Below are 115,343 nucleotides of genomic sequence, written 5' to 3'. Positions count from 1 at the left end.
TCTCTCTACGATCTTAGTGATTTCACCTTCAGGTCCCTTGTCGATCCAAGGATTTGATGGTTTAGTAATTTTTACATCAACGACATCACCGTTAACAGCATGTAAAGTATTGCTTCTAGCAATAAAAGCATCAGGTTCTACTTCATCATAACGAACGAAACCGAATCCTTTATCATTGCCCTTAAATTCACCTTCAACTGTTGTTTCAGGTGCAGCCATCTTGAATTCATCTTTATTAGTTAAACTAATTTTGCTTTCGCCTTCCAAAACAGCCAAAGCTTTAACAACACGTTTAAAGGCTGAAGCCCCGTGCATTCGTAATATATCTTCTATTTGCTCAGACTTATAGCGGCGATCAGGATTACTTCTGAAAACCTCTAATATATCTGCAATTAATTTATTTTCTTTATCTGGCATTTCTATCCTCAATTATTTTCTAAAAAGTTTAACACGGCACTCTCCAATTCATGGTGAGCACTGTTGATGGTTAGGACATGTCCTGCATCATACCAATGCAATTGTGCTGTTCCAACCTTTTGAGCCACAATTTTTGCGGCATCCGGATTTACTAATTCATCACTCGTACCTTGACCAATAAAATATGGTCGATTTATTTCAGCCAAATTTTCAGTTACACCAGCGGTAGCTTTACTTATCTCTGTTAACATCGAATCTATCTTAGAATCAACAACTCTAATTTTAGAATCAATCTCAACTTCTGTTAAGCCCTGTTGAACAGAATACACCTTTTTTGCGTAGGTCATAAAGGCATTTCTAATTTCCCGAAAGTTGGTCGTATACAGTGGCGATCCGAAGACACCACCTGACACTACTTCTGGAATTTCTTCTAAAGCTTTAGTAGCAAAAATTGCCCCTAAGGATAAACCAAAAACTGAAATTTGTTTTTTCCCTTGAGCTTTTAAGAATTCCACTGCTTCAAGTGTTTGTTCCCACCAACGATCAGGTCCGCCAAGATTTAAAATATCTAATGGCTCAGGAGTTCCGTGACCGGCAAACATCGGAGCATAAGCAGAATAACCACTACGTTCCAAATACCTACCTAGTAATCGCATATCATTAGCCGTGCCTGAGAAAGAATGCAAAAGAAGAACTGCACTTGAACCCTTATCAAAATAAAACGGTTGGGGCGTTAAAATTTTCATATCACAAATGCTCCTTATAACAAAAAACCTCCTGAGTAACTTTCAGGAGGAATAAATTGCTTAGTGAGATGATAAGTATACTAGTATCAACGAGCAAACAAAAAATAATACTAGTAAAGCGTAGGTAACCTTAACCATAAAGGCTTCGAAACCACGCTTCTTTTGGTTGCTGAATAGGTCGCCACCACCACCAGACAATGCATTCAAAGCATCTTGTTGCTTTGTTGGTTGCATTAAGACGGCAATTATTATCAAAATGGAAACGATTATCAACACTGTTTCAATAACGTTATACACCTGTAAAACCTCCGTTCATGGTGTTGAAAGCTGAAATCACTTCTAAAACAATAACATAAAATGGGTCAAATTTCTAGTTAATTCCATTAATCATGTTCTTTAACTTCCGTGATATTTTAGCTCTCTGGCCAGCATTTACCATGACAACAATTCTATCGCCCGCTTTAATAAGCGTATCGCCATTAGGTATCAATTGACGTTCTCCACGATAAACTCCAACAACTAAAATATCTTTAGGAAATGGAATATCACGAATATATTTACCATCAATTGAACTACCCTCATAAATTGGCACTTCCAAACGATCAGTAAACTTGCTGACACGGTTTAGATAATCAGAATTTAAATTCAATTTTTCTTTCAATGATTCATAAATTGGTGCTCCATTTAATAGATCCACCACAATATACGCTACTAATGACAACACGGCCAAAGGCATCAAATGTTTTAATGAACCAACCATTTCAGTTACCAGAATAATGGCCGTAAATGGTGCTTTACCAATACAGGCAAAGTAACCAGCCATTGCAAAGATAATCAGATTACTTTCAAAAGCAATTGGTAATAATCCTAATTGATTCATCACCACCGCATAGATGGCACCAATAATAGCTCCCAAGTTTAAAATAGGAAGAAAAATACCACCAGGTAAACCTGATCCATACGAAATCATTGAATAAACAAATCTTAAAATTAATAATCCTAATAAGAATAAGAGACTTGTTCCATATTTATCCAGGTTGATAATGATTCCATTACCACCACCGATAAACTGTGGAACAGCCATTCCAATAGGAACAATTAGGATCAAAGGAATAATACCATGAATAAATCGAGGTAATCTGGTCTTTTCGTAAATTGAAGGCATTGCCAACAAAACGATTTGATAGAGTCGTCCCATTAATCCTAAAATAATCCCCAATATAACTAAATGCCAATAATATTTTATCGGCAAACTATATTGATATGGTACTTGTAAAACTGGTTGTAAGCCAAAGACGTAGAGTGAAATAACATTAGCGCTGACTGCACTAGCTAAAGAGGTTACCCAAACTAATGGTGAAAAATTATGATAAACCTCTTCCAAAACAAACATTGCTCCTGCAATTGGTGCACTAAATGCCGCTGCCAAACCAGCCGCTGCTCCACTAGCTATCAAGACACGTTGATTTACACCACGATTATCATGTGTTAATTCTCCAACGCCTTGTCCAATAGCTGACCCTAATTGAATTGAAGGTCCTTCACGTCCTAGAAAAAGACCAGGACCAATACTCAAAATACCTCCGACAAACTTACGCCACAAAATTGACCACCACTTCAGATGCATCTCGCCACCTAATTGAGCCTCAACTTGAGGAATACCTGAACCAGAGATATTGGGTTCTTTCTTAAGCAAATAGCCAACAAAGATTGCCACAACGATCATGGCAATCAATAAACCAATTAATAAACTTAAATTGCTTCTAGCTGTTACATAAAGCCCTTGAAAAACTTTTAATGATTGAGCTATTGACCATCTAAACATACTTACAACAATTCCTGAAATTGCTCCGACCAGAACACCTTCTAAAGTCAGTTTTAACTTCTCATTATCAGTAATTGCTATCTTCATTTTTATCCCCTACATTAAAAGTTTAGTTTTGGAACATCATAAACTGATGGCGATGGTTGATAGAAACCAGCTTCAAGCAATTCCATATCAGTCAAAATTTCTTCATCAGTTACCAGTCTTGGCTTCTTATTAACTAATGTTTGATAAACAGAATCATAATACAAACCATAATCCCCTAATGGTGTCTTAATCTGTTTTTCAATCCAATCTCCATTAGCATTACGATACTTAGCCAAACCATAATACATCGGACTATCTTCTCCAAATCCAGGTGTACCCGGCATAATACCAGCCTTAAGATCATTTTCTTGTTGGTCAGCACCATACTTGATGAATGAACCATTCATACCATGAATAGTAAAGCGAGGATACTCTTTGGCAACATCAGTACTTACTTTGACCTTAACCTTCATCTTTGTGCCATAATGCAAATCAACATCGAAATAGTTATCCACAGCATCACTAACTTCGGTGTTACGAATATCGTAAACAACTTTATCAGGACGACCAAAAATGGCAACCATACGATCCATCAAATGAATTCCTAAACCATAGAATTCACCTTGTTCTTTCGTTCCCTTACCGTTAACCGTATTAGGACGATAATAATCAATATGTGATTCAACCTCGACAATATCACCCAGGAAGCCTTGGTCAATAACTTGTTTAGCGGCCAAATAATCACCATCAAAGCGGCGATTTTGATATGGCATAACCAAAACATTATTATCTTTACCTAATTGAATTAATTCACGCGCATGATCTAAAGTATCAACAAATGGTTTTTCAACGATAACTGATTTCTTAGCTTCAATTACACTCTTAGCTAATTGATAATGTGTTTGAGCTGGAGTACAAATTGTTACTAAATCAATTTCTGGATCATTTAAAATATCATTTAAATCATTAGTGAAATTGACTCCGTTATCACGATAAGGTTTAGCCAAATTTTCATTAACTGCCTTACGTGTATAAACGGTCTTCACTTGAAAATCTTTTCGAATATTCAAATATGGTAAATGATAGCGATTGGCCGATTTACCAAATCCAATAAATGCAATTTTTAATGTCATTTAATTCTCCTCCAACTATTTCTACTTATGATTTTTACTTAAATTTGATTTTAGTAATGCTTAGCTTTCCGTCCTCCGCAACAAGAAAATTTGGCTGGAACGCCATAGGCCGACTGGAAGCTAATGGATTTGCACTTCGTGCAAATCCATGGATCTTCAAGTTCGGCCTTTACCTAAGTAATAAATTGCTAAGGTAAATTTTATGGCTGAGCCAATTTTCTTGTTGCTCCAGACTAGCATTCTATTCTATTGTTTACAATCTTAAAATTTTAGTTAGTAAAAACAGCGTTTATTTAGATATTCAATACCCTAAACCACTTAAATTCTTTTTCACTTAAACTAAAGCTCACAATATTTATCCCACTACATAGGATTGATATCAATTCCAACCAAATATAAGTAAAAACTCCACTTATATATTGTACAAAAAAATGACACAAAAAAAACAGCCCTAAGGCTGTTTTAATTAATTACTTAAAAGTAATTATTTGTTTAAGTTGTAGAAACTCTTGATACCCTTGTATTCTGATTGGTCACCAAGTTGATCTTCAATTCTCATCAATTGGTTGTACTTAGCAATACGGTCTGTACGGCTCATTGAACCAGTCTTGATTTGACCTGCGTTTGTAGCAACAACAAGGTCAGCAATTGTAGTATCTTCTGTTTCACCTGAACGGTGAGAAACAACGGCTGTGAAGCCAGCTTCTTTAGCCATTTCGATAGCTTCGAATGTTTCTGTAAGTGTACCGATTTGGTTAAGCTTGATAAGGATTGAGTTTGAAACTCCCATTTCAATACCCTTCTTCAAGTAGTCTGTGTTTGTAACGAACAAGTCATCACCAACAAGTTGTACTTTCTTACCAAGTTTAGCAGTAACTTTTTGCCAGTCTTCCCATTCGTTTTCATCGATAGGATCTTCGATTGTAACAACTGGGTACTTGTCAACGATACCATCAAGCAAGTCGATAAATTCGTCTGTTGAAAGAACAGCACCGTTTTCGCCTTCACCCTTTAGTTCGTACTTGTGAGTGTCTTTGTTGTAGAATTCTGATGAAGCACAGTCAAAACCAATAGCAACGTCGTCGCCAGGCTTGTAACCAGCTTTTTCAATAGCTTCAACCAAAATCTTGAATGGTGCTTCGTTGTTTTCTAGATCAGGAGCGAAACCACCTTCATCACCAACAGCTGTGTTCAAGCCACGGCTTTCAAGAACCTTCTTCAATGATTGGAAAGTTTCTGAACCCATACGTACGGCTTCACGCATTGATTTTGCACCAACAGGTACAATCATGAATTCTTGGAAGTCAACGTTGTTGTCAGCATGCTTACCACCATTGATAACGTTCATCATAGGTGTTGGCAATACGTGAGCATTAGGACCACCAAGGTATTCGTACAATGGAAGACCTAATTCGTCAGCAGCAGCACGAGCAGCAGCAAGTGAAACACCAAGAATAGCGTTAGCACCTAAAGTACCCTTGTTTGGTGTACCGTCAAGGTCGATCATAGCTTGGTCAATGGCACGTTGGTCAGTAACGTCCATGCCGATAACCTTTTTAGCAATCTTGTCGTTTACGTTAGCAACGGCTTTAAGAACACCCTTACCACCAAAACGTGATTTGTCGCCATCACGTAATTCAACAGCTTCGTGTTCACCAGTTGAAGCACCTGATGGAACAAGTGCGCGGCCAAAGCCACCTAGTTCAGTATATAGTTCAACTTCAACAGTTGGGTTACCACGTGAATCAAGAACTTCACGGCCTAAAATATCAGTAATTACAGACATATTTTAAAAATCTCCTTTATGATTTTAATACAACACAATTTTAACCTTTTTGGCACTTAAAATAAATAACTTATATAAAACTAATTATTTATTGAAGTTAGCCAAAGCGATATATGATTCTGGATCCATTGATGCACCACCAACAAGTCCACCATCAATATCTTCTTTAGCCATTAATTCTTTAACGTTAGCAGGTTTTAAAGAACCACCGTAAAGAATACGTACTTTATCAGCAGTGTCAGCATCGTACAAGCTAGCAATCTTTTCACGGATTACGTGAACCATTTCTTGTGCTTGATCAGCAGTAGCAGTCTTACCAGTACCGATAGCCCAGATTGGTTCGTAAGCGATAACTGATTTAGCCAAGTCAGCAGCAGAAATGCCTTTAACAGCATTTTCGATTTGACCTGTTACCCAGTCTTCAGCTTTTCCAGCTTCACGTTGTTCTAGTGTTTCACCACAGCAAATGATAGGTAGCATGTTGTTCTTCAAGATAGCAAGAGCTTTCTTGTTGATGTCTTCATCAGTTTCACCGAAGTATTGTCTTCTTTCTGAGTGACCAATGATTACATAGTCGATGCCCATTTCATCAAGTGCCTTAGGTGAAGTTTCACCAGTAAATGCACCAGCATCTTCAAAGTATGAGTTTTCAGCAGCTGTCTTCAATGGTGTGCCTTCTGCACCTGCAACAAGTGTTGTAAGGTCGATGGCTGGAGCACCAATGATAGTTTCAACGCCAGATTCTGGCAACTTACCTTTGATACCGTCTAAAAATTCTTGGGTTTCTTTAGGATTCTTGTTCATCTTCCAGTTACCCGCAATAATAGGTGTACGCATAAATTAATTCTCCTCTGAAAAATAATAATTATTTATCTGAAATTGAGTCGATACCAGGTAATACTTTACCTTCAAGGTATTCTAGTGAAGCACCACCACCAGTTGAGATGTGTGTTAGCTTATCAGCAATACCAAGACTCTTAGCAGCAGCAGTTGAGTCACCACCACCAACAATAGTAATAGCATCTGTTAGGCTACCCATAGCACGTCCAACTTCTAGTGTACCTTCAGCAAACTTGCTCATTTCGAATGCACCCATTGGTCCATTCCATACAACAGTCTTTGCACCAGCTAATTTGTCTTGGAACAATTTAACTGTCTTAGGTCCGATATCAAGAGCCATTTCGTCATCAGGAATATCAACACCATCAGTAGTTGTTGCATCAGCATCATTTGAGAATTCTTTAGCAACGATGTGGTCTACAGGAAGAACAATCTTGTCGCCAGCTTTTTGAAGGAGGTCTTTAGCTAGTTCAACTTTGTCTTCTTCGAATAGAGACTTACCAATCTTGTGGCCTTGAGCAGCTAAGAATGTATAAGCCATACCACCACCGATTAAGATGTGGTCTGATTTTGGAATTAAGTTTTCAATAACACCGATCTTATCTGAAACCTTTGCACCACCAAGAATTGTTACGAATGGGTGTACAGGATTGTCAACGGCGTTACCTAAAAACTTGATTTCCTTTTCCATTAAGAAACCAGCAGCAACTGGCTTGCCAGCAGCCTTCATAGCTGTTGAGATACCAACGTTTGAAGCATGGCTTCTGTGGGCTGTACCGAAAGCATCGTTGATAAATACGTCACCAAGTGATGCCCAGTATTCGCCAAGTTTAGGATCATTCTTGCTTTCACGTTTGCCGAAGTCGTTATCGATATCTTGGAAACGAGTGTTTTCCATCAATAGGATTTGACCGTCTTTAAGACCGTTGATAGCATCTTCAAGTTCTTTACCTTCGTTAGTTGGTACGAACTCTACAGGCATACCGCTTAATTCTTGAAGTTTAGCAGCAACTGGCTTCAATGATAAAGCTTTCTTGTCTTCGTCACTCTTAATACGACCCAAGTGAGATAGCAAGATAACCTTTCCACCATGTTCTGAAACATATTTGATTGTTGGGATAGCACCAACGATACGATTTGTATCGCCGACAACACCATCTTTAATAGGAACGTTGAAATCTACACGCATCAAGACTTTTTTGCCTTTTACGTCAACGTCAGAAACAATAAGTTTAGCCATTGTAAATAAATCCTCCAATATTTTCCTTAAAAAAAAGCGGAAGGAGTTTTCCTCCCTCCGCCAATTTAAATCACACTAAATTAGGTTTTCGTGATTACTAGTTTAGATTAATGAATTAGTCTAATGTAGCAAACTTTTCAAGTGTACGAACCATTTGTGCTGTAAATCCTGATTCATTGTCATACCAAGCAACAGTCTTTACAACTTGTGCGTCGCCCTTACCAACAATTTGTGTTTGTGTTGGGTCAAAGATTGAACCGAATGATGTACCGATAACGTCTGAAGATACGATTTCATCATCGTTGTAACCGAATGAAGGGTTGTTTTCTGTATACTTCTTGATTGCAGCATTAACTTCGTCAACTGTAACTTCTTTACCAAGAGTTGCAACTAATTCTGTAACTGAACCTGTGATAACTGGAACACGTTGTGCATGTCCATCAAGCTTACCCTTCAATGCAGGAACAACAAGACCTAAGGCCTTAGCAGCACCAGTTGAATGAGGGATGATGTTAGCAGCAGCAGCACGTGCAGCACGAACATTACCTTTACGTTCTGGACCATCTTGAAGTTTTTGTGTAGCTGTGTAAGCATGGATTGTTGTCATTGTACCAGCTTTAATACCGAATTCTTCGTTTACGGCATTTGCTAGAGGTGCAAGACAGTTTGTTGTACATGAACCAGCTGAAGCGATCTTAACGTCGTTTGTTAGGATGTCATCGTTAACACCATAAACAACTGTAGGCATGTCACCTGATGGAGCTGAGATCAATACACGTTTTGCACCGGCATCCAAGTGAGCTTGTGCTTTTTCTGTTGATGTGTAGAATCCAGTACATTCAAGAACAATGTCAACACCGTCGTTAGCAACCCATTTAAGGTCTGCAGCGTTCATTTCAGCATATACAGGGATCTTCTTACCGTCAACAACGATAGCGTTGTCAGCAGCTTCAATCTTATCGATTTCGAAGTTACCATGAGCTGTATCATACTTCAATAGGTGAGCAAGCATAGCAGGTGAAGTTAAATCGTTAATTGCAACAACTTCCAAATCTGTCTTGCCAGCTGCTTGAAGTGCAGCAATACGGCGGAATGCCAAACGACCGATACGGCCAAATCCATTAATACCAACTTTTGTAGTCATACAAAAATTCCTCCTTCAGGAAATAAAAAAAATATTATTTTAAAGGGTTATCCCTTAAAATCAGTTTTGAGGCACCTTCATCAGTAATTAAGATTGTATGATGAGGTGCGTTTTTCATATATGATTGAATCGCGTTAGCTTTACTCTCGCCACCGGCAATCGCAATCACATATTCTATTCTATCAAGGTCCCGGACATGAAGTCCAATCCTAGGTACCTTATAAACAAGTTTACCACTTTGATCAAAGAAATCACCAAATGCTTCTGCAACAGCTCTTCCACTGTCTACTACATTCTGTTCTTTAGAAGAAAGATTTCTTCTCTCAGCCATAACACTTGCAGTGCCAATGCTGTGAATAACAACATTACTTCTATATATTAAATCAAGAACCGACTTAATTGAAGTCTCTTTTTGCAAAGATTCGAAACTTTTTTCAGAAATATCTTCTGGAAGATACAATGCCCGGTACTGACCCTGTGTTCTAGAAGCCATTTCCGCACAAACACTGTTAGCTTGAATTGCAACTGACTCACCAACACCACCACGAGCTGGTAAAAATACCAGTTGACGGTTCTTTGACAAATCAGAAGAAAGATTTCTTGCAACTTGAGCCAAGGTGCTACCACCTGTAACAGAGATCATTGACTGTCCTGTCGGTAACAGTGTCCCTAAAAGTTGATTAAGCCTTCTACCAAATGAATCAACCACACGATGTTGCTTATCAGCATTACCCGGTAAAACAATACATCTACTGATTCCAAGCTTACTACTCAATTGTTTCTCCAATAAAGCAGTTCCTTGATAATCGGCTAATACATCTGTCAATCTAATTACAACGTCGCTACCTGTCTTTGTCAAAGACATTCCAGATTTCGAAGAAATAATCAAACCTTGCTTTCTCAACAAGTCAGTTTCTGTTCTTAACCCACGTTCAGTAATGTTAAGATCATCAGCTAACACTCTGCGCCCGATAGGCTCCATTAATGAGATACTCTGAAGTATTTTAAATCGCTTTTCCAGAGTCTTAATGAAGTCTGGGGCAACTAAATCCAGCAATTCTAAATCTTCATTATTAGTCATTTGATATACTCCATGGGGCAAGTCCTGTCCCTGTATGTCTGTTTACGACCCATGTACTCAAAAAATAAAAGCCCAGATGATTAAATCTCATCTCCTAAGCACAACTAATAGTATAAACTCTCTTGTGAATATTTCAAGTAATATGCGATAAAAAGTGAAAGTTATATTAATTTTTTTAGAGATTTACTTTTTACCCTATGATGAGCTAGAATTATATTGTGCTTGCGCTGCTAGTGTAATGGATAGCACACAGGATTCCGGTTCCTGGGATGTGGGTTCGACTCCCACGTGGCGCATAATTGTTTCACAAAGTCTTAACTGTAAGTGTTGATAATTCAACATTCTAATTGTTTTATGACTATAACAGGAATTATTCTATGCAAAAACAAGATAATCTTTCGGGTTTTACTCCTGAGATTATCTTGTTTTTTATTTTCTACTGCTACTAAGAACAAAATGACGTAAAACCTGATTAAATTCGTCGGGAACTTCAGCCATAATATCGTGTCCACTATTATCCATAGTAAATGTTTTGATTTTAGGATTAGTTTTTGCTACTACCTCACCAAAACGATAATCAAAGTATGGACTCTGTTTGGCAACGATTAGGGTTACTGGTACCTGAGTGTTGGTTAATGCGCTGCGCCAATCTTTTTGCACGTGATCAAATAACAACGGCAAAGTTCCTTCTCTATCAAACGGATGCATAGCCTTAGCTTGATTTAAATCCTCGAAAACTCGATTATCCAATCCATGCAATGTTTCATGAACGTTATTTTTTTGAACTAATTTAGATTGGAAGTTATCAGCTGTTATATCTTCAAACCCGTACGTCCAATTTTTATCATTTAACATTTTGGGAGACTGATCAATAGCCATGACTGCTTTAACTTTATTATTCCTTTGTAAATAGCTATAGCAAACACTGGCTCCCATTGAGTGACCTATTAAAATTGGATTATCCAACTTCAAATAACTAATTAAAGTTTCTAAATCATCCGTTAACTGCTTTAACGTTAAATTTTTATCAGTCCGTTGTGATTGTCCATGATTACGATGATCATACGTAATTATTTGATAACGCATCCCTAAAAAGTATTCTACTTGTAAATTCCAAATTTCTTGATAGCCACCAAATCCTTCAACAAAAATAATTGGTTGTCCCTGTCCATGGACTTGATAATTAAGTCGTACTCCATCATTTGTAACTAGTTCCATATATTTTCTCCTTAAATCCCATATCGAAAATCACTCTTTACCCACTATATTGCACTCAAAAACATTTATCCACCCGAAAAAAATTCCACCAACCTATTTAGATTGATGGAACTTTTTATTTTAACCAAGGATCTCTTACTAAAATTGGATTCTGCAAGGTTTTCATCATAATGGTCGAAGTACTATTTGCGTACTCTTCCAAAGAAAACCCATTGTTTCCTTGAATAACTTGCAAATCAGCATGAACTCCGAATTGATTTAGTCTCTTCAATAATTCACTAGCCACTTGTTTGCTAATTTCTTGTTTCGGTAACCAAACTAAGTCTAAATCACTCGTCATTTTGGCCGCAGGAGTACCAGTTGCTAATTCAAAGCCAACACTGCCACTAATCCCCCAGCGATAATCGTGCAAAATTTCATTAACTTTTGGTAATGCCTTAATAGCTGGCAGCACTTGACGCTCCAGAGTAACCTCTTTCCAAGTTCTCTTTTCGACCAATTGATATGGCGTTGTAACTTCCAAAACATTTTTAGGATCAACATATGTTGCAAAACGATGTTCCCGTTTCATCCCTCTAACGCCAACAGGAATTAGTTCCGCTTTTACAGGACTACGTCTCACAACAACTGTCAAAGAATTGGGAAAAATAGAGTTAGCCCAGCTTGGCAATTCGTCTGACAAAGCCGAAGTAGAATCAATTTTTAACAAGTCATGTGGATTAATTTCTACCATTGTTCATCAACTAGTTTACGAACTTTTAAGGTTGCCTTACGTCCACTTTCTTTAGCAATTGGTGTTTCATAACGGAAATGAAGTGTTCTATCGCCATTTAAACCGTCGATAGCATCATCAATAATTTGATTGATTTTTACAACATTTTCGTCAGTTGCTTCCCATGAACCGATACCCTTAACTAGCTTGTACAAAGCACCAAGTTTTTCATAGTTATCAATATCATAAGCCATAGCTGGAACATGTTTTGTAGCTTCTTCTAATTCAGCAATAGTTCTTTGTGTAATACGAGCGGCACTAGCCTTTGACATAGCTTGAATAGTAATTGAATCATCATCCAAAGCAATCATACGGTTAGATTGTAGGCCATGAGCTAAGAAACCACCGGATACAGCATCACCAGGAATAAAGTCAATTACTGGATGACCTGCTTGTCTAGCTTTAGCATAAGCAGCTGCACTAGAACCTAAAGCAACATGAATACCAATCAATTCTTCTTGATAGCCATAAGCTTGACTAGGTACATCAACAATCAAGATAATTGGACGTTTAACATCTTTATCCTTATCTTCAGCAACAACCTTATTAATGACACTAGCAACTGCGAAACCTTCTTGTAATCCAACTTCACCATTTCTAACACGTGGAAATTTATTATCAGCATCGGGCACAATAGCAACATATTCCTTGCCATCTTTTTGTGCATGCAAAACTGTTGAAACAGAGCTAGTAGCATTCTTGATACCAGTCATCTTTTCAAACCAAGCGCGACCACGACTCTTAGTGCCCTCTTTAGAACTAGCTACAGCTTCTGGAATATCATGTTTTTTTACTTTAACATTTTTATAGAGTTTATCGTAAGTTTCAATATCTAGTTTCTTGCTTAAATCCAATTGATCTAACAAACTGAGATAGAAATCGACATTTTCGGTACGATGAGCATCCTTTCTAGTCTTAATTTCATTGATGATTGAATTTTTAACATTATCCACTGTATCATCAACAACTTCATCAACTAAACCAGTTGCTAATCTTTGCTTAGTACCTAAAGTGTTCCAGATCAAATCTTTATCACTAGAATCAAATTCACGGACACCAGCTTCTTGTTCAATAACTTCTGGTCCATTTAGAGCAATTCTGGCCTTATTAGTAGCAATCAAATATGACAAGATTGAAGCTGTAATTGACATACCACCGAAAGATCCAACACGTCCTGGTACTAAACCAATTACTGGAACATACTTCTTTAAAGCAATAACGGCATTTTGGATTTCTGAAATAGATAGCAAACCATAGTTAGCTTCTTGCAAGCGGACACCACCAGTATCCAAGATAATAATTGGATAGATAGTCTTACCATTCTTATTATCTTCTAAAGCCTTTTCCAAAGCTGCAACAATCTTGGCACCGCTGACTTCACCGATACCACCGCCTTGGAATTTACCTTCAATGGAAACAACTAAAACGTTATTACCATCGATTGTACCTTTCATTAAAACAATTCCGTCATCACTTTCAGGAACAATATTTTGAGGTTCCAAATGTGGTGAGATCATATTATCAAGTGGTCCAACCATTTCCTTGGAAGTACCTGCATCTAATAATGAAAGCGCACGTTCACGTGCATGTAATTCAACAAAACTATTTTTCATCTTTTAGTTCCTCCAATGCTTGAGTTAAACGAAGATTAACAACTCCTGGAGTTGAACCAAAGTCATTAATTTCAATATTGGCTTGAATTGGATATCTGTCAAAGAAACGTTTCAAGACATTTGCCCAAACTTCTTTGAAACCATCACTACCAGTTACGATATTAACTTCTGTCTTCTTGTCTGTTGGTCTAAAAATAACTTCGAGATCACCAGATGCAACAACGCCGACATGGACTGGTTTAGCAATTGCATCAGTTGTATCGAAATTAAAATGTAATTTTTCCATTTTTTTCTCCGTTTCTAATTTAAATGTTTTAAGAAGTAACTTGCAGCGAACAGATCTGCACAGCCACCGGGTGAAATATTGTATTTTTGTGTAAATTTTTGAAGGATTTGAAATTTTGGATTGTCTAACACAGTTTGTTTAGAAACAACAATTTGTGCTGACAAAGTTTGAAATTCTTGTAAAACTTGTAAATTACTACGATACACAACGTTTGTATCATTAACATTGCTATACAAAAGTAGTAATCGTTTCAGCCAAGTATCGTAATCATCTGCTTCTGGTTGAAAACTCAATACTTTAGAGACGTTGGCAAATCCACTTTGAGCTTCGCCTTTAGCACCATTTAAAGCGTACTTCTGTTTAGTGATCATCCCATGAGTTTTCTTAGTTGTCTGAACATATTTATCAGGCATTCTCGATAACTTTTTTACTCCAGCAAAGATAGTTTCCAAGTCATCTGTTTGTAAACTACTGATTACGCTGACCAAAAGTCCCATACTCCAAATAGCTCCTTTGTGAGTATTGATTCCATTGGTTGCTGTAAACATATCTTTTTCAGCCACACGGCCTATTCGACCTATCTCTTCACGTAAAGCTAGATCTAAGGGGTGTTGGTATGAAACCTGAATCATTTCTTCAAAACCAGCTAACAAACTATCAGCAGATTTGTAAAACAAATCAATATCCATATCCGTATGAGAACCATTTGACTTTGCATCAACTAATCCCGGCTTAGGTGAGAATGATACTTCCCACTTCAATGCGGTAACTGCTTGTTGAGCTAATTTTAAATACTTAGTTTCAATCATTGATTATGACCAACTTCTAAACTTTGCAGGTGGATTATAAAGTCCATCAGACCACTTAACTAGATCATCCATATTTTGAGCAGCAAGAAGTGATCTCTTAGCTTCACTACGATGAACACCTAAATCTTCTGGTAGAGCTACGATACCTTTAGCACGCAATTCTTTTAGTTGTTTAGGATTACTTCTCAAACCAACTGGTGTGACACCGGCAATAGCTTCAATCGCTGCTTGTCTTTCAGCCATACTGTCAGTCTTATACAAGTAAGCAATACCTTCTTCAGTAACGATATGTGTAGTATCTTCGCTATAAATCATGATTGGTACATTAGCCAATTTAGCTTCTTTTTGAACTTCTTCAGCATCCAAATGATCAACAAAGACTGGCTTCTTGTTTGAACCGAAAGTCTCAACCATTTGTACAACTAATTTTTGACCTTTACCCAATGGATCATCATCAGGACGTAAGCTTTGCCAAGCTGGTGTTGAATGACGACGGCCATGTGGATTACTACCCATGTTAGGAGCACCACCGAAACCAGATAGACGACCATTAGTTACGGTTGAAGAATTACCATATTTATCAATTTGTAATGTTGAACCAACGAACATATCCAAAGCATATTGACCGGCCATTTGACCAAAGGCACGGTTTGAACGCATACTACCGTCTTTACCAACGAAGAAAATATCAGGACGGTGAGCAATATAGTTTTCCATACCAACTTCGCCACCGAAACTATGAATAGTCTTGACCCAACCACTTTCAATTGCTGGAATCAAAGTTGGTGTAGGGTTAACTTCCCAATTAGGCACGATCTTACCTTTCAAACCTAATTGTTCACCATACGTTGGCAATAGGAGTTCAATTGCAGCAGTATTAAAACCAACACCATGGTTAACTGTTTGTACATTATGTTTTTCATAAATTCCACGAATTGCCATCATTCCCATAAGAATTTGTAATTCTGTGACATTTTGTGGATCTCTTGTAAATAGTGGCTCCAATTGATAAGGCTCGTCAGCAGGTACAACGATGTCGACCCAATCTCCAGGGATGTCAACACGAGGAACTTTATCAACAATTTCATTGGCTTGAACAATAACAATTCCGTCTTTGAATGCAGCTGATTCAACGATAACTGGTGTCTCTTCAGTATTAGCACCAGTGTAAAGATTACCATCACGGTCAACCTTATCAGCAGCAACTAAAACAACGTTAGGAATCAAGTCAACGTATAAACGAGCATATAATTCCAAATATGTATGAATATCACCGACTTCCATTGTTCCATCAGCAATCATTTGTGAAATTCTAGTACTTTGTGGTCCGGCAAATGAGAAGTCCAACTTCTTAGCAATGCCAGTTTCAAAAATATCCAAATGTTCTGGACGTGACACACTTGACATGATCATATGCAAATCATGTACTTTTTCGGGATCAACTGAAGCCAAAGTTTCAGATAAGAAACTAGCCTGTTTTTGATTGTCCCCTTCCAAAACGACCTTGTCGCCTGGTTTAATAATGCTTTCTAATAATGTCTTAGCATTTTCTGTTTTAACTAATTTACCATCCAAAAGTGATGAAATGCTTGCCATCTTAGCAACTTTGTTATCACGGTTTTGGGTCCAACTTCTATTAGCCATTGATTATCCTCTTTTCCATTTTTCTAACAAAAACTCAATATCATCAAGACTCATATTTTTCATGGTGATAGTTCTAAAATCAGGGAACTTACTCTTAACCAATTTGGTAAAAGTTTGTCCGGGTTGAACTTCTAATGTTGTATCAATACCTAGCTCTGACGCCACGTCCATCATTGTGTCCCAATAGACAGGATGAACGAGATTGTTGATCATATCGTATTTAACCTCTGTCACTTTTTTACTAGAGCGACCATTATAATTAGCTAAATACGTGCATTGCGGATCATGCAATTCTACTTTGGACAATTCTTTCTCCAAAACGTTAGCAACCTTTTGCATCAATGGAGAATGCGATGGCACAGGAACCTTCAATAAGACTGTCTTTTGCGCGCCATTATCCTTAGCGAGGGCTAAAACTTTGTTTATCCCTTCCAATGAACCCGAAATAACAGTTTGCAATTCCGAATTTTGATTAGAAGTGAAAACTGGTTGCTCTTCACTATTGATTTGGGTTACTAAAGTAGAAACTTCTTTTCTCGTTAAACCAACAATTGCACCCATGCCGTATCCACTTGGATATGACTTTTGCATCTCGGTTGAACGTAAATAAACAATCTTAATTGCATCATCTTCGCTAATAACTCCTGCCGCTACAGCAGCCGCAAAAATTCCTAGTGAGTGTCCGGCAACGGCATCAGGCTTTTGCTGGATTGCTTTTAATTGTCGAATATCAAATAATTGTAATAATAAAATTCCTAATTGAATCTGAATTGAATCTTGATAAGCTTCAGCCGTATCTTTCAATTCAATACCAGTTAGGGTTTTTACTCGTTGAATCATTTCCGGTGGGACTTCACTTAACATCCCACTTCTTTGACCACCTTGGCCTGGAAATATCCACAAGGTTTTGATAATTAATCACCTCCAACAATCCTTCTTATTGATCTCACAGATTCAGTATAATTGCCGATGTATAACATGTATAATATATAAAAAGCAAGATACTTAACCATTTGGTTATGAATGGAGCAAAATATGAATCTCAATCAATTAACTTATTTCGTTGTCGTCGCAAATCAAGAAAGCATCACTAAAGCCGCCAAAATCCTCTACGTCTCTCAACCAGCTGTCAGTAAAACCATCAAACAATTAGAGGATGAATTGAGCACGAAACTTTTTGACCGTACTGGTAGAACTTTGAAATTGAATCGAGCTGGCAAATTATTCTACAGTTACGTTAATGACAGTCTGGAAGAATTGAATCGTGGTATTTCAGCCGTTAAAGGTGGCTTGGATCAAACACAATATCCAATTTCACTATTAATGGAAGTTGCTTCACCTTTCATCCCTTCACTTGTTACTAGTATTCAAGAAAAATTCCCCAACGTTAGATTGAACATTGCTCAACATAACGTCAGGGAAACAGATTTTAAACAATTCGATTTTATTATTACTAGCACCCCTTTACAGGGATTGACTAATGTACCCGTTTTAAAGGAAGAAATTTTTGTTGGTTGGAATATCAATTATGGCTACAGTCAACATTTTATTAAACCAGAAGAACTCGTGTCAGAAAAAATGATTGGCCTTTCAGCAAACAATCCTTTGCGAGTGACCATCGATAAATATTTTTTAAAACGAGATATCACTTTGAACTATAAATATGAAGCTGATGACCCTGCAACAGTTAGAGGAATCATTGAAGCTGGTGTCGGTTTGAGCTTCATTCCTTCCGTCACTTGGCAAACAATCAGTTCCAAAGTTCAATTGGCTCGTCTAACACCTGATCCACTACAACGGACAATTTATCTCTGCTCACCTCATAAAAATCTGACAAATATTCAACGTGAAATCAGTAATGAACTGATCTTGATTTTCTTATCCTTCCAAAGATCCGAATTGAAAATTTAGTTGCATTTATTTTGGGATGAGAATATATTGAATCTAAGGATTTCCTTTTGTTGATCTCACAATTTTACAAGGGGAGATTTATCACATGAAAATAAAAAAGACATTACACCGAAGGCTGATATAGGTGACTATATGAAGGTCTTTGCCTGTACTGCCGTTATGATGCAGACTGTACTCAGTTTAGTTCTATCAACCAATCCCAGTTTTAGTTATCAAACTCCAATCGGAATTATCTACAATTTGGTGAAGTTTACAGCTCCAGCCTTTATATTTGGTATTTTATATACTACGACTAGAACTACTAATAAAAATACTTGGGGAGATTATGGTAGCTATTTGAAGAAACAATGGTCTGCTCTTTTTGTACCTACAATTTGGTGGACCCTCGCTTACTTATTGGTTTTTCCGGATGTTCAACAAGTTAATAAATTCAACAGTTTTGGCTCTTTTTGTTGGCATTTCATCAATGGAAACGCTGCTCCACACTTGTGGTATAACACCATGATGCTACAATTCATTATCCTAATGCCACTTTTTTGGGCTTTAGCTCACTGGATAAAAAACAACAATACTCGTGGTATTATCACAATTGTTTTAACCGTTATTCTCTTTGGTGCTTGGATTTACTTCTACGATGTCCAAGTCTTCCATGGTCCTCATGAACAAAGTTGGTACCTATTAGATAGAATCTTTATCAGTTTCGTAATTTATGGAATCTTCGGAGTTGTCGCTTGGATGTTTCGTGACAAATTTGAGAAGTTTCTTAAAAAAGCTTTTCCTATTTTAGTGATTTTACTTATCGCTGTCTTCTATTGGACTAACCGTGAATTATTTGCTTTCGGTTATCCAGTCAAATTAAGCAATGCTCCCTATTACAAACCATCGATGACTCTCTATGCTTTATTGGTTATTGGTCTAGTAGCTACGTTAGCCATTCGTCACATCAATACTGACTCTAAGGCCTTACCAGTTTTCCACTTCTTAGCTACTTATGCCTATCGAGCTTACTTATCTAACGTCTTCTGGCTCCAAATTATTTGGCGTTTAGGTAGTGGCTTCTTACCTCAAATCAATCCTATTGCAGCCATTATCATTTGCTATTTATTGACTTGGATATTATCATTCGCCTCAGCTTATACTTTCCATATTGTTTGGTCGAAGATTAAAAATATGATCACTAAACCTGCTGTTCAAACCGAAGTTAAATAATTATTTTTATTTCTTAAGCTTTGTTTGTTGACCCAATATTAATAGTATGCTAAATTAGCACTGTGCTATTAAGAGTGCTAATTAAAAACAGGAGGCATTTTAATGTTAGTTCCTACAGTTGTTGAACAAAGTTCTCGTGGCGAACGTGCCTACGATATTTACTCAAGATTATTAAAAGATAGAATCATTATGTTATCTGGTGAAGTTAACAGCCAAATGGCTAATACAGTTATCGCCGAATTACTATTCCTCGATGCTCAAGATTCAGATAAGGATATTTCCATGTATATCAACTCACCCGGTGGTTCAGTTACCGACGGATTAGCTATCATGGATACAATGAATTTCGTTAAGTCTGATATTCAGACAATTGCTACAGGTATGGCTGCATCAATGGCCAGTGTCCTATTGTCAGCAGGTACTAAGGGCAAGAGATTTGCTCTTCCAAATTCAACCGTTCTTATTCACCAACCATTAGGTGGAGCTCAAGGTCAACAAACAGAAATTGAAATTGCTGCTCAAGAGATCTTGAAGACAAGAAAGAGATTGAATCACATTTTGGCTGATAACTCAGGTCAAACATTTGAAAAACTTCAAAAGGATACTGATCGTGATAACTACATGACAGCCCAAGAAGCTAAAGATTATGGTTTGATTGACGAAATCATGACAAATAAAGCTGATAAGTAATTAGAGAGCGGAACAAACCCGTTTAGATTCTGAGCATTTGCAGGACTTTGCGAATTGACTGCGAAGCAGGCGGTTTGTGAAGTCAGGCAAAGCACAGGAATCTGGTTTGTGTAGCTCGTTTTAATTAGAGAGCGGAGTAAGCCTAAGCATTTGCCTAGCGTAGCTCGTTTCTACCATTCAGCATAGAACAACAATTATTTAGATCAGGACAAAACGTCCTGGTCTTTTTTTATCTCTCTGAAAGCGCTCTACATCAGGCATTCCATTGGACACCCCTTTTATTTTAGTCTATCCTTAAATTGTTCTTAGATTAAACAAAAGGGGTCTTTTTTATGAATAAGGGCGAAATCCAAAATAGCCTGGCTCGGAAGTTATTCATCATAACTTTGTTATCCGGGACCTTTACGATGTCGATCAGTCAGTCTTCACTTTCAACGGCTTATCCGACATTAATGAAATTCTTTGGCGTAACAGCACCAACGATTCAATGGTTAACAACGGGGTTTATGTTAATCATGTGTATCATGATGCCGATCAGTCCATGGTTATTAAACAATTTTTCGTTTAAAAAAATCTTTCTTAGCGTTGTTGGTATTTTTGCAATTGGTACCTTAATTATCATCGTGGCACCAAACTTTCCAATGGCTATGCTGGGAAGAGCTCTAGAAGCAATTGGTGTAGGTGTTTTGTTCCCATCGTTCCAGTCCGTCCTACTGACCATCACGCCTGAGAGTAAACGTGGCGCCACAATGGGATACGCTGGTTTGGTCATGGGTTCTGCTTTAGCTTCAGGTCCTATTATTTCCGGTATTGTCCTAAACTTTTTACAATGGCAAGGACTTTTCGTCATCTTCTTATTGATCATGATTATTATCTTTATCAGTGCTCTCTTCAATATCAAAGATGTTATGCCTCGTCACAAAGCTAGTCTTGACCTTATTTCAACAATTTATCTACTTGGTATTATCGGGTTACTTTATGTTGTTAATCAGGCTGGTAGTACTAGAAGCTTCTCAACTAACTTAATTATTCTCTTAGTTATCAGTATTATTTTGACCGTTCTCTTCATACATCGTCAATTAACTAAAGATAAGCCTCTACTAGATTTAAAAGTTATGAAGAACTTCAACTTTGACTTGGCTGTCTTATTGACCGGTTTCTCATATATTTCCTTAATTGTTGTAACAATCATCTATCCACTTTATTATCAAAATATTTTATATGTTTCAGTTCTAATGTCTGGTTTAGCGTTAGTACCACCAGCTATTGTTCTAAGTATTTTGAATCCTCTTACTGGTAAGTTAGCCGATAAGATTGGATTCAAAGCCACCTTAATTTCAGGAATGTCGATGATTGTTATTGGCTGGTTCCTACTCTTCATTCTCCATACTAAATTAGGTATTCTGCCAATGATTCTAATCGCTATCTTAATTGAAGGTGGTAATGCCTTCGTTATGATGCCTGCCACAACTTTAGGTGGTAACTCTCTATCAGAAGAGTTAATTCCTCATGGAACAGCAATTATAACGACTGTTAGACAATTACTCGGTTCATTAGGTGTCAGTCTTGCCACTTTGATTCTAGTTTCAACTAATCAAAAACATCATTTACCCGCCAATAACGGACTAATTGGCTTTCAACATGTCTTTGCCTTCTTCTTCGGCATGGCGGTTATCGGTTTTATCTTTGCTTTATTGATTAAAAATCATAAAAAGAATAACGCATAAAATTAAATTCTTAACATAGCAAAATAGTCTTCACATCAACCACTTTGATTGGTCGATATGAAGACTATTTTTTATACTCTGGCTGTTTCAGCCAATTCATTTAACTTACGTAAACGGTGATTGATTCCTGATTTAGAGATAGGACCACTTGGTACCATCTCTCCTAGTTCCTTCAAAGAAACTTCTGGATTTTCTAAACGTAAAACTGCAATTTCACGTAATTTATCTGGTAAGGAATCCAATCCTACTGTTGCCTGTAAATGTTTAATATTATCAATTTGACGTTCAGCCGCTGCCACGGTCTTATTGATATTAGCATTCTCGCAATTAACCAAACGATTAACCGAGTTTCTCATATCACGCACAATTCGAATATCTTCAAACTTCAACATTGAGTTAGTTGCCCCAATTAATTGAAGAAAATCAGCAATTTTTTCAGCCTCTTTTAGATAAACAATATAGCCGTTACGACGCTTGGTAGTCCGAGCATTCAAATGAAAATAATTCATCATTTGAGCAATTCCTTCATTATGTGTTTCATATAATGAGTAAATTTCCAAATGATATCTGGAAGTCTCAGGGTTATTCACACTTCCAGTAGCCAAAAAGGCTCCTCTTAGATATGAGCGCATCCGTTGATCTTCGTTTAAAACTTCTTCAGGTACATCGGTATTAATCGACAAACCTGATTCATCCAAAATATCTAAATCCGTAAGTACACGATTAGTATCATATTTCAAACGTACAAGATATTGATTATTTTTCTTTAATTTCATCTTTTTTCGCACAAGTAATTCTGATTCAATTCCATACTTTTGCTTAATCAAAGAAAAAATTCTTCGTGCAATAGCGGCGTTCTCAGTTTGTGCGGTTAAGACGAAATGATGATTTTGTAAACTTAATGAGCCATTCATTCTCAACAATGCCGATAATTCTACTCGAGCATGTTCGGGATGGACGACTAATTTTGTGAGTTCCTGCTTGACCTCACTTGCATATGAAACCACTAACGTCTCACCTCATTTTTTCTATTACCAGATTGTAAGGCTAAATTGATTATTTCCTCAGCAACCTTTTCACCATCATGGAAGGAACCTTGATCGTGCAACGACAAGAAATCATCTTGCACAACCTTGCATCCCATTTTTCTTAAACCTTGAAAATCTGTTTCTACCTGATTGACATACTCGTCATACTTCTTATGATCCATATAACCATCAGGAATTTCTCTTGTATTAACCAGTACCGTGTCAATAAAATTACCACCCAAATGGCGATTTAAAACGCGGACATGATCAGCATCTGTAAAACCTTCAGTTTCACCAATTTGTGTCATGATATTACAAATATAAACAACCTCAGCTGAAGTTTGTTTAACAGCTTCACCGATATCTTTAATCATCAAGTTAGGTAGAATACTTGTAAATAAACTACCAGGGCCCAAAACAACCACATCAGCTTGCATAATTGAAGCAATAACTGAAATAACTGACTTTGGTTCTTCTTTTGGATTATCAGAATCCGTGACCCAAACACGTTTAACATGTTTTCCTGAGTGAGTAATCTCATGTTCACCAGCTAATTTAGTTCCATCTGTAAATTCCGCATGTAACGTCAATTTAGTATTACTTGCTGGAAAAACATGACCATCAACTTTCATCATTTTAGATAGTTCTTGAACAGCGTCAAAAATGTTAGGTGACATCTCAGTCAAAGCAGCGATAATTAAATTACCGATCGCATGACCTGAGAAGAAATCATCATTACTCTTAAAGCGATATTGGAAAACATCCATATCAACCTTAGGCAAATCAGATAGTGATGCTAAAACATTTCGAATATCCCCAGGAGGGACAACGTTAATATAGTCACGAATAATACCAGATGATCCCCCATCATCGGCTACAGTAACAATCGCAGTGATATTAGCATCCATTTTTCTTAAACTACTTAATACAACTGGTAAACCAGTTCCCCCACCTATAACTACAACCTTTGGACGACGTCCTTTAACAACTCGAACTATCCTATTTTCGGCCATCTTCGATTACCTTCTTCTGAGATTTTTCCATGTCACGATGAGTTATATCAACGTAGTACTTCTTCTTCAAGTCAGTACCTAGACGTTGGGCAATTGCAACTGATCGATGTTGCCCACCGGTACAGCCAATTGCAATCGTTAAACTAGTTTTACCTTCTTTTTCATATCCAGGAATAATATCCTTCAATAATCCTGAAAACTTATCATAAAAATTCTTTGTCTCTGGATCATCCATAACATAATCATAAACAGGTTTATCCACACCTGTTTGTGTTTTCAATTCTTTGATGTAAAATGGATTCTTTAAAAACCTGACATCCATTACTATATCGGCATCAATTGGCAAACCATATTTAAAACCAAATGACATTACTTCAATATGAAAGGTTGGTACTCCAGACGACTCTTGAAAGTTATCAAAAATCTCTTCACGTAATTGACGTGGAGTTAAATCTGTTGTATCAATTTCAACTGACGCACGACCTTTGATTTCTGACAAAAGTTCTCGTTCTTTTTCGATACCATCAAGTAGACGACCTTCCATTGCAAGCGGATGACTTCTACGAGTTTCTTTATAACGGGAAACTAATTCCTCATCTGATGCGTTCAAGAAGAGAATCTTCATATCAACTTTTTGGTGTTTTTCTTGTTCATCTTCATCAACTTGTGACAACATTGAGAAAATCTCATCATAAAAAGCACGTGATCTAATGTCGACAACTAAAGCTACTTTTTTAATAGTTCCTGATTCATGAACTAATTCCCAAAACTTAGGAAGTAGATTAGGTGGCATGTTATCAATACAAAAATAACCTAAATCTTCAAAAGATTGCATGGCGACAGTTTTACCTGCACCACTCATTCCGGTTACTATAACTAAATTCAGCGTATCTTTTGCCATTTTGCACCTCACATTCCATATAAGCATAACATAACGAGCCAGGCGTGTCAGTTTTGGAGAAGAAAAGATAAAAATATTTTTTATTGCTAAATTGCGATAAAATTAAACCAATTAGAGGGGGATATTTTATGGATACAGTTTTCTTAGTACTGCTATTAGTTGCAGCCGTTGTGCTTGCCAACATTGTTCAGTGGAAATTAAATAATATTCCGATTGCATTCATCCAAATTGCAGCTGGACTATTATTATCTTTTCTACCTTTTTACAAACATTTCGAATTAGAACCGGAAATCTTTTTACTTGTTATCATTTCGGCACTAATGTTTAATGACGGACAACACACTAGTTTGTCCCGATTAACACATCAAGTCGGTACCACTTTTTCTTTGGCAGTGGAACTAGCAATTATTTCTATTTTAATCGTTGGTTTCGTGACCCACTTGATCATTCCTAGTATGCCATTAGCACTTGCCTTTGCTTTGGGAGCTATTATCACGCCAACTGATGCCGTTGCTGTTGGTTCTATTACAAATAATATGCTTGTACCAACCGAGGTTATGGGTACTCTGGAAAATGAATCGCTCTTCAATGATGCTTCAGGTATCGTTGCCTTAAACTTAGCCATCAGTGCTGCTGTTACAGGACAATTTTCTCTGCTTAATGGAATTGGTAACTTTTTCTATGTCTTCTTTGGAGGAATTATTTTAGGCGGTATTTTAGGAGTTATTATTGTTTCAATTCGTCTAAGATTGATTAATATGCATGTGGATGCTCCTTCAGTCATGGTTCCTTTCACCCTATTGACACCCTTTGTCGTTTATTTAATTGCTGAAGCCATTGGTGTATCAGGAATTTTAGCTGTGGTTGTTACAGGATTAATGCACGGTATTCAACAGAATCGTCTCCGTCTAACTAGTTCACGTCTGCAAATCGTTATGACTAGTACTTGGAATGTTTTCTCTAGTATTCTAAATGGCATTGTCTTTGTTTTATTAGGAATGTCATTGCCAAGTGTTATTCAAAATCTGCATCAACATGATGCTAGTTCAGTTGGCATTCTGTTAGGAGTCGGTATTCTGCTTTATATTATTATGACTGCTTTAAGATACTTCTGGACTAATTGGGGCTTTGCTTCCATTCGAGCCTGGGATAAGAAAGAAAAACACGCTAATAGTATCGTTATGGCTTATAGTGGTGTTCATGGAACTATTACCTTAGCTATGGCCTTCTCGCTACCATTAACATTGAATGGACAAACTTTCCCATATCGTAATGATATTATCTTTGTAGCTGCAGTTGTTATCTTAACTAGCTTATTAGTTCCAACTTTAGTTCTACCAAGGTTATTACCTCCTCAAGTTTCTAAATATACTGAAGATGAATTAGCCAAAGTTAAAGGACAGATGGTTGATAATGCTATCGTCACCCTCCAAACACATCACGACAGTTCTACTAGTATTGGTCGAGTAGTAAATATTCTTGATGGTCAACGTACGATTGACGGACATATCGATAAAAACAAATTAACAATCATCTTCGACAACTGCTTTGAATTAGAGCAACAAACTATAGATGAAATGTTAAGTAACGGTGAGATATCTGAACAAAGTGCTGACCTATACATGCGAGTGGCACGTAGAACTGTTTTACAATATCAAAACAGTTTTCGTCAAAGACTTCTGCTCTTCTTACGTTTCCATGTTGTAGAAAAATTATCATTAAACAAAACAGCTCGTAAACGTCGTAAAATGTATCATAAGATGCAATCGCAACGTAAGAATATCAGTCGTGAACAAATGCTAAAACGTAATCGCAAGCTTTGGGATAAAATGGCTGAAGTTGAAAAGAAACCTTATCTTAAAATCACTAGTTATCTTAATCAAAGTTTAGTGAATGATAATGGCAACAATCGTGAAATTAGTATTGTCCGTCGGGCTTATGATGAAAGACATCGTCGTTTGGTTGGCCGTGATCATTATGAGAATGACCAAAACGAACTCTTGATTGAAGCCTTTCAACAAGAGAATACTTATATTCAAAATTTAATCTCAACTAAGGAAATTAGTCGTGAATTAGGTGGAGCGCTTTACGAACAAATTTCAACTGATCAATTGGTTTACTTACAATCTCTGAATGAAGAATAACCAAAAAGCAGGTATCTACTAGAATTAATATCTAGTAAATACCTGCTTTTTATCTATTTAGCATCTTTAGTACGTTTAGTATCACGTTCCAAAATCGGTTTCAAATATTGACCAGTATAGCTGTCCTTTACATCAGCCAATTCTTCAGGTGTTCCGGTACCAACAATTGTACCTCCACCTTCACCGCCTTCAGGTCCAAGATCAATTAACCAGTCGGCTGATTTAACAACATCTAAGTTATGTTCAATAACCAAGACAGTATTACCTTCATCAACTAAGCGTTGCAGAACACCTAAAAGACGCTTGATATCATCAGTATGCAAACCAGTTGTAGGTTCATCTAAGATATAGAAGTTCTTACCGTTAGATTTCTTATAGAGTTCGGAAGCCAATTTCATTCTTTGAGCTTCACCACCGGACAATTGGGTAGCCGATTGTCCTAATGAAACATAACCTAACCCTACATCTTGAATTGTTTGCAACTTACGTTTGATCTTTGGAATATTGCTGAAGAAGTCCAAAGCTTCAGAGACCTTCATATCAAGTACTTGAGCAATATTCTTACCTTTATAAGTTACTTCCAAAGTTTCAGAGTTATAACGTGTTCCATGACAAACTTCGCATGGTACGTAAACATCAGGCAAGAAATTCATTTCAATTTTAATAATTCCATCACCACGACAATTTTCGCAGCGGCCACCCTTAATGTTGAAAGAGAATCTTCCCTTCTTGTAGCCACGCAATTTAGCCTCATTTGTCTGAGCAAATAAATCACGGATATCGTCAAAGACACCAGTATATGTGGCTGGATTACTTCTTGGTGTACGTCCAATAGGACTTTGATCAATAGCAATCATCTTTTCCAAATTCTCGTAACCCGTAATTTTCTTATACTTACCAGGTTTCTCAGAATTATGATTCATCTTCTGAGCCAAAGCACGTTTTAAGATCATATTGACCAAAGTAGATTTACCTGAACCAGAAACACCAGTCACAACGATAAACTTACCCAATGGGAATTTAACATTCAACTTCTTTAAATTATTCTCTTGTGCACCATAGACTTCAACAAATTCACCATTACCAGCACGACGTTCCAAAGGCACTGGAATGAATTTCTTTCCTGCCAAATATTGACCAGTCAATGATTTAGGATCCTTTTCTACTTCACTAGGAGTTCCGGCAGCAACAATTTGTCCACCATTTTCACCAGCACCAGGACCGACATCGATTAGATAATCGGCAGCACGCATTGTGTCCTCATCGTGTTCGACCACGATCAAAGTATTTCCAAGATCACGCATCTTTTTCAAGGAGTTGATCAAACGATCGTTATCACGTTGGTGCAATCCAATTGAAGGTTCATCCAGAATATACATTACTCCAGATAAATTAGAACCAATTTGTGTAGCCAAACGAATTCTTTGAGCTTCACCACCAGATAAAGTTCCAGCCGAACGAGACAATGACAAATATTCCAAACCAACGTTAATCAAGAAACTAAGACGATCCTTAACTTCCTTCAAAATAGGTTTTGCAATAACTGTATTTTGTTCACCAAATTTAACTGCTTTAAAGAATGGAAGTTCATCTTTGATTGACATATCAGAAACTTCAGCAATATCCTTACCCTCAACTTTAACAGCCAAAGCCTGACGATTTAATCGTTTACCATGACAAACAGGACATTTCAATTCGGTCATGTATTTTCTCATAACTTCACGTGTAAAATCACTATTAGTTTCATGATAACGACGATTGATGTTAGGAATAACTCCTTCAAATGGAACATCAACGTCACGTACACCACCAAAATCATTCTCATAATGAAAGTGGAAAGTTTTACCATCAGAACCATTTAGAATAATATCCTGATCTTTTTGAGGTAATTTCTCAAATGGTGTATTCATATCAATATTAAATTCTTTAGCAGCCTGGGCTAACATTTCTGGATAATATTGTGAACTGATTGGATTCCAAGGTTCAATAGCCCCTTCAGCTAAAGTTTTACTCTGATCTGGAATAACCAAATCAAGGTCGACTTCTAGCTTAATACCTAAGCCATCACAATTCTCACAGGCACCAAATGGTGCGTTGAATGAGAATAAACGTGGTTCCAACTCTCCAACTGTGAATCCACAAAGAGGACAAGCATTCTTTTCTGAGAAAACCATCATATCTGAACCAATGACATCAACATTCATATAACCATCAGATAGTCTCAAAGCTGCTTCAACTGAATCGAACAAACGTGACTTGATGTGGTCATTGATAACAATTCGGTCAACCACAACGTCAATACTGTGTTTCTTATTCTTATCCAATTCAATGTCTTCACTGACGTCGTGAATTTCACCATCAACACGGATACGAACATAACCTTGTTTCTTAATTTGATTCAAGGCTTTTTTGTGTTGACCTCTCTTAGCACGAACAACTGGTGAAAGAACTTGTAACTTAGTACCATCATCCAACTTCAAAATAGCATCAACCATTTGTTGAGCTGATTGACTGGTAATTTTAGTACCATCATTTGGACAAATCGGTGTTCCCACACGAGCCCACAATAAACGTAAATAATCATTTATTTCTGTAACTGTTCCTACAGTTGAACGAGGATTCTTTGAAGTCGTTTTTTGATCAATTGAAATAGCAGGACTTAATCCATCAATCGAATCAACATCTGGCTTATCCATTTGTCCCAAAAATTGGCGAGCATATGAAGATAAACTTTCAACATAACGTCTTTGACCTTCGGCATAGAGTGTATCAAAAGCCAAAGAACTTTTACCTGAACCAGATAAGCCAGTCATGACAACTAACTTATCACGAGGAATAGTTACATCGATGTCCTTTAAATTATGTGCACGTGCACCATGAATAACAATTTTATCATTTAACATTCTATTTCATTTCCGCCTTTAATTCCAAAATCGTATCACGTAAATTAGCAGCAGCCTCGAAGTCTAATTTCTTGGCAGCAGATTCCATTTGTTCATTTAAGTTAGCAAGAAGTTCTTCACGCTCCTTCTTACTCATATCCTTAAAGTCGATATCATCATCAATCTTCTCTGTCTCAGAAGAAGAGTTATCAACTTTCTGGAACATTGAAATAGCATCCCGAATTGGTTTAACAATTGTCTTAGGTGTTACATTATGTTCCTCATTGAATTTCATCTGTAATTTACGACGACGTGCAGTTGCATCAATCGCCCCACGCATTGAATCTGTGATTGAATCAGCATACATAATAACTTTACCATGTTCATTACGTGATGCACGTCCAATAATCTGGACTAATGAACGTTCAGCTCTTAAGAAGCCTTCCTTATCAGCATCCAATATGGCAATTAGGGAAACTTCTGGAACATCAATACCTTCACGAAGCAAATTGATTCCAATTAGAACGTCAAATTTACCTAATCGTAAATCACGAATAATTTTCGTTCGTTCCAAAGTCTTAATATCACTATGCAAATATCTAACTTTAATACCTAAATCTTTAAAGTAGTCCGTCAAATCCTCAGCCATTTTCTTCGTCAAGGTGGTTACAAAGACTCTTTCATGCTTAGCTACTCGATCATTGATCTCACCAACCAAATCATCGATCTGTCCCATAATTGGACGTACTTCGATTTTTGGATCCAATAGACCTGTTGGACGAATAATCTGTTCAGCCTTGTTATCTGTTCTCTCTAACTCATAAGGACCAGGTGTAGCTGATACATACAAAATTCGATTAACATGTTTTTCAAATTCTTCCAGTTTCAAAGGACGATTATCCAAAGCACTAGGCAAACGGAAACCATAATCAACTAACTGTTGCTTTCTGGCACGGTCGCCATTATACATTCCACGAATCTGTGGCATGGTAACGTGAGACTCATCAATCATAATATTGAAATCTTTAGGGAAGAAATCTAGCAAAGTAAATGGTGGTTCACCTTCAGCTCGACCCTCCATATGACGAGAATAATTCTCAATACCTGAGGTGTAACCCATCTCACGCATCATTTCAATATCATATTCGGTTCTCTGTTTGATACGTTGAGCCTCTAATAATTTACCTTCTTTAGTAAATTTATCAACTTGAATATCCATCTCGTCTTTAATACGTTTCAAAGCTTCATCCATTTTGGAATCACTGATCATAAAGTGAGTAGCCGGGAAAATACCAATATGATCCATTGAACCTTTAATTTCACCAGTCAAGGCATCCATTTCGATAATTCGATCAATTTCATCACCGAAAAATTCCACACGAATGGCATTATCATCACGGGAAGCTGGAAAAATATCAACGACATCCCCACGGACACGAAATCTTCCACGTTGAAAGTCAATATCGTTACGTTCAAATTGATTATCAACTAATTCTTCCAACAGAGTATCACGAGCAAGCTGCTGACCAACTCGTAAAGAAATAATACTGTCGGCATATTCTCTAGGATCACCTAAACCGAAAATACATGAAACAGAGGCAACTACAATAACATCATTACGTTCCAAAAGTGAACTAGTAGCTGAATGACGAAGCTTATCAATTTCATCATTGATACTAGAATCCTTTTCAATATACGTATCACTAGATGGCACATAGGCTTCTGGTTGATAGTAATCATAGTAACTTACAAAGTATTCAACCGCATTATTAGGGAAAAATTCTTTAAACTCACCATATAACTGTCCCGCCAACGTTTTATTATGAGAAATAATCAATGTTGGTTTATTTAAATTCTTGATGACATTAGCCATTGTAAATGTCTTACCAGTACCAGTAGCACCCTCAAGAATAACTTCCTTGTCACCAGCTTTGAAATCTTTAGTAATCGTATCGATTGCTTGAGCTTGATCCCCAGCAGGTGAATACTTAGAAACCAAATCAAATTTATTATCAGTAACTCTATCTATCACGGATTAATTTACCCCCTTTGAGCTAAAAAAAACACCTAACTCTCGTACACGAATTAGATGTAATTGATGTCAGACTTATTACGCTGGCTCTATATTACCATAGCGAACATATTTTCGCCATAATTTAATTTTCATTTACTAAGCGTGGCAACATCAAGAAAATTATTAATCCAATGAAGAATAAAATACTTAATGAAGCAGCGCCAATTGTGGATTTTCCCGTAATCTGCGTAACAATACCAACTAAAACTGGACCCATCACAGCTGAGAATTTCCCTAAAATATTATAAAAGCCAAAGAATTCACTTCCGGATTTTTTAGGAATCAACTTTCCAAAATATGAACGGCTCAAAGCTTGAATACCACCTTGACTAGTACCAACCAAAACGGCCAAGATCCAAAAATCTTTTGCGGTAGTCAATTTCAAAGCATATAAACAAATACCAAGATACAAAACAATTCCTAAAAGAATTCCTGCTCTGGTAGAAACTTTATTAGCAAACCAACCATATAAAATGGAGAATGGAAAAGCTACTAACTGAACGACCAACAAAACAAGCATTAAGGTAGTCGTATTAATTCCCATATCCATACCGATTGAAGTAGCCATTGTAAAAATGGTGTCTACTCCATCAATATAGAAGAAATAGGCTACTAAGAACCAAGCTGCAGCTTTATACTTTCTCAAATGAGTAATAGTCTTCCAGACACGCTTGAAACTTGATGTAACGGGATGTGGATTCTCTGGTAGTGAATATACTTGTTGGACGTTTTTCAACAATGGAATGAAGAAAATAATCCACCAGATAGCCGCTAGAAGAAAACTCCAACGCGCTACACCATAACTCGATAGCATACCAAATCCACTTGTTAGTTGTAGAACCAAAAATAAAATAAAGGCTACAACCCCACCTAAATAACCGTAAGCATACCCATTTGAGGAAAGAGTATCCATTTCCTCATTGCTGGCAACATCAGTTAAAAAACTATCGTAAAACAAGTTTCCGGCCGAATAACCAATTATCGACAGGATATACACACCTAGCAATAATTGCCATTGACTCGATGGCACCAAGGCTAACCCAAATGTCATAATAATTCCTAAAAATGAAAAGTAGTTCATTAATCGCTTTTTGTGATGTGGATAATCTGCTAAAGCACCTAGAACGGGAGCCAAAATAGAAACTAACAATGTTCCAAAACTATTGGCATACCCCCAAAAAGCTGTTGCATTAGCCGCCGAAACTCCTGAACTTTGCGCTACTGATTTGAAATAAACTGGTAACACCGCTGTTGTAACGATAATCCCATAACCAGAATTAGCCCAGTCATAAAAGATCCAGCTCCACTGCTTCTTATTAAACCTCATAAAATTCCTCTATTCTAATCGATAAATACATCCTCAATACTATTTCCAGCTATTGGTGCATCAAACTTTAAACCTAATAACTTAGCAAAAGTTGGTGCTTCGTCTACCAAATTAGCCTTTTCGACTGTATGATTTTTTTCAATCATCGGTCCATTAAAAATCAAGGTTGTTTTGTAGCCTGGTTTTTGAGGATGATAGCCATGAACGCCTCGATATCGGTCAGTATCCCCCATCATTTCAGGAAGTACTTGTTCTACAACATTAGGACGATCACTTTCATCAGTAAAGTAATAGCCGGCTTTAGCCTCAACCATCAAAGTACAGTTAGGGTCTGCACCCATAGCTGCGGCCTCTCGTGATGAATAAATTTTTTCCACACCTTCAACACCGGAAATCAATTCCCTCAAACGTTGAATTTGATCAAAATTTTTAGTGTAGATATAAGTCGAGCCATCACAAGTTTTAGCCATTACTGACCAATCTTTTTTGAAAGTTTGATCTTTAATTGGCGTTAACCAACCTCTTTTCGCAAACAAAGTGTTCAAATGAATCATCTTGTCAACGTTAATTTGGTAATGATCTCCCAAGATAACAAAGTTAGTATCATCAAAAGTTCCAGCCTCTTTAGTAGCGTCAATAACTTGTTTTACATGATTGTCCAAACGATGCAAAGCTTTCATAGCATCTTCAGAACGAACTCCATATCGATGGCGCATACTGTCCATATCAACTAAATGTAACAACATTAAATTAGGTTGTTTGTTCTTAACCGTATCAACTGCACATGCTGTAATAAAATCATCCAAAGCCGGTTGTTTGATACCGTTACGTAATTTTCCATATTTCTTATCCATTTCTAAAATGAATAATGGTGAACTAGCTTTCAATGAAACCAAAACCTGATTAGTCCAAATTCGATTAGGAAAAATTTCGGCCAAATTGTAATCAATTTTACTACCGGCTGTAACAGGCCAAAGAAAAGCAGCTGTTTTAAATCCCTTTTTCCGTGCTAAATCATAAAGTGTTGTTGATCTAACGTCTTTTTGATACCAGTACCAATCAGGTGATCGACGATTAGGTTGTATCTTAGTATTGTTTACAATTCCATGAACGCTTGGATATTGACCAGTGATAATAGTCGTATGTGAAGGATAGGTTAAAGTTGGATAAATTCCTTGAACTTTTTTGACCCAAGTTCCCCCATGTACTAATTTGCTCAGTGTTGGCAATTCATCGAGATGTTCATCAATATCTCTAAATCCCAGAGAATCAAGCGAAATAATGACTAGATGTTGATTTGTTGACAATTCCTTCTCCTCTTTTCACAAACTACATGAAAATATTATATCGCAGTTGAGAAAGACTTGTAACGAAACAAAAAGATAGAGACAAAAAATTAATTTTGTCTCTATCTCTTATTTTATTCCCAGCCTTCGATTTCTTTAGAAAAATCAGCTAGTTTTTGTGCGGCGTTAGCCTCTGTATCAGCCTTAACACCAATGTAGAATTTCAATTTTGGTTCAGTACCTGAAGGTCTAGCGGCGACCCAAGTATCATCAGCCAGAACATATTTCAATACGTCAGCCTTTGGTAAGCCAGTAGATTTAACACCTGCTTCTGTTGTGTCTGTATCTTTCAAGTAATCGATTGATTCAACAACTTTAACGCCATTGATTTCATCAATACCTTCTTCGCGAAGTGTCTTCATAATTTGAGCCATCTTATCTTTACCAGAGATACCTTCAAAAGTCTTAGAGATAGTCTTTTCACGATAATAGCCAAATTCCTTATAGAGATCTTCTAGTGCATCATAGATAGTCTTACCTTTTGATTCATAATAAGCTGCAGCTTCAGCCAACAATAGAGTTGATTGCATAGCATCCTTATCACGAACAAATGGCTTTACAAGATATCCATAACTTTCTTCAAATCCGAAGAGGAATTCATTGCTGCCAGTTTTTTCAAATTGTTCAATTTTTTCAGCAATGTACTTGAATCCAGTTAAAACATTAAGCATTTCAATGTCATATTTATTAGCAATAGCTGTTGCCAATTCAGATGAAACGATTGATTTAACTACGGCACCATTAGCTGGTAATTGATTAAGACCCTTCTTAGCTTGCAACAAGTAGTTCAAAAGAACTGAAGCAATTTGATTACCTGTCATCAATTTATAAGAACCATCTGGTTGTTTAACTGCAGCTCCTAAACGGTCAGCATCAGGATCTGTCGCAATTAAGATGTTGGCACCAATCTTTTTACCACGTTCGATTGCCAAATCAAAAGTTTGAGCAAATTCTGGATTAGGGAAAGGTGTTGTTGCAAATTCCGGATCCAAAATAGCTTGTTCTGTCACCATATTGAAATTCTTAAAGCCAAGCTTTTGGAAAATACGAGGAGCAATCATCTTACCAGTACCATGAAGTGGTGAATAAACAAACTTCATTTTATCACCGATATTGTTGATCAAATCACGGTTAACAATAACTGTTTCCAAATTCTTCATGTAGTTCAAATCAACGTCTTCACCAATAAGAGTTAATAATTTTTCTTCTCTTAATTTAGTTACCGGTTTTACCTTGATAGCAAACAAGTCGCTAGCTTTTCTAGCAAAACTAGTAATATTATCTGATTCAACTGGTGGCATTTGACCACCATCTGGTCCATAAATTTTAAATCCATTGTATTGTTTAGGATTATGGCTAGCAGTAATCATAATACCAGCGTATGTAGGTATACTTCTTACCGCAAAAGATAATTCCGGTGTAGGTCTTAAACTATCAAACACATAACTGTGAATTCCGTGAGCTCCCAAAACTTTTGCTGATTCATAAGCAAAATCTTGTGAATAGTAACGTGAATCATAACTGATTGCTACACCTTGTGACTTCAACTTATCATCCAGAGTATCCATAAAAGAAGCCAAACCTTCGGCTGCTTGACGAACAGTATAAATGTTCATTCTATTAATACCAGGTCCAATAAGGCCACGCATACCGGCAGTACCAAATTCCATTGGTTCGTAGAAAGCTTCTTCAGCAACCTTATCATCGTTCTTCATTTCATTAAGTTGCTCTTTCATATCTGGATCCAAATCTTTATAGTCGAGCCATTGTTGCATATTATCTTGCCAAGACATTAACTTGTCCTCCTAATTTGTAAGTACTTACAGCTATTATATCAATCATAGGGTACCATTTATATTTGATTACGACACTTTAAGCTATTTTTTTTAAAATATCCTTAAAAATCGACTACAAATATACAAATTATTCGAGGTTATTGCTGATGATTCTGTTTATATCCGTATCATAGTATCTTGCCAATGCAATCAGTGTATCAATGTCTGGCATTCTAATACCTGTCTCATAGTGAGATAAAGTTGTTACATCAATATTCAAATGTCTTGCTACTTCTTTTTGAGTTACATTCTTTTCTTTTCTTAGAACCTTAAGATTTCTAGCAATATTGAAACCAGATTCGTTCATCAATTGATTTATTTTTTTATCTACTACTTCACGCATAAGAATCACTTCCTGTCTTTTACTAATAGTATATGTTTAAACATGTCTATATTCAAACCAAATGCTAATAATAATTTTTTCAATATTTAGTCTTTTATTATTAGGTCAAGGCACGAAAAAAAGGATTACAAAATGGATATTCTCCATTTCATAATCCTCATATTTAGAATGCTTTTTATACTATTTTGTTGTTACTTTATCATCAGCAAGTTCCTGAATGTAACTGTATGCTTGTTGGCCAGCTATACCGCCCTCACCAACAGCTGTAGCTACTTGACGAAGGTCTTTCTTACGAACATCCCCAACAGCAAAGATTCCAGGGATATTTGTTTGCATATGTTCATTAGTGTTAATCCATCCATCCTCATCCAAAACGCCTAAGTCTTTGAATGGTTCTGTCATTGGTTTAATACCAACATAAATGAAAGCACCCTTAGCTGGAACAACGTGTTCTTCACCAGTTGTCTTATCAACATACTTAACACCGGAGACTTTATCGTCCTCACTCGTAATTTCCTTAACATCTGCATTCCAGACAAACTTGATCTTGTCATTCTTAAATGCACGGTCTTGTAAAATCTTTTGAGCACGCAATTGGTCACGACGGTGAATAATTGTTACTGATTTAGCTAGTTGTGTAAGATAAATTCCCTCTTCAACAGCGGAATCTCCACCACCGATAACAGCAACATCTTGATCCTTGAAGAAAGCACCATCACAAACAGCACAGTAAGAAACACCACGTCCTGACAATTCATTTTCGCCGGGAACCCCAATTTTCTTATATTGTGAACCAGTTGCAATGATTAATGCTTTAGCTTCATAATCACCATCATCAGTATGGATAATCTTAACATTACCCTTATCTTCAACTGATTGAACGGCACCATAACCAAAATCAGCACCAAATTGAGTTGAAGATTTATACATTCTCTCACTCAAATCTGGACCCAAAATTGATTCAAATCCAGGATAATTTTCAATCGCAGCGGTGTTGTTCATTTGACCACCATAGATACCACGATCAAGAATCATTACTGAAAGGTTGGCACGTGAAGCATATAAAGCGGCAGTTAAACCACCAGGACCTGCCCCAATAATTACTACATCGTATGTTTTCATCGTCGAATTACCTCCTATTACTCAACAAATATTACCATTTATTTTTTAATTATCAATTAGATTGCTCACAACTCATTATACCAAGGATCATTTTCATTCTTCCGACGATAAATAAAAATTCCAATAGCAACGAAAAATAGTACTAATGACAATACTTGTGAAACTCTCACACCCGGTAAGATATACAAACTATCTGTTCGCATACCTTCAACGAAAAATCTAACTGCTGGATACCAAATCAAATATGTTAAAAATACTTCACCACGTTTTAATAGATACTTACGATTTCTCAAAATTAAAATCAAAGCTAAACCAATTAAATTACCAACTGATTCATATAAGAAGGTTGGTTGACGATAGGCACCATTGATATACATCTGTTCAACAATAAAGTGCGGTAAATGTAACGATTGTAAAAAGTTTAATGTCGTTTTAGCGCCAAAAGCCTCTTGATTCATGAAATTGCCCCAACGACCAACTATCTGTCCTAAAAGAACTGAAGGTGCAGCGATATCTAACATCAACCAAGGCGAAATATTTCTTTTCTTGCATAGAACCAATAAAACAATAAATGCTGCAATTAAACCACCATAAATTGCAATACCACCATGCCAAATCTTAATTATTTCACTAGGATTAGCCAAATAATATGGTAATTCAAAAATAACATAATACAGACGAGCACCAACTAAAGCAATTGGAACTCCATATAAAACTAAGTCCAAAATGTTATCAGGGTCTAGATGTCTTTTCTTCGCTTCACGCATTGCCATAATAACTCCAATTAGAGCACCCATAGCAATAATAACTCCGTACCAGTGAATCTCTAGGCCACCTAGATTTAAAGCAATTGGGTTTAATGCTAGCAAATCAAAATTCATTACTTACCTTCTCCATCTTTTTCATTCTTTGTTTTTTCTTCATTCTCTTTGATCAACAATCCTAAATTATCTTCAAATTTCTTTGTAGCGTCATACCCCATCTTCTTAGCACGGTAGTTCATAGCAGCTACTTCGATAATGATGGAAATATTACGACCAACTTTAACAGGGACGGTAATTTGTGGTACGTCAACGTCAAAGAAAGTACGTCTATCTTCCAAAGTACCGATACGGTCATAATTCTTATCGGCAGACCAGTTTTCCAGATTAATAATCAATTGAATCTCACTTTGTGAACGAACGGCACCGGCTCCAAAGAGATTCATCACATCAATAATTCCAATACCACGAATTTCTAATAAGTGATTCAAGATCTTAGGTGCTTCACCAACAATAGTTTTTTCATCACGTTGATAAACATCAACACGATCATCAGCAATCAAACGATGACCGCGCTTAATTAATTCCAAAGCCGTTTCACTTTTACCAATCCCTGAATGACCTGTTAATAAGATTCCAATACCATAAACATCCACTAAAACACCATGAATTGATTCTCTAGGAGCTAACTTCTCATCCAAATATTCAGTAATCATACTTGATAGTCTGGTTGTTGGTAATTCTGATCCAATAACTGGAACATGATGTTCTTTAGCAGCTCTCAATAATTCCTTACTTGGTTGAATATTTCTTGAAATCAAAAGAACTGGTGTATCTTCGCGACACAATTCAAGCATCACTTTGTAACGATTATTGGAAGTCATTGAGCGAGAATATGAAGTTTCCGTTTGACCAAATAATTGAATTCGTTCACTTGGATAATAATCAAAATAACCCGTCAATTCGATTCCAGGACGAGAAATATCGGTTGTTATGACTTTTTTATCTTTTAATAACTCTTCTCCAGCATAAACCTTCAATTCATTATCCTTTACCATTTGAGATACTGTAACAAAATTTGTCATTGCTAACCCCCACAGATTCTTTATTTATAATAATTTTATCATTTTAGAAACAAAAAAACGCGTTCTAGACGCGTCTTTGAAAATTATTCATTGTATAACTATTAATGATCGAATTACAAATCGCCAGAATAACTGCAACGACTAATGCTGAACCAAATCCACTGAAATAAAAACTATTCGATCCAACTAGTGCCGAAGTCAATTCTAAAGTAATCGCATTTATTACAAATGAAAAAAGTCCAAATGTAATAAACGTAATTGGTAAAGAAATAATATGTAGAAGTGGTTTGATTGTCCAGTTCAAAATAGCTAGTACCAAGCTAGCGATAATTGCTGTGGCTAAAGTATCCACTCGAAACATACTGGGCAATAATCTAGCAATTGCTAGAAACAATAGAGTCTGTATTGCCACTTTTATAAGTAACTTCATTTCATACCCTCATTCTTTTTGAATCAGTAATATTTTTTGGCAGCTTTAGTGCCACGCTTTCTCTTATTAAAGTCCGTCTCCTGGATATTTCGTTTTTCTGGCAAAGAAAAGGCCAGAATTACATAAACCAAGGCTGGCAGAAAATAAGTAAGAGGCAACAGAAAGATAAAAACTAAACGTATCCAAGTCGAATCAATGCCAAAGTAAGCACCTAAACCACCGCATACACCTGCTAACATTCGATCTGTACTAGATCTTGTGATTCTTTCTTTCATATAAATTCACCTCAACTTGTCCAAAAAATATACTACATATCCATGAAAATATCAATTTTACTCATCAACATCAGGAATATGCTTCCGATTCAGTTCTACCACATGTCCAGTGTTTAAGTAAACAACCCATTCACAAATATTGGTTGCATAATCACCGACACGTTCCAAGTAACTGGCTACAAGCATATAAGACGAACCACTTAAAACATTTTCTACAGTTTTTTGCATATCTTTGATACATAATTCATTGATCAAAGTACTTTTAGCATCGATTTCCACATCACGATGAGCTACTTCTTCAGCCATCTTGCTATCCTTTTTCAAGTAAGCTTCTAGTGAATCTTCAACGATACTTGTACTCATCTCACCCATTTCCGCAATTAGTTTTTCAATTTCAGGAATTCTTGTTTCGCCCTTAACTCTAATTGTTTCCTGAGCAATACTTACCGCATGATCGCCCATTCTTTCTAAATCAGAACTAGCCTTTAAAACCGTTACAATCATTCTCAAATCAGATGTAACTGGTTGTTGTAAAGCAATCATTTCAAAGGATTCCTTTTCCAAGTCCATCTCTCGTTTATTGATCACATGATCATTACGAATAACTTCTTTGGCTAAAGATTTATCATGATCAATGTATGCTTTAACGGATTTCATAATGGCCTCACTAGCCATCATACCCATTTCTGAGAATCGTAAATGTAAGTTATTTAATTGTTCTTCGAAAGTAGTGCGCATCGTTTTTTCTCCTAACCGAATTTTCCTGAAATATAATCTTCAGTCTGTTTCTCTTTTGGATTTAAGAAAATATTCTTTGTTTTATCTGCTTCAATTAATTCTCCATTTAGGAAGAAGGCGGTTTGATCGGATATTCTCGAAGCCTGTTGCATATTGTGTGTAACAGTAATGATCGTATAGTCCTCACGTAGTGCCAACATTGTATCTTCAACCTTAGCCGATGAAATAGGGTCCAAAGCTGAAGTTGGTTCGTCTAATAAAATAATATCAGGTTTCACCGCTAAAACTCTAGCAATACATACTCTCTGTTGTTGACCACCTGAAAGTGACAATGCACTCTGATGCAATTTATCCTTCACATCGTCCCAAACAGCAGCATTCTTCAAACTAGTTTCAACAGCTTCATCCAAAATCGACTTATCTTTAACGCCAGCTAATCTCAGTCCATACACTACATTATCATAAATTGAGAACGGAAATGGATTAGGTTGTTGAAACACCATTCCAACTTGTTTTCTCAAAGCCACAGTATCGACATTAGGAGAATAGATATTCTTACCATCCAATGAGATGGTTCCTGTGATCGTTACATCGGGAATCAAATCATTCATTCGATTCAAACATCTTAAATACGTTGATTTACCACAACCAGAAGGACCAATTAAAGCTGTGATCTCATTCTTATTAAAATCTAAATTAATACCTTTTAATGCTTCTTTTTTTCCATAAAATAAATGTACATCGGAAGATGTCAAAATTTTCTCTGCCAAATCTAACGCTCCTATCCAAAGTGTCCCGAAACATAATCTTCTGTTATTTTGATCTTTGGACGAGTAAATATCTTTCTCGTCTCATTAAATTCCACAGCATGACCTAAATGGAAAAATGCCGTATAATCGCTTATTCTAGCGGCTTGTTGCATATTATGTGTAACGATGATAATCGTATAATTATCTTTTAAATTCATCATAGTCTCTTCAACATTTGAAGTTGAAATTGGATCTAGAGCACTAGCCGGTTCGTCCATTAAAAGAATATCAGGTTTCATTGCAATTGCTCTAGCAATACAGAGACGCTGCTGTTGACCACCTGAAAGGGCCAAAGCACTCTTGTTAAGATCATCTTTTACCTGATCCCACAATGAAGCTTGCTTCAACGTTGTCTCAACTATTTCATCCAATTTTTTCTTGTCATGTAATCCATGACGTTTTAATGCAAAGGTGATATTATCATAAATCGATTTAGAAAAAGGATTAGGACGTTGAAACACCATTCCAATATGTTTTCTTACTTCATAAATATCAACATTATTCTTATTGATATCCAATCCACGATACATAATCTTGCCTTTAACGCTTGCACCTTCAACGTTATCATTCATTCGATTCAATGATCTCAAGAAGGTTGACTTACCAGAACCAGAGGCTCCAATTAAAGACGTTATCTTATATCTTTCAAATTGCAAAGAAGCTTTATGCATCGCCTCTTTTTCACCATAAAACACTTGTAGATCTTCAGTCTTCATGGCGATTTCATGTTTATCCTCATCCAAATGAAGGATGTATTGTTGATCATTTTGTTCAATCATATCTTATTTACCCGTCATCTTTTTGTAAACTAAATTGCCAATATATCTAGATAGAAGATTAAAAATTAATACGGCAATAATCAAAACAGCCGAAGCACCTGCAGAAACTTGAACAGCATCTGGAATCAAACCTTCAGAGTTGACCTTCCAAATATGAACAGCTAAAGTTTCAGCTGGTCTCATTAAGTTTAGAGGACTAGTTATACTGAAAATATTGAAATTAGTAAAATCTAGTGGTGGCGCACTCTGTCCAGCAGTATAAATCAAGGCAGCAGCTTCACCAAAAACTCTACCAGCACCAATAATCATTCCGGTAATAATACCAGGTAGTCCATCAGGAATAATAACATGGATAACAGTCTCCCACTTTGATAAACCTAAAGCTAATCCTGCTTCACGTTGTGACTGTGAAACTGATTTTAATGAATCTTCAACATTTCTAGTCAAAATTGGTAGATTAAAAACTGTTAATGTCAAAGCACCAGACAAAATTGAAAATCCAAATTTGAAACTGATAACAAAAATCAAGAATCCAAACAAGCCAACAACAATCGATGGCAGAGAACTTAAAACTTCAATTGAAACTCTGATTAATTCAACAAATTTATTTTTTCCCGCATATTCTGATAAATAAATACCAGCCGAAATAGAAATGGGAATAGAAATTAACATTGATAAAATCAGTAAGAAGAAGGAATTAAATAGTTGAACTCCTACACCACTACCGGCTTGAAATGCTTTAGAGCCAGAAGTTAAGAAATGCCAATTAACATAACGTAATCCACTGCCCAAAATATAAACTAATAAACCTATCAGAATCAAAACAATAATACCGGACATAAAATAAATTACGCCAGTAGCAATCTTATCTTTAGTTTTTTCGTTAAACATTAGAATTCACCTCGCTTGGCGATTGTTCTAATAACAAAATTAAAGAGTAAGGACATCAAGAGAAGCAACAAGGCCAATGACCATAGAGCATTATTGGATGTTGATCCCATAATAGTATTTCCCATATTCATGGTTAGAACACTAGTTAAAGTTGATGATGGCGAAACCAAATTCTGTGGTAATAACATTGCATTACCAATAACCATTTGAACAGCCAATGCTTCACCGAAAGCACGAGCCATTCCGAAAACAACAGCTGTCAAAAGTCCTGGTGTTGCCGCTCTTAAAACCACTTTATGGATGGTTTGCCATCTAGTAGCACCTAAAGCAAGCGATGCTTCACGATAATAGCGTGGAACCGCCTTTAAAGCATCAACTGACATTGACGTGATAGTTGGTAATATCATAACAAATAAAACAAATGATCCCGCTAAAATACCAAAACCACTACCACCAGCAATTGTTCTTACAGCAGGTACCACAATTGTTAAACCGATGAATCCATAAACAACTGAAGGAATACCAACAAGTAATTCAATTACAGGTTGTAAAACTTTGCGGCCCCAACTTGGTGAAATCTCAGTCATAAAAATTGCTGCAGCAATAGCAAAAGGTGTCCCTATCAAAGCTGCAATCAAAGTAACTGAAAATGAACCAATAATCATCGGTGCAGCACCAACGATTGGATGTCCAGCACTGTCTAATTTATTTGGAGCCCAAACAGAATGAGTCAAGAAATCAATCGGATTGACACCATCTTTAATAAAAATAATGACACCTCTTGAAGCAATAAATCCGATAATCGTGACAACTAATAAAACAATGATGGCAGTAAAACTGAAAGAAATAATCTTACCCCGAGTTTCCCTTTTGGCAGATACCGATTTTCTAGTTAAACTTTCTCTAATTGGATCTTTCAATTATTTTACCCCCTTTGAAACGGGCGTAACATTGCCCTTATAATCCTTTTCATACTTCATTTCGTTCATGGGAACATAATTCATTTTCTTAACTACGTTCTGTTGAACATGTTTGGTCATAATAAAATCCAAAAAGTCTTTAGTCATACCGGTAGGTTTACCATTGGTATACAAGTGCTCATAAGACCAAATCTTCCATGTATTATTCTCAATATTTTCAATAGTTGGTTCTACGTTATTAACCGCAATTGTTTTTACGGTGTCATTTAAGTATGGCATAGCCAAATAACTAATTGCACCATCCGTATTGTAGACAATTTGTCTGACCATTCCACTGGAATCTTGTTCTTGCGAACGAACAAATGGTGTTCCATTCATAACATCACTCTCAAATGATGCACGTGTACCACTTCCATCGGCACGATTAATGATTGTGATTGGTAAATCTTGTCCGCCAACTTGCTTCCAATTCTTTACCTGACCAGAAAAAATTTGTCTTAATTGCTTAATTGTCAGGGATTTAACTTTTACATCTTTGTTAACTACTGGAACCATACCTACTGCAGCTATTCGATGATCAACAAGTTTACTAGCATCAATATCTTTTTTCTGTTCTGCATATAAATCAGAATTACCGATATTGACCGCACCTTGCTGAATCTGGCTCAGTCCTGTACCAGTTCCACCACCTTGTACATTTACGTACTGATTAGGGTTACTCTTTGTAAACTCTTCCCCGGCAAGTTCAACTAATGGTTGGGCAGCTGAAGATCCAACCGCCGTAATAGTTTCTTGGCTTCCGCTGCCTTTGCAACCACTCAAAACGAGTATGCTGGAAAACATAATTGCAAATAATGCGACAAGTCTTTTTTTCAATGTTCTCACCTCTATCCAACTAGGATAGTACAACATTGTATATTTTTTGTATAAAAAAAAGTCATGATAAAATAAATTATTTTATCATGACAATTTTTTCTATTTTATAAAGGAATATTTACCGTAAAGGTTGTTCCCAATCCCTTGTGAGATTCCATACGAATATCTCCATCTAGAGTATCAAGAGTTTCTTTAACAATTGCCAAACCTAGACCAGTACCACCTGTTTCCAAGCTTCTAGAACGATCGACACGATAGAATCTTTCAAAGATTCGCCCCTGATCCGCCTCAGAAATTCCAATACCAGTATCTTTAATAATAAATTTGAGACGATTTTCAATCTCATCGTGATGTACTTCTATGTCAATTTCACCATTCTCTTTATTATATGAAATAGCATTTTTTATCAAGTTTCGAATAACTAAGTTAAGTTTCTCCTTGTTGATAGTCACATCTTCATTACCAAAGAATTGCTTCTTGATTGTTAAATTATGCTTCTTAATTGCTGGATCTTGACGTTCCAAAATACTATCAAGATCTTCGCGTAAGTTGACCATTTCGGCCTTATAATTTCCCTTTTTAACCCGCGAAAGTGACAAGATATCCTGAATCAATTCTGTCAAACGTATACTTTCACTATGAATTATCTTTAAGAAATGATCCAGTTTTTCAGGATCATCTTTAGCACCGTTCAACAAGGTCTCTGAGAACCCTTCAATTGAAGTTACAGGTGTCTTCAACTCATGACTGACATTATTAACGAAGTCTACTTGCATTCTTTCAATTTGACGACTTTCTGTTAAATCATACAAAATAACTAAGACTTGCTGGTCAAAATCTTCACGCGTATGTACCAAACGAATAACATTCGCATCGACAAACTTTTGTGAGTTACCAACTAATTGAATTTCACGATGATGATTCTTATTTTTGCGCAAAGTATGCTCAATCATCCTACTCAAGCTATAAGTCTTAATATCTTCAATGAATGGATGAATATCATTAGAGATGTTCACGTCTAAAAGACCAGCCATTGCTTGATTATGCATCAAAACATCCCCTTGAGAATTCAGTAACATTACACCAATTGGTAAATGTCCAACTAAACCTCTGAATCGTCTCTCACGTAAACGAACATCATCTCGTAAGTCATTAATATCCATACTAATTTTGTTAGTTTGTTCAACTAAGCCATATAATTCATCATCCGGTGACAAAATAAGCGAAGCCATTTCCTTATTTTTACGTACACGTCTCAAATTTTCAGTCACACTCTTAATATCATTGCTGAGAATTTGACGCTTACGATAGTAGAACAAAATAACAGAATCAGTGATAACAAAATACATCAAAGCAACTAATATAAATGTTAATGGGGCCTGACTCCAAAGACGATTATATCTTTTAGCAACTACGTACCGACTAGATCCTGGTAAATAATACATAATTCTTTCGCCAAAGTTAACATCGGTAACATAATTTTTACCTGGAGCTATCCGACCACGATGGAACATGTCATAAGCCTTTTTCTGTAAATAAGTATTCTCTTTACTGGAATCAACATAATCCAAACCAGCAATCCTTGCTGCTTCTGATGGATCATGATTTTTCTTTAATTCTTGATACGAAACGGTCTCTTCAGTAAACATATCCTTTTGTGAATCGCCCAAAATAGTATCGGAAAAAATCACCAACACAACAAAGATAACTACTGAAATCAAAATAGCAATTATAGGTCCTATTCTTCTTTTCATCGTTATACCTCTAAAATATAACCGAATCCATGCACGGTTTTTATTATTTGTGGATCTTTGGTGTCCTTTTCAATTTTATCACGGAGGTGGCTAATTTGGATATCAACCATCCTCATTTGTGAATTGGAATTAATTCCCCAAACATTATCAAAAATTTGTTCACGTGAGACGACAATCCCTTTGTTTCTAATCAAAAACTCCAGTAATTCATATTCTTTTTTTGTCAAACTAATTTCTTGGCCATCAATAATCAAACTTTTAACATCGGTATTAAGTTGAAAACTGTTTTTTTTCTGTTCATGAGATGTTCTTCTCAAAACAACTTCAATTCTCGCTAAGAGTTCCTTAATACTAAATGGTTTTGTTACGTAATCATCAGCACCACTAATCAAGCCTTTAATTTTAGTATCTTCTGAATCCACTGCAGTTAAAAAAATAACGGGAGTAAGATTACCAGATTCACGCATCTTTTTCAGAACTTCCATACCGTTCATTTTAGGCAACATTTGATCAAGCAACATCAAATCGAAATCCCCATTACTTATTTTTTCAAATGCCATTGCACCATCAGTTGCCGTTGAAACCTGATAGTCATTACTTTCCAAATTGTATTCAATTAACTCTAAAATTGCAGGTTCATCGTCAACAACTAAGATTTTACTTTTCATTTATCTTGGCCCCTTGTAGTTTCCACTGAAGATAAGCATATATAAACGGATCCAGATCCCCATCCATTACCGCTTGTCCATTTCCTGATTCATAGTTGGAACGATGATCCTTAACCATAGTATATGGATGGAATACATATGAACGAATTTGTGAGCCCCAGCCGATATCCTTTTGTTCACCTTGAATTTCGGCATGTTTCTTGGCACGTTCTTCTTCCTCTCTTTGGAAAAGCTTAGCCTTCAACATATTCATTGCTGTTTGTCTATTTTGTAATTGTGAACGTTGAGCTTGTGAACTAACAACGATTCCTGTAGGTAGATGAGTAATTCGTACTGCTGAAGAAGTCTTGTTAATATGTTGACCACCGGCACCAGAGGATCTAAAAACATCGACTCTCAAATCATCATCATTAATTTCAACATGAATACTGTCATCTAATTCAGGCATCACATCAACCGAAGCAAAAGAAGTATGGCGTCGACCAGCCGAATCGAATGGTGAGATTCTAACTAATCGATGGACTCCTCTTTCGGAACGTAACAAACCATATGCATTTTTTCCACGAATCATCATCGAAACACTCTTGATTCCAGCTTCATCACCAGGCTGGTAATCTTCAATCTCAATGGAAAAATTATGTTGATCAGCCCATCTTTGATACATTCTCAACAACATAGAACCCCAGTCTTGAGATTCAGTACCACCGGCACCAGGATGGATTTCCATAATAGCATTGTGAGAATCATATGGTTCTGATAACAACATCATTAACTCATACGAACGTAATTTTTGGGACAAATCAGACGAATCGTCTACCATCTGTTCCATCAATTCATCTTCTGGATCTTCTTGATATAACTCTGCTGAAACTTTAATGTCATCTAACCCTTGGCTTAATTCTTTGAAGTTATCATATTTATCCTTCATGGCTTTTGTATCATCAATCACCTTTTGAGCTTTATCGTGATCATCCCAAAAACCAGTCTCAGCCATCCGACCTTCATTCTCAGCAATGCTTTCTTCTAGGGCATCTAAGTCAAAGAGACCCCCTGAATTGACTTATTTTGTTTTCCATCTCTGAAATTTTATTTTTAATTTCACCAAATTCCATATAATCACCCTTATAAAAAAAGCAGGCCCAAGGCCCGCTTTTTATCTTTCCATATTTTGTCTGATTTCGGCCTTCATGAATAATCTAGTTACATCATATTCAATATCAGAAACCATTTCTTCAAACATACGGTATCCTTCTTCTTGGTACTCAACTAAAGGATTTAATTGACCGTATCCACGTAATCCAATTGATTGACGTAATTGATCCATAGCATCGATATGATCTGTCCAGTGTTCATCAACAACTCTCAAAATAACAACCTTTTCAAATTCTAGCATTTGAGCAGGATCTCCAAGTTGTTCTTTCTTTTCTTCATAGTTCTTATTAACAATGTCCATCAAATATTTAACAATATCATCGGCACTCTTTAATTGTAAGTCAACGGCTGAAATTTGATTTTCATTAACTAAGGCAGACTTAGCAAAGTCAACGATTGCTTCCAATTCCCAATCTTCTTGTTTACCTTGAGTATGGACGTTAACTTGAGCTTGAATTGTTCGTTTAAGCATTGGAAGTAATACACGATCAAGATCTTTATCTTCAGTAATAACTTCCATTCTTTCTTTATAAATGACTTCACGTTGTTCACGCATAACATCATCATATTGAAGAGTATTCTTACGTGTATCATAGTTATTACCTTCAACACGTTTTTGAGCAGATTCAACTTGACGTGTCATCATCTTACTCTGAATAACAGCATCATCATCTTCGATCTTCAAAGTCTTAAGCACACGCTTAATACGTTCAGAACCGAAACGCTTCATCAAGTCATCTTCTAGAGACATGTAGAATTGTGTAACACCAGGATCACCTTGACGACCAGAACGTCCACGAAGCTGATTATCAATACGACGTGATTCATGACGTTCAGTACCGAGAACAGCCAAACCACCTATTTCTCTCACACCAGGTCCAAGCTTGATATCAGTACCACGACCAGCCATATTAGTAGCAATGGTTACAGCGCCACGTTGACCAGCGTTCATGATAATTTCAGCTTCCTTAGCATGGTTCTTAGCATTCAAGACAGCATGAGGAATACCTTCACTGTCAAGTAATTTAGATAGATATTCAGAAGATTCAACCGCAACAGTACCAACCAAGATAGGTTGTCCCTTTGCATGACGTCTCTTGATATCCTCAACAACAGCAGCAAACTTACTCTTCAATGTTGGATAAAGAAGATCATCTTTATCATCACGAATAACTGGTTTGTTAGTTGGAATAGAAATTACTTCCATGTTGTAGATTTCTCTAAATTCTTCAGCTTCAGTCTTTGCAGTACCAGTCATACCAGACAACTTATCATACATACGGAAGAAGTTTTGGTAAGTGATGTTAGCCATAGTCTTAGTTTCATCTTGAATTTCTACACCTTCCTTAGCTTCAATAGCTTGGTGTAGTCCATCAGAATAACGACGACCATCCATAACACGACCAGTAAACTGATCAACAATCTTTACTTCGCCCTCTTGAACCACATAATCGATATCAAGACTCATGATGAAGTTAGCACGTAAAGCCTGATCCAAATGGTGATTCAAAACTGTGTTGTCAATATCATAAAGGTTATCAAGGCCAAAGTAATCTTCGGCTTTTCTAATTCCTGTTTCTGTTAAACTAATTGATTTTGTAGGCCAATCGATCTTGTAATCATCTTTTTCAAGAGTCTTAGCAAAACGATCTGCACGAACATACATAGCAGTTGATTTTTCGGCTGCACCAGAAATGATCAAAGGTGTTCTGGCCTCATCGATTAAGATAGAGTCAACCTCATCGACAATTGCAAAGTGAAGTGGACGTTGTACCATTTGTTCCTTGTAAACGACCATGTTATCACGCAAATAATCAAAACCTAGTTCACTATTTGTTGAATATGTAACGTCACAATTATAAGCAGCACGTTTTTCCTCAGAATCCATACTATTCAAATTCAAACCAACGGTTAAGCCAAGCCATTTATATAGCTCACCCATTTCCTTGGCATCACGACCGGATAGATACTCATTAACGGTAACAACATGGACACCTTTACCAGCTAAAGCATTCAAATAAACTGGTAATGTAGCTGTCAAAGTCTTACCTTCACCAGTTTTCATTTCAGCAATATTACCTTCATGCAAAGTAATACCACCAATTAATTGAACCTTAAATGGATAAAGTCCAAGGACTCTTTTAGCTCCTTCACGAGCAGTAGCAAAGGCTTCTGGCAAAATATCATCTAGTGTTTCACCCTTTGCTAGTCTTTCTTTAAATTCAGGAGTCTTAGCTTGAAGTTCTTCATCAGAAAGCTTGCTATAAGCATCAGCATAACTTTCAATCTTATCGGCAATTTTGCCCATACGTTTGACTTCTCTTTTGTCGCTTTCGACCCATCTTCTTAGCGGATTTGCCATATTTATATATCTCTCCTAAGTGTAAATGAACATACTCTTAATAGTAGCATTTTTTTTTAAACTTTTAAACTTAATATCGTCAAATAGACTTTTCAGGTCTACAATGATACACCATTTTACGCCTCAGTAGTGTTAAGAATACTTTACAAAGCTCTACAGACAACAAAAAAGCCTGAAGCATAAGCTCCAGACCAATTGTTATTCATTTTAAATTATTAATTATTCATTAGTTTCAATTAAGCCATATCTGCCATCGTTACGTTTATAAACGATACTTGCACCATTTGTTTCTGAATCTTCAAAGATGAAGAATTCATGTCCAAGCATTTCCATTTGTAGAACAGCTTCTTCTGCATTCATTGGTTTCAATGAAAGACGCTTTGTTCTTACGATATCTGACTTATCTTCTTCAGTTTCTTCAGGTGTTACATCATCCAAAGGAATATCCTTTAGACTGCCGCCCTCACGGCTCTTACGATTTACACGTGTCTTGAACTTCTTGATTTGTCTTTCAAGCTTATCAATTACTAGATCGATTCCAGCGTACAAATCATCATTGACTTCTTCAGCTCTCAATGTGATATATGACAGAGGAATTGTAACCTCGACTTTTGTACCCTTTGATGGATATGTTTTCAAATTTACATGTGCAATAGGATTACTGTCATCGCTAAAGTATTTTTCCATTTTGGAAATTCTTTTTTCAACGTATTCACGAATTGATGAAGTTACCTCAATATTTTCACCACGTACATTAATAGTTAACATAATAATCTCTCCTTCCGACGAGTAGGAAATTAAAGAGCATCTTTACATCTCTTTAATGCAATTATAATATTCTTAAGCCCATATGACAACGTTTTCACTACCTTGATAATGAAAACGTGCAAATATTTTTAAATCCGTAGCTTAAAAATATATCATGAGCGTACATCAAAGTCCGTCCTGTCGTATAAATGTCATCTAATATCAAAATTCTTTGATTCTTTTGAAAATTATTAATTTCGGGCAAAGCGGAGAATGTTTGTGGAGTCTGCATTCTCTCCAAACGATTTTTTTGAGCTTGGGGTTTGTCGGCATCAATTTTAAACAAAAGTTTCTTTAGATCAAAGATATCAGCATACAATTCATAAACGGGATCAAAGCCACGTTTTTCAAAATGGCTTTGACTTGCGGGAACATAAGTAACTACATCAAAGTGATTTTTTAAAGACCAACTCTTTATATCTTGATAAAATAATTTTGCTAACAAGACATCTCCATATCGTTTATACAGCTTGAAATAGCTGTGTATGAACTGATTATACTCAAACAAAGCCTGATGGCAATTGGTTTTACCATATTTTTGCTCCCAAATGAGACAATCTGAGCAGATTCCCTCACTATCTGGCTTAAAACATCGCGGACAATTATGCCGATTCTTCAAGGGTGCCAATTGTTGACGACATAAATTGCAGATATAATTCGGTATAATTTCTTTTAAAGAAAATATTTCTGATATTTTTAAATTATTATTTATTTCAGCCCCACAATTTAAACATTTCATTTCTTCACCTGTTGATTCAAATACCGGATTTCCCTACAAGCTTGGTGGATTTGAAGATTGTAATAGCGATAGTAATAATGTACTTCATCATCGAAATACTTTTTATCCCGACCTGCGCGGCCAGCAATCTGTATCAACGAAGTCCTTGAAAACTCTTTAGCATCAGCATTCAGTACTAAGACTATTACTCGTTTAAAAGTAACACCTCGTTCTAAGATTGTTGTTGTTAAAATGGCCTGAACTTGATGTTCACGAAATTGTTGCACCTTTTCTAAACGCTTTTTATCAAGAGAACTAACACTCACAAATGATAACGTTGGATAATATTTTCCTAATTTTTGGGCAAACTTCTCCATAACAGAAATTGATGGAAAAAATATCATCAAACGCTGATGATTATTTACAATCTGATTGAGTTTTAAACGTAGTCTAGGATTGATACCTAGAAAGTTTATTTCTTTGAATAATAAATGACAGTGTGGTTCTGGCAATGGGTGACCGTGAAATCTTTGATATAATTTAGTAAGTGTTATTTGTCCTTTCTCTACCTTTTGTAGAAGTTTTTTAGGTGGCGTAGCTGACAAGTAAATCGTCATCCCCATATCCTTTTTGGATTTCTTAATCGCTTGATGTAACATTTGGTTACCCGCTAAAGGATAAGAATCCACTTCATCAATAATCAATACATCAAAAGCTTTCTCAAATCGGATCAATTGATGAATGGTCATGACGGCTATTTTTGTAAGATGATACCTTTCCAAACTTTTACCATGGAAAAGACCTATCGTCGTTTTTGGAAAAACCTTTTGTAATCTAGGAAAGAGTTCAATACAAACGTCTACACGTGGGGAACAAATAGCGACTCGTTGTTGCTTGATTAATGCCTGCTCAATTAATGGAAAAATCATCTCCGTTTTTCCCGCACCAGTGACGGCCCAGACCAAGTGATCTTTATGACTGTTAAAGGCATTTAAAAGCTCATGGACGCCTCTTTGCTGATTACTGGTCAATACACCATTCCAGCTCAAATACTCCTCTTGCACTGGAAATACAACATCTGAGCTAGTTATTAATAGAGCGTCCCTTGAACTAATCTTTCCTAAATTGATACAATGACGACAATAACTATATTTACCTGATTTTTGAGGTAACCTCATCAAACAGCGTCGACAGTATCTTTCACCTTTAATTTGATAAGTCGCATCTGTTTGCATTGCTCCCTGATCAAGTAAGATCTTTTTCAAATCAGGGGTTAATTCTTTGGCATTAAAAATTTTGCCACCGAGATACTCATTTAAATTAGTCATAATTAAAATTACGTAAAGGAGCGATTTTTTTGCAAAATTATAAAACCATTGCCAAAACTGGCAGTCATGAAAAGGTTATTAAAAAATCACGTTTTATTGCCCATATCGCTCAAACTTTCTCTGAAGATGAGGCTAAGGCTTTCATTCAAAAAATTCGAGAACAAGAATCTGGAGCAACTCATAACTGCACCGCTTTTATCGTTATGGAAAATGTTAAGATTGAGCGCATGTCCGATGATGGTGAACCTAGTGGAACAGCCGGATCACCAATTCTCAATGTACTTCAACAACAAGATCTCTTGAATGTAACTGTCGTTGTGACCCGTTACTTTGGTGGTATCAAATTAGGTGCTGGTGGTTTGATTAGAGCTTACTCATCAACCACCGCCGAGGCTGTTAAAGAAATTGGCTTAGTCGAAAACCGAATTCAACAAGGATATGAATTAGCAATTCCCTATCATATGTTTGATAAATTTGATAACTATGCCCAAAAGGAAAAAATAAATTTAGAAGATAAACAATTCTCAACTGATGTTAAATGCCAAATTTTCTTAGATTTAGATAGTGCCAAACAAACCGTTCAAAATATTAAAGATTTCTTCCAAAACCAAATTACATTAAAAGAAACTGAAAAAACTTATAAACAGGTTCCTATTGAAACAAATTAAAAACTCTCAACCAATTCCAAAACGAATTGGTTGAGAGTTTTTTTATTCATAGTTCCCGCTTCTCAAACCAAAGTGCTTGTCAGACCCTGGAGCCCCTCCATCATCATACTTTTTCATAAATTTGACACTTTTGGCCATTTCATCATAATCCTTGTACATATAATTTCTGTAGATCTTAGGAATTACATTCCGGGATATAAAGCTGATTCTAGAGACATATAACCCTTTATGCTGCACCATCGCATAATCTTTGTCTTTTGGATGTAAGCCACCATAAAAATCTAATAGAGTTGAATTACCCCACTCGTCGTCAACTACAACGATATCTTTATATGGAGCGCCTGCCTTTAAAGTTTTATTTTCCGGTAATGGAGCATAACCGACTTCCGTTTTGATCAAAGGATTGAATCGATCTATCCATTGATTCTCATATTGATAATTTGAAAGAAAGTTTCCTAATCCAATCACAGCTAAAAATGTTATCAGGACTCCTATCAACCAATATTTATAAACATTTTTCATTTTTAAATCTTTATCAATTTTTTCCACCGTTGTTACATCTCCCTTTAAAAATTCGTCCAAGGATATCTGTAAAATGGAACTTAAATTAATCAATAAAGAAATATCAGGATAAGTTCTTCCTGTTTCCCAGCTTGAAATTGTTTTATCAGAAACATTCAATTTCCGTGCTAATTCTTTTTGCGTTAAATTCTCTGCTTTTCGATACTTCTTCAATTGCTCGCTTAACTTCATTTTTCATCTCTCCTTGAAATCTATTAAAAGAGGTGTCATCTATTTATACTACCTACATACTGTTGAATTCAGTCTACTGGTGTCTAGCAATTATAGAATTATTGTCAGACACAAAAAAACAGGCGCTATAACGGCGTCTGTTAATCCTTCTTTTCTAATCGTTTTATAAATTTTTGAATTGCATGTAGTAATGGCTGACGATTGTCTCCCAGTAAACCAATTGATTCAATAAATAATTCCAAACCAATCAGAACTCCAATCGTTAATAGTACGCTACCCCACAAAGTTGATAGTGGATAAAGCATTGAAATAAAGGCAAAAACCAGAGACAAACCATATATTACTAAAACAGTTTGACGATGGGACAAGCCTAATTGCATCAATCTATGATGTAAGTGATGCTTATCAGCTTGCATAATTGGTTTCTTATTCAAAAGCCTTCTAAGAATTGCATAAACAGTATCAGTGATAGGAACGCCCATGATTACCACTGGCATTAACAAAGTAATGAATGTAACATTTTTCAATCCCTTAAGTGAGAACACTGCCATCATGAATCCAATAAATAGTGAACCCGTATCACCTAAGAAAATACTTGCTGGATGGAAATTATGCGGTAAGAAACCTACCAAAGCAAATACTAAGGCAAAAATCCAAATAGCCACATAGACATTAGTTAGATTTAAGAAGAAGTAAGCCATGACTCCCATTGTGAACAACGCGATAATTGAAACACCAGTGGCTAATCCATCAAGTCCATCAATTAAATTCACCGCATTAGTAATGGCGATAATCCAGATGATCGTTATTGGCAAACTCCACCAACCAAGTTCGAATGAACCGATAATTGGCAATGTAACCTCGTTCATTCTGATACCAGCCAAGAAGTAAATAACTAAAGAGGCTGCAAAAATACCTGCTAACTTAGCTTTAGGCGATAATTCACGAATATCATCAATAATACCCGTTAAAACAATAATACATTCTGCTAGAAAAACACTGAATAACTCATGTGTTGGGAATTGTTCTCGCAACAGAGCAAACGTAGCAAAATTAAAGGCGATAAAGATGGCCAGTCCACCCATCGTAGGCATTGGCTTTATATTTACACGCCGTGCATTTGGTTTATCGACAGCACCCAAAATATAGGCTAATTTCACTACGAAAGGAGTTATTATAGCCGACAGAATCATCGTTAAAAATAATTTTACTATTACACTAAACATACCCGACATTTTTGAAAAACTCACTTTCCATTAATAGAACAATTATACAATACCTATGGCATAAACAAAAAGTAAATTAAAAAAGAGCGTATCCAACGATACACCCCCATTTATTTAGCCAATTCTACTTTTCTAACTTCACGTACCACAGTAACTTTAATGTGGCCTGGATATTCAAGGTTTTGCTCAATCTCGCCTTTAACATCACGAGCTAGAATTGCTGCTTGATCATCAGAAATTTCTTCTGGTTTAACCATAACTCTAATTTCATGACCAGCTTGAATTGCATAACAATGATCAACACCATCATGCTTATTAGCAATTTCTTCCAACTTCTCAAGACGATGAATATAGTTCTCCATCGATTCTGATCTAGCACCAGGACGTGCTGCAGAAATTGCATCAGCTGTTGCAACAATTGTTGCAATAAATGATGTTGGTTCAACATCCCCATGATGTGAAGCAATTGTATTAATAACTACTTCTGGTTCTTTGTACTTAGTTGCGATATCAACACCTATTTCTACGTGTGATCCATCAACTTCGCGGTCGATGGCCTTACCGATATCGTGTAATAAACCTGCTCGTTTTGCTAACATAACATCTTCACCCATTTCAGCAGCCATCACAGCGGATAACTTGGCTACCTCAATTGAGTGACTCAAAACATTTTGACCGTAACTTGTACGATATTGCATACGTCCAATGATCTTAATCAAGTCTGGATTAATAGAACTGATACCCAAACTATAAATCGTTTGTTCACCAAGTTCACGAATGTGATCATCCATTTCTTTTCTAGCCTTATCGACCATTTCTTCGATACGAGCTGGATGAATTCGACCATCTTCAATTAATTTTTCCAAAGCCATTCGAGCAATTTCTCTTCTGACCGGATCATAAGCACTTAAAGCAACCGCTTCAGGTGTATCGTCGATAATTAAATCGACACCAGTTAGAGATTCAATTGTACGAATATTTCTACCTTCACGTCCAATGATTCTTCCCTTCATGTCCTCATTAGGCAAAGTAACGGTAGTAACAGTTGATTCAGAAACTGTATCAGCTGCACTTCTTTGGATAGCGGCAATGATCAAAGCTTTAGCATCTTTATCAATATGCTGTTTAGCTTGTTCATCACTTTCCTTAATCATCTTGGCACGTTCATGTACCAACTCTTTGTTCAACTTACCAAGGATAATTTTTCTACCTTGTTCACGTGTTAAGTTACTTACTCTTACCAGCTCCGCTTGCTGTTCATTAAGAGTTTCAGTCAATTGTTTATCTTTTTCACTAAGTTTCTGTTGTCGTGCCGAAATATCGTTCTCGTTATTTTCGATGTTTTCCTCACGTTTTTCAAGCGATTGGTCTTTTTTATCCAAAATGTCTTGTCGTTCGAGAATACGATTTTCTTGTCTCTGAACATCTTTACGACGTTCCTTCAATTCATCTTCTTGTTTCTCACGATATTGATGAATCTCATCTTTAGCTTCGAGGAGCTTTTCCTTTTGCAAGGACTTAGCAGCTTTCTTTGCATCTGAAACAATATCTTCAGCAGTTTGTTTAGCTTGTGAAAGTTTCTTTTCGTAGGCATCCTTACAGAGAGCATATCCGAAGAGTATACCCACGATCAATGTTACTAGAGCGAAAGAGAAGGTTATGATAGCTGGATACATGCTATCACCTCCATATTTGCTTTTTTAAAAGATTTGTTTGTAAAATTTATTGTTACAAATTATTTACATACAACTTAATATTATAGAATAAATATAGCCTGTCAACCAAATAAAAAGAAAAAAAGAGACTTATTCAGTCTCTTTTTTATTAGAATCAGGAATTAAATCAATATTCTCATTCTTTTTTTCGGAATCTTTAGCATCTTTTTTAACTTTAGAATCAGTTTTTCCCTCTTCAGGTTCAGCTTCTTCTTTAGTTCCATCCATGCCATAAGCTGTACGAACTTTTTGTTTAATTTCGTCCATCTTTTCAGGATTTTCGGATAGATAAGTCTTAGCGTTCTCGCGACCTTGACCAATTCTTTCATCACCATATGAGTACCATGAACCACTTTTATCGATAATATCCTTATCAACAGCCATGTCGACTAACTCACCAGTTTGAGAAATTCCCTTACCATACATGATATCAACTAGAGCAACCTTAAATGGTGGAGCAACCTTATTCTTAACAACTTTGATTTTTGTTCGATTACCAATTACATCTGAACCATCTTTGATTTGTTCCGCACGACGAACTTCCAATCTAATAGTTGAATAGAATTTCAAAGCACGACCACCAGGTGTAGTTTCTGGATTACCGAACATAATTCCAACTTTTTCACGAATTTGATTAATGAAAAGTGCAATCGTCTTAGTTTTATTGATAGAACCAGATAGTTTACGTAATGCTTGTGACATCAGTCTTGCTTGTAAACCAACGTGAGCATCACCCATCTCACCTTCAATTTCGGCACGTGGTACCAATGCAGCAACAGAATCGACAACAACAATGTCGACCGCACCACTACTTACCAAAGCATCAGCAATTTCTAGTCCTTGTTCACCAGTATCAGGTTGGGATAGCAATAAATCATCAATATTAACACCTAATGCTTTGGCATATTCTGGATCCATAGCATTTTCAGCATCAATATAAGCGGCTGTTCCGCCTTGCTTTTGTACTTCAGCAACGGCATGTAAAGCTACGGTTGTTTTACCAGAACTTTCAGGTCCATAAATTTCAACGATTCTACCTCTTGGAAATCCACCAACACCTAAAGCATTGTCTAGAGCCAAAGAGCCCGTAGAAACTGTGGAGATTTGAGTATTAAGGTCGTCACCCATTCTCATAATGGCACCTTTACCAAAATCCTTTTCAATCTTTTTCAAGGCTACGTCTAAAGCCTTTTGTCGTTCATCTTTAGCCAAATTGCTTTCCTCCTAATGCATTCATCACTAAGTATATTATTAGTAATCCATCAAAAAAGCAAGAAAAAAGCGAACAAATGTTTGTTCGTTATATTATTTCTTGAATGAGAGCAAATCCACACAAAACTGATTTTAATCGAATAGCTTGTCTTGTACCTTCAAAGTGAAATTCTTTAATAATTTCTTGATGGTTCTGACGGTTACAAGCACCAATAAAGACCGTACCCACAGGGTTACCTTCCAATGGATCTGGACCAGCCACTCCAGTAAAACCAAGTCCAATATCAGCATCTACTTTTTCAGCTGACAATTCAGCCATAGCCTTAGCTACCGGATTACTGACTACTGTGTACTGTTCAATCAATCTAGGGTCCATTCCTAATAATTTAACCTTGACTTCATCAGCATAAGTAACAAATCCACCATCAAAAATATTCGATGCTCCAGGTACTGAAGCTACGGTTGCTTGAAAAAGACCTGCCGTTAAACTTTCAGCTGCTGTAACCCTTAAATTTTTTTGTTTAAGTTTTTCAACTGTTTCTGTAGTAAAGTCAGACCATTTTTGAGGCAATCCATTTTCAAAATTGGCCTGTTCAGCTTCTTTTAAAATTTCAATTGATTTATTCATTGCTCTCTCTTTCAAATTACGTATTATTTCTTGAAGATATCTCTTGCTTGATAGAAATAATCAGCACCAGAGTAAATAGTGAAAATTAAACAGATATATAAGAAAATTTGTCCAATTGGAATATTGATTGCGGAGAAGAAAATATTATTCATCAACAAGAAAATAATTGCAATCATTTGTGTAGTAGTTTTGATCTTACCAGGCATTTGAGCAGCCATGACCTTGCCACCCTCTTCAAGAACAATCGTTCTAAGACCAGTAACAGCTAATTCACGGCAAACAATAATTGCAACAACCCAAGCCGGTGCCATTTTGAAACTCACTAAGAAAATTAATGCTGTCATAACCAACATCTTATCTGCCAAAGTATCGGCAAACTTACCAAAGTTAGTTACTAAATGGTTCTTACGAGCAATCTTACCATCGGCTAAATCCGTTAATGAGGCTATGATAAAGACAACTGTTGCTAAAACATGATTCATTGGAATCAAATTGTTTAGAACGTAAATCTCCCCCAAATCTGACCAACCAAAAGCCAATAGAATAATAAATACTGGAATCAAAATAATTCGAAGCATTGTTAATTTGTTAGGTAAATTCCATACCATTTAAAACGTCCTCCAATAATAACTCTTTTTTACAAAATAATGGTGTCCACTCTTATTAGATTAGACACCATTACTTTATTTTTCAACATTAAATGTAAGTGTTTTGACAATTGAACTGCTACTGTCAGTAGTTCCTAAGTCAAGCTTCTTACCATCAATTGTAATTTCTGTATTGTTAACATTACCAGTTTGAATCTTAAAACTAGTAGTATCAGCAGGAACAGTTGTTTCCTTCTTTTCTCCTGAACTCAAAGCTTGTTGCCAAGTTGTATTTGAACCTTCAGTAAATTGAATCCAAGCCTGACCGTTATTACCGGCTACAACAACTTTTAAACCATCTGTAGGCATGTTAGTAACAGTATATGTGTTATCTCCTGAAGATTTAACACTAACAGTCTTAGTTGCCGTTTTCTTTTTAGCAGTAGCCTTTTTAGTCGTCTTAGTTGACTTTTTGGCTGTCTTTTTCTTAGTTGTTTGAGTTGTATTATCCTTTGGGATAGTTACGCTAGATGCATTTTGATTACGATGAACCATTCCAAAAGCAATTACAGCAATAATAACAATAACAACGATTCCCACAACGATTTGAGGAATGTAATTTCCTAAATTAGAGAAGAAAGAATTTGATTCTTCCTTGATAGAACGTGTCTTTGTCTCTTGTTGAGCTGCTTCTTGTGATGGTTGGGAGTTAGGAATATCAGCTTTATATTCCTCTAACAAATCATCACTAGAGATACCAACGGCATCAGAATATTGTTTGATAAATGCTCTCACGTAAAAATCACCGGGAAGATGATCAAATTGACCTTCTTCAATAGCAATTAAATAACGTTTTTGAATTTTGGTGATTTGTTGCAAATCATCAATTGTGTAGCCTTTTTTGATACGTGCATTTCTTAATTTTTGGCCAATTTCGTCCATTTTTTACCACCGATTAACTAATTTTTCTAAGTATAACATAAATTATTATCTAACTACTAACGACCTTATAACAACCAGCCGCCGGCAAAATAAATTGTTTGTCCAGTTAAATAATTTGATTTGATATTGACAAGATAACTGACTAAATCAGCTATCTCATCAGGATTTGCCAACCTATCAGCTGGAATCTCTTCTTTAACATTTTCCAGATCTTCACTTGAAAATTCTTGCGTATTCATTTTGGTATTAACTGCCCCAGGAGCTACCACATTCACTGAGATACCTAATGAAGCTACCTCCTTGGCGTAAGCATCAGCAAACGAGGACATTGCACCTTTAACGGTACTATAGACAACTTCCATTGCTGAACCAACTTTTCCGTAAATGGAACCAATGAAGACGATTCTACCATGATGAGTTTTAGCCAACTTATCTTGAAGTTGCTTCAAGATTAAGATTGGCAATTTGACGTGAATATTCCACAATGAATCAATCTCTGATTCGGAAATATCAACTAATAACTTATAGTACGTATTTCCTTGTGCAAAAACGACTGCATCTAATCCGAAAATTTGTTTCGTCAAATCTTCAACGTTGTCATGCTCCATATCAAACTTGATTGGTATGAAATCTTGTTTTGGATACTTTTCAACGAGCTGTGCTCGTAATTTTTCGATACGTTCAGAATTTTTATTGTAATGCAGATAAAGAGACCATCCCTTAGCGGCCAAGTTCTTAGCACTGCTTGTTCCAATATCTCCCGAACTACCCATGATCAATGCATACATAGCTTACTTCCTATTTGGTAATAGATTATAGTAGGTGCAATTTTCATCTTTCAAAAATTGTTCAGAAACTTCTAGTAAGTCATCACGATGAATTGAATTGATCATATGAATTAATTCTAAGTAATCCACATTGTAGAAATACAATTCTGCCATCTGATTAGCGATCGCTTCTGGTGAATTTTGTGCGAATAAGTAAGCACCAATTGCATCACGTTTGATACGTTCGAATTTTGTATCCGTTAAAACGGCTTTTAAACTCTCATATGACAAATGCTTTTGAAGATATTCCTGAAATTCTTCAGAATTATTAGTTGACCCACTAATAATGATAAAACAATAGTTGTTTTCTGCAACCACATTATAAGAAAAACTATCATCAATTATTCCTAATCGGTTCATTTCCTGGTAATTACTGGAAGATTCACCAATCAAAGTCTCCATTACCATATTCATTTCATATTGTTTCTTAACTAAATCATAGCCAGACATATCAATATCTATCCTTATACCGTAGGCGGATCTTGCCTGACTAATATCCATTTGTTCTTGTCCACCAGGACCAATTGGAGTTAATTTGTTAAAAGTCTTTTCCAAAGGTTGTCCCAAAGTTTGAAAATTAGAATTTTCGACAATATTTTCAATTCTTTCAGAATCAACATCCCCAACAATAACCAAATCCATATTACTTGGACGATAGTTATCCTGATAAGCTTGCAATAAATTCTTCTGATTGATCAATTGTAATGTGTCACTAGTACCAGCGATGTCTTCAGCGATTGGATCATTAGGATAAAGTTGTTCCAAAATTCTTTGTTCTAATACAAATTCCGGCATATCCAAGTACATTTGAATTTCTTGATTAATAATTCCACGTTCGGAAGCAACATTTTCTTCAGTAAAATAAGGATTTTGTACCAAGTCCAAAAGAATCTTCAAATTATCATAAGGATTTTCTAGTGTCTGAAATAAATAGGCCGTCTTCGTATAGCTAGTATAAGCATTAGAGTTTGCACCATACTTAGCGAACTTCTCTGAAACATCATAGCCTGGTTTAGCAAACAATTTATGCTCAATAAAGTGAGCAATTCCAGCTGGTAAAGTCTTAACACCTTGTTTGGTGTCAACTGACCCAAAATTAGCCATAACGACGCTATAGACCTGATTAAACCCTGGCAAAGGCACAATTTCAATTTCAAACCCATTTGCCAATTTCTTAGTATATTTCTGTAATCTCTCAGTCATTATTAATCTCCAATCAATTGATACTGTGCGATTGCATGCATATGTGCGGCTACACTTGCTACATGTTTTTTATCTAGATTGTTTAATTCATCTTCAAATTGTTGATTACTCAACAGTGTTTGAGGATAAATTGTTTCCCAAATACTACGCATAATATAATACTGAATTGAGTCGGTAGATATCTTACGACGTGTGAGCATCACCTTTTGAGCATGTTTGATTTGATCATCTGTAACTTTTCCATTTTTAATATAAGCAATCTGATCATCAATCAGTGTTAACGCCTCTTCAATTGAATCAGCATCTAAACCAGCCTGAATAGTCACTAAATGACTGATTGGTTGATAAGTACTAGAAACAGAATAAGCTAAACTATTTTTTTCTCGTACTTGTAAAAATAGTTGTGACTGATCATCACCACCTAAAATCAAATTCATTACTTGCGGTGCCATACGATTGAAATCCTTAGAAACCCCTTTGGTTGCATATGCCAAACCAATACGGCTTTGATTCAAATGTTTGTGTTCTATTTGATTAGCCGGATTCTTAATTAAATCATCAAAGTTGCTAAAGGAAATAGTTAAATCACTACGGTCATTCTTTAATTTTTCAGCAAAAATACTTTCATTCAAATATTTTGAAAATTCCGTTTCATCAATATTACCGACTACGTTAATAATTACCAAATCGTTAGCAATAATGTCTTGATAAGCCTTGAAAAGCTCATCATTGTTCAACTTCTCTAATTGTTCCACGCTACCAAAAATTGGAACCTGACGATTAGGATCATCACGATAAATCAATTTAATCAATCCAAGTGAACTGACTAAATCCTGATTGTCTTGAATCGACAATAGATTAGACATCAAATTACGCTTTTCAGTTGAAAAAGCTTCATTATCAAAAACTGAGCCATTCAAATTAGGCTTGAAAATAACCTCTCCAAGCAAATCTAAATTATCCTTGATTTGAGTTTTTCCATCGATCAAGAATGCGGGATCGGCGAATTCTACACTAAAAGCTAAATCATTAAAGTTCAACAAGTTACGTGTATAAACACTTATCTCTGATCCATAGAGATCCATCTCACGATCATTTATCGCTTGAAAACTAGGATAATCCTTTGTCGAATTGGACAAAACATTTGCCAATAAACGACGACTAGTCATTTCATCCTTATTTAGTGGACGTAAGAAATCTATTTGAATCTTAATGGTACGGAATTTTTTTATTGGATTAATATTCAAAAAAATATTTTTTGCTAATCTTTTTTTCAATTTTTCACCTGATTTTTCCTAATTGTTTCTAACTGTTCTTCAGTAATTAAAACCTTCCTTGGTTTACTACCCTCTGAAGGTCCAACAATACCTTTATCTTCCATCTCATCAACCATTCGAGCAGCACGATTATAACCAATTTGGAATCTTCTTTGTAACATTGAAACACTAGCAGATTGCTGTTTAACAATCATTTCAACTGCATCATCCCAATATTCGTCATTTGGTTTATCATCGCTTGTTGAACCACCCTCGTCAACATCAGTTGGAATCATATCTTCATCATAATCAGCGGCCTGTTGACTACTTACAAAGTTAACTACGTTTTCAACCTCTGATTCGGATATATAAGCTCCCTGCAGACGAACTGGCTTACTCTTCCCAATTGGTTGGAATAACATATCACCACGTCCTAAAAGCTTCTCAGCCCCAACAGAATCCAAAATAGTTCTTGAATCAACACCACTGGAAACGGCAAAAGCAATACGTGATGGAATATTAGCTTTGATCAATCCGGTAATAACATCAACAGATGGACGTTGTGTAGCGATAATAATGTGTAATCCAGCTGCACGAGCCATTTGAGCTAAACGAACAATCGCAGCTTCAACTTCATGACCAGCAACCATCATTAAGTCAGATAACTCATCAACTATAACGACGATATAGGGCAAATGTTCCATCTTATCTTCATCAGCAGCTGTTTTATTGAATTTATCAACATCTGCGTTGTATTCACCAATATTACGATGACTGGTTTCCGCAAATAATTTATAACGGCGTTCCATTTCTTTAACAGCCTTCTGTAACGCACCAGCAGCTCGTCTAGCATCAGTTACAACCGGGATCAAAAGATGCGGTATCCCATTATAAACATTCAATTCAACCATCTTAGGATCAATTAAAATTAATTTAACTTCACTTGGCTTTGCTTTCATTAAGATACCAGTAATAATCGTATTGATAGCTACAGACTTACCACTACCAGTTGAACCAGCAATCAACAAATGGGGCATCTTGGTGATGTTAGCTTCGATAATGTTACCTGAAACTTCTTTACCTAGCGGAACAACTAATGGATGCGTCTTATCCTTCTGATTCTCGGTTATATCCCGAAATGAGACTGTTGAAATGGTTTGATTAGGTACTTCAATACCGACAAAAGATTTACCCGGAATTGGAGCCTCAATACGAATATCTTTAGCAGCAAGTGCCAAAGCCAAGTCATCAGCTAAATTGACAATTTTACTTACCTTTACACCGACTGCGGGTTGAACTTCATACTTAGTAATAGTTGGTCCTAAACTAGCTTTTTTAACCTCAACATCGACACCAAAACTCTTAAAGGTTTTCTTTAATTTGTCTTTATTATCATCAATCAATTTCACTTCTGCACTTTGATCAGTCTGCGGAATTTGTTTAAGTAAGTCTGGACCTGGTAGTTTATAGTCACTATCGTCTGTTTCAACTGTTTTAGAACTAATTGGATCAGGTAAATCCTTGTCTTTAGTTCCATCAATACCATAAGGCTTTGAAACAACTTCAGCTGTGCTATTAGAAGTTGAATCTGCCAGATCTGGTTTCAAATCCGGCGCCTTAGGCATATCGATATGAAAATCAGAATCATCAGCCGAAGTTTCCGGTTCTTTCTTAGCAAAACTATTAACATCTTTAAACTTACTGTCATCACGTTCAACTACAGGTTCTGGTTTAACTCGTGATGCTTTTTCTTTTTCAACTGCCCTTTGATCAACATAATCACCGTACTTACCAGTAACAGCATCCTTAGTTTTGATGGCCAAATGCTTAAAGTAAACTAACACATTAGTCGTTACAACTGAAACTTGCTTCATCGTTACATTAAATAACATCAATATTCCAATGAAAATAATTAAGGCTGTTACAAAGTAAGTTCCAATAGTTGAAAACATTGGCATGAAAAAACTATATAAATATGAGCCAATCATACCGCCACCAACTGAATTATCGACCGACACTTGAGTCATATCGGCCGCTAACGTATTCCAAGTCACTAAATTATAATTATGGTATAACGACATACTGGAGAAAAATATGCCATGTAAAATAATTAGTGAACCTAAATATACAAACAATAAACCAAAATTTCTCTTTGGCGTCATGATGGGAATTCTTCCCGTAGCTATAACGAACGCCGCAACAAAAATGCTGATAATTAATAAAACTGGATAACTATCTCCCACCAACATTCGATAAAGATTATCAAATGTTTTACCGACAATTCCAAATTTAAATAAACCTAAAATTGACAATATTATCCATACCAAACTAACTAACGATCTAATTAGCCGTGAATTGTTTGTAGTTGTTTTTCTCTTTCTAGGCTTTGAAGTTGCCTTTTTTCTTGCCATAAATACCTCACACGATTCTATAAATAATCAATTAAAATTATACCTGTTTTGATACTCAAAAAAAACAGCCCGCATGGACTGTTTTTTATTTATTAGACTCTTTATTCTTTAAATCCTTTAATGCTTGATTAGGTTCAATTTCGATATCCTTGTTAAAGTTCAGGGAGAATCCACGATTCAATGAAACGCTTGTTACTTGATAAGTCAACGTTTCAATGTATTCAACTACTGGACGTGATAATTGTTGAACATCTTTAGCTTCTAGATCTTGAATTTCACCATGGAAACCAATTGGCTGAACAACTTGACCAATCAAGCCAGATACTTTAAACGGTGCATTTTCTGGATGAATTTCAAATGGCACAACTACTTGTAAAATTTTACCTTCATCTTCATTTAATGGTTCGCCATTTTCATCTTTAAATTCTGGATGTTCAATATTGATGTTCAATTCTGTCTTCACATCAGCACTGGGTGACTCCACATCATAATGGAACGATTGAACGTTAACTTCGCCTTTATTTATCTTCATATTAATTTACCCCTTGTATTCAAAATAATAATGAGTTCCTTAATAGCTTATTTCTAATCCAGTTTATCATTTTCATAGTGATGACTTAACTCTAATCCCGCAAAATGTTGTTGACGAACAGCTTCATAAATTACTAAAGCAGCACTATTTGATAAATTAAGTGCTCTAATATTGTCACTCATTGGTATTCTCAAACATTTTTCAGGATTACGACGCATGAAGTCTTCAGGAAGACCGGTTGTTTCCTTACCGAATAAGAAATAATGATCCTTTGAAGTGTCAGAGAAATCTTGATCACTATAGACTTTATCTGAAAACTTCGTAATCAAGTATAAATACTTATCGTCAGGAATGGAATCTAAAAAGTCATTCAAATTGTCATGATAAGTAATATCGACTTTATCCCAATAATCTAATCCGGCACGTTTCATATGTGCATCATCTGTGCTAAATCCTAGTGGACGAATTAAATGTAGCTTAGTGTCAGTACCGGCACAAGTTCTAGCAATATTACCAGTATTAGCTGGCATTAGTGGTTCATATAAAGCAATGTGATTAGTCATTTATTTTTTCCCCTTCTTTAAACAAAAAAGCGCATACCCTCGGTGAACACCACAGCAAGGACATGCGCTAGTAAAGCCTTATGTTTACTTGCTTTTGTCAAAATCTCTTCTGAGAAAAACAAATAACCGCAAACTCATAGTGTATTATATACGACATGTACGGTCTAGACAACAGAAAAGTGAATTATTTGTGATTTTCTTGAGATTTTTTTTCATTATCTGTACTTGTTTCCGGTTCTGTATCCAAATTTTCAATATCTTCATCGTCATACCAACTGGAATTACGTTTAAACCAATTAAAGAATCTTGTGAAGATGATTTTCAAGATAGCAAAAATTGGAATACCAGCAACCATACCTACTAAACCATACATCCCTGCTGAAACTAACAAGACCAAAATAGTTGTAACTGGATGCATCTGCATTTTATTACCAACAATTATTGGAGAGATAACTCGTGTCTCAATTGTTTGTTCAACAACAAAGACAATTAAAACTTTTAATACCATTGATGGCGCAATAAAAGCTGCAATAACTAGTGAAGGCACTAGAGCCAAAGTTGAACCGATATAAGGAATTAAATTCAATATTCCAGCTACAATACCTAAAACTAAAGCGTATCTTTGTCCAATAATCAGATAGCCCACAAAGAACATCACAGCAACCCAAAATGCCACCGTCAATTGACCAGTTATATAAGAACTTAATGATTGACTGATCTCAGAAAGCATATCGCCCACTGACTTCTTAATACGATTAGGCATCACCTTAACAATTGATTCCTTAAATTTACGATCATCTTTTAACATAAAGAACAGAATAAATGGTGCTGTCATAATAATAACAACGACATTAGTTAAGACACTAACAGCGGAACTAATATTATTAACCGTCTGTGGTAGAATCTGATCCATTGATTTTTCAAAACTCTTTGTGATACTAGTGTTCGTTTGTACCAAGCGCTCACGCACCATATGTAACTTAGGATCAGAAAACATATTTTGCAAACTCTTATTCAAAGAGTTCCAATATTGTGGCCAATTTTTAACCAATGAATCAATCTGATCTTGAACAAACGGGATCAAAGACATAACACCCCAAATTAATAGTGCCAAAATAATAATAAAGACAAATATAATTGAGATAATTCGATTAACATGAAATTTGTTTTCCAACACATTGATCAACGGATTAATCAGATAATATAGTATCAAAGCCAAAATAACCGGTGGCATGGTTATTCCTAAAATCTGATTAAGCGGATCAAAAACAAATTTTATCTTTGAAAAAAGATAAATTATCAAAAATACTAAGAAAACATTAATCAAAATCACCGTCAATTGATTATTCAAGAACCATTGATAAAACCAACTTTTTCTTTTTTCCGGCGTTTCTTTCATAAAGTACTCCCCAAAAATTTTCTATTAAGAATATACTATATACTATACAATGTTTGGAGGTTTTTGTAATGTTTGAAAAGGTTCTCTTTAGTGGTTACACAAAAAAAGCTGGTAAAGGTGTTTATTCAGCTGAATTCAATTCCGATAATGGTGAATTATCCACACCTAAAGTCCTAGTTGAATTAAATGGTCCTACATATATTGACGTAACAAATAATCTAAAATTGATTGCCCTAGCTAAAAAAGGCGATCGTGGTGGTATCGTTGTTTACGATATTAAGAATGATGAACCAAAATTATTGGATGAAGATTTCTCAGAAGAAACTTCACCATCATACGTTAAATTCGATGCTAGTCGTAATCTAATCTTTAGTGCCTATTTCCATTTGAGCAAAGTTAAAATTGATCATTTAACTGACGACGGCAAGATCGAACACTATTCTGAGGTTAAATTTGAAGGTCACGGTCCTCGTGTTGAACAAGACCAATCTAAGCCTCACTTCAGTAGCCTTACGCCAGATGGCAAATTAATCATTTGTGATTACGGTGCTGATCGTATTTATATTTACGATATATCTGATGCTAAGAATCCTAAATTGATGAATAACTATATTGCACCCGCTGGTTATGCACCAAGACACTTGGTATTTAATCCAACAAAACCATACGTCTATGTTGCCTGCGAATTATCATCTAAGGTTCTAGTTATGGAATACAATGCTGAAACAGCTGGATTAACATTAGTTGATGAAGTTGAAGCTGCTAAAGATGAACAGAAGAACACTACTGCAGCTATCCGTATCACAAAAGATGGTAAGTTCCTTTATGCCTCAACTCGTGGAGCTGATACAATTGCCCTCTTTGGTGTTAACGAAAAAGGTGACCGTCTCAAGAAAATCAATACTACTTCATCAGATGGTAAAGGCCCTCGTGACTTTGACTTAGACCCTTCTGAAAAGTACTTGATTGCAGCTAACCAAGATTCAGATAACATCACTATCTTTAAGAGAAATATGAAAAAAGGAATTTTGACTAGTTTGGAAAATAATATTTCCATTCCTGAGTGTGTATGTGTACACTTTATTTAGTTCCAAATTTAGTCAGGAGAATAATTAATTATTATGTTCATTGAAATCATTAAAACCATTATCCTTGGTATTATCGAAGGTTTCACTGAATTCCTACCTATCAGTTCAACTGGACATTTGTATTTAGCTGATGAATTCGTTAAATTAAACGAACCTACCGCTTTTATCAACATGTTCATGGTAGTTATTCAGTTTGGGGCGATCTTAGCCGTTATCCTCATCTACTTCCACAAATTGAATCCTTTCTCACCCAAGAAAAACAACGTAGAAAAGAAACAAACTTGGAGTATTTGGTTTAAAGTTATTGTTGCTATCTTACCTTCCGTAATTATCGGACTTCCACTAAACGATTGGATGGATAAACATCTTACTAGTTGGCAAGTAATTTCGGCCACACTATTAATTTATGGTATTTTATTCATCGTCGTTGAAAATTGGCTCAAGAATAAGGATCCTCAAACAGCTGATCTGGACAGTCTTTCATACAAAACTGCCTTTCAAATTGGACTTTTCCAAGTCCTCTCACTAGTTCCTGGTACATCACGTTCCGGTGCAACTATTTTAGGTGGTATGACCGTTGGTACATCTAGATTCGTAGCTACTGAATTTTCTTTCTTCTTAGCTATTCCAACAATGTTTGGTGCTAGTCTTTTGAAAATATTTAAATATTTCAAACATGGTAATACTTTTACTGGTGATCAAACGATAATTCTTCTTGTTGGTACTTTGGTATCATTTATCGTTGCTTATGCTTCAATCAAATTCTTGCTTGATTACATTAAACGTAATGACTTCAAGGCTTTTGGTTGGTACAGAATCATTTTAGCTATTATCGTAATTGCTTACTTTGGTTCTAAAGCATTGATGGCTTAATCTCATATGCTAGTTAAATCTCGATCGATTGTATTATAATTGGTCGGGATTTTATTTTTAATAATATAAATATAAGAGGGGTTGATTATTATTTTTAAAGAAGTTGCTGTTGAAAACTTTACTAATATTCCTACTGCTGTACTGAAAGGTGCTAATAGAATTGAGCTAAACGACAATCTTGCCGTTGGTGGTACTACTCCTAGCCTAGGAGTACTTCAAGAAAGCACAAAATATCTACAAGAAAAGTCGATTCCTGTTGTTGAAATGATTCGTCCCCGTGGTGGAAATTTTGTTTATAACGATTTAGAGATCAAAATGATGGAAGCCGACCTCTTCCAAGCTCAAAAATTAGGTGTTGACGGGGTTGCTTTCGGTGCTTTAACTGCCGATGGTGATCTAGATGAAGATGCAATGGAACAACTAATTGCCGCTTCAGCCGGTATGCAAATTGTTTTCCACATGGCATTTGATGCTTTAGCCGAAGACAATAAAAAATCAGCAATTGATTGGTTAGTCGACCATGATGTTGATCGTATCCTTACTCATGGTGGTCCATTGACTACTTCCATTGATCAAACCGTCGATAAAATTAAAGGATACGTTGATTATGCTGCTGGTAGAATTACAATTCTGCCTGGTGGTGGTGTTAACTATCAAAACTGTGACACTATTGCTGAAAAGTTAGGTGTCAAAGAAGTCCACGGTACTAAAGTTATCGATGGCGTTAATAACTAGATAATAAAAAAAGCTCAGTGTAACAATCATCCTTGATGGTCGTTATACTGAGCTTTTTTATTAACTATTTTTATAGTGGAAAGCATCCCATATTCCACTTTTTCAAGCTTTAACGAAATATTGCATAAATACGCCAGCGATACTAAAGTAAATCAAAACACTGGTTAAATCACTTAACGTCGAAATAAATGGTCCACTGGCCACAGCAGGATCAAATCCAAAACTAGACATTAACATTGGAATTAAACTACCGGCTAAGTTGGCGACCGTTATAGCGGCACACATAGCTAAACCAATAACCATACCCAAAACAAAGTTATGTTTCCAAATACCAACTAATAGAAAGACCGAAACGCCAGTAACTAACCCAGTTACAAAACCAGTAATCAATTCCTTACCTATTAGTTTTAAAAACTCATGGCGATTGATTTCTTCAACTGCTAGACGCCTAACAGCAACAGCCAAACTCTGTGTACCCGCGTTACCAGCCGTACCTGTAATTGTAGAAATAAAAACCGCCAAAATACTAGCCTCAGCTAATAAACTTTCATAATGATTGATTAAAGTTGCCGTAATCATACTCAGTAATAACAAAGTTATCAACCAAGGTAATCGCTTTGAGGCAGCTTTGAATGGTCCATCATTATTAGCTTCATCCATACTAACACCGGCCAAACCAGAATAGTCTTGTTGAGCCTCATCATCAATAACTTCAATAACATCATCAACCGTAACGATACCAACCATCTTATTTGAATGATCGACTACTGGAACAGCTAAGAACTCATAATCTCTGAAGACTTGGGCTACCTCAGCTTGTTCAGCATCAACATTAACCGTTATAACGTCGCTATTCATATGATCACCTAAAATGTCATTATCATCCAACATGATCAAATCACGTAATGACATCACTCCGACTAAATCATCATGACTATCTAAAATGTATAGGTAATAAATTGTTTCAGCCGTTTCGGCAAACTTTTTCAAAGCCCTAATGGCTACTGACGATGTCTCTTCTTCATGAAACTGAACATAGTCAGTAGTCATAATACCACCGGCTGTTTCAGTATCATAATGTAACAAGCCTCTTAAATTATTAGCATCATTTTTAGGCATTTGCTCCAAAAAACGGTCAACATCCACTTTATCCAGATGTTCCAAAACATCAGCAGCATTATCGTCATACATATCATTCAACATCTTTGAAGCATAATCCAAATCCATTTCCTTCAACAAATCAGGAATTGCTGGATTGTCATCTTCAATAGTATCGAACATATCGCCCATTTCATCCGGTTCCAAGATGGAATAAAGCGTAACTCGTTCTTCTTTATTTAAAGTGAGATAGAACGTACTTTGATCGTAAAAATGCATATCAAGATAGGTTTTTCGAAACCTTTTCTTGTCATCACTATCGAGGTACCGTTTTAACTGTTCAAATTTTTCTTGCAGTCTCTTTTCATTTTCATCCATTTCTCTCACCCCTTAACACACTCTTTAAGATTACCATATCCTGAGGTAAAGGCGCCTTTAAATTTAACAACTCTTTTGTTACCGGATGAACGATTTGTAGATTATAACAGTGTAACGCTTGTCGATGAATTCGAGGATCAATTTTTTGGCTGTACATATCATCCCCGATAATAGGATGACCAACAGCCGATAAATGTACCCTTATTTGATGGGTTCGTCCTGTTAATAATTTAAGTTCCAACAGACTACCATTATCATAATTTTCCACCGTTTTATAAACCGTTTGTGATTTCTTACCCACTTGATGGTCAATTGCTCGTTTATAAAAAGCATCCGGATCAATACCAATTGGTAAATCAATTAATCCACTGGCTGGTTCCATATGTCCATAGATCATTGCTAAATAAAACTTTTGAAAGTCTTCTGTGTGAAGGATTTGATCTAACAATGAATGTGCATACGACGTCTTTGCAAATACCATTAAACCTGAAGTATCTCGATCCAAACGGGTAACCAAATGGATCGTACTGTTCTCTTTTTTAGAGATTAAGTATGCCTTAACTAAGTTAGCCATCGTTTTACTATCACGAGCTTTAGCGGGTAAACTGGCTATCCCTGGTGGCTTGTTAACAACTAATAGATAATCATCTTCAAAGATTACATCTACTGATCCTGTCATTGGTTTAATCAAATCCGATGGTTCCTCAGCGTTAAGGACAATCAACATCTCATCTCCATCATGTAACTGAAAATTGAAATGTCGTTGTTTATGATTGACAAAAATACGTCCACCTTTATTTTTCATGTTGTGCAATTGACTAGAGGAAAATTTATGCTGCACGAGAAATTTACGGATAGTTTTCTTGTCATTAGGACTGATCACAAATTTTAAGAAACGATTATTTTTTTTCATTTTGTGCTAAGAAAGCTGTTTCTACTCTAGTCCAGAAATGTCTATGACGATATTGGGCAAATTGGGCTCGTTGATAATTAAGCTTAATCGTAATCTTCTTAACATTCTTGAGCTTTGTAGTAATTCCATCACAACTAATAACATAATCATCAGCTGTCTGTGGATAAAGATCGACTTGTTGATTGTGAGGGATAATGATTGGTGAAGAAATTGTTCGGTAAACACGATTGTTAATCGAAGCAATTTCAATCATTTGAAAGACACTAATTTTTGGATGAATCAAGGCTCCACCAACTGACTTAGAGTAAGCCGTTGAACCGGTTGGTGTTGAAAAACAGAGTCCATCCCCACGAAAACTTTCAAAGAATTCTTTATCTAAATCAACACGTGTCTTCATGGTTAAAGAAGATAATCGTCTAACAACCGTTTCATTAATTGCTATTCCGTGGAAAAGTGAACCCTCTTTATTCTCAACAACAATATCTAGAACAGGGTAACTAGTCGAAGGAATATTATCTTGACATTCAATGATTCGCTTAGCCAATTCATCAATTTCCGTATCTGTCCAATCTGAATAGAAGCCTAAATGACCAGTATGCAGAGCTAAAAATCTTACACGGTCCAGATGTGCTGCATAGGCATGAAAAGTACTCAAAAGTGTTCCGTCGCCACCTACACTAATAACTAATTGGGGATTACGACGATCCAATATTAACCCAGCATTTAACAATTTACTGCGTAATTTATTTGCCGCTTCAACCGACTGTTCTTTGTTGTTATTATTAATCCATAATTTCATTTTTTATCCTGCTCCGTTGGGCCATTTAAATCCCGTTTTCGATCTGTGAAGTATTGCTGAGCATCCTGAATCTCTTCCCGTATTTTGGACATCTCTTCGTCCAACATGAATGAGGCTTCAGCAGCTCGTTTTAATCGTTCATTGATCTCTTCAGGAAAATCACCTTTATATTTGTAATTTAACGAATGCTCTATTGTTGACCAGAAATTCATTGCTAAAGTTCTGATTTGGATCTCAGCAAGAATATTTATCTGTCCATTAGATGTTTGAATTGGATACTCGATTACGACGTGATATGAACGATAACCACTTGGCTTACTGTTAGCAATGTAGTCACGTTCCTCAATAACACGCATATCTTCACGGATATGCAATAATTTGGCCACTTCGTAAATATCCTCCACAAACTGACACTGGATTCTTATTCCTGCGATATCTTGCATATCTTGTTCCAATAATTCCTTAGAAATAAATCGGCGACGCATCTTTTCCTTAATACTATCGACCGTTTTAACACGTCCTGTCACAAATTCAATAGGTGAATGTTCATTTTTTTCGAGGAATTCTTTTCGTAAATTTCTAAATTTAATTTTTAGCTCATCAACTGCCTGTGAATAAGGTATCAAAAATTCATTCCATTTGATTTCTGACATAATAACCTCGCTTTAATATAAATATATCGTAGTTTTGTAAAAGATTCATCTAAATATAAATATTACCAATCTTTGAGTTTAAAATTTTACCTTTTTTAAAAATGTTGGTAGAATGACATTGCAATAGAGATGGAGGGAAACATAATGTGGGAAGTATTTTTATATATTAATCCATTATGTTCGTATTGTTTAAAAGTGGAACAAGCAATTATTGATTTCACTAGAAAACACGATATTGATACACAATATCATTTTGTGACGAACTATAATATGGCAACAATTAACGATTATGTTCAATTAAAAGGTTTCAAGATTACCGACATTAAGGAACGTACCTGTGCATCTCAAGATGTAATTGAAGCTGCAAAACTTTATAAAGCAGCATCCTGTCAGGGTAACAAAAAAGCACGTAACTTTTTAATGAATCTTCAAGAACAAGTAAATATTTTGAATAATCCCTTTGATGATAACACTATCAGGCGCGTAATTAACAATAGTGGGCTTGATTACAAGTCCATCATGACTGATAAAGAAAGCCAATGTGTCAGCCAAGGTTTAAAGCGTGACCAACAATTATCAATGGAAATGCATATTCAAAAGGCACCAACGGCTGTAATTTTTGATTGTGAAGACGATGAAAAACCAGGCATGATGATCAATAATTTTGGAGAATCTACTTCTCAAGAAGATATTACCAATAACATTAACATCCTGTTAGAACGAGAACTTCCACAAGATGTTGCCAGTAATGTTTCTACTTCTGGAACAGTTATCAGTTTAGATAGATTTAGAAAATAGTTTTACAAACAAATATAGCTACTAGATCCCAACAATAGGGTTTCTAGTAGCTATTTTTTTAACAATGGCTGCTTCAACCGCTTAGGCATTTGACCACAACGTCTTTGCCAAGCTGGATTAGCAAATATAGGAAATTCCGCATCAAATTTATCTTCTTTGAGATACTCTTCCACCGTCATTTTGTGTACTGTATAAAAGTTTAATTTGAACCTTTGCGATACTAAGTCGTTCTTTTTTCTGATTTTCTTTAACCAGCGTTTATCAGTATATATTCTCAATTTTTGAATTAATTTTGGTCGAAATATAAACAATTTATAAAATTTTGTTCTTGAAAAAATTCTTTTTTGATAAATCATTTTATTAAATGGACCGATGAATTCAATGTTATAAAAAAGTGTCATTATCCCTTGCTGTGAATCTAAGGTTAATAGGTAAAACTGCCAAGTTTTATTATAGGAAATAAATTTTAAATGCTCGCGTCCCAATTTGTTTTTTAAATAATGACCACCCAAGATCCAAATATTTTTTATTCCCACACTACGATACCCATTAACTCTCTTAGTTAAAATATCAGCATTAATTTGCGCACACTGATACTCAACCGCAAAATTCCCATTAACTAAAATATCCGGTCGCTGTTTAATTTTTGATAAATAAACCTCACTTGCTAAAGACCGCGGATTCAATTTACTCAGTTCATTCATCAACATCTTCTTACCTTTTTGATGAATCAAACGCTCGTTTATTTCGTTATTACATTTATTTCTGTGTCGAAAATAAATTCGTGATTCTGTAACGATCAATTTCACTCTTTGTTTACAGTGACAACAATAATAATTATTTTCTTTTTTCGCTTGCAGTGCATCAACTAATAATCCCATTTCATTTAAAGCGGCATACACTTCCATCACCTCTAGATAAAATTACGCAAAAAAAAACCAACCCTAATTGAGTTGGTTTTATTTTTTATCAAAATAATATCTAGTAAGTTCCAAAGCTGTCTTAGACATGATTTCCTTACCATACTCTGATAGGACAGCTGCTGTGACCTTTGTTTTAAAGCTATACTCACTAAGTAAAGCCAAAACATCACTATAAGTCATTTCATGCATCTCATCTGTAAACAGAATCAACTGCAAGTAATATTTATTGTCATATTCCCAAAGATTTGAAATTCCACTTTCTAAGTGTAATAAATCAGCCAATTGGACATAGTCCTCAAAGTCTTTAAATTCAACAATAACCGTCTTCGTAGGTGTATCTGGGTCATTCAAATATGGTGCTGTATCACTATCATATTCCTCAGTACCCATTTTTGCCTCGTTAGTATCATCATTATTATTAACGACTGAACCTTGTAGCCCATTTAATGGCAATGAATCTGTATCTTCAGAATCATCACTCTTACTGATTAACAGCTCCAAACCTGCTTTGTTTGGCATTATTTGGAAAGTAACTGGTTCATTATTCGTAAAGACATGATCCTTATCAACTTCATCCAAAATACTGTAAAAGAACGATTCGATTTGCTTCTTGTTACCTAACAAATCTAAAACAGTTACGCCACGTTCTTGTAAATCTTCCGTACTAAGAATGACTCTGATTGTATTCTCATTAAGTCGATCCATCTCCATCATAGTCACCTCAATTCTGTATCTACATTCTAACAGTCTTATAAACTATTTCAACTATCATATACCGATAACTCGAGTCATTCAAATAATATACTAAAACTCGAAAAGCTAGTCAAAAATAACGATTTCTATAGACTGTTGACCATAGTCCAATTTAAGGTGGTTGAATAGTTATCGCTCTTGGCATAAGACTCATTGTTCATATCCAAAAGGATTCCATCATCGTCATCCCAATTAATAGAACTAACTCCATCAGGAATTTCATCTTCGTAAATTGTCGTTGGAGTACCTGACAGAATTTGACTACTCTTTTTCTTTTCACGATAGACCAAAGCATTTTCTAGAGTATTTTGTCCATCTGCTGTAGTTAAGGGTTCAGATAAGGACACTGTGATCTTTGATACAACTTTATCAGCCGGATAATTATTATTATTAATCGTTATAGCAAAATCTTTATTTTTCCGATGAAAAATCTGTGGTGCATTATTGATCTTACCAAAATCAATATCTGGTACTTGCATTTTTATATTAATAATTGGATGTTGCTGCCAAACATACGTAGTAATTGGATTACCTGCGTTGGAAAATTGATCAACAATTTCTTGTGCTGAAAAGAGATTTCCCACTGGTTGATGGTCAGAACCTCCATTTGCATAATCAACCTCTTGCCATTTATCGCTAATTGCACTATAAGATTCAGAAGTTGATGAATCATTAATTTTTTTACCTACGACAGGAGTTGGAAATTGAACTCCAGTCGTATTTGGCTGTCCTTGAAGATTTTTCATAACTGATTTAGGACCAAGAGTAATTTTCCACAAATTATGTTCTAAGCCAAAGAAGTAACTCATATCGGTTGCATTAGTAGTATCCAATCCTGAGAGATCGACTGTTTCTAAACCAGAGGTACTATTCAGCATTGCATAAAAACTTTTCACATTAGGAGTATTCCATTTAGAAAAATCTAATTTTTTCAAAGAAGATGCACTCCAAAACATTCCATACATTGTTGTGGCGCTAGTAACATTCCAGTTTTCAATGGGCAGACTCTCCAATGCACTAGAGCCATTAAAGGTCAAATAAAAGCTTCCAACTTTAGACACATCCCAATTGACCAACGGTATCGTCTTAGCCTTAGTATTTTTTGAAAATGTCGAATTTAAATCAGTCAGAGATGAAGTATCCCAATCTTTCAAAAAATCAAAATTCGATATCGATGTTGCTAGAAACATACGGGACATCTTTTCAACTTTTGAAGTATCCCAATCAGCAATATTTAACCCATCAAAGTCAGTAATAGCTGAGCCATTGAATAATGCTGTCATATCAACTACCGAACTAGTGTCAAACGTACCAATTATCTTTTGTAATTTAGTAGTTCCCATAAATACGCTGCTTAAGTCCTCTACATTGGAAGTATCATACTGTGATAGATCAATCGTTTTAAATCCCGTTCCTGAAAACATAGAACCCATACGCAAAGTTTTATCAGTAACTAAAGTTTCATATCCTTTCAACGTATCTTCACTGAGTAATTTGTCATTGCTAAACATACTCCCCGTATGGTTTAACTTTGGAGTATTCCAATTAGATAAATCTAATTCTGCTAAATTAGAACAATCGCCGAACATCGAATACATTGACGTGACATTTGAGACATTCCAATCATTCACCATCGAAAGATCACTATCAGTCACTCCTGCAAACATTGAAGACATATTTTCTACATTTGATGTATCCCACTCTCTGATTCCCTTAACTTGTGAAACGTTACTATCACCGTTAAACATTGAGGACATATCTGTAACCTTGCCTATATCCCATTTGCTTAAATCCAACTCATTAAATTTGCTTTTATTAAACAAACTTGACATATCCGTGACCCTAGAAACATCCCAATCTTTGATGTCATCAGGATCATTTTTAATAAAATTCACATTCTGAAATGTTGACCTCATACTAGTTACATTTGATGTATCAAAACCTTTTAACCCAACTATTTCACCAGGAACCCCCAGAAAAAGAAGATTTAAACTGTCAGCTTCAGAAGTATCGAATCCCGATATATTAAGATACTCTAACGAATAACAGTTCATAAACATACCAAAAAAATTATTTACATGACTAGTATCAAAGTTCGATAAATCCAAACTCTTTAAAGAATTGTTATCGTAAAACATACTACCGAGCCACGTAACCTTGGATGTCTTCCAGGCTTCAAGACCAATTATTTCTGTTAATTTTTTATCCCCACTAAACATGTATCCCAATGTTGAAGCTGCCGATACATCTAAATTGGTTACATCAATTGTCGTAACATTTTCTAAATTTGAAAAAACTCCATTATTACCATTTGATGTAACAAAGTCATTATTTACTTTTACCCCATCTTCTACATAAACACTTTTAATTGAACTAGCGTAATTCTTCCAATTGCCCATGCCATAGGCTAATTGACCTGCGTGAACCGTCAACTTTCCAGTGCTGTCAATGTCCCAATTAGCCGTACCATTGACACCACTATATGTGATTGTCGCTGCTGTAGGTAACATGTCGTCAGTCTGTGCAAGGGATTCATTATTCATCAAATTAGCGGCATTCTGATTTAACAATTGTTGCACATCATTTGTCGTAGCCGCCTGTATCTCATTTGTCTCAAAAACGGTCATACACAAGATTCCCAAAAGTAGTATCACCGACAATATGACAAAGTTGTTTCTATTCGAAATAGGCCTTCTGAATACATGCATAGCGTCCACCTTGAAATCGTTTTCTTAAGGTGAATTATATCAAACATCATGAATATACTTTTTCATTTAATATAAATATATTTGTTCTATTGTGAATAAATTCTTTAATTGATTGTTCAAAATGTTCTTACCAATTTTGGCAACAAAAAAAGAGCACTTCCGTTAGGAAATGCTCTGTTTATATTCTTATAATCCAGCCATTAATTGAGCCTTTTGAAGTTCCATAGTTCTAACACTTCTAGGCAAGAATCTTCTGATTTCATCTTCGTTAAAACCAACTTGAAGACGTTTATCATCCATAATAATAGGACGTTTTAACAAACCAGGGTTTGTTTGAACTAAATCCAACAATTGATCAATTGTTAAATCGTCCAAATTAACTTTAAGGTTTTGGAATGCCTTTGAACGTGTAGAAATAATTTCTTCTGTACCGTTCTCAGTCATTTGTAAAACTTGTTTAATTTCTTGCTTATTTAAAGGTTCAGAGTAAATGTTTCTTTCTTTGTAAGGAATGTCATGATCCTCGAGCCAAGCCTTGGCTTTACGACATGATGTGCAACTTGGAGATGTATAAATGGTTACCATATATAATCTCTCCTTTCCTGTGTAGTATCAAACTCTTTAAACACAATAATATTGTAACCCATTGCATTAATAAAATCTATAGTTTTTCAATAAAAAGTTACGAATATTTGTTCGAAAATTGTTTAATTGTGAAAACATGTACCCACTAAATAGCCCTTTATGTATTTTTTTCACAAAAAACATAAATTTGGATTAATTTATTGTATTAGTTATTATTTATAGTACTTTCATTGAAAATATAATCCTATCACTCTGCGATTAAACTTCGATTTCTAAACCTTGGAAAGCATTCACGACTGGAATTTCTCTCGCATATTTTTGTGATTGGCTTAACATTGTCTCAACATCAACTGTTTGAGGTAAATGACTTATCATAAGACGTTTGACGTTGGCATCCTTAGCTAAGGTACCAGCTTCTTTTGTATTTAAGTGCCATTTACGACCAGTTACGTCTTCTGGAAAATTAGTATCAGCAATTAATAAATCTGCATCTTTACTAAAGTCGACTAAACCGTCAAAATATGTGGTGTCAGCTGTATAAACGATTACCTTACCTTTACTATCGGTAATTCTCATCGCATAAGCTGGAACTGGGTGAACTGTTCTGAGAAATTCGAACTTTAATGTTCCAATCTCAGTTGGTTCATAGTCGTTATAGGCGATTCCTTTAGTTGCATTTGGTTCTGTCAATTGAGCAAAGTTGACAAAATCTTGTGTATGACCATAAATAGGTAGTGGATTTTCTTTTTTAGCAGCGAGCCAATTGTACTGCAAAACACCCACATCTGCTGTATGATCATGGTGATAATGGGATAAAACAACAGCATCTAAATCAGTTGGTTGCATGTAGTTAGATAGTGAATTTAAAACACCACTACCACAATCGATCAACAAATTCTTACCGTCGTTTTGTAATAAGTATCCAGAAGTACCGATTCCTTTATAAGGATACCCTCCGTAAAAACCTAATACTGTAACTAACATAGAAACCTCCAAAAAATTTAAATTGAAAGGATTTCAATAATTATGAACATAACATTAAAGCTAGGCACATATAATTTTTTAAAGAGTCAGCAAACTTCTGCTGATACTTTATTAAAACCCTTATTTAGTATTAACGCAGACCATCTTTTAATAAAAAAGTTATCCACTTTTGCGCAATACCGTAGTATCAATGGAGAGTATGAAGAATTCAATAGGTTATATTCCTTGACATATCTGAAGTTTAATCCTGATCAGGCCAAGTTATTTGAAAATAAATTATTCAGTCTCCACAAATACTCCTTTAATTCTACCGCAACAGCTGTCTTTCAAAAAAGAGATAGTCCAAGAGAATATTTAATTCTTAAAACTTTTACACAAACTCATCAAATAAAACAATGGAACAAAAATTTACAACTAGAGGTTCAATCACAAATTCAGGGTACTAACGAAGAAGATTTTGGATTCTTTACCAAAAGTTACTCAATCGTCACAGACTAAATTTATGTTTGATCCCATGCCAAGAGACCTTATAACTCACCAAACCAAAAATACCATATAAAACAACATAACCAGCGTATATCAAAATAATATTTTTTGAGATATGCCGTCCAGTATTCGACATCGCAATCGCAACAATCGATTGTGCCAAGGCAAAAATCAACGGTATCAAGAAAGTTAACGTATTTTCACGACGAACAATACGCTTGACCTCGCTTTCTTCGACACCGATTTTTTGTAAGGTTCGCAATTGCCGCGATTGATAATCATCCCTCAAAAGGATTCTCAATGTCAGTACACTTCCTAAGGCAATCAACAAAGCAACACTGAACAAAGACACGATAAAGAGATAGAATCCTCCACCTTGAGTAAAATTCTTTTTAATGCTCCCTTGTCTTAAGAATCCGGCCTGTGTATAGATGGAGCCTCCTCTATCGGGGGCTTTTTTCAATACTTCAATGTTTGATTGATCCAAGGTCTTTTTGAAATTAACTTTCATATAGTAAGCATCGCGGAAATTATCTAGCTTTTCCAACTGCTTTGTACTCAACCGATCCCCTCGCTTGAAATCCCAACCATAAAAGGTATCCTCAACTTCAGCCGGCATCTTCTGATAATACTTATCAGGCACAACCATCATTGGCCCAAAATGCATCGAACTACCATATGGAAACGAACTACCTGTTTTAACCGTAGCAATGACCGGCGAATCTTTGACCCGAATATCATGTTCTTTAAAGTGGCGATTTTCAAAAATCGATCCATTATAATCAATTTTCAAGAATTCACGCGAGTTGATTTTACCGTTCCACTTCCGCATTCTTTTGGGTAAAGACATATAATCGCTATATGACATGAAAGTCATTGGCTGACGAATATAGTCTTGATTATCTTTTTTATAATAAGACACCAAATTAATTTTTACGTTTGTCTGGTACTCACCTTTAATGTGAGCCTTACTCTTTTTCAATTCCTGCTTAATCACACCGGCAGTATTTTTATCAGCAGCCAGTTCAAAGGGATAGGCACTATTATAATTACGATGCACCGCTTGATACCCAAAATAACAAAAAGTTAGTAGCATCAAGGCTAGAGCTGATAATTCAGTTACAAACCATAAGATAGAGATATTTTGAAATAATCTCTCCTTTAAATATTTAAAAGAGAACATATTGATTCCAGAATAGGAGACAGAATGAATTCGCTGTAAAGTATTCAAAATAGTTGGCAAGAATCCAAAGTAAACTAAATATGTTCCAAAAATGTCAGCTAGCATAACAAAGAATATTTCAGTGATCGGTTTGGATGAATAACTGACCGTATGCATATCGTAGAATAACGACACCGTACAAATCTGAGCACTAAATAATAGTAATAATCCAAAGATGCCTGCCGGGATTCTTAGCCACCATCGCGTCTTTATCTCACGTTTAATAGTCTTTCGTTGCAAAATCCTAAACGTTTTAATGGCGTTGATAATACTCAAAACCAATGTCGAGAAAAAGAACATTTTAGCTAGAAGAAAAACATCATTCCAACTGATATGCATTATGAAATTAAATCGTAATCGCATCAGATAGAATAACGCCATTCCCATAAATTTTTGAAAAATCAAAGTTGTAGACAAACCGATAATCCAAGCAAAAGCTTGTACAATCGTTGTTTGAATAAAACTAATCGCTACTATGACCCAACGTTGCATCCCTAATTTTTCAAAGGTTCGAAACTCATTTCTCTGTTGCTTGATGAAAAAGCCACCAACATAAGCCATATAAATAAAGGCACAGAATGCAAAAAGTCCACTCATCATAATAGTTATATCTGAAATAAATGAATTCCACGATCGTAACGAAACTCGCACGGAAGGATTGTCTCCCAAAGAAATCAGAATCCCAAATATTCCAATGGCAAAAGCACAAGCTAGGATGTATATTAAGTAGCTATCACGCATATTATATAAACTACGTTTAATTATTTTGCGATACATTGAAATAGCTTCCCCCTCCAATCGTCCGTTGCATATTGATGATCTGTTCAAAAAATTTATCTCGATTGCCAGGGTTAACAACTTCAGAAAAAACTACACCATCTTTAACAAAGATTACCCGACTACAATAACTAGCCGTAAAGGCATCATGCGTCGCCATTAAAATAGTCGTTTTCTCTCGTTGGTTAACTAATTGCATATAGTTCAACAAAATCGTCGCTGATTTAGAATCAAGACTTCCCGTTGGCTCATCAGCAAATAGAATCTCTGGACTATTGATCAAAGCTCTCGCAGCTGCCACAATTTGACGCTGACCCAAAGACAACTCATCAATATTACGTTTACTTAATTTTTCAATATTAAGTAAATTCATCATATAATTGAAGCGTTCCTCAATTAATTTTTTATTTGACCGATTCAAAGCTAGTGGTAAAATAACATTTTCCTTCACATTCAATGAATCCAACAATTCAAAACTTTGATAAATGAACCCCATTTTATTACGACGATACTTAGTTTGATCACGATCATGTAGCTGCGTCAGGTCTTGACCATCAACTATTATTTGACCATGATCTGGACGTTCATTAGTTGATATCATGTTTAACAGTGTCGTTTTACCTGCACCCGACGGACCCATGATTCCTAAAAATTCGCCATGTTCAACTTTTAGGCTGATATCCTTAATGGCGTGAACGGCATTTCGCTTCTTTCCAAAATCTTTTGAAATATTCTTTACAATTATTTGCAACGTAATTTCTCCATAATTAAATAATTATTGTTATCATATTATATACATAGTGTCTTCATTCTAGCACGGAGGGAATTTTAACATGGCTAAAATTATGATTATTGAAGATGATCAATCTATCTCCAAATTAATCAGTGAAAATCTTGCCAAATGGCAAATCAATTCTTATATTACGAAAGATTTCAACAGTATCATTGATCAATTCAATGAATACAAACCTGACCTAGTTCTTTTAGATATCAACTTACCTGTCTACGACGGTTACTATTGGAATCAAGAAATCAGAAAAATTTCTAAGACTCCCATTATAATCATCTCATCCCGTAATTCCAATATGGATCAAATCATGGCTATGAATATGGGGGCTGATGATTTTGTAGAAAAACCTTTCTCGGTCGATATTTTAGTGGCTAAAATCAATGCCTTGCTACGTCGTACTTATGACTTTACTAAAAATACTAGCGACGTCATCGAGCACAATGGTCTCAAATTGAATCTTTCAAGTGGTTCCGTTGAAATTGATGACAATAAGATTGATCTCTCTAAAAATGAATATAAACTACTTCAACGTCTCTTAAAAGACCAAGGCAAAATTGTTACTCGTGAGCAATTACTCAATTTTATGTGGGATGACGAACGTTTCGTTGATGATAATACTTTAACAGTTAACATCAATCGTCTCCGCAGTAAAATCGAAAAATATGGTCTCAAAAATTATATTGTAACTAAAGTTGGTCAAGGATACATTATTCCTTAATGAGGTAAATCATGACATTTCTTAAATATCTAAAAGATCATATTTATTCAATTCTAATTGTGCTGATTGGTGTTACTTTTGTAGAAATAGTTCTCTTTCTTGATCCTAACGTAGACTTTTATCCGGGAACATTAATTTATACTTGGATTCTAGCAATGATATTTTTAGTAGTGAATCTATCAATTTCCTACAATCATAAGAAATTTTGGTATAAGCAATTAGAAAGTTATCAAAATGACTTATCTAAAGAACTCGTTGGTGCCAGCAACAACGAGCAGAAATACATTCAGGAGAAAATCAATAATATTTCTTTGGAATATCGTAATGAGTTGACGAAGCTCTATCAAAATCAAAAAGATCAGCGTGAATATACTGAATCTTGGGTTCATGATATTAAAGTTCCTTTAGCAGCTTTGAAACTTTCACAAGATGATGAATTAGACAAAAACCTAGTTGACGAAGAAATCGATCAGATTGATTACTTAGTTGATCAGGCACTCTACTTTGCTCGTCTGAACAATTTTTCCAATGACTATTTAATTCAAGAACAGGACCTCAACAACATTGTTAAAGCTTCTATTCGAACTAACAAACGCCTCTTTATTAATAAACGTATTGGAATCAGTTTAGACATCACTGATAAGAAAATTTTAACTGATGAAAAATGGCTGAGTTTTATTATTAATCAAATTGTTTCTAATAGTTTGAAATACACTAATCGTGGTGGCAAAATTTCTATCTTCACAACAGATAAAAACAATAACGTTGAATTGCATATCAAAGATAATGGTATTGGTATCGCTAATCAGGATGTTAGTCGAATTTATAACAAAGGCTTTACCGGTAGCAATGGCCGTCAATCAGGTAGTAAATCTACTGGTATGGGCTTGTATTTAGTTAAAAAGATGATCGACAAGCTTGGTCATACAATTGAAGTTAAATCCCAAACAGGTCAAGGAACTGAATTCATTATTACTTTCCTCGATTTGCCTTATTACAAGTAAATTTCTTAGAATGATCCTAGCATGTCACAAATAGATGCTACTGTTCGAGTCAGATATTTAATATCTGGCTCTTTTTTGTATTCAACGCTTAGTTTGCTTTAGACAACATCAAGAATACGATAAAAAAATAAGTAGTAAATCCACAAGTGTGGACTTACTACTTACCCCAATACAGAATTAATTACCCTGCATTTTTTATTTAACAGTACCGACTCATCACTTTTTTCACATCGTCTAGCGTAATATCTTGAGATCCATTCTTGGACTCTTGTAACGCTTGTTCATAAAGTTCATCATCGATATCATCTTCTATTTTTTCAATCACTACTGTACGAAGAAAAGATGAAATACTCATATCTTTCGATTTAGCATAATTACGAATCACCTTTTCATCAAAATCATCTAATTGGAAAGAGATAGTTGCCATCTTTCATCACCACCTGTCCCATATCAAACCTAGTGTATCCTCATGAAGAGTTTTTTTCAATAGTTAGCCTCTTCACAATTCAATATTATACAATTTTTGTTTCATAAATTGAATGTTCAATATGGTTAGTTAATGACATAATGTCTAGTATTTTTCCCAAATCACATCTTTAAAGTCAACGCATTTATAGCGACAACAACTGTGGAAAGTGACATTACAATTGCTCCAACAGCAGGACTTAAAACAAATCCAACACCCGCTAAGATTCCGGCAGCTAAAGGAATTGCTACAATATTATATCCAGCTCCCCACCAAAGATTCTCGACCGTCTTTTGATAAGTATGATGGGACAATTTCAAGAATTTAATAATATCGAATGGATCACTGTTGTATAAAATTACATCAGCTGAATCAATCGCTACATCTGTACCAGCACCGATAGCAACTCCGATTGTTGCTGCGGCAAGGCTAGGAGCATCATTAATACCATCCCCGACCATCATGACGTGATGACCAGATAGTTCAAGTTGTTTAATTACTTTATTCTTGTCCTCTGGTAATAATTCAGCTCTAAATTCATCAATTCCCATCTGTTTAGCCATGGTTGCTGCAGCATCTTTATTATCACCAGTTAACATAATAGTTGTAATATTTCTGGCCTTTAACTCTTTAATGAACTCAATCGTATTCTTCTTAATTCGATCACCTAAGGCCACAAAACCAAGAACTTTTTTATCTGCCACTAGGTAACTAATAGTATTTCCTTTATCTAAATATGTTTGAACTAATTTACTATCAATTGGAATATTTTCATTTTTTAGATACTTCATATTGACTAAATAATATTCGTGACCCTCTAACTTTCCACTCATACCATAGCCTTTAATTGCTTGAACATCGTCAAAATTAGCTATTTCAATCTTCTTATCCTTAGCATATTGCACGATACTATTGGCGATGGGATGACTAGAACCACTTTCAATACCAGCGATAACTGAAAGTAATTTATTATCATTAATTGTAGAATCAATACTCTTCAAACCATTAACAGTGAATTTACCTTCAGTCAAAGTTCCAGTCTTATCCATTGCGATGTAATCAATTTTACGACTATTTTCCATAGCTTGATTATCACGAATAATTAGACCATTAGTTGCGGCAATTGAAGTACTGCGGGACATAACCAAAGGAATTGCTAATCCCAAGGCATGTGGACAAGCGATAACCAAAACAGCTACTAGTCTGTTCAGTGCTGTATTCATATCACCAAAAATCAGCCAATAAACAAAGGCAATAATTCCCACTGACAACGCAGCGTAGAATAACCAACTTGATACCTTATCAGCCAACATTTGTGTCTTAGAACGATTATTCTGTGCATCAGATACAAGTTTACTGATCTGTGACAAGTAACCCTCATTGGCAGCTTTATCAACTTTTACACGTATTGTACCTTCACCATTGATCGAACCACCAACAACTTTACTGCCAATTTCTTTTTTGACGGCTTTAGATTCACCAGTAATCAAAGATTCATTGATGTAACTAGTACCGCTAACAATATGTCCATCTAGCGGTACTGATTCTCCGGCACGAATCTCAACAACGTCGCCATCTTTAACCATGGAAATATCATGATCCATAGTTTTTCCCTCATGTACCATATGAACTTGATCAGGAACTAGTGAGGCAATCTTTTGTAAAGCATTGCCAGCACTCATGGTAGATTTCATTTCGATCCAGTGACCCAAAAGCATGATCACAATCAAGGATGATAGTTCCCAAAAGAAATCCATAATGTGTTGTGGTGAATGAACCAGATCATTCATGACAAAGGCATATAAACTATAAATATAAGCAACGCTGATACCCATAGTAATCAAAGTCATCATAGCTGGTTGCTTAGATTGTAGTTCTCCTTTGGCACCAGTGATAAAAGGTTTTCCACCATAGAAATACAAGATTGTAGCTAAAACTAGTACGATCCAATCAGATCCAGGAAATTGAACTTGGAAAGGCAAATTTAAACCCATAAATGGTGATAGTACAAATACTGGTATTGCTAAAACAAGCGAAATCCAAAATTTCTTCCTCAAGTCCCCCATATCCATCATGTGACCACCGTGCATCATCATGTGGCTACCAGACATGTCCATTCCCGACATATCCATATCTGAATGATCGTTATCATTCATTTTCATTCCATTCATATCTTTCATGATAAGTTTGCCTCCAAACAATTACATTCGACTTCCTCTGGAGCTGTTTGGGCCTTAGCATTTAAAGCCCCAACAATATCAGAAATATCGCTTTGAGAAATCTCAGAGTTTTGTACTAAATCTTTAATCGCTTGACCCTTACGCATGCAACAAAGATTATCAAACAAATTGTTAACACTCTGATGAATAGCCAAATCCTCATCTATCAGTGGCTTGTAAACATAAGGACGTTTAGTTTCTTCAGCCTTCAAAAAGTTTTTCTTTTGTAAACGAACGATCAGAGTTTTAATCGTGGCAGATTTCCAATCAGTCTTTCGTTCAAGAATATCAATAACTTCTTTACTAGTTGCTTGACCCAAAGTCCAAATGATCCTCATTACTTGCCATTCAGCTTTACTCATTGTTTCAATTTCTTTCATATTGTCACTTTCCTTCTAGGTTTACATCTGTAGTCTTCTCAACAATTCTTAGTTTACAACCGTAAACAAAATGTGTAAAGTATTACGCTTATAAAAATGACAGAGAGCGAAGTAGGCTTGAGAATTTCCGAGGATTTGCCTAAGTACTGGAATCGCACGCGTATTTTGCGGGCAATTCCAGTACTGTAGCAAACCGGAAGAAATTAGCCTACGTAGCTCGTTTCCACTATTAAAAATAGAACAATGGTTATCTACAAACAAAAAGGCCAGTACACCAACCATTAAAGATAGTTGCCATACTAGCCTTTCAAACAAAAGGTATATCTTACTTTCATAATCTAAAATTGAACTCCCAAATCAGTTGGTCCAACAGATGACCACTTGTACCCTTCAGATCGAGATAATATTAATAACTGATTTAAACGCTCTGAATTAGTTTGATCCAATTTCGACTTATTGGACATGTTAGCCAAAATAATACCATTGACCGTTTTCGCAGCAATCACCTGAGGTGGCATCTTTTTTTCGTTAAGATATTTTCCAGCCGTCATTAGAACTTTGATAACTTCTGGATCAAAATCAGTTTCATCAACTAAAGAATTGTACATTGAATCAACCAATTCAAATACTTGTTCATAAACTGTTTTTTTCGTATCTGTCACATCTTCTCTCTGATATTCTAAAATATCACCTGGTTGACAATCTAAAACTTCACAAATTTTCTCCAACGTGGCAAAACGGATACCTTTAGCTTTACCAGTTTTAAGAATTGATAGATTAGCTGGTGTAATACCGATTTTTTGCGCTAACTCTTTTGAAGAGATTTTTTTCTTTAACATCATTAAATCGAGATTTATTTTAATCATTCACAATCACCTAAATAACAGTATCTGAATCATGCTGTAATTCAAAACCATACTTGAATACTAGATATAGCATATATATAATCGCCAAAAGTATCAAATAACTACCGATTTGTCCCCAGGAATTACTAAATATTGAACTCAAATTTCGACCATTTCCGAATGAGAAAAACATCATACTAAGAACATTACCCAAAATAAAAATCACAACAGAACCCATCATTAATTTCATGTTATTCACATTTGATTCTACAAAGAAGTCACTCTGTGCAATATTATTAATAATCTTACGTAATGCATGTAGAGCAAAAATGATACTTACTAAAATTAATAAAGCATTCAATCCGCTTAATTCCAACATCCCTTTGCTCAAGTTAGATGGTTGTAGAACATACTTCTTAAGCTCCGTTGCGGCTTCCCCCGAAACAAACAAGACCGCAACGTTGGCGAAGATTACAGATGCACCTGCAATTCCACAAAATATTTGAGCTACGACAGTCAGAATCGATAATACTTTTAAAATAAAGTTTGATAATTTTTCCATTTCAAGCACCCCCTACTTCGTATTTTAATACAGATAACTATTTTTGTTAATCAATATTTTAATATTGTTTTGCGATAATTATATAAGTAAAAAAGATGCAAACTTGTTAAAATAAGTTTGCATCTTTTTACTAATTTAATTTATTTATCTTTTTTAATAACCATAGTTCTATGCAATCTAGTAGAAACGAGCTACACAAGGGCAACCCATTCCGGTTTGCTACAGAAGTGGAACCATCCGCAAAGTTCAGCGGATAATTCCACTTCTTAGGCAAATCCTCGGAGGCTAACCGTCCCTGCTCCACGCTCTGTCTTCTATCTGATTGGGCAAGCGCCACCGGCACAGTCTGATTGATCAACTAACTCGATGTCTTTCTTGTCATGATTATCATTTTGTTCAGCAAATACTGCAGCTACGTTTTCATTAACCTCTGATTCACGTTCTTGATAAATTTTCTTATCAATTGGTTCCTTAGGAGCTTGTTTGAAATCGGCACCACTATAAGGTAATAGTGAAGTTGATTTCGTTACGTGTCTGTATTGATACATCAATGGTGCAATTTCATCTGCTTCGTTAGGTTGGAATGTGATTGTACAACTAACAGCATTATCAGACCAATATGTTTGTAGAAAGGCCTGTGTTGCAAATTGTTCAGCGATTGAAACTGAACCGGCTGAAGCAAAGTTAGGGTCGTCGGCATTGGCGGCTTTAACTGGGAATTCAACACACATTGTATGCTTTGTATAGACATCAGGTTCAATCTTGTATCCACAAGCCTTTAGGGCTGGTAGTAATGGATCACTATCTTGGAATCTGATTCTTTGAATTAAGTAACCTGCATAGTGGAAATGCATACCTTCGGATACACCAGCTAATTTGGCAACAGTACCTGATGGCTTAACTGTTGTGTGTTTAACTGAAGCTTTACATCCTAATTCCTTTGAGTACTCCTTATCAGCTGCAACAACTGAATGATATAAATCATCAAATTTCTTAGAAACGCGTTGATCGTAAATTGGCTTTTGAATAGTATCTCCTGTTTCAGGATCCGTGGCAGATTCAAAACCAGTCACAACACGATTACCGAAAGTTGTCAAAATCCAGTCTTGAATACCAGACATTGAAACTCCGATACGACGATTCTTTTGAATAACAGCTCTTGAAACTTCCCAGTCGTAATTACTAAATGTAACACGCTTAGTATATCTAGCTGCTAATTCAAAGGCCTCTTCCAATGACCAACCTTGTTCCTGAGCAATCAATGGAAAGACTTCAAATAAATTACATGGTTCACCGTTACTTAAGGAAATTTCACCACAAGGATTAGTCCCTTCAACACCATCATCGATACCTGGTTGATATCCATCAATGGCACGGCCATAATTTCGTGATAATTCTAAGTTAACGATTCCTGGTTCACCATTATGTGTGATGGAATCGGCAATTGGAGCATACTTATTGAACTTCGAATCAACAGCAACACTGTTATTTGAAGCCCAACGGTGATGATAAAGTTTCTTTTGATCTTGCTTCATAGTAATGAAATCATCATCAGTAGCACCACCTAAAGCTAATTCAGCTGAACGACGAACATTACCGGCAACAACCGTTTTACCAATCAAGTTCCCCATATCGGTACAGTCAACGGATGTTAACTTTCTACCAGCAGCATTGTTCAAAACTTCGTTGATATCAAAGAACATTTCAATTAAAGGAACGGGACCTGAAGCTGTTCCACCAAATCCTTTGATCTTTTCACCTTTAGCACGAATCTTAGTAATATCTAAAACAACATCTTTCAAACCATCGTTAGTATCGTTAAAGTGAGCATCAATCATATTTGCATTTCCAACTACCCAACCTTCACGAGTATCAGGAAGTTCATAATGACGTGTATTTTCAAGTTCATGGCTCTTTAACCATTCATCACGGTCAACAGCACCGGCTGCGATTGAATCATCGTATGAGGCGCTCTCTTTGCCAATAAGAACAGTTAAATCAACTTTGTTATCAACAACCGGCATTAATTTCATATTACTTGGTACAACAGAGAAACCAACACCGCCACCCTTCATTAATTGATCAAACATGAATGAGAATGGCATTGAAACAGCCAATTGATCTTGCTTCAAGTAAGAAGGCACGATATGACTATCACCATACTTTTGTGGTCTGATGGCAACAAACCAACAATTGTTTAAAGCATCACCATTACGATGTTGATACTCAGTTCCAGAAATCCAAAGATTTCTACCTGATGGTGTTGCGGCTAAACCGTAAACCAATTTATAAAGATTTTGAGCTTCATTAACCAAGCTGGCATATTGTTCATCAGTTAATGAATCATCCTTCAAACGTGGATCAAGGTTGATGTTACCTTCAATAACACGTTTAACTGTTTCTGACCAATTTTCAGTACGTCCAAGTTCTGGAATCCAACGAGCATAAGTACGTTTATACGTAACCCAGCCTAACTCGCCCCAGTGGGGTTTAATTGTTTTTTTGACTTCGTCAATAAAGTCGTCTGATAAAATAATTTTATTAATTGTATTCATTAATATTCACTCCACACATTTGAAATAACACAATATATAGTACCTTTAATTCTTTTCAATAACAATATATAGTGTTCAACTATTTCTATTGACATTTTAGAAATGGTTTTGCGTATTGATATTTAGGCAATTTAAAAATTAAAAATATCCAATTTGGATTTTAATTTATAATTAAAAATTCAAAGTCGCAATTACTATTCTAATATCTCTCAAGTTTGCTTAGCAATGATTTTTTTAATTTAAAGTCAGTCCTAAATTTCAAGTGGCTCGACTCAAATTTTTTCCTTGACTTGACCAATCAACCGTCAGATTAGCGATTGAGACCATAAATTTTTTTACAAAAAAACTATCTAGCTATTTGACCAGATAGTTTCTTAAAATTTAAACATCTTTTTTGATAAAAAATTGATACAATCCCAAGCCAGCTAAAATTGCGACAACCGGTAAAAATTCGATTCGATATCTTCCCTGAACTTCAATCAACAATTGTGCGGCCGCAAATGCCAACATTGGTAACAACAATAAATATAAATTATTGCCGAACTTTGTTTTAAACAGGCTAAACGAACCTATCCATGAAAAGATTATTAAAATAATCGAACCGATGTATGCCAAATAGTCGACTCGCTCAACCGTCTTAGCTGAATGATTCTGACTATAGCCAGTAAAATTAGTAGCCATAGTACGTTGTGACCACAATCCACCGACCTTGTTGATAAACAAACTCAACCATTTATTATTTTTGTTTAAATAATTTATTTCTTGATGCAATGCCGCTTTTTCTTTCTTGCTCATAACCTTACGTGGCTTGCTTGCATCAATTAAACGATCCATATCAGGCGAATAAGTGCCATTAGATTGATAGTTCAATCCGGTAACAAATTTCCATTCAGGATCATAGTTAGACAATCCATAAGCATTGAGTCCAGAAGCCCTAATTCCCCAACCTGCCAAAGAAAACAGTGCTAAATAAATCACTAGTGATAACAAAATTTTCAGAGGCTTTTGGTAATTGAATTTACCATTTTCAAACATTGTATACAGTATTGCAAAAACCACGATGCCAGCCACAACTACTGGTCCAATCGGTCTGATCAAACAACCGATGGTCAAAGCAACTCCTGATAAAATGTAAGCCCAGAGTTTATCTTGCATGATCAAATAAAATGTTAATAAGTAACATAGTGAGCCTAAATATTGATTGCTGGCTTGACTATTCAAGGCAAACCAATCTAAATCTATCATTAAGAGCAACACTGCTAAACGTGCCACTTTAATATTTTCAAAGATTTTCACAGTTAATAAATACGTGAAAAGTAAAATTAAAGCTTGGTAGATTACATTTAAAAATTGAATTGCAAAAATATGATAACCAAAGATTTTTACAACGCCTAATACATAAACCATGTATCCCGATTGATAAGCAAAACGTGAAAAATAGTCATTGTCAGTTTCATAAAGTTTGGCCCCATGCTGAAGACCAGGTACGCGTGTCCAAAAGTTACCAAAATCACTCAATTGAGTCTTTGGCACAACTAAAACCCAGGTAGTCGCTACTACCATGAAAACAAGCAACATTACTAGAAGAATCGCCCAATTAAGTTTTTTATTTTGGTCACTAATTTTAACTAGGAAATAACCGACTACCCCAACAAATACTAATGCCAACAATAAACTGCCCCAATTAAAAGCACGATTTACCGTAGCATAATTTTCATAATAAAACATCGACATCTTGAAAAGAACTAACGTCGTAAAAATTGCTAAAACACCTAAAATAAACTTACTAATGCCATTTTGAATTTTAAGAATAGAAATCCCCGTCCTTACTATATTGAAAATTTCAAAGTATCCAATATTCTTTAATTCTATCACGCCAAATTACACGTTGTGAAATTAGAGGGGATTCAAAAAAATTCAAATTCTACACTACTTATCTTCAGAGGCATCCTCTGACCCAATTGAATCATCACTAAAAATGCTCTTAGCATGTTCTTTGGTTCCATCACTATATTCAATCATCAAAGAAAAATCTGGTAACATCTCAACTGAAACAACTTTGGAAGTATCTTCATCCATTTCTATTCCTCTTTATGAAATTAAAATTCAATATATTGAAATCGATTACATTATAGTTTCTCAATCAAATTATCGCAATTAAAAAACAAAAAAATAACAAAACCAAATTTTGATTTTGTTATAGTCTTTATTCTTCTGATATTTCAATACTCTTCTTATTTAACAAATAATAAAATCATTTTTTAAGAACTTCGCCATATCTAAACTGAGTCCCAACAAAGTACGTAATGGCTGACATAAAAACAGCCATTAATGCAAAAACGATCAGTGATGTCCAATTGTAATATCCACCGGTTATTAACATGAAAACGAAATAAACTACGATATCTATTCCATAAACAGCCCGCCTACTCAAATCAGTTAGAACTTGAATCAAGGCTAAGAGGAAGATCAACAAGACTTCCCAGGGAAAATTAGTTAAAATTCCCCGATGATGGATAAGGTTATTAATACCGACGAAAACGATCCAGAATCCAATGAAAATCAAAAAATTTCTAATAACTTTATTTTTCATTAACTACCCCCAATAAAATTAAGCTCTTATTAGCGTAACATATTTAATGAATTCCTACTGCTGATTAAATTTATCAGTTAATTTATAGATATTTTTAAATTCATGTTTAGCCGCACTATTATTAAAGGCCGGATTATTAATTTGGTATTTTCCATTAGTTTTCACCCAGAAAGTAGTTTCTGGATTATTAATTGTATAAAAATTGTTTTTCGTTAAGCCAAATTTCCCATACATTTCTTCTTGTCGTTTATTGTCAGGATGATAATTACCAATTCCCATAATTAAATGACTGCCAATTTTAGGCATTGGAAAAGTGGCACTAGAATAATAAATTGTTTCTTGACTATTTTTTATTCCATAATCTTCATACAAATACTTTCCTTTGGTTAATCCCCCGGCAAAAACTGTTTTAATTGTCTTACCTTGAAGTTTTCTGTCACCACTGATGACTTTACTTACATAAACAATTGCTTCAGTCTCAGGAGCTATTGGACGATCTATCATACTTTTCAGATCAATTAGTTGTCCCTCTATTAAGTACTGATTTCCATTTTCTAAATTTTTCAATGAAGTACTTTCATCATTATACCCATTGGGAATTTTAATAAAGGCATTTTCGAATTCATTTTGATCTAGCACTTTAATGTTTTCTAGTTTCTTATTCCAATTTTTTTGATTAGCTTTTATCGTTTTATTACGCTGTTCTGTTTTAATTTGTTGTTCATGTGTTGATGGTTTATTTTGACACCCCGTTAACACAAGTAAGCTCAAAATTATTACAGTTAAAACCTTTAACTTCATTCTTTAAGACATCCATTTCTTCGATTATTAAAAAGTGTATCATGATGTCTCTTTTATTGCTCAAATTAAACAAAAAAAGAGCCCGCTTAGCGGACTCCAATAATTAATTTCTACTTATTTAAGTATTCTTCAACAAGCTTCTTGTTATCTTCGTTAGTGATTGATTCGTTAACAGCACGATCAGCTAATGTAGCAAGATCCTTTGTGCTCAACTTCTTCATCAAACTTCTTACACGAAGTACTGATGTAGCACTCATTGAGTACTCGTCAAGACCCATGCTCAATAGCAATGGAAGCATTGTGTTGTCACCAGCAGCTTCACCACACATACCAGCCCACTTGCCTTCTTTATGAGCTGATTCAATAACGTGCTTGATCAATCTCAAAATTGAAGGATTGTATGGTTGATATAGGTATGAAACATGTTCGTTACCACGATCAGCAGCCATTGTGTATTGAATCAAGTCGTTTGTTCCAATACTGAAGAAGTCAACTTCCTTAGCAAATTGATCTGCCAAAACAGCAGCAGCAGGAACTTCCATCATCATTCCTAATTGAATGTCATCAGAAACTTCTACACCATCTTTAACTAAGTTAGCCTTTTCTTCTTCAAAGACCTTCTTGGCATCTCTGAACTCTTGCAATGTACCGATCATTGGGAACATGATACGCAAGTTACCAAAGGCAGATGCACGAAGCAAAGCTCTTAGTTGAGTTCTAAAGATTTCTTGTCTATCCAAACTGATACGGATAGCACGGTAGCCTAGGAATGGGTTCATTTCTTCAGGAAGTGGTAAGTATGGCAAATGCTTGTCACCACCGATATCCATAGTACGGACAACGACTGGCTTACCTTTCATTCCTTCAAGAACCTTCTTATAAGCCTTGAATTGATCTTCTTCCGTTGGAAGACTATCTGATTGCATGTATAGGAATTCTGTACGATACAAACCAATACCCTCAGCACCGTTTTCAACAACGCCTTCTAGATCATCGGGTGTACCGATATTAGCAGCAATATCAAAGTGTTTGCCATCAGCCGTAACTGAAGCTTCATCCTTTAATTTTTCCCATTCTGCTTTTTCTTCAGCAAAGTCCTTAGCTTTTTGTTGATACTTCTTGATATCATCATCAGAAGGATCAATGATAGCAGCACCGCTTAAACCATCAACGATAACTGTATCTCCGGCCTTAACATCAGTAGTGATTGTGTCAGTACCAACAACAGCTGGCAATTCAAGTGAACGTGCCATAATAGCTGAATGGGCTGTACGACCACCAATATCAGTAACAAAGCCTTTTACATACTTTTTGTTTAATTGAGCTGTATCACTAGGTGTCAAATCATGAGCAACAATGACAACTTGATGGTCAATCAATGCTGGATTTGGTAATTCAACTCCTAATAAATGAGCCATAACACGTTTTGTAACGTCACGGACATCGGCTGCTCTTTCTTGCATGTATGGATTATCTGTCATACCCTCAAAAATTGAAATGAAGTTTTCTGAGACATCATGCAATGCTTGTTCAGCATTAACACTCTTATCTGAAACTTCTTTTTCAACTGCGCCTGTAAATTCTGGATCAGCCAAAATCATCTTGTGAGCATCAAAAACTTGAGCTTCTTCTTCACCTAGAGATTCCTTAGCGGTATCTCTGATTTTTGTAAGCTCATCATCTGATGTTGAAATAGCATCCTTAAGACGACTGATTTCTGCATCAGCATCTGAAATACTTTTCTTAGTGAAAGACAAATCTGGTTGAACTAAAAGGTATGCTTCTGCAGTAGCGATACCATCACTAGCTGCAATTCCCTTAATAGTTTTAACCATTATTCTGCCAATCCTTCCTTTGTCATTGTTTCTGTAATAGCAGCAACTGCATCAGCAGCATCGTCACCATCAGCAGTAATTGTAACGTCAGCACCTTGGCCAACACCAAGTGACATAACACCCATGATTGACTTCAAGTTAACTGATTTGCCTGAGAATTCAATATTGATATCTGAACTAAATTTACTTGCTGCTTGTACTAGCATTGTAGCTGGACGTGCGTGGATACCTGTTTCTGCAATAATGTGAAATTCTTTCTTTTCCATAATTAATACCTCACCATATAATATAAAATTCTGTAGTTACACTACAAATATTCACTAATTAATTTACCATTATCTCTTATTTTTCACAAGGGCTTTGCTTAAAAAATAGCAAGATAAGTCAGGTGTGATAAGCCGTTTAACGCTTACAACCCCTGACGCTGAAAGCGTTTATATTATTAAACTTTTTCAATTAAATTTGAAAAAAATATTTTTTTCTTCTACTAAAAAGATTATTTTCTAAAAATTCAAGACTTAGCACTTGCATTAGTCGAGTGCTAATTATATACTACCGTTGTATCCTGTTCAAAAGGAAAGGTGGGGTGCGTATGCTTTGTCAGAATTGTCATAAAAATGAAGCGACAATTCATTTATATACAAGTGTTAACGGTCAACGAACAGAAATCAATCTCTGTCAGGACTGTTATCAGAAATTAAGAAATCAAGCTAACGAAGGTATGAATAATATGGCACAAAATCCATCTGGTGGATTTTCTAGTTTCGAAGACTTGTTTAACGCACTAAATGGTGCTCAACAACCTAATGCTTTCGAGCAACAAGGTCCTCAAACTCAAACTGGTGGCGGCAATGGAAATGGTCGCAGACCTAGAGGTAATGGAGTCTTAGATCAATATGGTGTCGATTTAACTGATCTTGCTAAAAAAGGTCAAATCGATCCCATTATCGGTCGTGACAAGGAAATAAACCGTGTAATTGAAATCTTAAATAGAAGAACTAAGAACAACCCTGTTCTAATTGGTGAAGCAGGTGTAGGTAAAACCGCTGTTGTCGAAGGTCTTGCACAAAAGATTGTTGATGGCGATGTACCTGAAAAGTTACAAAATAAACATGTTGTACGTTTGGATGTAGTTTCATTAGTCCAAGGTACTGGTGTTCGTGGTCAATTTGAACAAAGAATGCAACAACTAATCAATGAATTACAAAAGAATAAGGAAATCATTTTATTCATCGATGAAATTCATGAAATTGTTGGTGCTGGTAACGCTGAAGGTGGTATGGATGCAGGTAACGTTTTGAAACCTGCCCTAGCCCGTGGTGATCTGCAATTAGTCGGTGCTACTACTTTAAATGAGTATCGTACAATTGAAAAAGATTCCGCTCTTGAACGTCGTCTCCAACCTGTTCAAGTAAATGAACCAAGTGTTGATGAAACCATTCAAATTTTGAAGGGTATTCAACCAAAATATGAGGATTATCATCATGTTAAATTCTCAAGCAAAGCTATCCAATCGGCTGCTGAATTATCAGCTCGTTATATCCAAGATCGTTTCTTGCCTGACAAAGCCATCGATTTGATTGATGAGGCCGGTTCTAAAAAGAATCTCCAAATCAATCATGTCGATATGGCTGACTTAGACAACAAGATCTCTGATGCTGAAGTCCAAAAACAAGCTGCCCTTCGTAATGAAGATTACGAAAAAGCTGCTTATTATCGTGACCAAGTTACAAAGTTCCAAGAAATGAAAGATGGAGCTAAGAACGAACCAGCCGATAATAATACTGTTACTGAAAAAGATATTCAAAAAGTTGTCGAAGAAAAAACTAATATTCCTGTTGGGGAACTTCAATCTAATGAACAAGCCCAATTGAAGAATTTGGAACCTGATTTGAAGTCACATATCATTGGTCAAGATAAGGCTGTTGGTGATGTAGCTAAAGCTATTCGTCGTAACAGAGTTGGTTTTAACAAATCTGGACGTCCAATTGGTTCCTTCCTATTCGTTGGTCCTACCGGTGTTGGTAAGACTGAACTTGCTAAGCAATTGGCTCGTGAACTATTCGGTTCTGAGGATTCAATGATCAGATTCGATATGTCTGAATATATGGAAAAACATTCAATTTCTAAGTTAATTGGTTCGCCTCCAGGGTATGTTGGTTACGAAGAAGCTGGTCAATTAACTGAAAAAGTTCGTCGTAATCCATACAGTTTGGTTCTACTTGATGAAATTGAAAAAGCCCATCCCGATGTTATGCATATGTTTTTGCAAATCCTCGATGATGGACGTCTAACAGATTCACAAGGCAGAACAGTCAGTTTCAAGGATACTATTATTATCATGACTTCTAATGCTGGTCAAGGCTTACAAGAAGCTAATGTTGGTTTTGGTGCCGAAGCAACTGGAACAACTAATTCAGTTATGAGTAGACTATCAGAATTCTTCAAGCCAGAATTTCTTAACAGATTTGATGGCATCGTTGAATTCAACTCATTAACTAAAGACAATCTACTTAAGATTGTTGATTTGATGCTTGATGATACCAACAAGATGATTGCTGACCAAGGTCTAACTATCCATGTAACAAAGGATGCTAAAGATAAATTAGTAGACTTAGGTTACAATCCTAAGATGGGTGCTCGTCCACTTCGTCGTGTCATTGAAGAACAAATTGAAGACAAAGTTGCCGACTACTTCCTTGATCATTCAAAGGACAAGGATTTACAAGCAAGCATTGTCAAAGGTGAAATTAAAATTTCTAAGTATAGTGCACCTGATACCGAAGAATAATAGTGGTGCTTTCTAAATACAGATCCCAACAGGATCTGTATTTTTTTATACACTCTTAATGGCTATGCCATTTAGAGTGTATTATGAATGAGACCCATTCGTTCCTTTACTTGGCTATGCCATTTAGAGTGCATTATGAATGAGACTTGTTCCTTTTACTTGGCTATGCCATCTAAAGTACATAATAAATTACGTAAATAAGGTCACCAATTCACATAAGAATTGATGACCTTATTTTTTTAATCATTTTCAACTTTTAAAACTTTACCACTCTGGGCATTGATTTTGACTTCTTTTTCTTGAGATCCATTTTTAACTTTAACTTCCCAATAAGTAGTCCCTAAATCTTTCTCCAAATTAAATTCAGTACTATCACCCTTAGCCGCGTTTTCAGCAATAGATGCAGCCCTCTTAACACTAATTAACTTATTCAAATCCAGACTCTCATTTTTACGAGTAGTTTCGTTCTGATCTTCTTCATCTAATTCTTCTTCAGAATTTTGAATTATTTTTTTATTTTTAGCATTAATTGTAACCTGGTATTCCCTCAGTTCATCAATTCCCTCTACTTTATAAACGGGACCTCTAAATGACTTTTCCAATTCCAGAGAAGTGATATCCGTCTTAGGATATTTCTTTTGATAAACTTTTATAGCATCGTTAGCACTGACTTTAATGGTATTTTTCAGTACCTTCTCAGATTTAGTTTTATTTGATGCACTACTAGTATCATTTGTGGAACAACCTACAAGTAAAACAAACATGAATATGGCGACAGTAATTGTTAAAAAACGTTTCTTCATTATCGTATCCTCACTTTTTGATTACTTTGTAAGTTAAGTATACTGAACTCTTTTCCCCGAGGACAACAAAAAGGAACAAAAAATTTTTTATAATTTTGTTTCTTTTCCTATCTATTAATACATTTTAAAAACCATTTTGTCCCGTCATTTGTTTGAACCATAAACCACTCTTTTTAACAGTTCTCTTAAAATCATTGTCCAAATCAACGCTGTAGAAACCATAGCGATTTCGGTAACCATTTAGCCATGACCAACAATCAACAAAGGTCCACATATGGTAACCAAAACAATTACTGCCTGCTTCCATCCCTTTATGCAATTGTTCCAAATGCTCTTTAATAAAATCAATCCGATAATTATCCTCAATCATACCCTGATTATTCTTAAATCTAGCTTCGTCGGCGACACCCATACCATTCTCACTAACATACCAAGGTATATTCTTATACTGATCACGCATCATGATGGCAATATCGTAAAGCGCTTGTGGATAAATTTCCCAACCACGATACGGATTTATTTTTTTATCGGGCCAATCATATGGTACATATAAATCATCTGGCATTTTGGCTGGATAATTTGGATTAACTGGCGCCTGAACTCGAGTCGGTTGATAATAATTAATACCAATAAAATCAACTGTGTTTTCATGAATTAATTTTTTATCACCAGATTCAACAACTGGTAACAATTGATTGTCTTTTAATAAAGTAACCAAATCGTCAGGAATCATTCCTAAAACTGCTGGATCTAAAAAGCTTCGAGTATTCAATAAGTCAGAATTCTTTTTAGCCTGCAAATCCTCAGGATTATCACTACGACTATAAGCTGGTAAAACATTCAAAATAATTCCAATCTTACCCTTAACCTGACTCTTTCTAAATTCTTGCACAGCCAAAACATGTGCCATCAACGTATGGTATCCCACCTGAATTGCTTTTTTCATATCAACTATGGCTGGATAATGAAAGCCTAATAAATATCCACACTCAATGTGAACAATTGGTTCATTGAAGGTCGTCCATTTATGAATCAAATCACCAAATTGTTCAAAAGCAATTTTGGCGTAATAAGCAAAGTCTGTGACTGATTCACGATTCTCCCAACCGCCTTTTTCCATTAACCACCAAGGCATATCAAAGTGAAATAAATTAATAATTGGCTCAATACCATGATTCAACATATCTTGAAAATAACTTCGATAAAATGTTACTGCTTCAGTATTCAACGTCTTACCATCTGGCAAGAGTCTGGCCCAAGAAATTGAAGTCCGATATGAATTCATTCCAATCTTTTTCATATTCTCAACATCTTCGGGATACATCTCATAAGTATTAGAAGTATCCTTAGGTCCCTGGTCTTGATTAAACTTTTCAGGATTCATTTCAAACCATTTATCCCATGTAGTTGCGGATTTACCATTTAGTAAACTGTGGCCTTCTGTTTGTGGTGCTGAAGCTGCCGCTCCCCACAAAAAATCATCTGGAAATTTTATCATCCTAATTTCTCCTAAACATATTTTTTTCGATACTCTTTTGGTGAAATTCCACAAATTGCTTTGAAATTGCGATAGAAGTAAGCCGTTGTAGTATAACCGACCCCTTCCGATATATCTGCAATACTTTGTTCCGTTCCTTTTAAAAGTGATTGAGCGCGTTTTATTCGATAATCATTCAAATACCTAGAGAAACTAATTTTTGTTTCTTTTTTAAATAGCTGTCCCAAATAATCAGAATTCAAATGAAGATAATCTGATACGTATCGCAAGTTCAAATCTTCCTGATAATTCCTTTTTACCAGACCCATGACTTGGCGAACATTTTCCGAATAATCACGTGATTCCTGCTTATTATCTGACAAATAGTTGGTGATTTCTTTCAGTAGCCTAACGATATCTTTCAAATTTTCAGAATTGTTGATTCTTGTTACATAATCTTGATAAGTCCTTTCATCAAAACCAACTTGAACATTAACTTCTGAATAGATCAGAAAAGCTATTTGGCGAACATAGGAAGGACTTACTCCCTGAGTAGATAATTCATTAAAAATATTAGAGAGTTCCTCTTTTAATTTTCCATGATCTCCTAAGGCAATTGCCTGTTTCACTTTAACTAAAGATAATTTAGGCAAAGTAGCCTGTTCAAGCCAATCAACACGTAATTTATTGTTGCTAAACTTATTACTTTTTTCATAAAACTTATAAATAACCGATAACCTGACCGCCTGCTCATAACTTTGATTCACATCAGACAAATCATAAACTGTTTCACCAACAGTTATAAAAGACTTTCCTGCAATTATCTGACGATCTTCCAATTCCCGTATGAATTTTAACAACTTACCACGACCACCAATAAATCCAATGTCAACAATACAGTTTTGACTGAACTTAAGACTCTGTCCATATTCTTCACATAGTTGATTGACTTTTTCTTTATCATTAACACGATTACAAGCAATAACCGTGATACCTTTGGCAATCTCAGTTGGACTGAGCCGTAGTTGTTGAATCAAATCCGTTACTTGATCTGAATCAAAATCATTTTCAAATAATTCTTTTACTTGTAAATTCAATGATGCTTTTGATGCTTGTTTCAATTCATTCTCAGATTCTAATTTTTGCTTTACTTTTTTCAAAGCCTCAATTAATGCATCGGGATCGACAGGTTTCAAAATGTAATCAATAGCACCCAACTTTAAACCGGTCCTAACATAATCAAATTCTTGATACCCCGATAGAATCATGAATTCAAATTTATGATCCCTTTCTTTAGCTATCTTTACAAAATCCAAGCCACTAATTTTGGGCATATTAACATCCGTTATAATCAAATCAACTTCATTAGTTTCTAAATATTCTAATGCTTGTCTGGAATTTCGAGCCGATTTGACTACTTGGAATCCATATTCATTCCAATCAATTATTTTTTCCAATCCTTTTAAAATCATATATTCATCGTCAATAACCATAACTGAGTACATATATTATTCCCCCAAAAAGATTTGCATTTTAACAGTTACACCTTTAAATTGATTATTCATGATAAACATCTTGAAATTACTTCCGAATGCCCCTGTCATTCGGGCCTTTACGTTCATTAAACCAATTGAACGATCTCCACTGATAGGCTTAACCTCTTGTGAAGCCAGCTTATCATTGATGGATTTTAATTGCTCCCCTGTCAAAGGAGTTCCGTTATCAGCCACCGATATTTCGACTTGTTCACCAACCTTATCAGCTCGAATATGTACGGCATTATCAAATCGTTCCAAATCTATTCCGTGTTTGAAGTAATTCTCAATTAATGGTTGAATAATAAATTTTGGAACCTTCATGATCTTTAGCTTTTCATCTAAATTAAGTTGATATCCAATTTGATCTGGAAAACGCATTTGATATAAATAGATGTATTTCTCAGCAAATTCGAACTCTTTAGCCAAGGTCACCGTTGACTCCTGGCTAATATTATTTCTTAAAAGGCTGGCAAAACTGAATACTACATTGGCTAATTCTTTTTCACCTTCATTCAGTGCATACATACGGATGTATTCCAAGGTGTTATACAAGAAATGTGGGTTAATTTGTGATTGCAGAGCCTTCATATTGGCGTCCTTTTGCTCCAGTTGCAATTGATATATTTGCAAAACATACTGATCAATAGCATTTAACATATCATTAATTCCTGTTGCTAAAGTATTTAACTCTCCTTCCTGTTCAGGAACTGGCACTCTAGTCTTCAAATCACCATTGGAAATAGCATCTAGAGCGTCCGTCATTGATTTCAAATGAATCGTATAGTTGTGGAAAATATATCTTAAACTCCACCATAGAAAAGCATCAATTAAAATGGCTCCCATCAAAAATAACAGAATATTAAAGGCAATTTTTTGATAAACAATTATTTTAGGTACTACTGAAATAATTAAGTCACCATTGCCATTTTTTTGACTCTTTACAAAATATTTCTTTTCTAAAACATTCAATAAAATATTATTTTGATTAGGATCTTGTGTCAAAGTTCTAAGTGCATCTTTTGATAGTTCAGAATTATAGGTATATCTGATTCTACCTACATCCGAAATAACAAAAACCTGCATATCTTGACTATTTGGTGAGTAATTCAATGAATTATCCAATACCTTAGAAGAATAATTAATGATTATTGATCCAAAGGATTGAAAAGTAGCGTCATTTATCAGAGGGATACCGTAATATAAACCTTTAGAAACCAATTTTTTTGAATCAATTCTCTTTCCACCAGGATTTCTCAATGTAACCTCAATTGCCTTATTCTCCTGATTCAAATTCAATGTAATTCTATTTGAATCATTATTCTGCATGAATTCCGACAATTGATTAGGCAAATAATAGAAATCGTCCTTATTAGAATGCTGTTGACTGTACGTCAAGTAATCAGCCGAATCTAATTGAAAAAATTTTTGTAAATTCTTCACTTTGGATGGCGTCTGAATAAGATTTCTCGCTAATTGATTAGCTTCTGCTTGTTCAACTCCAACTATATAAGATGTCCGATTTACACCCGATTCAATTGTTTGATTAGTATCTTGAAAAATATCTCTAATCTTAAAAATAGACATTATAACCGCAAATAAGGTAATGGTGATCACCATTACCTTAATGTAAAACGTCATTAATCTTTGTAAATTATAGCGATTGCTTAGCATTATGCATGACCCCAATTAATTCAATTCTTCAACGTGGCTCTGCCAATTTTTACCCACAAATTGAGTATAAACTACCGTTAAACTAAAAGTTGCAAATAAAATCAGCCCCGAGAATTTATAAGTCACGCCTATAATTACTGCTATTCCAAGAATCTCTTTCATGTTATCAAAGAAATTATAAAAGAAATGTGCACAAGCTAGTTTAAAACTATTAATAAGATTGATCTCAAAACTGACCTTAATATTGAGTACATAAGCATAGATACAAATCGTTGCTAACAAAACAATTGCGATTATAAAGTCGGTCACAATGAAAGTCAGACCGTGTAATTGAACTGAAAGAAACAGACTATAACCCAAAAGAAAAATCACAATTGCAAAACCATAGAATAACTTATTACCCTCAGTAAAGTTTTCTTTAAATAATTTCCACGCTATTCTCCAAGACATCTGGCCGTAGTGAAAATCATAATCGTAATATAATTCATTAATTACTAAGAGTGCTGGCCCTACTCCTAAAACTAATCCGCCACACAAGCTTAGCCCCCAGAAAAACAAATTCAATTTAATAATCGTATATGCTTTGATAAATATTTGTTGTACTGCACGGGAAATCATATCTCTACCTCTTTCTTTGTAAGAATTGATTAACCCTAGTACTCAAAAGCAGGGTCAAAAAATTGAAATTAGCGCAAAAGGAGGTCAGAGTTTACCTCTTCCTCCCTTATACTGTGGATAAATTGTAAAGGATAATTAAATCAACTTGTTAATTATTATTGTTCTTCAAGAATTCATCGTATTGTTTTTGCATTTCCTTTTGTACCTTGTCATATCCAGCTTTCTTAAGTTCCTTGTTCATCTTAGGAATTGTTGTATCTGGATCTGATGTACCTGTTTGCAAACCGGCAAGATACTTGTTCATAACATTAGAAATATTAGTCATTTCAGTCTTAACATTCTTTGTATTGAATTGGAAACCAAGAATAGGTGAATCAATTGATTTAGCAATGTTATCCTTACGTTCTTGAATCATTTGATCAGTAACGTCTGTTGTAGGTGTAATCTTGTTATTATCACCTGTTTGCCATGGTGCTGAATGGTAGTTTTCTTTGTAACCTTTAAGTAATTTGACACGTTTGTCATTATCAGCATACTTCCATGCCTTACCTTTTTCACCATAAACCAAACCATTCAATAGTTCTGGATCACTGTTGATTACGCCAAGAACTTTAACGGCCTTAACTTTGTTCTTTGAGTTATTACTTACGACATAGTTGTACATTCCAGCTTGAGCAGTAGTCTTAACAGCAGGACTCATTGGACGTGAAACAATTTCTTGACCAGCAGTTTGTGATAGTTGATGATCACCGTAATCGAAAGGTCCTTGTGTTTCTTGGCGTGCAAACCATGTATCACCACTCAATGGACGATCAGTATTATCTGTAGCTGCATCTCTTTGAATGTAACCTTTCTTATAATAATCATGCATTGTTCTTAATGTTTCTTTGTATTTAGCGTCATTGTAAGGATTGATGATCTTCTTACCCTTATTTACAGCATCAACTGCAAATGGATAATCTTGATCAATAACAAAGTCTAGATCCGAACCGATACGGAAACTAGGGCCTGTGGCAAATGTCAAAACCTTCTTATCTGCTGAATGGAATTTAGCAAATGTATCTTCCAAATCTTTATATGAATTTATCTTGCTAACATCGATATTATATTTATCCAAGTATTTCTTATTAAAGGAAACAACTTGTTGTGCATAGACGTTACCATTGATAGGCATCGTGTAAAGTTTTCCATCAACCTTATTCCCTTTAATATATGCTGAATCTAAATCCTTATATGCTGCTGGAGCATATTTAGGAAGCATCTTAGTTAAATCTGCATAAGCACCTTTTTGAGCATTAACTGCATAGTTATCAGCCTTGGCGATATCATATTTTTCACCTGATGAAACAATAACTGACATCTTTTGTGTATAATCACCCCAACCAATATACTGAATCTTGATCTTAGCTTTAGCCTTCTTTTCAAGAATCTTATTAGTTTTAGCAATCAAAGTATCGTAATTCTTTGGTTTATCACCAATTTGGTACATTAATAATGTTGGAACATCACTATTGCTTGCCGATTTTGATCCACAAGCTGTTAATCCAACGGCTGTTACAGCTAATAAAGCTGCACCGATTGAACGTTTAACCCACTTTTTCATAAATGGAACCCCCTATAATAAAATGATAATTCCTGGATTTTTATTCCTTTACACCACCGATAGTTAAACCACGTACAAAATACTTTTGGAAGAATGGATAGCTACATGCAATTGGTAATGTTGCAATGACAACCATGGCCATTCTCGTTGCTTCTTTGGGAATTGCCATCAAACTGCCACCAAATTGTGTACCAGCTGAAGCATTCTGTGATAGCATTTCAATATTAGATTGAATCTTCATTAATAAGTATTGCAATGGAACTAGATTATCACTTTGGATATATAGTAAAGCGTTGAACCAATCATTCCAGTAACCTAAAGCAGCAAACAAACTAATTGTTGCAATCCCGGGAACAGCTAATGGAATAACAATTTGTGTAAAGATTCTCATTTCACTAGCACCATCGATACGGGCCGATTCAATAATTGATTCAGAAACCTGACGTTTGAAGAACGTTCTCATGACAATGATATTGAAAGGGCTTACAGCCATAGGCAAAATTAAAGCCCATAAAGTGTCCTTCAAATGTAACATGTTAGTTACAACAATATAGTTAGCAACCATACCAGGTGAAAATAGCATTGTTACCAAACAGAAAACTGTAAAAAATCTTCTATATTTGAAACTGCTTCTGGAAATGGCATAAGCATAAGTTGAAGTAAAAGTTGAATTAATTACAGTACCAACAACCGTTACCAAGACTGAAATCCATAATGATCTTAAGAGTTCTCCTCCCATTGTTGCTAAATACTTATAACCGGCGAAACTCCAAACTTTGGGCCAAAGACGATAACCGTAAGTGGCTAGAGCATTTTCATCGGTCAAAGAAATAACGATGACGAAGAATAATGGCAGTAAGCAAGATAGTGCAAAGATCCCTACTATTATATTGAAGAACAAGTCCGTTCCTCTATTAAAGGAGTGAACCGTGACACTATCAATTTTTTTCTTCTTTTTCAAAGTTCAATTCTCCTCTCTAGAATAGTGCTGAATCACTGTCTAATCTTCTTACAATCGCATTTGTGATTAGAAGTAAGATACAACCAACAACTGATTGATAAAGACTGGCAGCACTTGACATACCAATATCACCAGTTGAAGTTAAACCATTGTAAATATATGTATCTAGAACTGATGTTACGTTATATAGAGCACCAGAATTTTGTGGCACTGTGTAGAACAATCCGAAATCTGCACGGAAAATATTACCAACGGCTAAAATTGACATCAAAGTCATCAATGGTACTAATTGTGGAATAGTAATATTTTTGATCTGTTGCCATTTGTTAGCACCATCAACAGTTGCAGCTTCGTAATACGTTGGGTCAATTCCCATTACAGTGGCGAAGTACAAGATACTGTTATATCCGATTCCCTTCCAAGTACCTATAAATAGCAAGATAAATGGCCAATACTTTGGCTCCGCATACCAGTTGATATTAGTATGCAACATTGTATTAAGAAGTCCTTTATCAGGATTTAAGAATGCCATTACGAAATATCCAATGATAACCCATGATAGAAAATAAGGTAAAAGCATTGATGTTTGATAAACTTTAACTAATCTCTTATGACGTAATTCGCTCATAACAACTGCAAAGAAAACAGAGATAATTAAGTTCAATGTGATAAACCCTAAGTTATATAGAAGTGTGTTCTTGGTAATCAACCAAGCGGCATCTGAAGTAAATAGGAATTTAAAATTTTGAAATCCGACCCATTTACTTTGTGCCAAACTGGCTAAAAATCCATCGGGTGAAAACTGAAATTCCTTAAAGGCTACGACGTTAGCAAATACAGGAATATAGAAGAAGAAGATCATCCAAATGGCACCTGGTAAAGCAAATAGAAGGAATGGACCATTGTGAACAATGTTATACCAAAAGCCCTCTTTTTTCTTAGCAGCAGCAGCGATTGCTTCAGGACTTTGAGCCACATTATTTTCTTCCATCATTTTCCTCCTCCCTTACATATATTATTTAATCAACTTACAAGAAGAATTATAGCGCTTACATTATTACTCAAATAAGTAACAAACTAGAGATTTTATATACAAATTCTAGTTTTTGTACAAAAAAGGTCTTCAAATGATATAACATTTGAAGACCTTTATCATACTAACTACATAAGAGCATTATTTTAAAATCATTTCATTACTGTTAACATTTCTTTTAAGAACGGTGCGATACTCTGTGATCCAAATTCAGCTCGCTTGATCTCCTGCAAATAATCAAAAGTATGAGTCTGGGATTCTTGATAAGTTTCTTTGGCGTTATTTAAAAATTCTTTTTTTCCCGTACTTAAATAGTCACAAATGAATTCTAGTGATTGCATCTGATCAATAGCATTATCCAGCCATGGCAACATCTCATCACGCAAATTCTTTTGACCATTAACTTTAAAATACAGTGCGTCTTGCTTGATCCTCGTAAATTCATGTTTCAAATTATCAATTTCTTTTTGAGACGTTGTCTTCTCGTCTATTTCTTCAATAAACTGAGATAATTTCGTACCTAAATTAGGTGATTCCAAATTAAGTTCAGGCATGGCCTCATTGAATTGCATATGTTGTGCTAAATTCTCCAAGGCTTTGGAACCCATAGATGATTTGAAAGTCTGATTTTCTACATAATTAAAGGCATTATGTTCAACTTGACGTTCAGTTTCATTATCAGTCCAAATATTCCAGGAATAGGCTGCATTGATAAAAATTGCTGGTTTAGAGGATTCTGACTGCATCATTGGATTCAACATAATTCCATATATCTTCTTGCTGTCAGCTTGAGCCTGTAAATAATGCTTAGCTCCACTCATAATCAAATTATTCCTAGATCCATCATTTACCGGCCAATTGATCCACAATTGTACTGGACGATACTCTGCTCCTTTGGCCGTCAAATTATCTTTCAAAATATTCAAAAATTCATTTGAAACAACTCCAAAGGTTTTTCCACCAGTAACAACCATATGAATATTCTTAGGTAAATCAGCATTCAAATCGCGTAAATCATAATGTCCGTTATCCTTAGCTCCATCTGAATAATAGTAATACGGCACAAAAATCATATCTGTTATTAAATCAGGATAATTCTTTTTACGCTTCTTCAAAAAATTTGAGATATCCTTCATCAACTTAATATAGTCATCATCCCCATGCTTAGGCCAAGGTGCATCATCGGCCAAAATACCAAACTCTCTGACACCAACTAACATCAACTGATCAAATTTCTTCTCAATGATTCTTAAATCACTAATATAATTCCTATCAAAACGTATTGGATTATACATAAATGGATGAATCGTCCAAACAAATTTGGTCTTTGTCTCATTACCAACTCTAGCTAACTTTTTTATTTCATCTAATCGTTTTTGAGGATAGAGTTCACGCCATTTTTCATTGTGATAAGGATCATCTTTCGGTGCAAAAATATATTGAGTTAATTTAAAATTACTACCAAAGCGCATCAGATTGATTCGATCAGCATCTGACCAGGGGTTGCCATAATAACCTTCAATAAATCCTCGATTTTTTACATCCGCATAATCTCGAATTGCTAACTGTTGTACCTTAAGTCCTTGGGATTGTTTCAAAATCTGTCTTAAAGTTGCCAATCCATAGAAAACGGCATCAGTATTATCACCAAATAATTGAATTTTTGATTCAGTAATCATTAATCTATAGCCGTCATAGTGATGAGATGGATGTTTCGAGATTCGGACAATTATATTACTCATCTCAGCACTGATCTGAGTATTGGATTCAGATCCAATTTGAAATTCCCTGAGTATTCCCAATACCCTATCTTTAGTATATTGATCCAAATTTTGATCCATCATCAGATTAACTTTAGGCGACAGTGAAATAGTTCCTTCGTCATAAACTAAATCTTGT

103 protein-coding genes, 1 tRNA gene and 1 pseudogene (2 of these 105 cut by a window edge) are annotated in these 115,343 nt (G+C 35.5%); 15 read left to right on the top strand and 90 right to left on the bottom strand.

Annotated elements, in window-relative coordinates; genetic code table 11:
• The 10 genes from rnr to ATN92_RS06875 all read right to left on the bottom strand — a co-directional run.
• Positions 1-417, bottom strand: the 5' end (the start) of a protein-coding gene (rnr, locus tag ATN92_RS06920; RefSeq protein ID WP_056954001.1) for a ribonuclease R. It extends 1,929 nt beyond the left edge of the window; only the first 417 of its 2,346 coding nucleotides appear in the window; it begins with the start codon at positions 415-417; its stop codon lies off the left edge, out of view.
• An 8-nt stretch (positions 418-425) separates the two neighbouring features.
• Complete coding sequence (locus ATN92_RS06915; RefSeq protein WP_056953999.1) at positions 426-1,163, bottom strand: alpha/beta hydrolase; 738 nt, start codon at positions 1,161-1,163, stop codon at positions 426-428.
• Positions 1,164-1,223: 60 nt separating this feature from the next.
• Positions 1,224-1,460 (bottom strand): preprotein translocase subunit SecG, encoded by a 237-nt coding sequence (gene secG / locus ATN92_RS06910; protein WP_056953998.1) that lies wholly within the window; start codon positions 1,458-1,460, stop codon positions 1,224-1,226.
• Positions 1,461-1,533: 73 nt separating this feature from the next.
• Positions 1,534-3,075, bottom strand: coding sequence for a ClC family H(+)/Cl(-) exchange transporter (locus tag ATN92_RS06905; RefSeq protein WP_056953996.1), 1,542 nt, complete (start codon positions 3,073-3,075; stop codon positions 1,534-1,536).
• 14 nt (positions 3,076-3,089) lie between these two features.
• Positions 3,090-4,148: an oxidoreductase gene (locus tag ATN92_RS06900; RefSeq protein ID WP_056953994.1), complete on the bottom strand. Its 1,059-nt coding sequence runs from the start codon at positions 4,146-4,148 to the stop codon at positions 3,090-3,092.
• 484 nt (positions 4,149-4,632) lie between these two features.
• Positions 4,633-5,934, bottom strand: coding sequence for a phosphopyruvate hydratase (gene eno / locus ATN92_RS06895; RefSeq protein WP_054643119.1), 1,302 nt, complete (start codon positions 5,932-5,934; stop codon positions 4,633-4,635).
• A gap of 84 nt (positions 5,935-6,018) precedes the next feature.
• Entirely contained in the window at positions 6,019-6,771 is a 753-nt protein-coding gene (gene tpiA / locus ATN92_RS06890) for a triose-phosphate isomerase (protein ID WP_056953992.1), read from the bottom strand.
• A gap of 28 nt (positions 6,772-6,799) precedes the next feature.
• The gene (locus ATN92_RS06885) at positions 6,800-8,014 is read right to left on the bottom strand and encodes a phosphoglycerate kinase (RefSeq protein ID WP_056953990.1); all 1,215 of its coding nucleotides are present in this window, start codon (positions 8,012-8,014) and stop codon (positions 6,800-6,802) included.
• 115 nt (positions 8,015-8,129) lie between these two features.
• Positions 8,130-9,158 carry a type I glyceraldehyde-3-phosphate dehydrogenase gene (gap, locus tag ATN92_RS06880; RefSeq protein ID WP_056953988.1) on the bottom strand — a complete coding sequence of 343 codons (1,029 nt, stop codon included), beginning with the start codon at positions 9,156-9,158 and terminating at the stop codon, positions 8,130-8,132.
• 34 nt (positions 9,159-9,192) lie between these two features.
• On the bottom strand, positions 9,193-10,239 hold the full coding sequence (locus tag ATN92_RS06875; RefSeq protein WP_056953986.1) for a sugar-binding transcriptional regulator: 1,047 nt from the start codon (positions 10,237-10,239) through the stop codon (positions 9,193-9,195).
• Positions 10,240-10,463: 224 nt separating this feature from the next.
• Between ATN92_RS06875 and ATN92_RS06870 the strand changes: the two genes are divergently transcribed.
• Positions 10,464-10,535 (top strand) — tRNA-Arg (locus tag ATN92_RS06870).
• A gap of 133 nt (positions 10,536-10,668) precedes the next feature.
• On the opposite strand, the gene ATN92_RS06865 is transcribed toward ATN92_RS06870, so the two are convergent.
• The 7 genes from ATN92_RS06865 to ATN92_RS06835 all read right to left on the bottom strand — a co-directional run bounded on the left by ATN92_RS06865 (position 10,669) and on the right by ATN92_RS06835 (position 17,484).
• A complete protein-coding gene (locus ATN92_RS06865) occupies positions 10,669-11,457 on the bottom strand; it encodes an alpha/beta fold hydrolase (RefSeq protein WP_056953983.1) in 789 nt (262 codons plus the stop codon).
• Between the two features lie 115 nt (positions 11,458-11,572).
• Positions 11,573-12,190, bottom strand: coding sequence for a malonate decarboxylase holo-ACP synthase (locus ATN92_RS06860; protein WP_056953981.1), 618 nt, complete (start codon positions 12,188-12,190; stop codon positions 11,573-11,575).
• Positions 12,184-13,842: a biotin-independent malonate decarboxylase subunit beta gene (gene mdcD, locus ATN92_RS06855; protein WP_056953980.1), complete on the bottom strand. Its 1,659-nt coding sequence runs from the start codon at positions 13,840-13,842 to the stop codon at positions 12,184-12,186. Before mdcD ends, ATN92_RS06860 begins: the two co-directional genes overlap by 7 nt.
• Positions 13,832-14,128 (bottom strand): malonate decarboxylase subunit delta, encoded by a 297-nt coding sequence (locus ATN92_RS06850; protein WP_025085080.1) that lies wholly within the window; start codon positions 14,126-14,128, stop codon positions 13,832-13,834. Before ATN92_RS06850 ends, mdcD begins: the two co-directional genes overlap by 11 nt.
• Before the next feature lie 14 nt (positions 14,129-14,142).
• Complete coding sequence (locus tag ATN92_RS06845) at positions 14,143-14,937, bottom strand: triphosphoribosyl-dephospho-CoA synthase (RefSeq protein WP_056953979.1); 795 nt, start codon at positions 14,935-14,937, stop codon at positions 14,143-14,145.
• Positions 14,938-14,940: 3 nt separating this feature from the next.
• Positions 14,941-16,581: a malonate decarboxylase subunit alpha gene (mdcA, locus tag ATN92_RS06840; RefSeq protein WP_056953977.1), complete on the bottom strand. Its 1,641-nt coding sequence runs from the start codon at positions 16,579-16,581 to the stop codon at positions 14,941-14,943.
• Positions 16,582-16,584: 3 nt separating this feature from the next.
• The gene (locus ATN92_RS06835; protein ID WP_082604575.1) at positions 16,585-17,484 is read right to left on the bottom strand and encodes an ACP S-malonyltransferase; all 900 of its coding nucleotides are present in this window, start codon (positions 17,482-17,484) and stop codon (positions 16,585-16,587) included.
• A 132-nt stretch (positions 17,485-17,616) separates the two neighbouring features.
• On the opposite strand from ATN92_RS06835, the gene ATN92_RS06830 reads away from it, so the two are divergent.
• The 4 genes from ATN92_RS06830 to ATN92_RS06815 all read left to right on the top strand — a co-directional run bounded on the left by ATN92_RS06830 (position 17,617) and on the right by ATN92_RS06815 (position 22,118).
• Entirely contained in the window at positions 17,617-18,492 is an 876-nt protein-coding gene (locus tag ATN92_RS06830; RefSeq protein WP_056953976.1) for a LysR family transcriptional regulator, read from the top strand.
• Between the two features lie 132 nt (positions 18,493-18,624).
• Entirely contained in the window at positions 18,625-19,701 is a 1,077-nt protein-coding gene (locus ATN92_RS06825; protein WP_056953975.1) for an acyltransferase family protein, read from the top strand.
• Between the two features lie 102 nt (positions 19,702-19,803).
• Entirely contained in the window at positions 19,804-20,391 is a 588-nt protein-coding gene (locus tag ATN92_RS06820) for an ATP-dependent Clp protease proteolytic subunit (protein ID WP_025085087.1), read from the top strand.
• 332 nt (positions 20,392-20,723) lie between these two features.
• Positions 20,724-22,118 carry a DHA2 family efflux MFS transporter permease subunit gene (locus ATN92_RS06815; protein ID WP_056953974.1) on the top strand — a complete coding sequence of 465 codons (1,395 nt, stop codon included), beginning with the start codon at positions 20,724-20,726 and terminating at the stop codon, positions 22,116-22,118.
• Positions 22,119-22,189: 71 nt separating this feature from the next.
• Here ATN92_RS06815 and whiA read toward each other — a convergent pair whose 3' ends face one another.
• Genes whiA through rapZ form a run of 3 tightly spaced genes read right to left on the bottom strand, consistent with a single transcriptional unit; the run spans position 22,190 to position 25,060 of the window.
• Positions 22,190-23,125, bottom strand: coding sequence for a DNA-binding protein WhiA (whiA, locus tag ATN92_RS06810; RefSeq protein ID WP_025085089.1), 936 nt, complete (start codon positions 23,123-23,125; stop codon positions 22,190-22,192).
• The gene (locus ATN92_RS06805; RefSeq protein WP_056953972.1) at positions 23,125-24,159 is read right to left on the bottom strand and encodes a gluconeogenesis factor YvcK family protein; all 1,035 of its coding nucleotides are present in this window, start codon (positions 24,157-24,159) and stop codon (positions 23,125-23,127) included. Before ATN92_RS06805 ends, whiA begins: the two co-directional genes overlap by 1 nt.
• Positions 24,146-25,060, bottom strand: coding sequence for an RNase adapter RapZ (gene rapZ, locus ATN92_RS06800; RefSeq protein ID WP_056953970.1), 915 nt, complete (start codon positions 25,058-25,060; stop codon positions 24,146-24,148). Before rapZ ends, ATN92_RS06805 begins: the two co-directional genes overlap by 14 nt.
• A 128-nt stretch (positions 25,061-25,188) precedes the next feature.
• Between rapZ and ATN92_RS06795 the strand changes: the two genes are divergently transcribed.
• Positions 25,189-27,204 carry a cation:proton antiporter gene (locus ATN92_RS06795; RefSeq protein ID WP_056953967.1) on the top strand — a complete coding sequence of 672 codons (2,016 nt, stop codon included), beginning with the start codon at positions 25,189-25,191 and terminating at the stop codon, positions 27,202-27,204.
• Positions 27,205-27,257: 53 nt separating this feature from the next.
• Here the strand turns inward: ATN92_RS06795 and uvrA are convergent, their stop codons facing one another.
• The 24 genes from uvrA to ATN92_RS06675 all read right to left on the bottom strand — a co-directional run bounded on the left by uvrA (position 27,258) and on the right by ATN92_RS06675 (position 54,486).
• On the bottom strand, positions 27,258-30,107 hold the full coding sequence (gene uvrA, locus ATN92_RS06790) for an excinuclease ABC subunit UvrA (protein ID WP_056953965.1): 2,850 nt from the start codon (positions 30,105-30,107) through the stop codon (positions 27,258-27,260).
• Between the two features lies 1 nt (position 30,108).
• A complete protein-coding gene (gene uvrB / locus ATN92_RS06785) occupies positions 30,109-32,118 on the bottom strand; it encodes an excinuclease ABC subunit UvrB (RefSeq protein ID WP_056953963.1) in 2,010 nt (669 codons plus the stop codon).
• A 124-nt stretch (positions 32,119-32,242) separates the two neighbouring features.
• The gene (locus tag ATN92_RS06780) at positions 32,243-33,487 is read right to left on the bottom strand and encodes an MFS transporter (RefSeq protein ID WP_056953961.1); all 1,245 of its coding nucleotides are present in this window, start codon (positions 33,485-33,487) and stop codon (positions 32,243-32,245) included.
• Between the two features lie 14 nt (positions 33,488-33,501).
• Positions 33,502-34,794, bottom strand: a complete 1,293-nt coding sequence (locus ATN92_RS06775; protein ID WP_056953959.1) for an alkaline phosphatase family protein — start codon at positions 34,792-34,794, stop codon at positions 33,502-33,504.
• Positions 34,795-34,907: 113 nt separating this feature from the next.
• Entirely contained in the window at positions 34,908-36,626 is a 1,719-nt protein-coding gene (locus tag ATN92_RS06770) for a phospho-sugar mutase (RefSeq protein WP_056953957.1), read from the bottom strand.
• Between the two features lie 130 nt (positions 36,627-36,756).
• Complete coding sequence (locus tag ATN92_RS06765; protein ID WP_054643103.1) at positions 36,757-37,011, bottom strand: helix-turn-helix domain-containing protein; 255 nt, start codon at positions 37,009-37,011, stop codon at positions 36,757-36,759.
• Positions 37,012-37,191: 180 nt separating this feature from the next.
• On the bottom strand, positions 37,192-38,133 hold the full coding sequence (trxB, locus tag ATN92_RS06760; RefSeq protein ID WP_056953955.1) for a thioredoxin-disulfide reductase: 942 nt from the start codon (positions 38,131-38,133) through the stop codon (positions 37,192-37,194).
• 65 nt (positions 38,134-38,198) lie between these two features.
• On the bottom strand, positions 38,199-39,014 hold the full coding sequence (gene lgt / locus ATN92_RS06755; protein ID WP_056953953.1) for a prolipoprotein diacylglyceryl transferase: 816 nt from the start codon (positions 39,012-39,014) through the stop codon (positions 38,199-38,201).
• Positions 39,014-39,979, bottom strand: coding sequence for an HPr(Ser) kinase/phosphatase (gene hprK, locus ATN92_RS06750; RefSeq protein WP_054643101.1), 966 nt, complete (start codon positions 39,977-39,979; stop codon positions 39,014-39,016). Before hprK ends, lgt begins: the two co-directional genes overlap by 1 nt.
• Before the next feature lie 64 nt (positions 39,980-40,043).
• Positions 40,044-40,409 (bottom strand): phage holin family protein, encoded by a 366-nt coding sequence (locus tag ATN92_RS06745; RefSeq protein ID WP_056953952.1) that lies wholly within the window; start codon positions 40,407-40,409, stop codon positions 40,044-40,046.
• Between the two features lie 23 nt (positions 40,410-40,432).
• Entirely contained in the window at positions 40,433-40,684 is a 252-nt protein-coding gene (locus tag ATN92_RS06740; protein WP_056953950.1) for a PspC domain-containing protein, read from the bottom strand.
• 57 nt (positions 40,685-40,741) lie between these two features.
• The gene (phoU, locus tag ATN92_RS06735) at positions 40,742-41,422 is read right to left on the bottom strand and encodes a phosphate signaling complex protein PhoU (protein ID WP_054643098.1); all 681 of its coding nucleotides are present in this window, start codon (positions 41,420-41,422) and stop codon (positions 40,742-40,744) included.
• An 11-nt stretch (positions 41,423-41,433) separates the two neighbouring features.
• The gene (pstB, locus tag ATN92_RS06730; RefSeq protein ID WP_056953948.1) at positions 41,434-42,192 is read right to left on the bottom strand and encodes a phosphate ABC transporter ATP-binding protein PstB; all 759 of its coding nucleotides are present in this window, start codon (positions 42,190-42,192) and stop codon (positions 41,434-41,436) included.
• 11 nt (positions 42,193-42,203) lie between these two features.
• Positions 42,204-43,010 carry a phosphate ABC transporter ATP-binding protein PstB gene (gene pstB, locus ATN92_RS06725; RefSeq protein WP_025084590.1) on the bottom strand — a complete coding sequence of 269 codons (807 nt, stop codon included), beginning with the start codon at positions 43,008-43,010 and terminating at the stop codon, positions 42,204-42,206.
• A 3-nt stretch (positions 43,011-43,013) separates the two neighbouring features.
• A complete protein-coding gene (gene pstA / locus ATN92_RS06720) occupies positions 43,014-43,901 on the bottom strand; it encodes a phosphate ABC transporter permease PstA (protein WP_056953946.1) in 888 nt (295 codons plus the stop codon).
• The gene (gene pstC / locus ATN92_RS06715) at positions 43,901-44,821 is read right to left on the bottom strand and encodes a phosphate ABC transporter permease subunit PstC (protein WP_025084591.1); all 921 of its coding nucleotides are present in this window, start codon (positions 44,819-44,821) and stop codon (positions 43,901-43,903) included. The genes pstA and pstC overlap by 1 nt, the downstream gene beginning before the upstream one ends.
• Positions 44,822-45,697: a phosphate ABC transporter substrate-binding protein PstS family protein gene (locus tag ATN92_RS06710; RefSeq protein WP_056953944.1), complete on the bottom strand. Its 876-nt coding sequence runs from the start codon at positions 45,695-45,697 to the stop codon at positions 44,822-44,824. It abuts the gene before it with no gap.
• A 104-nt stretch (positions 45,698-45,801) separates the two neighbouring features.
• Positions 45,802-47,451 carry a sensor histidine kinase gene (locus ATN92_RS06705; protein WP_056953942.1) on the bottom strand — a complete coding sequence of 550 codons (1,650 nt, stop codon included), beginning with the start codon at positions 47,449-47,451 and terminating at the stop codon, positions 45,802-45,804.
• Positions 47,452-47,453: 2 nt separating this feature from the next.
• Positions 47,454-48,119: a response regulator transcription factor gene (locus ATN92_RS06700; protein ID WP_056953939.1), complete on the bottom strand. Its 666-nt coding sequence runs from the start codon at positions 48,117-48,119 to the stop codon at positions 47,454-47,456.
• A protein-coding gene (prfB, locus tag ATN92_RS06695; protein ID WP_179207684.1) for a peptide chain release factor 2 occupies positions 48,109-49,231 on the bottom strand; the annotation gives its coding sequence in 2 pieces (ribosomal slippage) (positions 48,109-49,158 and positions 49,160-49,231; 1,122 coding nt in all). The genes ATN92_RS06700 and prfB overlap by 11 nt, the downstream gene beginning before the upstream one ends.
• Positions 49,232-49,272: 41 nt before the next feature.
• Complete coding sequence (gene secA, locus ATN92_RS06690) at positions 49,273-51,633, bottom strand: preprotein translocase subunit SecA (RefSeq protein ID WP_056953937.1); 2,361 nt, start codon at positions 51,631-51,633, stop codon at positions 49,273-49,275.
• A 219-nt stretch (positions 51,634-51,852) separates the two neighbouring features.
• Positions 51,853-52,401, bottom strand: a complete 549-nt coding sequence (gene hpf / locus ATN92_RS06685; protein ID WP_056953935.1) for a ribosome hibernation-promoting factor, HPF/YfiA family — start codon at positions 52,399-52,401, stop codon at positions 51,853-51,855.
• Positions 52,402-52,498: 97 nt separating this feature from the next.
• Positions 52,499-53,179, bottom strand: a complete 681-nt coding sequence (locus ATN92_RS06680) for a ComF family protein (RefSeq protein WP_056953934.1) — start codon at positions 53,177-53,179, stop codon at positions 52,499-52,501.
• Entirely contained in the window at positions 53,176-54,486 is a 1,311-nt protein-coding gene (locus ATN92_RS06675; protein ID WP_056953933.1) for a DEAD/DEAH box helicase family protein, read from the bottom strand. The genes ATN92_RS06680 and ATN92_RS06675 overlap by 4 nt, the downstream gene beginning before the upstream one ends.
• A gap of 29 nt (positions 54,487-54,515) precedes the next feature.
• On the opposite strand from ATN92_RS06675, the gene ATN92_RS06670 reads away from it, so the two are divergent.
• Positions 54,516-55,154: a YigZ family protein gene (locus ATN92_RS06670; RefSeq protein ID WP_056953931.1), complete on the top strand. Its 639-nt coding sequence runs from the start codon at positions 54,516-54,518 to the stop codon at positions 55,152-55,154.
• Between the two features lie 42 nt (positions 55,155-55,196).
• On the opposite strand, the gene ATN92_RS06665 is transcribed toward ATN92_RS06670, so the two are convergent.
• The 14 genes from ATN92_RS06665 to ATN92_RS06600 all read right to left on the bottom strand — a co-directional run bounded on the left by ATN92_RS06665 (position 55,197) and on the right by ATN92_RS06600 (position 70,408).
• Positions 55,197-55,907, bottom strand: a complete 711-nt coding sequence (locus ATN92_RS06665) for a helix-turn-helix domain-containing protein (RefSeq protein WP_082604572.1) — start codon at positions 55,905-55,907, stop codon at positions 55,197-55,199.
• Between the two features lie 140 nt (positions 55,908-56,047).
• On the bottom strand, positions 56,048-57,133 hold the full coding sequence (locus ATN92_RS06660) for a glycosyltransferase family 4 protein (RefSeq protein ID WP_054643132.1): 1,086 nt from the start codon (positions 57,131-57,133) through the stop codon (positions 56,048-56,050).
• Positions 57,134-57,243: 110 nt separating this feature from the next.
• A complete protein-coding gene (rny, locus tag ATN92_RS06655; protein ID WP_025084600.1) occupies positions 57,244-58,809 on the bottom strand; it encodes a ribonuclease Y in 1,566 nt (521 codons plus the stop codon).
• Positions 58,810-58,938: 129 nt separating this feature from the next.
• Positions 58,939-60,060 (bottom strand): recombinase RecA, encoded by a 1,122-nt coding sequence (gene recA, locus ATN92_RS06650; protein WP_056953930.1) that lies wholly within the window; start codon positions 60,058-60,060, stop codon positions 58,939-58,941.
• An 88-nt stretch (positions 60,061-60,148) separates the two neighbouring features.
• Positions 60,149-60,688: a CinA family protein gene (locus tag ATN92_RS06645; RefSeq protein ID WP_056953928.1), complete on the bottom strand. Its 540-nt coding sequence runs from the start codon at positions 60,686-60,688 to the stop codon at positions 60,149-60,151.
• A gap of 23 nt (positions 60,689-60,711) precedes the next feature.
• Complete coding sequence (gene pgsA, locus ATN92_RS06640) at positions 60,712-61,296, bottom strand: CDP-diacylglycerol--glycerol-3-phosphate 3-phosphatidyltransferase (protein WP_056953925.1); 585 nt, start codon at positions 61,294-61,296, stop codon at positions 60,712-60,714.
• Positions 61,297-61,371: 75 nt separating this feature from the next.
• Entirely contained in the window at positions 61,372-62,217 is an 846-nt protein-coding gene (locus ATN92_RS06635; protein WP_056953923.1) for a helix-turn-helix domain-containing protein, read from the bottom strand.
• A 65-nt stretch (positions 62,218-62,282) separates the two neighbouring features.
• A complete protein-coding gene (ymfI, locus tag ATN92_RS06630) occupies positions 62,283-63,005 on the bottom strand; it encodes an elongation factor P 5-aminopentanone reductase (RefSeq protein ID WP_056953922.1) in 723 nt (240 codons plus the stop codon).
• Between the two features lie 3 nt (positions 63,006-63,008).
• Positions 63,009-64,247, bottom strand: coding sequence for an EF-P 5-aminopentanol modification-associated protein YfmH (gene yfmH, locus ATN92_RS06625; RefSeq protein ID WP_056953920.1), 1,239 nt, complete (start codon positions 64,245-64,247; stop codon positions 63,009-63,011).
• Positions 64,248-64,249: 2 nt separating this feature from the next.
• Positions 64,250-65,524, bottom strand: coding sequence for an EF-P 5-aminopentanol modification-associated protein YfmF (yfmF, locus tag ATN92_RS06620; RefSeq protein ID WP_056953918.1), 1,275 nt, complete (start codon positions 65,522-65,524; stop codon positions 64,250-64,252).
• Positions 65,521-67,914, bottom strand: coding sequence for a DNA translocase FtsK (locus ATN92_RS06615; protein WP_056953916.1), 2,394 nt, complete (start codon positions 67,912-67,914; stop codon positions 65,521-65,523). Before ATN92_RS06615 ends, yfmF begins: the two co-directional genes overlap by 4 nt.
• Before the next feature lie 85 nt (positions 67,915-67,999).
• Positions 68,000-68,446 (bottom strand): DUF1149 family protein, encoded by a 447-nt coding sequence (locus ATN92_RS06610; RefSeq protein WP_025084608.1) that lies wholly within the window; start codon positions 68,444-68,446, stop codon positions 68,000-68,002.
• A gap of 53 nt (positions 68,447-68,499) precedes the next feature.
• Complete coding sequence (gene trmL / locus ATN92_RS06605; protein WP_056953914.1) at positions 68,500-69,009, bottom strand: tRNA (uridine(34)/cytosine(34)/5-carboxymethylaminomethyluridine(34)-2'-O)-methyltransferase TrmL; 510 nt, start codon at positions 69,007-69,009, stop codon at positions 68,500-68,502.
• Positions 69,010-69,193: 184 nt separating this feature from the next.
• Positions 69,194-70,408, bottom strand: a complete 1,215-nt coding sequence (locus tag ATN92_RS06600) for an AI-2E family transporter (protein ID WP_056953912.1) — start codon at positions 70,406-70,408, stop codon at positions 69,194-69,196.
• A 68-nt stretch (positions 70,409-70,476) separates the two neighbouring features.
• Here ATN92_RS06600 and ATN92_RS06595 point away from each other — a divergent pair, with 68 nt between their 5' ends.
• From ATN92_RS06595 to ATN92_RS06585, 3 genes are all read left to right on the top strand, one after another.
• Complete coding sequence (locus tag ATN92_RS06595; RefSeq protein ID WP_056953910.1) at positions 70,477-71,496, top strand: lactonase family protein; 1,020 nt, start codon at positions 70,477-70,479, stop codon at positions 71,494-71,496.
• 33 nt (positions 71,497-71,529) lie between these two features.
• Entirely contained in the window at positions 71,530-72,369 is an 840-nt protein-coding gene (locus ATN92_RS06590) for an undecaprenyl-diphosphate phosphatase (protein WP_056953907.1), read from the top strand.
• A gap of 90 nt (positions 72,370-72,459) precedes the next feature.
• Complete coding sequence (locus tag ATN92_RS06585; protein WP_056954057.1) at positions 72,460-73,104, top strand: copper homeostasis protein CutC; 645 nt, start codon at positions 72,460-72,462, stop codon at positions 73,102-73,104.
• 102 nt (positions 73,105-73,206) lie between these two features.
• Here the strand turns inward: ATN92_RS06585 and mgtE are convergent, their stop codons facing one another.
• Genes mgtE through yjbM form a run of 4 tightly spaced genes read right to left on the bottom strand, consistent with a single transcriptional unit; the run spans position 73,207 to position 76,945 of the window.
• Positions 73,207-74,580, bottom strand: coding sequence for a magnesium transporter (mgtE, locus tag ATN92_RS06580; RefSeq protein ID WP_056953905.1), 1,374 nt, complete (start codon positions 74,578-74,580; stop codon positions 73,207-73,209).
• The gene (locus tag ATN92_RS06575) at positions 74,573-75,493 is read right to left on the bottom strand and encodes an RluA family pseudouridine synthase (RefSeq protein WP_056953903.1); all 921 of its coding nucleotides are present in this window, start codon (positions 75,491-75,493) and stop codon (positions 74,573-74,575) included. The genes mgtE and ATN92_RS06575 overlap by 8 nt, the downstream gene beginning before the upstream one ends.
• Positions 75,480-76,292 carry an NAD kinase gene (locus ATN92_RS06570; RefSeq protein WP_056953901.1) on the bottom strand — a complete coding sequence of 271 codons (813 nt, stop codon included), beginning with the start codon at positions 76,290-76,292 and terminating at the stop codon, positions 75,480-75,482. Before ATN92_RS06570 ends, ATN92_RS06575 begins: the two co-directional genes overlap by 14 nt.
• Positions 76,289-76,945, bottom strand: a complete 657-nt coding sequence (yjbM, locus tag ATN92_RS06565) for a GTP diphosphokinase (protein WP_025084617.1) — start codon at positions 76,943-76,945, stop codon at positions 76,289-76,291. Before yjbM ends, ATN92_RS06570 begins: the two co-directional genes overlap by 4 nt.
• Before the next feature lie 144 nt (positions 76,946-77,089).
• On the opposite strand from yjbM, the gene ATN92_RS06560 reads away from it, so the two are divergent.
• Positions 77,090-77,743 carry a DsbA family protein gene (locus ATN92_RS06560; RefSeq protein ID WP_056953899.1) on the top strand — a complete coding sequence of 218 codons (654 nt, stop codon included), beginning with the start codon at positions 77,090-77,092 and terminating at the stop codon, positions 77,741-77,743.
• 50 nt (positions 77,744-77,793) lie between these two features.
• Here ATN92_RS06560 and ATN92_RS06555 read toward each other — a convergent pair whose 3' ends face one another.
• The 5 genes from ATN92_RS06555 to ATN92_RS06535 all read right to left on the bottom strand — a co-directional run bounded on the left by ATN92_RS06555 (position 77,794) and on the right by ATN92_RS06535 (position 83,696).
• On the bottom strand, positions 77,794-78,645 hold the full coding sequence (locus ATN92_RS06555) for a competence protein CoiA (protein WP_056953897.1): 852 nt from the start codon (positions 78,643-78,645) through the stop codon (positions 77,794-77,796).
• A 57-nt stretch (positions 78,646-78,702) separates the two neighbouring features.
• Complete coding sequence (locus tag ATN92_RS06550) at positions 78,703-79,377, bottom strand: adaptor protein MecA (RefSeq protein WP_054643070.1); 675 nt, start codon at positions 79,375-79,377, stop codon at positions 78,703-78,705.
• Positions 79,378-79,505: 128 nt separating this feature from the next.
• Entirely contained in the window at positions 79,506-82,046 is a 2,541-nt protein-coding gene (locus tag ATN92_RS06545; RefSeq protein ID WP_056953895.1) for a BspA family leucine-rich repeat surface protein, read from the bottom strand.
• Between the two features lie 267 nt (positions 82,047-82,313).
• Positions 82,314-82,712 carry a transcriptional regulator SpxA gene (gene spxA, locus ATN92_RS06540; protein ID WP_054643068.1) on the bottom strand — a complete coding sequence of 133 codons (399 nt, stop codon included), beginning with the start codon at positions 82,710-82,712 and terminating at the stop codon, positions 82,314-82,316.
• A gap of 258 nt (positions 82,713-82,970) precedes the next feature.
• The gene (locus tag ATN92_RS06535; RefSeq protein WP_056953893.1) at positions 82,971-83,696 is read right to left on the bottom strand and encodes an MBL fold metallo-hydrolase; all 726 of its coding nucleotides are present in this window, start codon (positions 83,694-83,696) and stop codon (positions 82,971-82,973) included.
• Between the two features lie 42 nt (positions 83,697-83,738).
• Between ATN92_RS06535 and ATN92_RS06530 the strand changes: the two genes are divergently transcribed.
• Entirely contained in the window at positions 83,739-84,194 is a 456-nt protein-coding gene (locus tag ATN92_RS06530; protein ID WP_056953891.1) for a hypothetical protein, read from the top strand.
• Here ATN92_RS06530 and ATN92_RS06525 read toward each other — a convergent pair.
• Both ATN92_RS06525 and ATN92_RS06520 read right to left on the bottom strand, forming a co-directional pair.
• Positions 84,184-86,181 carry an ABC transporter permease gene (locus ATN92_RS06525; RefSeq protein WP_056953889.1) on the bottom strand — a complete coding sequence of 666 codons (1,998 nt, stop codon included), beginning with the start codon at positions 86,179-86,181 and terminating at the stop codon, positions 84,184-84,186. The genes ATN92_RS06530 and ATN92_RS06525 overlap by 11 nt on opposite strands.
• Positions 86,162-86,932, bottom strand: a complete 771-nt coding sequence (locus tag ATN92_RS06520) for an ABC transporter ATP-binding protein (protein WP_082604569.1) — start codon at positions 86,930-86,932, stop codon at positions 86,162-86,164. Before ATN92_RS06520 ends, ATN92_RS06525 begins: the two co-directional genes overlap by 20 nt.
• 82 nt (positions 86,933-87,014) lie before the next feature.
• Between ATN92_RS06520 and ATN92_RS06515 the strand changes: the two genes are divergently transcribed.
• Together ATN92_RS06515 and ATN92_RS06510 are read left to right on the top strand one after the other, a co-directional pair.
• Positions 87,015-87,689: a response regulator transcription factor gene (locus ATN92_RS06515; protein ID WP_056953885.1), complete on the top strand. Its 675-nt coding sequence runs from the start codon at positions 87,015-87,017 to the stop codon at positions 87,687-87,689.
• An 11-nt stretch (positions 87,690-87,700) separates the two neighbouring features.
• A complete protein-coding gene (locus tag ATN92_RS06510) occupies positions 87,701-88,693 on the top strand; it encodes a sensor histidine kinase (protein WP_056953883.1) in 993 nt (330 codons plus the stop codon).
• A 199-nt stretch (positions 88,694-88,892) separates the two neighbouring features.
• Here the strand turns inward: ATN92_RS06510 and relB are convergent, their stop codons facing one another.
• The 12 genes and pseudogenes from relB to ATN92_RS06450 form a co-directional block, all read right to left on the bottom strand.
• Entirely contained in the window at positions 88,893-89,120 is a 228-nt protein-coding gene (relB, locus tag ATN92_RS06505) for a type II toxin-antitoxin system RelB family antitoxin (RefSeq protein WP_056953881.1), read from the bottom strand.
• Positions 89,121-89,281: 161 nt separating this feature from the next.
• The gene (locus ATN92_RS06500) at positions 89,282-91,339 is read right to left on the bottom strand and encodes a heavy metal translocating P-type ATPase (RefSeq protein WP_321197784.1); all 2,058 of its coding nucleotides are present in this window, start codon (positions 91,337-91,339) and stop codon (positions 89,282-89,284) included.
• Positions 91,336-91,758, bottom strand: a complete 423-nt coding sequence (locus ATN92_RS06495; RefSeq protein ID WP_056953879.1) for a CopY/TcrY family copper transport repressor — start codon at positions 91,756-91,758, stop codon at positions 91,336-91,338. Before ATN92_RS06495 ends, ATN92_RS06500 begins: the two co-directional genes overlap by 4 nt.
• Positions 91,759-92,420: 662 nt before the next feature.
• Positions 92,421-92,624 (bottom strand): annotated as a pseudogene (locus ATN92_RS18740) (helix-turn-helix domain-containing protein); the annotation flags it as partial.
• Between the two features lie 10 nt (positions 92,625-92,634).
• Entirely contained in the window at positions 92,635-93,165 is a 531-nt protein-coding gene (locus tag ATN92_RS06485) for a DUF2975 domain-containing protein (RefSeq protein ID WP_056953877.1), read from the bottom strand.
• A gap of 314 nt (positions 93,166-93,479) precedes the next feature.
• Positions 93,480-95,720, bottom strand: a complete 2,241-nt coding sequence (nrdJ, locus tag ATN92_RS06480) for a ribonucleoside-triphosphate reductase, adenosylcobalamin-dependent (RefSeq protein WP_056953875.1) — start codon at positions 95,718-95,720, stop codon at positions 93,480-93,482.
• 381 nt (positions 95,721-96,101) lie between these two features.
• A complete protein-coding gene (locus ATN92_RS06475; RefSeq protein ID WP_234032537.1) occupies positions 96,102-97,595 on the bottom strand; it encodes an ArnT family glycosyltransferase in 1,494 nt (497 codons plus the stop codon).
• A 54-nt stretch (positions 97,596-97,649) separates the two neighbouring features.
• Entirely contained in the window at positions 97,650-97,799 is a 150-nt protein-coding gene (locus tag ATN92_RS06470; RefSeq protein ID WP_156638770.1) for a hypothetical protein, read from the bottom strand.
• 175 nt (positions 97,800-97,974) lie between these two features.
• Positions 97,975-98,313 carry a hypothetical protein gene (locus tag ATN92_RS06465; RefSeq protein ID WP_056953872.1) on the bottom strand — a complete coding sequence of 113 codons (339 nt, stop codon included), beginning with the start codon at positions 98,311-98,313 and terminating at the stop codon, positions 97,975-97,977.
• A gap of 54 nt (positions 98,314-98,367) precedes the next feature.
• Positions 98,368-99,114, bottom strand: coding sequence for a hypothetical protein (locus ATN92_RS06460; protein ID WP_056953870.1), 747 nt, complete (start codon positions 99,112-99,114; stop codon positions 98,368-98,370).
• A 110-nt stretch (positions 99,115-99,224) separates the two neighbouring features.
• Positions 99,225-100,949 (bottom strand): phosphoenolpyruvate--protein phosphotransferase, encoded by a 1,725-nt coding sequence (ptsP, locus tag ATN92_RS06455; protein ID WP_056953869.1) that lies wholly within the window; start codon positions 100,947-100,949, stop codon positions 99,225-99,227.
• Positions 100,949-101,215: a phosphocarrier protein HPr gene (locus tag ATN92_RS06450; RefSeq protein ID WP_056953866.1), complete on the bottom strand. Its 267-nt coding sequence runs from the start codon at positions 101,213-101,215 to the stop codon at positions 100,949-100,951. The genes ptsP and ATN92_RS06450 overlap by 1 nt, the downstream gene beginning before the upstream one ends.
• 326 nt (positions 101,216-101,541) lie before the next feature.
• Between ATN92_RS06450 and ATN92_RS06445 the strand changes: the two genes are divergently transcribed.
• Positions 101,542-103,740 (top strand): ATP-dependent Clp protease ATP-binding subunit, encoded by a 2,199-nt coding sequence (locus tag ATN92_RS06445; protein ID WP_056953864.1) that lies wholly within the window; start codon positions 101,542-101,544, stop codon positions 103,738-103,740.
• A gap of 239 nt (positions 103,741-103,979) precedes the next feature.
• Here the strand turns inward: ATN92_RS06445 and ATN92_RS06440 are convergent, their stop codons facing one another.
• The 9 genes from ATN92_RS06440 to ATN92_RS06400 form a co-directional block, all read right to left on the bottom strand.
• A complete protein-coding gene (locus ATN92_RS06440) occupies positions 103,980-104,543 on the bottom strand; it encodes a PepSY domain-containing protein (RefSeq protein ID WP_056953862.1) in 564 nt (187 codons plus the stop codon).
• Positions 104,544-104,667: 124 nt separating this feature from the next.
• Positions 104,668-106,041 (bottom strand): glycoside hydrolase family 1 protein, encoded by a 1,374-nt coding sequence (locus tag ATN92_RS06435; RefSeq protein ID WP_056953860.1) that lies wholly within the window; start codon positions 106,039-106,041, stop codon positions 104,668-104,670.
• Positions 106,042-106,052: 11 nt separating this feature from the next.
• Positions 106,053-107,525 (bottom strand): response regulator transcription factor, encoded by a 1,473-nt coding sequence (locus ATN92_RS06430; RefSeq protein ID WP_056953858.1) that lies wholly within the window; start codon positions 107,523-107,525, stop codon positions 106,053-106,055.
• A gap of 3 nt (positions 107,526-107,528) precedes the next feature.
• Positions 107,529-109,229, bottom strand: a complete 1,701-nt coding sequence (locus tag ATN92_RS06425) for a sensor histidine kinase (RefSeq protein WP_056953855.1) — start codon at positions 109,227-109,229, stop codon at positions 107,529-107,531.
• Positions 109,230-109,244: 15 nt separating this feature from the next.
• On the bottom strand, positions 109,245-109,847 hold the full coding sequence (locus ATN92_RS06420; protein WP_056953853.1) for a DUF624 domain-containing protein: 603 nt from the start codon (positions 109,845-109,847) through the stop codon (positions 109,245-109,247).
• A 148-nt stretch (positions 109,848-109,995) separates the two neighbouring features.
• Entirely contained in the window at positions 109,996-111,450 is a 1,455-nt protein-coding gene (locus tag ATN92_RS06415; RefSeq protein WP_056953852.1) for an ABC transporter substrate-binding protein, read from the bottom strand.
• A 40-nt stretch (positions 111,451-111,490) separates the two neighbouring features.
• On the bottom strand, positions 111,491-112,411 hold the full coding sequence (locus ATN92_RS06410; RefSeq protein WP_056953850.1) for a carbohydrate ABC transporter permease: 921 nt from the start codon (positions 112,409-112,411) through the stop codon (positions 111,491-111,493).
• 16 nt (positions 112,412-112,427) lie between these two features.
• A complete protein-coding gene (locus ATN92_RS06405; RefSeq protein ID WP_056953848.1) occupies positions 112,428-113,402 on the bottom strand; it encodes an ABC transporter permease in 975 nt (324 codons plus the stop codon).
• Between the two features lie 194 nt (positions 113,403-113,596).
• Positions 113,597-115,343, bottom strand: partial view of a beta-N-acetylglucosaminidase domain-containing protein gene (locus ATN92_RS06400; protein ID WP_056953846.1) — the 3' portion only. 26 nt of this gene lie beyond the right edge of the window; the window shows 1,747 of its 1,773 coding nt (coding positions 27-1,773); its start codon lies beyond the right edge, outside the window; it ends in the stop codon at positions 113,597-113,599.

The sequence above is a fragment of the Companilactobacillus bobalius genome (assembly GCF_009764355.1).
Note: the sequence above shows the minus strand (reverse complement) of the source record. Positions and strands in the feature narration are given on the sequence as shown.

What these genes read in the sequence shown, in the direction of transcription:
- ATN92_RS06860 (WP_056953981.1), bottom strand. Translation starts at nt 12,190, where the DNA reads ATGGTAGAAATTAATCCACATGACTTGTTAAAAATTGATTCTACTTCG.
- ATN92_RS06470 (WP_156638770.1), bottom strand. Translation starts at nt 97,799, where the DNA reads ATGGATGAAGATACTTCCAAAGTTGTTTCAGTTGAGATGTTACCAGAT.
- tpiA (WP_056953992.1), bottom strand. Translation starts at nt 6,771, where the DNA reads ATGCGTACACCTATTATTGCGGGTAACTGGAAGATGAACAAGAATCCT.
- ATN92_RS06900 (WP_056953994.1), bottom strand. Translation starts at nt 4,148, where the DNA reads ATGACATTAAAAATTGCATTTATTGGATTTGGTAAATCGGCCAATCGC.
- relB (WP_056953881.1), bottom strand. Translation starts at nt 89,120, where the DNA reads ATGGCAACTATCTCTTTCCAATTAGATGATTTTGATGAAAAGGTGATT.
- pgsA (WP_056953925.1), bottom strand. Translation starts at nt 61,296, where the DNA reads ATGGTATGGAATTTACCTAACAAATTAACAATGCTTCGAATTATTTTG.
- ATN92_RS06665 (WP_082604572.1), bottom strand. Translation starts at nt 55,907, where the DNA reads ATGAAGTTAAGCGAGCAATTGAAGAAGTATCGAAAAGCAGAGAATTTA.
- ATN92_RS06615 (WP_056953916.1), bottom strand. Translation starts at nt 67,914, where the DNA reads ATGGCAAGAAAAAAGGCAACTTCAAAGCCTAGAAAGAGAAAAACAACT.
- spxA (WP_054643068.1), bottom strand. Translation starts at nt 82,712, where the DNA reads ATGGTAACCATTTATACATCTCCAAGTTGCACATCATGTCGTAAAGCC.
- ATN92_RS06770 (WP_056953957.1), bottom strand. Translation starts at nt 36,626, where the DNA reads ATGTCTTGGCAAGATAATATGCAACAATGGCTCGACTATAAAGATTTG.
- mdcD (WP_056953980.1), bottom strand. Translation starts at nt 13,842, where the DNA reads ATGAAAAATAGTTTTGTTGAATTACATGCACGTGAACGTGCGCTTTCA.
- ATN92_RS06600 (WP_056953912.1), bottom strand. Translation starts at nt 70,408, where the DNA reads ATGAAAGAAACGCCGGAAAAAAGAAAAAGTTGGTTTTATCAATGGTTC.
- ATN92_RS06405 (WP_056953848.1), bottom strand. Translation starts at nt 113,402, where the DNA reads ATGGAAGAAAATAATGTGGCTCAAAGTCCTGAAGCAATCGCTGCTGCT.
- ATN92_RS06450 (WP_056953866.1), bottom strand. Translation starts at nt 101,215, where the DNA reads ATGGAAAAGAAAGAATTTCACATTATTGCAGAAACAGGTATCCACGCA.
- ATN92_RS06460 (WP_056953870.1), bottom strand. Translation starts at nt 99,114, where the DNA reads ATGAAGTTAAAGGTTTTAACTGTAATAATTTTGAGCTTACTTGTGTTA.
- ATN92_RS06590 (WP_056953907.1), top strand. Translation starts at nt 71,530, where the DNA reads ATGTTCATTGAAATCATTAAAACCATTATCCTTGGTATTATCGAAGGT.
- yfmH (WP_056953920.1), bottom strand. Translation starts at nt 64,247, where the DNA reads ATGACTGAGAGATTACAGAAATATACTAAGAAATTGGCAAATGGGTTT.
- pstA (WP_056953946.1), bottom strand. Translation starts at nt 43,901, where the DNA reads ATGTTTAACGAAAAAACTAAAGATAAGATTGCTACTGGCGTAATTTAT.
- ATN92_RS06815 (WP_056953974.1), top strand. Translation starts at nt 20,724, where the DNA reads ATGAATAAGGGCGAAATCCAAAATAGCCTGGCTCGGAAGTTATTCATC.
- eno (WP_054643119.1), bottom strand. Translation starts at nt 5,934, where the DNA reads ATGTCTGTAATTACTGATATTTTAGGCCGTGAAGTTCTTGATTCACGT.
- ATN92_RS06595 (WP_056953910.1), top strand. Translation starts at nt 70,477, where the DNA reads ATGTTTGAAAAGGTTCTCTTTAGTGGTTACACAAAAAAAGCTGGTAAA.
- ATN92_RS06740 (WP_056953950.1), bottom strand. Translation starts at nt 40,684, where the DNA reads ATGAAAGAAAGAATCACAAGATCTAGTACAGATCGAATGTTAGCAGGT.
- ATN92_RS06660 (WP_054643132.1), bottom strand. Translation starts at nt 57,133, where the DNA reads ATGTTTAGTGTAATAGTAAAATTATTTTTAACGATGATTCTGTCGGCT.
- ATN92_RS06610 (WP_025084608.1), bottom strand. Translation starts at nt 68,446, where the DNA reads ATGAAGATAAATAAAGGCGAAGTTAACGTTCAATCGTTCCATTATGAT.
- ATN92_RS06700 (WP_056953939.1), bottom strand. Translation starts at nt 48,119, where the DNA reads ATGAAAAGTAAAATCTTAGTTGTTGACGATGAACCTGCAATTTTAGAG.
- ATN92_RS06430 (WP_056953858.1), bottom strand. Translation starts at nt 107,525, where the DNA reads ATGTACTCAGTTATGGTTATTGACGATGAATATATGATTTTAAAAGGA.
- ATN92_RS06415 (WP_056953852.1), bottom strand. Translation starts at nt 111,450, where the DNA reads ATGAAAAAGTGGGTTAAACGTTCAATCGGTGCAGCTTTATTAGCTGTA.
- ptsP (WP_056953869.1), bottom strand. Translation starts at nt 100,949, where the DNA reads ATGGTTAAAACTATTAAGGGAATTGCAGCTAGTGATGGTATCGCTACT.
- ATN92_RS06570 (WP_056953901.1), bottom strand. Translation starts at nt 76,292, where the DNA reads ATGAAATTATGGATTAATAATAACAACAAAGAACAGTCGGTTGAAGCG.
- ATN92_RS06885 (WP_056953990.1), bottom strand. Translation starts at nt 8,014, where the DNA reads ATGGCTAAACTTATTGTTTCTGACGTTGACGTAAAAGGCAAAAAAGTC.
- ATN92_RS06825 (WP_056953975.1), top strand. Translation starts at nt 18,625, where the DNA reads ATGAAGGTCTTTGCCTGTACTGCCGTTATGATGCAGACTGTACTCAGT.
- hprK (WP_054643101.1), bottom strand. Translation starts at nt 39,979, where the DNA reads ATGACAAATTTTGTTACAGTATCTCAAATGGTAAAGGATAATGAATTG.
- ATN92_RS06845 (WP_056953979.1), bottom strand. Translation starts at nt 14,937, where the DNA reads ATGATTGAAACTAAGTATTTAAAATTAGCTCAACAAGCAGTTACCGCA.
- trmL (WP_056953914.1), bottom strand. Translation starts at nt 69,009, where the DNA reads ATGACTAATCACATTGCTTTATATGAACCACTAATGCCAGCTAATACT.
- ymfI (WP_056953922.1), bottom strand. Translation starts at nt 63,005, where the DNA reads ATGTATGCATTGATCATGGGTAGTTCGGGAGATATTGGAACAAGCAGT.
- ATN92_RS06530 (WP_056953891.1), top strand. Translation starts at nt 83,739, where the DNA reads ATGAACATAACATTAAAGCTAGGCACATATAATTTTTTAAAGAGTCAG.
- mgtE (WP_056953905.1), bottom strand. Translation starts at nt 74,580, where the DNA reads ATGGATGAAAATGAAAAGAGACTGCAAGAAAAATTTGAACAGTTAAAA.
- ATN92_RS06780 (WP_056953961.1), bottom strand. Translation starts at nt 33,487, where the DNA reads ATGAGGTTTAATAAGAAGCAGTGGAGCTGGATCTTTTATGACTGGGCT.
- ATN92_RS06435 (WP_056953860.1), bottom strand. Translation starts at nt 106,041, where the DNA reads ATGATAAAATTTCCAGATGATTTTTTGTGGGGAGCGGCAGCTTCAGCA.
- ATN92_RS06830 (WP_056953976.1), top strand. Translation starts at nt 17,617, where the DNA reads ATGAATCTCAATCAATTAACTTATTTCGTTGTCGTCGCAAATCAAGAA.
- rapZ (WP_056953970.1), bottom strand. Translation starts at nt 25,060, where the DNA reads ATGGCAAAAGATACGCTGAATTTAGTTATAGTAACCGGAATGAGTGGT.
- ATN92_RS06675 (WP_056953933.1), bottom strand. Translation starts at nt 54,486, where the DNA reads ATGACTAATTTAAATGAGTATCTCGGTGGCAAAATTTTTAATGCCAAA.
- ATN92_RS06465 (WP_056953872.1), bottom strand. Translation starts at nt 98,313, where the DNA reads ATGAAAAATAAAGTTATTAGAAATTTTTTGATTTTCATTGGATTCTGG.
- ATN92_RS06820 (WP_025085087.1), top strand. Translation starts at nt 19,804, where the DNA reads ATGTTAGTTCCTACAGTTGTTGAACAAAGTTCTCGTGGCGAACGTGCC.
- trxB (WP_056953955.1), bottom strand. Translation starts at nt 38,133, where the DNA reads ATGAAAACATACGATGTAGTAATTATTGGGGCAGGTCCTGGTGGTTTA.
- ATN92_RS06500 (WP_321197784.1), bottom strand. Translation starts at nt 91,339, where the DNA reads ATGAAAGATATGAATGGAATGAAAATGAATGATAACGATCATTCAGAT.
- ATN92_RS06765 (WP_054643103.1), bottom strand. Translation starts at nt 37,011, where the DNA reads ATGCGTGAAGTAGTAGATAAAAAAATAAATCAATTGATGAACGAATCT.
- ATN92_RS06560 (WP_056953899.1), top strand. Translation starts at nt 77,090, where the DNA reads ATGTGGGAAGTATTTTTATATATTAATCCATTATGTTCGTATTGTTTA.
- ATN92_RS06805 (WP_056953972.1), bottom strand. Translation starts at nt 24,159, where the DNA reads ATGGCCGAAAATAGGATAGTTCGAGTTGTTAAAGGACGTCGTCCAAAG.
- ATN92_RS06635 (WP_056953923.1), bottom strand. Translation starts at nt 62,217, where the DNA reads ATGGACGAAATTGGCCAAAAATTAAGAAATGCACGTATCAAAAAAGGC.
- hpf (WP_056953935.1), bottom strand. Translation starts at nt 52,401, where the DNA reads ATGTTAACTATTAATGTACGTGGTGAAAATATTGAGGTAACTTCATCA.
- rny (WP_025084600.1), bottom strand. Translation starts at nt 58,809, where the DNA reads ATGTATCCAGCTATCATAACCTTCTCTTTCGCTCTAGTAACATTGATC.
- ATN92_RS06510 (WP_056953883.1), top strand. Translation starts at nt 87,701, where the DNA reads ATGACATTTCTTAAATATCTAAAAGATCATATTTATTCAATTCTAATT.
- ATN92_RS06485 (WP_056953877.1), bottom strand. Translation starts at nt 93,165, where the DNA reads ATGGAAAAATTATCAAACTTTATTTTAAAAGTATTATCGATTCTGACT.
- ATN92_RS06875 (WP_056953986.1), bottom strand. Translation starts at nt 10,239, where the DNA reads ATGACTAATAATGAAGATTTAGAATTGCTGGATTTAGTTGCCCCAGAC.
- ATN92_RS06905 (WP_056953996.1), bottom strand. Translation starts at nt 3,075, where the DNA reads ATGAAGATAGCAATTACTGATAATGAGAAGTTAAAACTGACTTTAGAA.
- nrdJ (WP_056953875.1), bottom strand. Translation starts at nt 95,720, where the DNA reads ATGAATACAATTAATAAAATTATTTTATCAGACGACTTTATTGACGAA.
- ATN92_RS06440 (WP_056953862.1), bottom strand. Translation starts at nt 104,543, where the DNA reads ATGAAGAAACGTTTTTTAACAATTACTGTCGCCATATTCATGTTTGTT.
- ATN92_RS06850 (WP_025085080.1), bottom strand. Translation starts at nt 14,128, where the DNA reads ATGGAAAAATTACATTTTAATTTCGATACAACTGATGCAATTGCTAAA.
- ATN92_RS06515 (WP_056953885.1), top strand. Translation starts at nt 87,015, where the DNA reads ATGGCTAAAATTATGATTATTGAAGATGATCAATCTATCTCCAAATTA.
- ATN92_RS06550 (WP_054643070.1), bottom strand. Translation starts at nt 79,377, where the DNA reads ATGGAGATGGATCGACTTAATGAGAATACAATCAGAGTCATTCTTAGT.
- yjbM (WP_025084617.1), bottom strand. Translation starts at nt 76,945, where the DNA reads ATGTCAGAAATCAAATGGAATGAATTTTTGATACCTTATTCACAGGCA.
- mdcA (WP_056953977.1), bottom strand. Translation starts at nt 16,581, where the DNA reads ATGGCTAATAGAAGTTGGACCCAAAACCGTGATAACAAAGTTGCTAAG.
- lgt (WP_056953953.1), bottom strand. Translation starts at nt 39,014, where the DNA reads ATGAATTTTGATTTGCTAGCATTAAACCCAATTGCTTTAAATCTAGGT.
- ATN92_RS06795 (WP_056953967.1), top strand. Translation starts at nt 25,189, where the DNA reads ATGGATACAGTTTTCTTAGTACTGCTATTAGTTGCAGCCGTTGTGCTT.
- ATN92_RS06915 (WP_056953999.1), bottom strand. Translation starts at nt 1,163, where the DNA reads ATGAAAATTTTAACGCCCCAACCGTTTTATTTTGATAAGGGTTCAAGT.
- ATN92_RS06645 (WP_056953928.1), bottom strand. Translation starts at nt 60,688, where the DNA reads ATGAATAAATCAATTGAAATTTTAAAAGAAGCTGAACAGGCCAATTTT.
- ATN92_RS06535 (WP_056953893.1), bottom strand. Translation starts at nt 83,696, where the DNA reads ATGTTAGTTACAGTATTAGGTTTTTACGGAGGGTATCCTTATAAAGGA.
- gap (WP_056953988.1), bottom strand. Translation starts at nt 9,158, where the DNA reads ATGACTACAAAAGTTGGTATTAATGGATTTGGCCGTATCGGTCGTTTG.
- ATN92_RS06425 (WP_056953855.1), bottom strand. Translation starts at nt 109,229, where the DNA reads ATGCTAAGCAATCGCTATAATTTACAAAGATTAATGACGTTTTACATT.
- ATN92_RS06745 (WP_056953952.1), bottom strand. Translation starts at nt 40,409, where the DNA reads ATGAAGTTACTTATAAAAGTGGCAATACAGACTCTATTGTTTCTAGCA.
- ATN92_RS06575 (WP_056953903.1), bottom strand. Translation starts at nt 75,493, where the DNA reads ATGAAAAAAAATAATCGTTTCTTAAAATTTGTGATCAGTCCTAATGAC.
- ATN92_RS06420 (WP_056953853.1), bottom strand. Translation starts at nt 109,847, where the DNA reads ATGATTTCCCGTGCAGTACAACAAATATTTATCAAAGCATATACGATT.
- ATN92_RS06525 (WP_056953889.1), bottom strand. Translation starts at nt 86,181, where the DNA reads ATGTATCGCAAAATAATTAAACGTAGTTTATATAATATGCGTGATAGC.
- uvrA (WP_056953965.1), bottom strand. Translation starts at nt 30,107, where the DNA reads ATGTTAAATGATAAAATTGTTATTCATGGTGCACGTGCACATAATTTA.
- ATN92_RS06445 (WP_056953864.1), top strand. Translation starts at nt 101,542, where the DNA reads ATGCTTTGTCAGAATTGTCATAAAAATGAAGCGACAATTCATTTATAT.
- ATN92_RS06865 (WP_056953983.1), bottom strand. Translation starts at nt 11,457, where the DNA reads ATGGAACTAGTTACAAATGATGGAGTACGACTTAATTATCAAGTCCAT.
- ATN92_RS06680 (WP_056953934.1), bottom strand. Translation starts at nt 53,179, where the DNA reads ATGAAATGTTTAAATTGTGGGGCTGAAATAAATAATAATTTAAAAATA.
- phoU (WP_054643098.1), bottom strand. Translation starts at nt 41,422, where the DNA reads ATGCGCACTACTTTCGAAGAACAATTAAATAACTTACATTTACGATTC.
- ATN92_RS06545 (WP_056953895.1), bottom strand. Translation starts at nt 82,046, where the DNA reads ATGACCGTTTTTGAGACAAATGAGATACAGGCGGCTACGACAAATGAT.
- secA (WP_056953937.1), bottom strand. Translation starts at nt 51,633, where the DNA reads ATGGCAAATCCGCTAAGAAGATGGGTCGAAAGCGACAAAAGAGAAGTC.
- ATN92_RS06705 (WP_056953942.1), bottom strand. Translation starts at nt 47,451, where the DNA reads ATGAAAAGAAGAATAGGACCTATAATTGCTATTTTGATTTCAGTAGTT.
- ATN92_RS06495 (WP_056953879.1), bottom strand. Translation starts at nt 91,758, where the DNA reads ATGAAAGAAATTGAAACAATGAGTAAAGCTGAATGGCAAGTAATGAGG.
- pstB (WP_025084590.1), bottom strand. Translation starts at nt 43,010, where the DNA reads ATGATTGAACAAAATGATCAACAATACATCCTTCATTTGGATGAGGAT.